Source organism: Novosphingobium sp. B1 (genome assembly GCF_900176395.1).
GTDB lineage: Bacteria > Pseudomonadota > Alphaproteobacteria > Sphingomonadales > Sphingomonadaceae > Novosphingobium.
This window is the reverse complement of sequence record NZ_FWXL01000004.1, coordinates 145,001-255,857: the sequence shown is the minus strand read 5'-3', so window position 1 is coordinate 255,857 and position 110,857 is coordinate 145,001. Positions and strand designations below refer to the sequence as shown.

112 protein-coding genes and 1 tRNA gene (2 of these 113 cut by a window edge) are annotated in these 110,857 nt (G+C 64.8%); 68 read left to right on the top strand and 45 right to left on the bottom strand.

Annotation, left to right across the window (positions count from 1 at the left end; all coding sequences use genetic code 11):
- From B9A23_RS09230 to fliS, 11 genes are all read left to right on the top strand, one after another.
- A protein-coding gene (locus tag B9A23_RS09230; protein ID WP_084278568.1) for a hypothetical protein crosses the window boundary here: on the top strand, nt 1–751 show its 3' portion. It extends 536 nt beyond the left edge of the window; the window shows 751 of its 1,287 coding nt (coding positions 537–1,287); its start codon lies beyond the left edge, outside the window; it ends in the stop codon at nt 749–751.
- A 30-nt stretch (nt 752–781) separates the two neighbouring features.
- Nucleotides 782–1,372, top strand: coding sequence for a flagellar basal body-associated FliL family protein (locus tag B9A23_RS09225; RefSeq protein ID WP_084278567.1), 591 nt, complete (start codon nt 782–784; stop codon nt 1,370–1,372).
- A 68-nt stretch (nt 1,373–1,440) separates the two neighbouring features.
- Nucleotides 1,441–2,328 (top strand): FliM/FliN family flagellar motor switch protein, encoded by an 888-nt coding sequence (locus B9A23_RS09220; RefSeq protein ID WP_084278566.1) that lies wholly within the window; start codon nt 1,441–1,443, stop codon nt 2,326–2,328.
- 23 nt (nt 2,329–2,351) lie between these two features.
- Nucleotides 2,352–2,657, top strand: a complete 306-nt coding sequence (gene fliN, locus B9A23_RS09215; RefSeq protein ID WP_084278565.1) for a flagellar motor switch protein FliN — start codon at nt 2,352–2,354, stop codon at nt 2,655–2,657.
- The gene (locus B9A23_RS09210) at nt 2,657–2,938 is read left to right on the top strand and encodes a flagellar biosynthetic protein FliO (RefSeq protein WP_084278564.1); all 282 of its coding nucleotides are present in this window, start codon (nt 2,657–2,659) and stop codon (nt 2,936–2,938) included. Before fliN ends, B9A23_RS09210 begins: the two co-directional genes overlap by 1 nt.
- Entirely contained in the window at nt 2,935–3,729 is a 795-nt protein-coding gene (fliP, locus tag B9A23_RS09205) for a flagellar type III secretion system pore protein FliP (protein ID WP_084278563.1), read from the top strand. The genes B9A23_RS09210 and fliP overlap by 4 nt, the downstream gene beginning before the upstream one ends.
- 5 nt (nt 3,730–3,734) lie before the next feature.
- Nucleotides 3,735–4,010 carry a flagellar biosynthetic protein FliQ gene (locus tag B9A23_RS09200; protein WP_084278562.1) on the top strand — a complete coding sequence of 92 codons (276 nt, stop codon included), beginning with the start codon at nt 3,735–3,737 and terminating at the stop codon, nt 4,008–4,010.
- A gap of 4 nt (nt 4,011–4,014) precedes the next feature.
- A complete protein-coding gene (fliR, locus tag B9A23_RS09195; protein ID WP_084278561.1) occupies nt 4,015–4,797 on the top strand; it encodes a flagellar biosynthetic protein FliR in 783 nt (260 codons plus the stop codon).
- Between the two features lie 12 nt (nt 4,798–4,809).
- Entirely contained in the window at nt 4,810–5,973 is a 1,164-nt protein-coding gene (locus tag B9A23_RS09190) for an EscU/YscU/HrcU family type III secretion system export apparatus switch protein (RefSeq protein WP_084278560.1), read from the top strand.
- Between the two features lie 5 nt (nt 5,974–5,978).
- On the top strand, nt 5,979–7,421 hold the full coding sequence (gene fliD, locus B9A23_RS09185; RefSeq protein WP_084278559.1) for a flagellar filament capping protein FliD: 1,443 nt from the start codon (nt 5,979–5,981) through the stop codon (nt 7,419–7,421).
- Between the two features lies 1 nt (nt 7,422).
- Complete coding sequence (fliS, locus tag B9A23_RS09180; protein ID WP_084278558.1) at nt 7,423–7,809, top strand: flagellar export chaperone FliS; 387 nt, start codon at nt 7,423–7,425, stop codon at nt 7,807–7,809.
- Nucleotides 7,810–7,917: 108 nt separating this feature from the next.
- Here the strand turns inward: fliS and B9A23_RS09175 are convergent, their stop codons facing one another.
- Nucleotides 7,918–8,946 carry a chemotaxis protein CheB gene (locus B9A23_RS09175; RefSeq protein ID WP_084278557.1) on the bottom strand — a complete coding sequence of 343 codons (1,029 nt, stop codon included), beginning with the start codon at nt 8,944–8,946 and terminating at the stop codon, nt 7,918–7,920.
- 207 nt (nt 8,947–9,153) lie between these two features.
- On the opposite strand from B9A23_RS09175, the gene B9A23_RS09170 reads away from it, so the two are divergent.
- The 9 genes from B9A23_RS09170 to B9A23_RS09130 all read left to right on the top strand — a co-directional run bounded on the left by B9A23_RS09170 (nt 9,154) and on the right by B9A23_RS09130 (nt 17,408).
- Nucleotides 9,154–9,414 carry an STAS domain-containing protein gene (locus B9A23_RS09170; RefSeq protein WP_084278556.1) on the top strand — a complete coding sequence of 87 codons (261 nt, stop codon included), beginning with the start codon at nt 9,154–9,156 and terminating at the stop codon, nt 9,412–9,414.
- Nucleotides 9,411–11,645, top strand: a complete 2,235-nt coding sequence (locus tag B9A23_RS09165) for a chemotaxis protein CheA (protein WP_084278555.1) — start codon at nt 9,411–9,413, stop codon at nt 11,643–11,645. Before B9A23_RS09170 ends, B9A23_RS09165 begins: the two co-directional genes overlap by 4 nt.
- Complete coding sequence (locus B9A23_RS09160; RefSeq protein ID WP_084278554.1) at nt 11,642–12,511, top strand: CheR family methyltransferase; 870 nt, start codon at nt 11,642–11,644, stop codon at nt 12,509–12,511. The genes B9A23_RS09165 and B9A23_RS09160 overlap by 4 nt, the downstream gene beginning before the upstream one ends.
- A complete protein-coding gene (locus tag B9A23_RS09155; protein ID WP_084278553.1) occupies nt 12,508–13,530 on the top strand; it encodes a protein-glutamate methylesterase/protein-glutamine glutaminase in 1,023 nt (340 codons plus the stop codon). The genes B9A23_RS09160 and B9A23_RS09155 overlap by 4 nt, the downstream gene beginning before the upstream one ends.
- A gap of 1 nt (nt 13,531) precedes the next feature.
- Nucleotides 13,532–14,089, top strand: coding sequence for a chemotaxis protein CheD (locus B9A23_RS09150; protein ID WP_084278552.1), 558 nt, complete (start codon nt 13,532–13,534; stop codon nt 14,087–14,089).
- A gap of 21 nt (nt 14,090–14,110) precedes the next feature.
- Entirely contained in the window at nt 14,111–14,482 is a 372-nt protein-coding gene (locus B9A23_RS09145) for a response regulator (RefSeq protein ID WP_084278551.1), read from the top strand.
- Between the two features lie 21 nt (nt 14,483–14,503).
- Nucleotides 14,504–14,947, top strand: a complete 444-nt coding sequence (locus B9A23_RS09140) for a chemotaxis protein CheW (RefSeq protein ID WP_084278550.1) — start codon at nt 14,504–14,506, stop codon at nt 14,945–14,947.
- 19 nt (nt 14,948–14,966) lie between these two features.
- Nucleotides 14,967–15,218, top strand: a complete 252-nt coding sequence (locus B9A23_RS09135; RefSeq protein WP_084278549.1) for a hypothetical protein — start codon at nt 14,967–14,969, stop codon at nt 15,216–15,218.
- 72 nt (nt 15,219–15,290) lie between these two features.
- Complete coding sequence (locus tag B9A23_RS09130; RefSeq protein ID WP_254895058.1) at nt 15,291–17,408, top strand: TonB-dependent receptor plug domain-containing protein; 2,118 nt, start codon at nt 15,291–15,293, stop codon at nt 17,406–17,408.
- Here the strand turns inward: B9A23_RS09130 and B9A23_RS09125 are convergent, their stop codons facing one another.
- Complete coding sequence (locus B9A23_RS09125; RefSeq protein ID WP_254895057.1) at nt 17,409–19,256, bottom strand: beta-L-arabinofuranosidase domain-containing protein; 1,848 nt, start codon at nt 19,254–19,256, stop codon at nt 17,409–17,411.
- 243 nt (nt 19,257–19,499) lie between these two features.
- Between B9A23_RS09125 and B9A23_RS09120 the strand changes: the two genes are divergently transcribed.
- On the top strand, nt 19,500–20,171 hold the full coding sequence (locus tag B9A23_RS09120; protein WP_084278548.1) for a glutathione S-transferase family protein: 672 nt from the start codon (nt 19,500–19,502) through the stop codon (nt 20,169–20,171).
- A 79-nt stretch (nt 20,172–20,250) separates the two neighbouring features.
- Here the strand turns inward: B9A23_RS09120 and B9A23_RS09115 are convergent, their stop codons facing one another.
- Nucleotides 20,251–21,216 (bottom strand): complex I NDUFA9 subunit family protein, encoded by a 966-nt coding sequence (locus B9A23_RS09115; protein WP_084278547.1) that lies wholly within the window; start codon nt 21,214–21,216, stop codon nt 20,251–20,253.
- Between the two features lie 231 nt (nt 21,217–21,447).
- On the opposite strand from B9A23_RS09115, the gene B9A23_RS09110 reads away from it, so the two are divergent.
- Nucleotides 21,448–21,534, top strand: a tRNA-Leu gene (locus B9A23_RS09110).
- A gap of 155 nt (nt 21,535–21,689) precedes the next feature.
- On the opposite strand, the gene B9A23_RS09105 is transcribed toward B9A23_RS09110, so the two are convergent.
- The 4 genes from B9A23_RS09105 to B9A23_RS09090 all read right to left on the bottom strand — a co-directional run bounded on the left by B9A23_RS09105 (nt 21,690) and on the right by B9A23_RS09090 (nt 25,353).
- Nucleotides 21,690–22,292, bottom strand: coding sequence for a hypothetical protein (locus tag B9A23_RS09105; protein WP_084278546.1), 603 nt, complete (start codon nt 22,290–22,292; stop codon nt 21,690–21,692).
- Nucleotides 22,289–23,647: a sensor histidine kinase gene (locus tag B9A23_RS09100; protein WP_084278545.1), complete on the bottom strand. Its 1,359-nt coding sequence runs from the start codon at nt 23,645–23,647 to the stop codon at nt 22,289–22,291. Before B9A23_RS09100 ends, B9A23_RS09105 begins: the two co-directional genes overlap by 4 nt.
- Nucleotides 23,644–24,330 carry a response regulator transcription factor gene (locus tag B9A23_RS09095; RefSeq protein ID WP_084278709.1) on the bottom strand — a complete coding sequence of 229 codons (687 nt, stop codon included), beginning with the start codon at nt 24,328–24,330 and terminating at the stop codon, nt 23,644–23,646. Before B9A23_RS09095 ends, B9A23_RS09100 begins: the two co-directional genes overlap by 4 nt.
- Nucleotides 24,331–24,447: 117 nt before the next feature.
- Complete coding sequence (locus B9A23_RS09090; RefSeq protein ID WP_084278544.1) at nt 24,448–25,353, bottom strand: SH3 domain-containing protein; 906 nt, start codon at nt 25,351–25,353, stop codon at nt 24,448–24,450.
- Nucleotides 25,354–25,561: 208 nt separating this feature from the next.
- Between B9A23_RS09090 and B9A23_RS09085 the strand changes: the two genes are divergently transcribed.
- Together B9A23_RS09085 and B9A23_RS09080 are read left to right on the top strand one after the other, a co-directional pair.
- Nucleotides 25,562–26,476, top strand: a complete 915-nt coding sequence (locus B9A23_RS09085; RefSeq protein WP_084278543.1) for a LysR family transcriptional regulator — start codon at nt 25,562–25,564, stop codon at nt 26,474–26,476.
- Nucleotides 26,477–26,580: 104 nt separating this feature from the next.
- Nucleotides 26,581–27,900: a family 1 glycosylhydrolase gene (locus B9A23_RS09080; protein ID WP_084278542.1), complete on the top strand. Its 1,320-nt coding sequence runs from the start codon at nt 26,581–26,583 to the stop codon at nt 27,898–27,900.
- A gap of 49 nt (nt 27,901–27,949) precedes the next feature.
- Here the strand turns inward: B9A23_RS09080 and B9A23_RS09075 are convergent, their stop codons facing one another.
- Nucleotides 27,950–31,123: an autotransporter domain-containing protein gene (locus B9A23_RS09075; protein ID WP_084278541.1), complete on the bottom strand. Its 3,174-nt coding sequence runs from the start codon at nt 31,121–31,123 to the stop codon at nt 27,950–27,952.
- A gap of 280 nt (nt 31,124–31,403) precedes the next feature.
- Here B9A23_RS09075 and B9A23_RS09070 point away from each other — a divergent pair, with 280 nt between their 5' ends.
- Genes B9A23_RS09070 through B9A23_RS09060 form a run of 3 tightly spaced genes read left to right on the top strand, consistent with a single transcriptional unit; the run spans nt 31,404 to nt 33,467 of the window.
- Entirely contained in the window at nt 31,404–32,108 is a 705-nt protein-coding gene (locus B9A23_RS09070) for an RNA polymerase sigma factor (protein WP_254895056.1), read from the top strand.
- Nucleotides 32,108–32,926 carry a hypothetical protein gene (locus B9A23_RS09065; RefSeq protein ID WP_084278539.1) on the top strand — a complete coding sequence of 273 codons (819 nt, stop codon included), beginning with the start codon at nt 32,108–32,110 and terminating at the stop codon, nt 32,924–32,926. The genes B9A23_RS09070 and B9A23_RS09065 overlap by 1 nt, the downstream gene beginning before the upstream one ends.
- Before the next feature lie 46 nt (nt 32,927–32,972).
- The gene (locus B9A23_RS09060; RefSeq protein ID WP_084278538.1) at nt 32,973–33,467 is read left to right on the top strand and encodes an asparaginase domain-containing protein; all 495 of its coding nucleotides are present in this window, start codon (nt 32,973–32,975) and stop codon (nt 33,465–33,467) included.
- A 2-nt stretch (nt 33,468–33,469) separates the two neighbouring features.
- Here the strand turns inward: B9A23_RS09060 and B9A23_RS09055 are convergent, their stop codons facing one another.
- Nucleotides 33,470–33,886, bottom strand: coding sequence for a GNAT family acetyltransferase (locus B9A23_RS09055; RefSeq protein ID WP_084278537.1), 417 nt, complete (start codon nt 33,884–33,886; stop codon nt 33,470–33,472).
- The gene (gene guaA, locus B9A23_RS09050) at nt 33,877–35,436 is read right to left on the bottom strand and encodes a glutamine-hydrolyzing GMP synthase (RefSeq protein ID WP_039333492.1); all 1,560 of its coding nucleotides are present in this window, start codon (nt 35,434–35,436) and stop codon (nt 33,877–33,879) included. Before guaA ends, B9A23_RS09055 begins: the two co-directional genes overlap by 10 nt.
- 438 nt (nt 35,437–35,874) lie before the next feature.
- On the opposite strand from guaA, the gene gluQRS reads away from it, so the two are divergent.
- The 5 genes from gluQRS to B9A23_RS09025 all read left to right on the top strand — a co-directional run bounded on the left by gluQRS (nt 35,875) and on the right by B9A23_RS09025 (nt 38,867).
- On the top strand, nt 35,875–36,720 hold the full coding sequence (gene gluQRS, locus B9A23_RS09045) for a tRNA glutamyl-Q(34) synthetase GluQRS (RefSeq protein WP_084278536.1): 846 nt from the start codon (nt 35,875–35,877) through the stop codon (nt 36,718–36,720).
- Nucleotides 36,717–36,947: an HIG1 domain-containing protein gene (locus B9A23_RS09040; RefSeq protein WP_084278535.1), complete on the top strand. Its 231-nt coding sequence runs from the start codon at nt 36,717–36,719 to the stop codon at nt 36,945–36,947. Before gluQRS ends, B9A23_RS09040 begins: the two co-directional genes overlap by 4 nt.
- Nucleotides 36,948–36,965: 18 nt before the next feature.
- Nucleotides 36,966–37,526 (top strand): cob(I)yrinic acid a,c-diamide adenosyltransferase, encoded by a 561-nt coding sequence (locus B9A23_RS09035; RefSeq protein ID WP_084278534.1) that lies wholly within the window; start codon nt 36,966–36,968, stop codon nt 37,524–37,526.
- 101 nt (nt 37,527–37,627) lie between these two features.
- Nucleotides 37,628–38,500 carry a 3-hydroxyacyl-CoA dehydrogenase NAD-binding domain-containing protein gene (locus B9A23_RS09030; protein ID WP_084278533.1) on the top strand — a complete coding sequence of 291 codons (873 nt, stop codon included), beginning with the start codon at nt 37,628–37,630 and terminating at the stop codon, nt 38,498–38,500.
- Nucleotides 38,501–38,549: 49 nt separating this feature from the next.
- Nucleotides 38,550–38,867 carry a hypothetical protein gene (locus B9A23_RS09025; RefSeq protein WP_084278532.1) on the top strand — a complete coding sequence of 106 codons (318 nt, stop codon included), beginning with the start codon at nt 38,550–38,552 and terminating at the stop codon, nt 38,865–38,867.
- Nucleotides 38,868–38,873: 6 nt separating this feature from the next.
- On the opposite strand, the gene B9A23_RS09020 is transcribed toward B9A23_RS09025, so the two are convergent.
- Complete coding sequence (locus B9A23_RS09020) at nt 38,874–39,191, bottom strand: hypothetical protein (RefSeq protein WP_084278531.1); 318 nt, start codon at nt 39,189–39,191, stop codon at nt 38,874–38,876.
- A 126-nt stretch (nt 39,192–39,317) separates the two neighbouring features.
- On the opposite strand from B9A23_RS09020, the gene B9A23_RS09015 reads away from it, so the two are divergent.
- On the top strand, nt 39,318–39,665 hold the full coding sequence (locus B9A23_RS09015) for a DMT family protein (protein WP_084278530.1): 348 nt from the start codon (nt 39,318–39,320) through the stop codon (nt 39,663–39,665).
- A 3-nt stretch (nt 39,666–39,668) separates the two neighbouring features.
- Here B9A23_RS09015 and B9A23_RS22755 read toward each other — a convergent pair whose 3' ends face one another.
- Complete coding sequence (locus B9A23_RS22755; RefSeq protein ID WP_176217932.1) at nt 39,669–39,833, bottom strand: hypothetical protein; 165 nt, start codon at nt 39,831–39,833, stop codon at nt 39,669–39,671.
- Between the two features lie 109 nt (nt 39,834–39,942).
- Between B9A23_RS22755 and B9A23_RS09010 the strand changes: the two genes are divergently transcribed.
- Nucleotides 39,943–40,380 carry a thermonuclease family protein gene (locus B9A23_RS09010; RefSeq protein ID WP_084278529.1) on the top strand — a complete coding sequence of 146 codons (438 nt, stop codon included), beginning with the start codon at nt 39,943–39,945 and terminating at the stop codon, nt 40,378–40,380.
- Nucleotides 40,381–40,417: 37 nt separating this feature from the next.
- Here B9A23_RS09010 and B9A23_RS09005 read toward each other — a convergent pair whose 3' ends face one another.
- Nucleotides 40,418–41,053, bottom strand: coding sequence for a TetR/AcrR family transcriptional regulator (locus tag B9A23_RS09005; protein WP_176217931.1), 636 nt, complete (start codon nt 41,051–41,053; stop codon nt 40,418–40,420).
- 196 nt (nt 41,054–41,249) lie between these two features.
- Between B9A23_RS09005 and B9A23_RS09000 the strand changes: the two genes are divergently transcribed.
- Nucleotides 41,250–42,998, top strand: a complete 1,749-nt coding sequence (locus B9A23_RS09000) for a bifunctional metallophosphatase/5'-nucleotidase (RefSeq protein ID WP_084278527.1) — start codon at nt 41,250–41,252, stop codon at nt 42,996–42,998.
- Between the two features lie 14 nt (nt 42,999–43,012).
- Here B9A23_RS09000 and B9A23_RS22200 read toward each other — a convergent pair whose 3' ends face one another.
- The 4 genes from B9A23_RS22200 to B9A23_RS08980 are packed head-to-tail and all read right to left on the bottom strand — an operon-like array spanning nt 43,013 to nt 45,549.
- Nucleotides 43,013–43,444, bottom strand: coding sequence for a hypothetical protein (locus B9A23_RS22200; protein WP_139797393.1), 432 nt, complete (start codon nt 43,442–43,444; stop codon nt 43,013–43,015).
- Complete coding sequence (locus tag B9A23_RS08990; RefSeq protein ID WP_084278525.1) at nt 43,423–44,232, bottom strand: DUF1295 domain-containing protein; 810 nt, start codon at nt 44,230–44,232, stop codon at nt 43,423–43,425. The genes B9A23_RS22200 and B9A23_RS08990 overlap by 22 nt, the downstream gene beginning before the upstream one ends.
- Nucleotides 44,225–44,836 (bottom strand): lysophospholipid acyltransferase family protein, encoded by a 612-nt coding sequence (locus B9A23_RS08985; RefSeq protein ID WP_084278524.1) that lies wholly within the window; start codon nt 44,834–44,836, stop codon nt 44,225–44,227. The genes B9A23_RS08990 and B9A23_RS08985 overlap by 8 nt, the downstream gene beginning before the upstream one ends.
- A gap of 44 nt (nt 44,837–44,880) precedes the next feature.
- A complete protein-coding gene (locus B9A23_RS08980; protein ID WP_139797392.1) occupies nt 44,881–45,549 on the bottom strand; it encodes a ferritin-like domain-containing protein in 669 nt (222 codons plus the stop codon).
- A 129-nt stretch (nt 45,550–45,678) separates the two neighbouring features.
- Here B9A23_RS08980 and B9A23_RS08975 point away from each other — a divergent pair, with 129 nt between their 5' ends.
- Together B9A23_RS08975 and B9A23_RS08970 are read left to right on the top strand one after the other, a co-directional pair.
- Nucleotides 45,679–47,583, top strand: a complete 1,905-nt coding sequence (locus B9A23_RS08975; protein WP_176217930.1) for an alpha/beta hydrolase family protein — start codon at nt 45,679–45,681, stop codon at nt 47,581–47,583.
- A 76-nt stretch (nt 47,584–47,659) separates the two neighbouring features.
- Nucleotides 47,660–48,091, top strand: coding sequence for a DUF983 domain-containing protein (locus tag B9A23_RS08970; RefSeq protein ID WP_084278522.1), 432 nt, complete (start codon nt 47,660–47,662; stop codon nt 48,089–48,091).
- On the opposite strand, the gene B9A23_RS08965 is transcribed toward B9A23_RS08970, so the two are convergent.
- The 4 genes from B9A23_RS08965 to B9A23_RS22750 all read right to left on the bottom strand — a co-directional run bounded on the left by B9A23_RS08965 (nt 48,088) and on the right by B9A23_RS22750 (nt 52,863).
- A complete protein-coding gene (locus B9A23_RS08965; RefSeq protein ID WP_084278521.1) occupies nt 48,088–49,392 on the bottom strand; it encodes a cytochrome P450 in 1,305 nt (434 codons plus the stop codon). The two genes, B9A23_RS08970 and B9A23_RS08965, sit on opposite strands and share 4 nt — an antisense overlap.
- Nucleotides 49,393–49,430: 38 nt before the next feature.
- Nucleotides 49,431–50,978 (bottom strand): acyl-CoA synthetase, encoded by a 1,548-nt coding sequence (locus B9A23_RS08960; protein WP_084278520.1) that lies wholly within the window; start codon nt 50,976–50,978, stop codon nt 49,431–49,433.
- Between the two features lie 170 nt (nt 50,979–51,148).
- A complete protein-coding gene (locus tag B9A23_RS08955; RefSeq protein ID WP_176217929.1) occupies nt 51,149–51,721 on the bottom strand; it encodes a fasciclin domain-containing protein in 573 nt (190 codons plus the stop codon).
- A gap of 53 nt (nt 51,722–51,774) precedes the next feature.
- Entirely contained in the window at nt 51,775–52,863 is a 1,089-nt protein-coding gene (locus tag B9A23_RS22750) for a hypothetical protein (protein ID WP_176217928.1), read from the bottom strand.
- Between the two features lie 99 nt (nt 52,864–52,962).
- Here B9A23_RS22750 and B9A23_RS08950 point away from each other — a divergent pair, with 99 nt between their 5' ends.
- Nucleotides 52,963–53,649, top strand: coding sequence for a spermidine synthase (locus B9A23_RS08950; protein WP_084278518.1), 687 nt, complete (start codon nt 52,963–52,965; stop codon nt 53,647–53,649).
- A gap of 100 nt (nt 53,650–53,749) precedes the next feature.
- Here the strand turns inward: B9A23_RS08950 and B9A23_RS08945 are convergent, their stop codons facing one another.
- From B9A23_RS08945 to B9A23_RS08930, 4 genes are all read right to left on the bottom strand, one after another.
- The gene (locus B9A23_RS08945) at nt 53,750–54,463 is read right to left on the bottom strand and encodes a M23 family metallopeptidase (protein WP_084278517.1); all 714 of its coding nucleotides are present in this window, start codon (nt 54,461–54,463) and stop codon (nt 53,750–53,752) included.
- A gap of 189 nt (nt 54,464–54,652) precedes the next feature.
- Entirely contained in the window at nt 54,653–55,450 is a 798-nt protein-coding gene (locus B9A23_RS08940; RefSeq protein WP_084278516.1) for a ferritin-like domain-containing protein, read from the bottom strand.
- 43 nt (nt 55,451–55,493) lie between these two features.
- Nucleotides 55,494–55,967, bottom strand: coding sequence for a peroxiredoxin (locus B9A23_RS08935; RefSeq protein ID WP_084278515.1), 474 nt, complete (start codon nt 55,965–55,967; stop codon nt 55,494–55,496).
- Nucleotides 55,964–58,663, bottom strand: coding sequence for a bifunctional [glutamine synthetase] adenylyltransferase/[glutamine synthetase]-adenylyl-L-tyrosine phosphorylase (locus B9A23_RS08930; RefSeq protein ID WP_254895055.1), 2,700 nt, complete (start codon nt 58,661–58,663; stop codon nt 55,964–55,966). The genes B9A23_RS08935 and B9A23_RS08930 overlap by 4 nt, the downstream gene beginning before the upstream one ends.
- Nucleotides 58,664–58,747: 84 nt before the next feature.
- Between B9A23_RS08930 and B9A23_RS08925 the strand changes: the two genes are divergently transcribed.
- Both B9A23_RS08925 and B9A23_RS08920 read left to right on the top strand, forming a co-directional pair.
- On the top strand, nt 58,748–60,391 hold the full coding sequence (locus tag B9A23_RS08925; RefSeq protein ID WP_084278513.1) for a M28 family metallopeptidase: 1,644 nt from the start codon (nt 58,748–58,750) through the stop codon (nt 60,389–60,391).
- Nucleotides 60,392–60,405: 14 nt separating this feature from the next.
- On the top strand, nt 60,406–61,407 hold the full coding sequence (locus B9A23_RS08920; protein WP_084278512.1) for an agmatine deiminase family protein: 1,002 nt from the start codon (nt 60,406–60,408) through the stop codon (nt 61,405–61,407).
- Between the two features lie 3 nt (nt 61,408–61,410).
- Here B9A23_RS08920 and B9A23_RS08915 read toward each other — a convergent pair whose 3' ends face one another.
- Nucleotides 61,411–62,319, bottom strand: coding sequence for an SDR family NAD(P)-dependent oxidoreductase (locus B9A23_RS08915; RefSeq protein WP_084278511.1), 909 nt, complete (start codon nt 62,317–62,319; stop codon nt 61,411–61,413).
- A gap of 185 nt (nt 62,320–62,504) precedes the next feature.
- Here B9A23_RS08915 and B9A23_RS08910 point away from each other — a divergent pair, with 185 nt between their 5' ends.
- On the top strand, nt 62,505–63,944 hold the full coding sequence (locus tag B9A23_RS08910; protein ID WP_084278510.1) for an OprO/OprP family phosphate-selective porin: 1,440 nt from the start codon (nt 62,505–62,507) through the stop codon (nt 63,942–63,944).
- A gap of 70 nt (nt 63,945–64,014) precedes the next feature.
- Here the strand turns inward: B9A23_RS08910 and B9A23_RS08905 are convergent, their stop codons facing one another.
- Both B9A23_RS08905 and B9A23_RS08900 read right to left on the bottom strand, forming a co-directional pair.
- Nucleotides 64,015–65,118: a branched-chain amino acid aminotransferase gene (locus tag B9A23_RS08905; protein WP_084278509.1), complete on the bottom strand. Its 1,104-nt coding sequence runs from the start codon at nt 65,116–65,118 to the stop codon at nt 64,015–64,017.
- A gap of 510 nt (nt 65,119–65,628) precedes the next feature.
- Complete coding sequence (locus tag B9A23_RS08900) at nt 65,629–66,171, bottom strand: hypothetical protein (RefSeq protein ID WP_084278508.1); 543 nt, start codon at nt 66,169–66,171, stop codon at nt 65,629–65,631.
- Nucleotides 66,172–66,196: 25 nt separating this feature from the next.
- Here B9A23_RS08900 and B9A23_RS08895 point away from each other — a divergent pair, with 25 nt between their 5' ends.
- From B9A23_RS08895 to B9A23_RS08885, 3 genes are all read left to right on the top strand, one after another.
- Nucleotides 66,197–66,952 carry a TlyA family RNA methyltransferase gene (locus B9A23_RS08895; protein WP_139797391.1) on the top strand — a complete coding sequence of 252 codons (756 nt, stop codon included), beginning with the start codon at nt 66,197–66,199 and terminating at the stop codon, nt 66,950–66,952.
- A gap of 123 nt (nt 66,953–67,075) precedes the next feature.
- On the top strand, nt 67,076–67,630 hold the full coding sequence (locus B9A23_RS08890) for a TspO/MBR family protein (RefSeq protein WP_084278506.1): 555 nt from the start codon (nt 67,076–67,078) through the stop codon (nt 67,628–67,630).
- A gap of 95 nt (nt 67,631–67,725) precedes the next feature.
- Entirely contained in the window at nt 67,726–68,007 is a 282-nt protein-coding gene (locus B9A23_RS08885) for an accessory factor UbiK family protein (RefSeq protein ID WP_084278505.1), read from the top strand.
- Nucleotides 68,008–68,089: 82 nt separating this feature from the next.
- Here B9A23_RS08885 and B9A23_RS08880 read toward each other — a convergent pair whose 3' ends face one another.
- Together B9A23_RS08880 and B9A23_RS08875 are read right to left on the bottom strand one after the other, a co-directional pair.
- Nucleotides 68,090–69,427, bottom strand: a complete 1,338-nt coding sequence (locus B9A23_RS08880; protein WP_084278504.1) for a PAS domain S-box protein — start codon at nt 69,425–69,427, stop codon at nt 68,090–68,092.
- A 111-nt stretch (nt 69,428–69,538) separates the two neighbouring features.
- On the bottom strand, nt 69,539–70,747 hold the full coding sequence (locus tag B9A23_RS08875; RefSeq protein WP_084278503.1) for a trans-sulfuration enzyme family protein: 1,209 nt from the start codon (nt 70,745–70,747) through the stop codon (nt 69,539–69,541).
- Nucleotides 70,748–70,830: 83 nt separating this feature from the next.
- Here B9A23_RS08875 and B9A23_RS08870 point away from each other — a divergent pair, with 83 nt between their 5' ends.
- Nucleotides 70,831–72,165, top strand: a complete 1,335-nt coding sequence (locus B9A23_RS08870; RefSeq protein WP_084278502.1) for a phospholipid carrier-dependent glycosyltransferase — start codon at nt 70,831–70,833, stop codon at nt 72,163–72,165.
- On the opposite strand, the gene B9A23_RS08865 is transcribed toward B9A23_RS08870, so the two are convergent.
- From B9A23_RS08865 to B9A23_RS08850, 4 genes are read right to left on the bottom strand one after another with little or no spacing between them, the layout of a single operon-like run.
- Entirely contained in the window at nt 72,149–72,781 is a 633-nt protein-coding gene (locus B9A23_RS08865) for a DUF2238 domain-containing protein (protein WP_084278501.1), read from the bottom strand. The two genes, B9A23_RS08870 and B9A23_RS08865, sit on opposite strands and share 17 nt — an antisense overlap.
- A 1-nt stretch (nt 72,782) precedes the next feature.
- Nucleotides 72,783–73,907 (bottom strand): glycosyltransferase, encoded by a 1,125-nt coding sequence (locus B9A23_RS08860; protein WP_084278500.1) that lies wholly within the window; start codon nt 73,905–73,907, stop codon nt 72,783–72,785.
- A gap of 12 nt (nt 73,908–73,919) precedes the next feature.
- Nucleotides 73,920–74,978, bottom strand: a complete 1,059-nt coding sequence (gene leuB, locus B9A23_RS08855; protein ID WP_084278707.1) for a 3-isopropylmalate dehydrogenase — start codon at nt 74,976–74,978, stop codon at nt 73,920–73,922.
- A gap of 23 nt (nt 74,979–75,001) precedes the next feature.
- The gene (locus B9A23_RS08850) at nt 75,002–75,610 is read right to left on the bottom strand and encodes a DNA repair protein RecO (RefSeq protein WP_084278499.1); all 609 of its coding nucleotides are present in this window, start codon (nt 75,608–75,610) and stop codon (nt 75,002–75,004) included.
- Nucleotides 75,611–75,723: 113 nt separating this feature from the next.
- On the opposite strand from B9A23_RS08850, the gene apaG reads away from it, so the two are divergent.
- The 3 genes from apaG (at nt 75,724) to B9A23_RS08835 (ending at nt 79,118) form a co-directional block, all read left to right on the top strand.
- A complete protein-coding gene (gene apaG / locus B9A23_RS08845) occupies nt 75,724–76,122 on the top strand; it encodes a Co2+/Mg2+ efflux protein ApaG (protein ID WP_084278498.1) in 399 nt (132 codons plus the stop codon).
- A 9-nt stretch (nt 76,123–76,131) separates the two neighbouring features.
- Nucleotides 76,132–76,941 (top strand): LysR family transcriptional regulator, encoded by an 810-nt coding sequence (locus tag B9A23_RS08840; protein WP_084278497.1) that lies wholly within the window; start codon nt 76,132–76,134, stop codon nt 76,939–76,941.
- 140 nt (nt 76,942–77,081) lie between these two features.
- Nucleotides 77,082–79,118: a putative bifunctional diguanylate cyclase/phosphodiesterase gene (locus B9A23_RS08835; RefSeq protein ID WP_084278496.1), complete on the top strand. Its 2,037-nt coding sequence runs from the start codon at nt 77,082–77,084 to the stop codon at nt 79,116–79,118.
- 6 nt (nt 79,119–79,124) lie between these two features.
- On the opposite strand, the gene B9A23_RS08830 is transcribed toward B9A23_RS08835, so the two are convergent.
- Nucleotides 79,125–80,393 (bottom strand): multidrug effflux MFS transporter, encoded by a 1,269-nt coding sequence (locus B9A23_RS08830; protein ID WP_084278495.1) that lies wholly within the window; start codon nt 80,391–80,393, stop codon nt 79,125–79,127.
- Nucleotides 80,394–80,467: 74 nt separating this feature from the next.
- Here B9A23_RS08830 and dinB point away from each other — a divergent pair, with 74 nt between their 5' ends.
- Nucleotides 80,468–81,604, top strand: a complete 1,137-nt coding sequence (dinB, locus tag B9A23_RS08825) for a DNA polymerase IV (protein ID WP_084278706.1) — start codon at nt 80,468–80,470, stop codon at nt 81,602–81,604.
- On the opposite strand, the gene B9A23_RS08820 is transcribed toward dinB, so the two are convergent.
- The gene (locus B9A23_RS08820; protein ID WP_176217927.1) at nt 81,583–82,104 is read right to left on the bottom strand and encodes an NUDIX domain-containing protein; all 522 of its coding nucleotides are present in this window, start codon (nt 82,102–82,104) and stop codon (nt 81,583–81,585) included. The genes dinB and B9A23_RS08820 overlap by 22 nt on opposite strands.
- Before the next feature lie 162 nt (nt 82,105–82,266).
- Between B9A23_RS08820 and B9A23_RS08815 the strand changes: the two genes are divergently transcribed.
- Genes B9A23_RS08815 through gspN form a run of 8 tightly spaced genes read left to right on the top strand, consistent with a single transcriptional unit; the run spans nt 82,267 to nt 90,917 of the window.
- Nucleotides 82,267–83,121: a type II secretion system protein N gene (locus B9A23_RS08815; RefSeq protein WP_084278493.1), complete on the top strand. Its 855-nt coding sequence runs from the start codon at nt 82,267–82,269 to the stop codon at nt 83,119–83,121.
- Nucleotides 83,118–85,367, top strand: coding sequence for a type II secretion system secretin GspD (gspD, locus tag B9A23_RS08810; protein WP_084278492.1), 2,250 nt, complete (start codon nt 83,118–83,120; stop codon nt 85,365–85,367). Before B9A23_RS08815 ends, gspD begins: the two co-directional genes overlap by 4 nt.
- Before the next feature lie 3 nt (nt 85,368–85,370).
- Complete coding sequence (gene gspE / locus B9A23_RS08805; protein ID WP_084278491.1) at nt 85,371–86,909, top strand: type II secretion system ATPase GspE; 1,539 nt, start codon at nt 85,371–85,373, stop codon at nt 86,907–86,909.
- On the top strand, nt 86,909–88,138 hold the full coding sequence (gene gspF / locus B9A23_RS08800; RefSeq protein WP_084278490.1) for a type II secretion system inner membrane protein GspF: 1,230 nt from the start codon (nt 86,909–86,911) through the stop codon (nt 88,136–88,138). The genes gspE and gspF overlap by 1 nt, the downstream gene beginning before the upstream one ends.
- A 2-nt stretch (nt 88,139–88,140) precedes the next feature.
- A complete protein-coding gene (gene gspG, locus B9A23_RS08795) occupies nt 88,141–88,620 on the top strand; it encodes a type II secretion system major pseudopilin GspG (RefSeq protein WP_084278489.1) in 480 nt (159 codons plus the stop codon).
- Between the two features lie 10 nt (nt 88,621–88,630).
- The gene (gene gspL, locus B9A23_RS08790) at nt 88,631–89,734 is read left to right on the top strand and encodes a type II secretion system protein GspL (RefSeq protein WP_139797390.1); all 1,104 of its coding nucleotides are present in this window, start codon (nt 88,631–88,633) and stop codon (nt 89,732–89,734) included.
- The gene (gene gspM, locus B9A23_RS08785; protein ID WP_084278487.1) at nt 89,734–90,210 is read left to right on the top strand and encodes a type II secretion system protein GspM; all 477 of its coding nucleotides are present in this window, start codon (nt 89,734–89,736) and stop codon (nt 90,208–90,210) included. Before gspL ends, gspM begins: the two co-directional genes overlap by 1 nt.
- Nucleotides 90,207–90,917 (top strand): type II secretion system protein N, encoded by a 711-nt coding sequence (gene gspN, locus B9A23_RS08780; RefSeq protein ID WP_084278486.1) that lies wholly within the window; start codon nt 90,207–90,209, stop codon nt 90,915–90,917. Before gspM ends, gspN begins: the two co-directional genes overlap by 4 nt.
- Nucleotides 90,918–90,947: 30 nt before the next feature.
- Here gspN and B9A23_RS08775 read toward each other — a convergent pair whose 3' ends face one another.
- Both B9A23_RS08775 and nhaA read right to left on the bottom strand, forming a co-directional pair.
- The gene (locus tag B9A23_RS08775) at nt 90,948–91,403 is read right to left on the bottom strand and encodes a Dps family protein (protein WP_084278485.1); all 456 of its coding nucleotides are present in this window, start codon (nt 91,401–91,403) and stop codon (nt 90,948–90,950) included.
- A gap of 102 nt (nt 91,404–91,505) precedes the next feature.
- Entirely contained in the window at nt 91,506–92,675 is a 1,170-nt protein-coding gene (gene nhaA, locus B9A23_RS08770; protein ID WP_084278484.1) for a Na+/H+ antiporter NhaA, read from the bottom strand.
- A gap of 168 nt (nt 92,676–92,843) precedes the next feature.
- Between nhaA and B9A23_RS08765 the strand changes: the two genes are divergently transcribed.
- The 5 genes from B9A23_RS08765 to B9A23_RS08745 all read left to right on the top strand — a co-directional run bounded on the left by B9A23_RS08765 (nt 92,844) and on the right by B9A23_RS08745 (nt 98,314).
- A complete protein-coding gene (locus B9A23_RS08765) occupies nt 92,844–93,644 on the top strand; it encodes a glycosyltransferase family protein (RefSeq protein ID WP_139797389.1) in 801 nt (266 codons plus the stop codon).
- A 56-nt stretch (nt 93,645–93,700) separates the two neighbouring features.
- Nucleotides 93,701–94,711 carry a hypothetical protein gene (locus tag B9A23_RS08760; RefSeq protein WP_139797388.1) on the top strand — a complete coding sequence of 337 codons (1,011 nt, stop codon included), beginning with the start codon at nt 93,701–93,703 and terminating at the stop codon, nt 94,709–94,711.
- Between the two features lie 90 nt (nt 94,712–94,801).
- Nucleotides 94,802–95,716, top strand: coding sequence for a sulfite exporter TauE/SafE family protein (locus tag B9A23_RS08755; protein ID WP_084278481.1), 915 nt, complete (start codon nt 94,802–94,804; stop codon nt 95,714–95,716).
- A gap of 35 nt (nt 95,717–95,751) precedes the next feature.
- A complete protein-coding gene (locus B9A23_RS08750) occupies nt 95,752–96,474 on the top strand; it encodes a TIGR02186 family protein (protein ID WP_084278480.1) in 723 nt (240 codons plus the stop codon).
- Between the two features lie 130 nt (nt 96,475–96,604).
- Nucleotides 96,605–98,314 (top strand): ATP-binding protein, encoded by a 1,710-nt coding sequence (locus tag B9A23_RS08745; RefSeq protein WP_084278479.1) that lies wholly within the window; start codon nt 96,605–96,607, stop codon nt 98,312–98,314.
- A 31-nt stretch (nt 98,315–98,345) separates the two neighbouring features.
- On the opposite strand, the gene B9A23_RS08740 is transcribed toward B9A23_RS08745, so the two are convergent.
- From B9A23_RS08740 to B9A23_RS08730, 3 genes are read right to left on the bottom strand one after another with little or no spacing between them, the layout of a single operon-like run.
- Nucleotides 98,346–99,791 carry an MATE family efflux transporter gene (locus tag B9A23_RS08740; protein ID WP_176217926.1) on the bottom strand — a complete coding sequence of 482 codons (1,446 nt, stop codon included), beginning with the start codon at nt 99,789–99,791 and terminating at the stop codon, nt 98,346–98,348.
- A gap of 4 nt (nt 99,792–99,795) precedes the next feature.
- Nucleotides 99,796–100,311 carry a YceD family protein gene (locus tag B9A23_RS08735; protein ID WP_254895054.1) on the bottom strand — a complete coding sequence of 172 codons (516 nt, stop codon included), beginning with the start codon at nt 100,309–100,311 and terminating at the stop codon, nt 99,796–99,798.
- Complete coding sequence (locus B9A23_RS08730) at nt 100,308–100,826, bottom strand: ubiquinol-cytochrome C chaperone family protein (protein ID WP_084278478.1); 519 nt, start codon at nt 100,824–100,826, stop codon at nt 100,308–100,310. The genes B9A23_RS08735 and B9A23_RS08730 overlap by 4 nt, the downstream gene beginning before the upstream one ends.
- Before the next feature lie 202 nt (nt 100,827–101,028).
- Between B9A23_RS08730 and B9A23_RS08725 the strand changes: the two genes are divergently transcribed.
- Genes B9A23_RS08725 through hslU form a run of 3 tightly spaced genes read left to right on the top strand, consistent with a single transcriptional unit; the run spans nt 101,029 to nt 103,427 of the window.
- On the top strand, nt 101,029–101,523 hold the full coding sequence (locus B9A23_RS08725) for an outer membrane protein assembly factor BamE (protein ID WP_084278477.1): 495 nt from the start codon (nt 101,029–101,031) through the stop codon (nt 101,521–101,523).
- A 45-nt stretch (nt 101,524–101,568) separates the two neighbouring features.
- On the top strand, nt 101,569–102,126 hold the full coding sequence (gene hslV, locus B9A23_RS08720) for an ATP-dependent protease subunit HslV (protein ID WP_084278476.1): 558 nt from the start codon (nt 101,569–101,571) through the stop codon (nt 102,124–102,126).
- Entirely contained in the window at nt 102,126–103,427 is a 1,302-nt protein-coding gene (gene hslU, locus B9A23_RS08715) for an ATP-dependent protease ATPase subunit HslU (RefSeq protein WP_084278475.1), read from the top strand. The genes hslV and hslU overlap by 1 nt, the downstream gene beginning before the upstream one ends.
- A gap of 3 nt (nt 103,428–103,430) precedes the next feature.
- Here hslU and B9A23_RS08710 read toward each other — a convergent pair whose 3' ends face one another.
- Nucleotides 103,431–104,441: a serine hydrolase domain-containing protein gene (locus B9A23_RS08710; RefSeq protein WP_084278474.1), complete on the bottom strand. Its 1,011-nt coding sequence runs from the start codon at nt 104,439–104,441 to the stop codon at nt 103,431–103,433.
- A 71-nt stretch (nt 104,442–104,512) separates the two neighbouring features.
- On the opposite strand from B9A23_RS08710, the gene B9A23_RS08705 reads away from it, so the two are divergent.
- A complete protein-coding gene (locus B9A23_RS08705; RefSeq protein ID WP_084278473.1) occupies nt 104,513–104,719 on the top strand; it encodes a DUF1737 domain-containing protein in 207 nt (68 codons plus the stop codon).
- 458 nt (nt 104,720–105,177) lie between these two features.
- Here the strand turns inward: B9A23_RS08705 and atm1 are convergent, their stop codons facing one another.
- Both atm1 and B9A23_RS08695 read right to left on the bottom strand, forming a co-directional pair.
- Nucleotides 105,178–107,004, bottom strand: coding sequence for a heavy metal ABC transporter ATP-binding protein/permease Atm1 (gene atm1 / locus B9A23_RS08700; RefSeq protein ID WP_084278472.1), 1,827 nt, complete (start codon nt 107,002–107,004; stop codon nt 105,178–105,180).
- A gap of 48 nt (nt 107,005–107,052) precedes the next feature.
- Nucleotides 107,053–107,958 carry a retropepsin-like aspartic protease gene (locus B9A23_RS08695; protein ID WP_254895053.1) on the bottom strand — a complete coding sequence of 302 codons (906 nt, stop codon included), beginning with the start codon at nt 107,956–107,958 and terminating at the stop codon, nt 107,053–107,055.
- A 133-nt stretch (nt 107,959–108,091) separates the two neighbouring features.
- Here B9A23_RS08695 and B9A23_RS08690 point away from each other — a divergent pair, with 133 nt between their 5' ends.
- Entirely contained in the window at nt 108,092–108,709 is a 618-nt protein-coding gene (locus B9A23_RS08690) for a class I SAM-dependent methyltransferase (protein ID WP_084278470.1), read from the top strand.
- Entirely contained in the window at nt 108,706–109,584 is an 879-nt protein-coding gene (locus B9A23_RS08685) for a glycosyltransferase family 2 protein (protein ID WP_084278469.1), read from the top strand. Before B9A23_RS08690 ends, B9A23_RS08685 begins: the two co-directional genes overlap by 4 nt.
- A gap of 7 nt (nt 109,585–109,591) precedes the next feature.
- Here the strand turns inward: B9A23_RS08685 and B9A23_RS08680 are convergent, their stop codons facing one another.
- Nucleotides 109,592–110,857 carry the 3' portion of a lipopolysaccharide biosynthesis protein gene (locus B9A23_RS08680; RefSeq protein WP_084278468.1) on the bottom strand. It continues 249 nt past the right edge of the window, so only the last 1,266 of its 1,515 coding nucleotides appear in the window; the start codon falls outside the window, past its right edge; the stop codon is at nt 109,592–109,594.

Here is a 110,857-nt window from a genome sequence, read left to right as displayed (position 1 = left end):
AGTCAATATCGCCCTGGCATCCAGCGCCCAGATTGATCTGGAAACCCAGCCCGAGGCCCACGCTTCGGCACCGCAGCAGGTGACGCCAGCTTTGCCCGCAACCGCTCAACTGGTTGCGGCACGGCAGGCTCGGCAGATGGCTCCGGCGCGTGGCAGCGATAGCGAACAGCCTGTTGCTGCAAACGCTCCCGTTACCCCGCTCCGCGCATCATTCACGCCCGATCAGGAAAGTGCTGAAGTGGTGCCGGTCGAAGCCCCGACCGCCGTGGCTGTCCCGCTTGAGCGTCCGACCCCGGCGCACGAGACAGCAGCGCCCGCTGCCATCCGCAACGAGGCGCGGCCCGAACGGGTCGATTTCGCCACGCTGGTCGATACGCTTGCCCGCGCCCGCGAGGACGCCGCGCCGCGCACCGTCAGCGTCTCGGTCAGCCATACCGAATTCGGCCGCGTTTCGCTGCGCTTCGAAGCCGACGAGGATCGCGGCATGACGGTGGCGATGAGCAGCGCCGATCCCGGCTTCGCCCGCGCCGTCAGCGCCACGTCCGAAGCCCGCAACAGCGGCGAAACCAGCGCCCAGGCGCAACAGCAGCACACCTCGCCCGACGCCCGCGCCCAGACCGGCCAGGGCGAAAGCCAGCGTCATCAGCCACAGCCGGCAGAGCGCGCGCCATCGCGCGCCTCGGCTAATCCCTCGGCCCAGAACCGCGACGAGCGCCGCGCCCCTGATGGCGAGCGCGGCATCTACGCCTGATCCTGACATTCGAACCTTGAGAGACCAGACATGAGCGACAAGGAAGAAAAGCCCAAGAAGCAGAAGAAGGGCGGCGGCATGATGATGAAGGTCGTCATGGCGGTTGGCCTGCTTGCTGTGGGCGGCGGCGGCGTATTCGGGCTGGTCGCAGCCGGGATCATCGGCGGCGGCCATGCCGAAGAGGTCAAGAAGGACAACAACCCCAAGCTCGTCCGCAAGGGCGAGGAAGACCCCTATGCCCCCAAGGCCAAGGAAGGCGAGGAGGGCGGCGCAGCCGATGTCGAGGGCGAGGGCGGCAGCGAATTCCGCACCGTCTATTACAATTTCGCCGAGGACTTCACCTCGAACCTCAAGAACACCGATGCCCTGCTGCAGGTCAACATCTCGGCTTCAACCCGCCGCGATTACCGCGTGGTGATGTGGATGAAGAAGCACGAACTGGCGATCCGGTCGGCCCTCCTCATCGCCATTGCCGACACGCCCGAGGAAGACGTGATCAGCCCGGAAGGCAAGGGCCGCCTGCAGAAGCGCCTGACTGCCGCGATCAACAAGGTCCTGACTGAAACCGAAGGGTTCGGCGGCGTCGACAACGTCTACTTCAAGACCTTCATCGTGCAGTAATTCCGGCATCGTCCAGTAAATCCCGCCGATCGTTCCCGGCAGCACCTGCGAAAGCGTCAACGCAACCCATGAAACCCGAACGCGCCTTCATTGCCGAACGTGCCATTGCACGGCACGATCCGGCCCTGTTGCGTCCCGGCCCCAGCGCCGCTGAACTCGTGCCCGCGCTTGTCCGGCTGAGCGAACGGCTGGCCAAGGCGGTGCGTGGTGCGCTGGGTCCCCTGCTCGGTGGTGCGGAACCGCAGATCAATCCGATGAAGCCGATGGAAACCGACTTTGCCGATTTCTGCTCGGAAGTGCCGCGTCTGGCCGCCAACTGCCTGATGCAGGTCGGTGCCTCGCCGTTCATGGTTTCGATCGAAGGCGAAAGCATCCTGCGCCTGGTTGACCGCGCCTTTGGCGGTCCCGGCGACACGCCGGCCTCGCTGCCCAAGGAATTCCCGCTCTCGGCCGAACTGATGATCGGCCGGGTCGAACAGGTCATTGCCACTGCGCTGACCGTGGCGCTGGGTGGCAATGGCGGCGCGATCCGCAGCGTGCGCCGCGATGCCAGCCTTGCCCAGTTGCAGGCGATGCCCGATGCGACGAAGATCGCTTCGCTGCTGCTCAACGTGGTCGAGCAGGGCCGCATGCCCTGGGCGATCTCCATCGCTTTCCCGCTCGATACGCTGGGCACGATGTTCGCCCATGGCGATACCGGGCGCCGGGCGAGGGCACCGCGAGGTCCCGCATCGCCGACCGACGCCCCGTTTGCCGATCTGCCGGTCGAACTGGCTGCAGTGCTGGTCGACATGAAGCTGCCGCTCGCCGCCGTCTCGGCGCTGCGCGTCGGGCAGGTTCTGCCGGTCCCCATTGCGCGCAACGTGCCGGTCAAGATCGGCGGCAAGACTTACGCCTGCGGCACCGTCGGTGCGCTCGAGGATCGCGTGGCGATCCAGATCACCCAGCTTTCCTGATTTCACGAAGAGGCTATCCTCCCATGACCTTCCAGCCCCGCGGTTTCGATTTCCTCAAGGACGTGGACGTCCGCCTGACCGTCGAACTTGGCCGCACCTCGATGACGCTCAAGGACGTTCTTGGCCTGACCGAGGAATCGGTCGTGATGCTCGATCGCCTTACCGATGAACTGCTCGACGTGATGGTCAACGGCAAGCTCATTGCGCGTGGCGAAGTGGTTGCGCAAGGCGATCGCTTCGGCTTGCGCATTGTCGAACTGGCCGGGGCCGAGGCCGAGGAAACCCCCGCATTGCCGGCACGCAAGTCGGCCAAGGGCGGGGACGCCTGATGTTCTGGTACGTTCTAAAGCTTCTGGTCCTGCTGCCGCTGATCGGCGGCCTTGCCTGGGCCAGCCTCAAGTTTGCCAAGCGCATGGAAGGCCGCTTCATGACCGGCAATGCGCCCAAGTCGGTGCGCATCGTCGAAACCCAGATGCTCAGCCCCACGCTGCGCCTTGCCGTGCTCGAGTTCCATGGCCGCGAGATCCTCGTGTCCGCCGGGAAGAATGGCCTCGTTCGCCTTGCCGAAGCCCCGGCGCGTCCGAAGGTGGAAGCGGAGGACGCCCAGTGAAGCGCCTTCTCGCAACCCTGACGACGACGATCTTGCTGCTGCCGCACCACGCCTTCGCCCAGGCCGCCGCAGCCGCTGGTCCGGCACAGGCGCAGCAGCCCGCCGCGATTTCGGGCGCGCTCGATCGCGCCTTCGGGCAGATGGCCGGGGCGCAGAGCGGCGGCTCGCTCTCGCTGTCGCTGCAGCTCCTGCTCATCATGGGCCTGCTGACGATCCTGCCGTCGCTGATCCTGATGATGACCAGCTTCACCCGCGTGCTCATCGTCCTTTCGATCCTGCGCCAGGCGATGGGCCTGCAGCAGTCGCCGCCCAACCAGGTGCTGATCGGTCTTTCGCTGTTCCTCTCGCTGTTCATCATGGGCCCGACGCTCGACAAGGTGAACGCCAACGCCATCCAGCCCTACTCCGCCGGGCAGATCGGCGCCGAACAGGCCTTTGTTGCCGGTGGACGTGAATTCCACGCCTTCATGATCCGCCAGACCCGCGAAACCGACCTGCGCATGTTCTCGGACATGGCCAAGGCACCCAAGTTCGCGACGCCTGCCGACGTGCCATATTCGATCCTGCTGCCGGCCTATGTCACCAGTGAATTGAAGACCGCCTTCCAGATCGGTTTCATGCTGTTCCTGCCCTTTCTGGTGATCGACCTCGTCGTCTCGTCGGTGCTGATGAGCCTTGGCATGATGATGATGAGCCCGACCATCGTCTCGCTACCTTTCAAGCTGCTGCTTTTCGTCCTCGTCGATGGCTGGGCACTGCTGATGGGCAGCCTTGCTGCAAGCTTCGGGTAGGGTCCATGGAAGATACCGCATCGCTTCTCGCCCTTGCTGACCGGATGCTGTGGATCACGGCACTGGTCGCCGCGCCGATCCTCATCGCCTCGCTTGCTGTCGGTCTCGTCGTCGGCGTGATCCAGGCGGCAACCTCGGTCAACGAACAGACGCTCACCTTCGTGCCGAAGCTTGCCATCACCGCGCTGGTGCTGGTCCTGTTCGGCTCGGCCATGCTTGGCCTGATCGGCGATTTCACCAAGGAAATCTTCGATCAGATCGCCATGACCGGCAAGGGCTGACACCGTGCTGCAACTGAACTTCGGTTTTGGCGCGCTCGAGGCGGACTTCTGGCGCTGGATGTTCGTGATGACGCGCATTGCCGCGGCCATGTTTGCCGCGCCGTTGTTCGGAACCGGCACCGTTCCCTACCAGATCCGCATCGTTGCCTCGGCGGCGATTGCCATGCTGGTCTGCGGCTGGACCCCGGTCGAGGCGCCGACCGCGCTGCTCTCGATCACCGGGCTGCTGTCCGCTGCCAACGAAGTCCTGATCGGCCTTGCCATGGGCTTTGCGCTGCAACTGTCCTTCGCCGCGCCGACGCTCGCCGCCGAAATCATCGGCGGTGGCATGGGCATGTCCATCGCCACCACGGCAGACCCGGTCAGCGGCGCGCACTCGCCCGCCATGGGGCAGTACTTCGCGGTCGTGCTCACCGTGATCTTCCTTGGCACTGGCGCCCACCTCAACTGGATCGCACTGCTGGTCGAAAGCTATCGCACCTTTCCACCGGGCACGCCCTGGCTTGCTGCCGGGCGCATGGACCTGATCGCCCAGTTCGCCGGGCAGATGTTCGTCACCGCGCTGCTGATCGCGCTGCCGGTCACGCTGATCCTGCTGCTGGTGCAGGTGACCACCGGCATCATCAGCCGCTCGGCGCCCAGCCTCAACCTCTTCTCGCTCGGCCTGCCGGCGGGCGTGCTCGCCGGCCTTGCCGCGATGATCGCCGCCGCACCGATGCTGACCGACGTGATGGTCGATATCTCCGCCACGGCGGTCGGCCATGCCACCGCGCTGGTCGCAAAGTAGGGGAGGCGCGCGATGGCCGAGCAGGAAGGCGAAAAGTCCTTTGCCCCGACAGAGAAGCGCAAGAAGGATGCCGCCAAGAACGGCGATGTCTTGCGCTCCAAGGATCTCGCCACTGCCGTCGGCGTGCTGGTCGGTGCGCTCTGGCTCAAGTTTGCGGGTCCGTGGATGATGGACGCGCTGCAGGACACGCTACGCGCCTCGTTCACGCTGGACCGCGCCGCGATCGAGGACTTTGCCCCCGCCAAGCTGCTGACCGGTGCGATGATCGCCGTCCTGCCGCCTGTATTCCTGCTGGGCCTCATGGTGCTGGCGGCCTCGGTATTTTCGCAGATCGGCCTGTCCGACGGTCGCTGGATTCCTTCGAACCTTGCCCCCAAGGCCTCGCGCATCAATCCGCTGTCGGGTCTCAAGCGCATGTTCGGGCCGCAGGGCTGGGTTGAACTGGGCAAGGGCCTCGCCAAGCTCATCCTGCTAGGCTTCATTGCCTGGTCGTGGGCTTCGGGCAGGCTCTCCGACCTTGTGGGTCTGGGGCAGGGCGACATCCACGGCCAGCTCGTCACAGCCTGGGACACGATCACCTCGCTCGCCTTTGCGCTGTCTGCCGGCCTGCTCGTGATCGCGCTGCTCGATTTCCCCATCCAGTGGGTACGCCGCTATCTTCGCCTGCGCATGACGCTGCAGGAGATCAAGGACGAGCACAAGGAAGCCGAAGGCTCGCCCGAGAAGAAGGCCGCCATTCGCAACAAGCAGCGCCAGTTTGCAATGGGCGCGATGCAGCAGGCCATGGCCAAGGCGCAGTTCGTCATCACCAACCCGACGCACTTTTCCGTCGCCATGGTCTACGATCCCGAACTCGCGCCGGCACCTGTCGTGCTCGCCAAGGGGCGCGGCGAAAAGGCGCTCGCGATGCGCGAACTGGCCGCAGAGCGCGGCATACCGACCATAGAAATGCCGCCGCTTGCCCGTTCGGTCTATTTCACGACGCGCGAAAACCAGATGATCCGTGAGGACCTCTACGCCGCCGTGGCCTCGGTCCTAGCCTTCGTTCTTTCGCTGAAGCGCGGCGACAATGTGCAACTGCCGGCGATCGATCTGCCGATCCACATGCGGTTCGACGCAGAAGGACGTCCCGAAGCGGTGGTTGACCTTAAGACCGCATCGGCGCGGCCGTCCTAAGTCTCATGGCAACCACCACCTCCTCGACGTCATCGACCTCGGCCACCGCACAGATCGTCTCGGCGCTGGGCGGCGGCAGCGGCATCAATACCGCGCAGCTTGCCGAACAGCTCGCGGCTGCCCAATTCGCAACGCGGATCGACCAGCTCTCGGCAAAGACCGACAAGCTGACGGCACAAATCTCGAGCGCGTCCAATCTCAAGTCGCTGATGAGTACCCTGGCCACCTCGATCGGTTCGCTGATCCGCACGGGCGATCTCGCGGTCAAGCCCTCGATCTCGAACGCCAGCGTCGCTACGGTCAGCAAGGGCACTCTGAGCGGCAAGGGCACCTACAGCCTGGAAGTGACTTCCCTCGCCAATGCGCAAAAGCTGGTGCTGCCCGCTTTCGCTTCTTCGACCTCTCCCGTGGGCGAGGGCACGTTGACGCTGCGCTTCGGCACCGTTTCGGGCGGTGCGTTCACTGCGGATGCTGCGCAGGATGCGGTCGATATAACCGTCCCCGCCGGAGCGACGCTTGCCGATGTAGCCACCGCCATCAACGCTTCGGGCGCTGGCGTATCGGCCTATGTCGCCAACGGTTCTGCCGGAGCGCAACTGGTGATCAAGGGCAAGGAGGGCGCCAACAGCGGCTTCATCATCGAAGCCACGCCTGCGGTGGGCGGAGAGGCGCTTTCGGACCTTGCGTGGACTCCGGCGACGAACACCACCCAGCTTAAATCGACCGCAACCGATGCCGCCTACATGCTCGACGGCGTTGCCTATTCGGGAACGAGCAACACGATCAATGACGCGGTCGCCGGCCTGAACCTCAAGCTGACGGCAACGAACGTCGGCAATCCGGCAACGATCAGCTTCAGCGATCCATCGTCCGGCATTGCCACGGCAATGAGCGACCTCAAGGACGCGCTGAACGAGGTTGCACAGCAGCTCAATCAGGCCATGAACAAGGATACGGGCGAGCTGAACAACGATCCCGGTGCCCGCGCACTGCGGACTGCGCTGATGTCGCTCGCGGGCCAGAGGATCATGATCAATGCGGCACCCGGCGCTCCGGCAACCCTGGCAGATCTGGGGCTGAAGACCGAGCGCGACGGTACGTTCAGCCTTGATACGGATCGCCTGAACCAGACACTCAAGACTTCGCCGCAGGAAGCCGGGGCAATGTGGACAACAGGAATTTTCGGCGTTTTTGCAACGATCGACAAGGTCGCGCGCAATGCCAGTTCAACGACCGGCATCTCGCTGGGTAGTTCAATCACGCGCAATACGGCCCTGCAGAAGACGCTGGCAGAGCGTTCCGCCGCCTTTGCAGAAAAGCAGGAAGCCCTGCGCCAGCAACTCGTCACGCGTTTCGCGGCGATGGACACCCGCGTCAGCGGATCCCAATCCACACTCTCGTTCCTGAAGGCACAAATCAGTGCCTGGAACGCTTCGAGCAATAACTGATATGCTGCATCATCACCGCAATGACCCGTCCGAAGCCTACCGCCGCGTTGATTTCGATGCGCGGGTCCGCGGCGCGGATTCTCGCCAGCTTGTCGACCTGTGCCTAGAACAGGTCATCGGCTCGATCGGGCGGGCCATCCACGCCCAGCACCGCGCCGACAATCAGGCGAAAAGCGCTGCCCTTACCCGCGCCGTTTCCGCACTTACCGCGCTGCAGATGGGCGTCGACATGTCCAACCCCACAGCGGGCGCGCTCGTCCAGCTTTACCAGTCGGCGCGAAATGCCGTGCTCGATTGCGTGACGCGGTTCGATGCGGACAAGCTGGCCGTGATCCGGCAGGACTTCACCGAGATCCGCGAAGCGATGATGCACAGCATTGCAGGCTGATCCTTCCGATGGCCCGCCAATGACAAGAGCCCGGAACCGGTTTGCGGTTCCGGGCTCTGCTTTTTGCCGCGCCGGAGGGGACTGACCAGCGCAGCAAGCCCTTAGGGGTCAACCGATATTGCAACAGGCGATGAGGGCCGTACCCAGGTCGTCGAGCGGCACTTCCTGTTCGGCGGCACCCGCTTCGATCGCGGCTGTCGGTGCTTCGGCAACCAGCGCGCTCTTGCGGTCCTGGGCAAAGGTCTTGCAGCCCTGGTCCCGCATCAGCTTGAGCCCCTTGGCACCGTCGGCACCCATACCGGTCAGCACTGCCGCAGCCGCCGGGACTGCGCCGCGTGCGATGGATCCGAACAGCAGGTTGGCCGAAGGGCGCATGCCGTCCACCGGATCGCGATCGATGAGACGCAGCTTCGCAGGGCTGCCAGGCTCGATCACCATGTGGCGGTCCGGATCGTAACCGATGTGAATCGTGCCTGGCGTCAGCGGCGTGCCATCCTTGGCCGCCTTGACCGCGCATTTGAGCTCGCCATCCATGCGCTTGATGAATGTCTCGACGATGCCCGGTTCGGCATTGAGGGCAACGACCGTCGGCGGGCACTTCTCGGGAAAATCGTCAAGCAGCTGCGTCAGCGCGTCGATCCCGCCCATCGAAGCCGACAGTGCCAGGATATGGCCGTTCCACTCGAAGGTCGTCTCGGCGACCTTGCGTTCGCGCGGTGCCTTGCGATCCTTCACGTTGCTGTTGGCTGCGGCCAGCACGATCTTGCCCAGCTTGCCCACGGACTTGCTGAACTGCTCGGGCGTTGCCTTCAGCGGCTTGGGAAAGCATTCGACCGCGCCGAGAGCATAGGCCTTCAGCGAAGTTTCCGTCCCCGCCTGCGTCAGGCTTGATAGCATGACGACCGGGATCGGATTGGAACCCATGATCTCCTCGAGGAATTCGATGCCGCTCATGCCCGGCATTTCAACATCGAGCGTCACCACGTTCGGACGCAGTTCCTTGATCTGCTCGCGTGCTTCTGCAGCGTTGGCCGCGGCGCCGATCACCGTAACGTTCTTGGACTGATCGAGGATGTCGGAGAACAGGGCCCGCATGGCCGCAGAATCATCGACAACCAGAACGCGTGCTTCATGCATGTCGCAGTAACCTCTTGAACTTGCGGCTTGCGCCGTGTCCTCCTGTTACGCGCGAAGGGCCGATCAATTCATGTGTCCTGCCTTACGTATCTCACCCTATCCGGCGGGAAAGCCAGCCTTTGCCCCTCCTCGTCTACTCCGACAGCAATAGCACTCGCACACCGATTCTCGGGGCGCGGGCAGTCCAGCCGGAGGAAGCGCAGCTTCATGTCCTCGATCATCTTGCCAGCCAGATGCGATCGCGCCGCCGCCGAGGCGTTGCTGCCCGAAATGATCGCATCGCTCGGATCAGGTCCGTTGCAGATCGATGCGCGCGAGTGCCGCCAGATCGGGCAAGCCATGCTGCAATTGCTCATCAGCGCACGCCAGACAGCCGAGGGCGCAGTCATCGCCCCTTCGCGTGAGCTCGAGGAAATCGCCAGGCTCACAGGCCTTTCCGACGAATTGTTCTCCGGAGTGCTGGCATGACCGCTGAAGAAATCCAGGCCATCTTCTTTGCCGAATGCGAGGAATCGCTTGGTGCGGCAGAACAGGGTCTTGTCGCATGCCGCGAAGGAACGCAGGACAGCGACACCGTCAACGCGGTCTTCCGCGGCGTCCACTCGATCAAGGGTGGTGCCGGTGCGTTTGGTTACGTGGCGCTTCAGGGCTTCACGCACACGTTCGAGACGCTGCTGTCCGACGTGCGCGATGGGACAGTACCCATTACCGAGCCGCTGACCGACCTGATGCTGCGCGCGCTCGATACCCTAAGCGATCACGTCACCGCCGCGCGGGACGGCAGCGAACCGCCTGAAGACAGCGCGCTGCAGGCTGAGCTGACGGCAGCCATGGCCGCGAATGCCGGCTCTGCGGCATCTGCTGCGCCGGCCGCTCCCGCTGAATTGCCCGCAGCCACCGCACCAGCCGTCGAAGCGGTCGCGCCGGAGGCCGACGATTTCGACCTCGATTTTGATCTCGACGCCTTGCTCGACGATATTTCCGGCGAGATTGCCCCGGCAGAAGACGCCGAGGCTGCGGCGCCCGAAGCACGCTGGCAGGTCCGCGTGAGACCCCATGCCGGCGCCATGCGCAACGGCAGCGAACCGCTGCTCATGCTGCGCGAGATGAGTGATCTTGGCGGTACTTGCACGCTGTGTGACGTCTCCTCGATCCCGCCGCTCGATTCCTTCGACACCGGCACCGGCTACCTGGGCTGGACCTTCGCATTTCCTGCCAGCGTCGATGAAAGCGCCGTGCGCGACATCTTCGATTTCGTTGGCGACGATTGCTCGCTTGCCTTCGGTCCCGATGGGGAAATGCCGCCGGTGCAGCATCCCGAGCCGCCCCAGGCCCCTGCCGCAGCGCCAAGCCCGGCCGCTCCTGCCAGCGTGTCTGCCGTCGAACCTGCCGCTGCCGCAAAAGCCCCTGCAAGCATGCCCGTTGCGGCAGACGATGTAGCATCGCGTGGCGCAGCAAATGGCTCGGCACCGCCTGCACCGCCTGCCCCCGGGCAGTCGATCCGCATTGAACTGGGCAAGCTCGACAAGCTGATCGATGCTGTCGGCGAACTCGTCATCGCTCAGGCCATGATGGCCCAGCGCCTCGCCGGCCAGGGGCTGGCCGTCGCCGAGGAAATGGCGATGATCGAGGGTCTGACCCGCGATATCCAGGAATCGGCGATGGCCATACGCGCCCAGCCGATCGGCTCGGTGTTCAGCCGCGTGCCCCGCATCCTGCGCGAACTTGCCGCCTCGACCGGCAAGCACGTCCGCCTCGAGGTTTCGGGTGAAAGCACCGAACTAGACAAGACCGTGATCGAGCGTCTCGGGGAGCCGCTGACCCACCTCATCCGCAATGCCGTCGACCACGGCATCGAGCCTGCCGACGAACGCATCGCTGCCGGCAAGACCGCCGAGGGCACGCTGACTCTTTCGGCCGAGCATCGTTCGGGCCGCATTCTCATCCGCATCGCCGATGACGGCAAGGGCATCGACCGTGAGCGCGTTTTCGCCAAGGCCGTGGAAAAGGGCCTGATCGCCGCCGATGCCGTGTTGTCGAAGGAAGAGATCGACCTTCTGATCTTCGCGCCTGGGTTCTCCACCGCCGCACAGGTCACCAACGTCTCGGGCCGCGGGGTCGGCATGGACGTGGTCCGCCAAAACGTGAAGGATCTCGGCGGGCGCATCACCATCGAATCCGAGCCGGGCAAGGGCACCACCTTCACGCTCACGCTGCCGCTGACGCTGGCGATCTCCGATGGCATGGTTGTCAACGTCGGGGACCAGACCCTTGTCGTCCCGCTCGCCAACGTCGTCGAAAGCCTCCGCCCAGAGCCGCACGAGGTGCAGGGGCTGGGCGCCAATCGCTGCATGATCAATGTGCGCGGGCGGTTCATACCGGTCATCCCGCTGTGCCTCGCCGTCGGCGCGCAGGATGCCGTGGTCGATCCGCGCGAAGGCGTGCTGATCGTGGTCGAGACCGAAGGCGCAGGCAGGGCCGCACTGATGGTCGATGCGATCTGCGATCAGCGCCAGGTCGTCATCAAGAGCCTCGACACGCACTATCGCTCGGTCGAAGGCGTGGCCGGTGCCACCATCCTTGGTGATGGGCGCGTTGCCCTGATCGTCGATGTCGACAGCCTCGTCTCGCGCAGCCTGTCCTCGCCTGGCTCGGTTGCCCCGCAAGGCGCCTCTCATGCCATCGCCGAGGCGGCATGAGTCTGCTCGACGTCCTTGACGCCTCGATGCCCGGGGTCAGCCCCGGTGTGTTCGACGAAGCGGACTTCCGCGCGATTTCCGAAATCGCCCATGCGGAGGCCGGCATTGTCCTGCCGACCGGCAAGGCCATGCTTGTCTATTCGCGGCTGGCGCCACTGGTGCGCAACTCGGGCTGTGCCACGTTCGGCTCCTATGTCCTGCGCATTCGCGAAGACGCCGCCGAAAGGCAGAAGGCGATCTGCGCGCTGACGACCAACCACACCTTCTTCTACCGCGAGGCCCATCACTTCGAGCATTTCGAAAGCGACGTCCGCCCGGGTTTCGTCCAGCGACTGCACGGCGGCGGCAAGGTCCGGCTATGGTCGGCGGGATGTTCGAGCGGGGAAGAGACCTGGTCGCTGCTGATGACCCTGCTCGGGGATGATGCTTCGGCAGGCAGCAACATCGCGCGGCGGGACGTGCGCTTGCTGGCCAGCGATATCGCCACCCACGCACTCGCCAAGGCCCGCGCCGCGACCTACCGCGCCGAGGATGTCAAGGCCGTCCCGGAACCCCTGCGCCGGCTCTGGACGCGCGTCTCGGGCGATGAGGCGACAATTGCTCCCGAGGTGCAGCAACTTGCGCGCTTCCGCTCGCTCAATCTCCTGGGTGATTGGCCGATGCAGGGGCAGTTCGATGTGATCTTCTGCCGTAACGTCATGATCTACTTCGACAACCCCACCAAGGAGCGCCTGATCCAGCGCTTCGCCGAAAAGCTCGTGCCGGGAGGCTGGCTCTACATCGGCCATTCCGAACGCGTGACCGGACCTGCGCTGGAGCATCTCGTGTCGATGGGGCCGACAATCTACAGAAAGAGGGCTGCATGACCATTCGCGTCGTCATCGTCGAGGATTCGCCCACCATGCGCGCGATCCTGATGAACCGGCTCGGCAAGGAGCCGGACATCGAGGTCGTCGCCGCGGCCGCCAATGCGGCCGAAGGGCGGCAGATGATCCGCGAGCTCGATCCCGACGTCGTCACTCTCGATGTCGAGATGCCCGGCATGAACGGGCTCGATTTCCTCGCCAAGATCATGGAATTGCGCCCGACACCGGTGATCATCGTCTCCGGTTCGACGCAGGAAGGCAACGATACCACTGCCCGCGCGCTGGCTCTGGGCGCCGTCGATTGCTACGCCAAGTCGGGCGGCGGCACCGGGCTCGATGATGCTGGCCGGCTGGCGACGATGATTCGCGAGGCGGCCAAGGTGCGCTTCACCGCGCGTACGCCGGCCACGGCCCGCGTTGCCCAGGAAGCGCGCAGCACGCTTGCCGATCGGCCCGCGCTCATTGCCATCGGCTCGTCCACCGGCGGGGTCGAGGCGCTGCAGACCGTTCTTGCCGGCTTCCCTGCCGACTGCCCGCCAACCCTTATCGTGCAGCACATCAACGCCCGCTTCGCGCCGGCCGTTGCGCGCACGCTGGATCAGAGCTGTCCGCCGCGCATCCTTCTGGCCGAGCCGGACCTGCCGCTGAAGGACGGCCACGTCTACCTTGCGCCAGGCGATGATCGCCACCTCTCGCTGGGTGGTTCGAACACGCTGCACTGCAAGCTGCGCGCGGGAGCGCCGGTATCGGGCCACCTGCCAAGCGTGGACGTGCTGTTCGCCTCGGTTGCCGAGGCGGCGGTCGGTGCGCGTTCGGTCGGTATCCTGCTGACCGGCATGGGCGCAGACGGCGCACAGGGTCTGCTGGCCATGGCCCAGGCGGGCGCACGCACGATCGCGCAGGACGAGGCAACCTGCACCGTGTTCGGAATGCCGCGCGCGGCGATAAACCTCGGGGCTGCGCGCATCATTGCGCCGCTGGGGTCAATCGCCCGTCACGCCTTCAGCAAGGCGGCCTGAGATGAGCGCGGAAATCCCCATCCCCGGCGCTCCCCCGCTTGAACGGGTAACCGTCATGCAGGGGCAGGCGCTTGCCAGCGCCAGTCCGTCGATCGAGTATTCGACCGTGCTCGGCTCGTGTGTCGCGACCTGCCTCTACGATCCCGAGGCACGGGTTGGCGGCATGAACCATTTCCTGCTGTCGGAACCGCCGGCCAATGCACCCGGCACCCAGGTCGACGAGCACTACGGCGTCTACCTGATGGAGCTGCTGGTAAACGAGATGCTGTCGAAGGGGGCGCGCAAGGCCAATCTGCGCGCCCACCTCTATGGCGGTGCCAACGTTAACCGCAACATGATGCGAATCGGCACGATGAATGCCGACTTCGCACGAGATTTCCTGCGCCGTGAAGGCATCCGCCTGATGCGCGAGGACTTGGGGGGCAACAATGCCCGCCGCGTCGATTTCCGCCCGGCCTCGGGCCAGGTCCGCCTCCGCACGGTGGAAGACCGGTTCGCGCCTCCTGTCCAACCCACCCCGCGCCCGGCGGTCGCCCGCGGCGACGTCGAACTGTTCTGATCCCGAGAAGCGAGTCCCTCCATGAGCAACACCACCCGGATCCTTACCGTAGACGACAGCCCCTCGATGCGGGCGCTCCTGAACCATGCGCTTTCGGGCCACGGCTTCGACGTGTCCCAGGCCGAAGACGGCATGGCCGCGCTTGACTGGCTGGCCATGAACGAGGTCGATGTCGTCATCACCGATATCAACATGCCCCGTCTCGACGGCTTCGGCCTGATCGAGCGCCTGCGCGAAGGCAGCCGTCACCGCGATCGCCCGATCCTCGTGCTGACGACCGAAAGTTCGGACGAGAAGAAGGCCCGTGCCCGTGCTGCCGGCGCCACCGGCTGGATCGTCAAGCCGTTCGATCCCGAAAAGCTGGTCGCCGCGGTCCGCCGCGTGGCCCACTGATTTGAAACAGGAGCGAAAACCATGCTGCGCGAACTGATAACCTTCGAAGTTGAAGGTCAGGTCTTCGGTCTTGATATCATGGCCATCCGCGAAATCCGCGCGTGGTCGCCGACAACCCGCCTGCCCCGCGTGCCGTCCTATGTGGCCGGTGTCGTCAATCTGCGCGGTACGGTCCTGCCGGTGATCGATCTTGCCGCCCGCCTGGGCTGGCGCGCCACCGAAGCCACGCCCCGCCACGCCATCATCGTCACCCAGCAGGGGGCGCAGATCTCGGGCTGGATCGTCGATTCGGTGAGCGACATCGTCACACTCGACAGCGATGCGCTGCAGCCGCCACCGCCGACATCTGCCGGCGATACGGTCGTACCTTTCCTCGAAGGCCTTGCCGCGATTGAAGAACGCATGGTCATGGTGCTGAACCTGGCCTCGCTGTCCGACGGTGCCCACGTCGCCGAAGCTGCCTGAGCCAAGGGAGGATCTCCTGATGGCGCAGGCCACTCACCGTCAGATTGCGGTCGTGCTCGAAGAGCTTGCTGAAGAGGTCGAAGCCCTCGGCTCTGCGCTGTGCACCGACATGGACATCGCCTTGAAGCACATGGACAAGCTTCAGGCGATCGATCTGATCGCGCAGAAGCAGCGATCGCTTGGGCGTCTGCTCGTGGCCGATCGCCCGGCCGAGGAGATCGAGCGGATCGCGATCGACGTGCTGCGTGACAGGATGCGCCTTTCGGGCTGATCTTCCTGCGCGAACAGCCTTGGTCGGCCTGCGCATGTCGTTGGTCGAGCCTTGCACGTAACCGCTGCCGGGATGATCCATCGGCGGGGCATGAAGTTTCCGCAGAAACAATTTGCCCTGCTTTCCGGCTGCGCACTGCTCGCCCTTGCCATGCCCGCGCAAGCCGAGGAGCCGGTGCCTGAAACCGCGCCGCCCGCCGCTCAGTCAACCGGCAATCGCGCCACTTTCACCCCGGCAGACTTTGAACGCTTCGCCCCGCGCAATGCGCTCGACATGCTGCGCCAGGTTCCCGGCTTTACCATCCGCGAGGGCGAGGAAGCACGCGGTCTTGGGCAGGCCAGCGGCAATGTCCTCGTCAACTCCAAGCGCCTCTCCTCGAAGTCCGACGATATCTACACCCAGCTCTCGCGCATTCCGGCATCCACTGTCGAGCGCATCGAACTGGTCGACGGTGCCACGCTCGACATTCCCGGCCTGACCGGTCAGGTCGCCAACGTCGTCGCGCGCTCGTCCAGCTTTTCCGGCCAGTTCCGCTACAATCCCGAATTCCGGCCGCACTATGCCGATCCGCGCTATACCAGTGGCGAAGTCTCGGTATCGGGCCGCAAGGGGCCGGTCGAATACACCGTCAGCCTGACCAACAACGCCAATCGCGGGGCGGCCGGTGGGCCGACCATCATCACCGATCGCAACGGCGCTGTCATCCAGACGCGGCAGGATGTGGTCAAGGCCAGCCGCGATGACCCCAAGCTTGCCGTGCGCCTGACCATCGACGGGCCGGGCCAGTCGATCGCCAACCTCAATGGCTCGTTCCAGCGCGTACCTCGCCAGTTCACCGAACATTCGGTGCGCACCAATGCCGATGGGTCGACCGCGGTGCGTGATCTGCTCGACAAGTCCTCGGCCCGGAACTGGGAGTTGGGCGGCGATTACGAGTTCGGCCTTGGACCGGGGCGACTCAAGCTGATCGGCCTCAACCGCCAGGAGCACGAACCCTACAGCCAGCAGGTCATCACCACATTCGGCAATGGCGATCCAGCAATCGGCGATCGCTTCGCCCAGACCGGCGACAGTTCCGAACGCATCGCCCGCGCCGAATATTCATGGAAGATGCTGGGCGGCGACTGGCAACTGGCAGGCGAGGGCGCCTTCAATTCGTTGAAGAACGTCGCCACGCTGGCTGAACTGGATGGAACCCGCCAGTTCGTCGACGTCCCCTTCCCCGAAGGAACGGGCGGCGTGAAGGAAGACCGCTACGACGCGAGCCTGTCATTCAGCCGTCCGCTGTCCCGCAAGCTGACGCTGCAACTGATCGCCGGGGCAGAAAAGTCCACGCTCATGCAGACCGGCGCCACCGGCACGCAAGCCAACCTCAGCCGCTCGTTCTTCCGGCCCAAGGGCTCGCTCTCGCTCGGCTGGAAGGCGGCGAAGAGCCTGGATGTCTCGTTCAAGATCAAGCGCTCGGTCGGGCAGTTGTCGTTCTATGATTTCCTTGCCCGCCGTTTCCTCGACGATGGCAATGCCAACAGCGGCAACGCCGATCTCGTGCCGCAGCAGGACTGGTCCGCCGAACTCGAACTGAATCGCACGTTCGGCGCCCTGGGTTCAACCAAGCTGCGTCTCGTCGGGCGCCAGGTGCAGGACTACGTGACTGTCGTGCCGATCGGGGCGAACGGCGAATCCATTGGCAACATCGGCTCGGCGCGCGAACGCCAGATCGTCAGCAATACCACGCTGCAGTTCGATCCGCTCGGCCTCAAGGGCGCGCGCCTCGATTTCAACGTCGAACTGACTTTCACGTCGTTGCGCGATCCCTGCGATCCGGCCCACCGCATTCCTTATGGCGGCATTACTGATCGTTACTGGGAATTGAGCTTCCGCGAGGATTTCCCTGGGACCGACTGGGCTGCCGGCGCTTCCTACGAATACAATCACGCCTCGCTCTACCATCGCCGCTTCGAGCGTGGCCGCAGCTTCGAAGGCCCTGTGTTTGCCGGCGTCTACATCGAGCACAAGAACGTGTTCGGCCTGACCGTTAAAGCCAGCGCCAACAACCTCCTCAACGGTCGCCAGCGCTGGGACCGCGAAGTCTTCGCCGGTCCCCGTCCGAATGCGCCTATTGCCTTCATCGAAACCCGCGACCGCCTGATCGGCCCGATCTTCACGCTGACGGTGAAGGGAAATATTTGATCAGCCAAGCTTCCAGTACGTTGCATAGCGCTGGTGGGCGATCCGGAAGTAGGGGAGGAGCCTGACAGTCGCGCCATCTGCTGTGGGGAGTTCGAATTGTAGCGGGGTGTGCGTCCTGCCGATTCGGCGGGCCAGATCACCACCCGTCCCGACAAGGCGCGGTACATCCACGGACTCGTTGTTGTAGCTGCCGTACAACCGCTCGTTCACGACGATGTCGCTTCCCGGAGCGACAGCGCCGAATGCACCTGCCAGCACAATCGGGCCGTGCTTGAAGGCGACGATGTCATCCGCAGCGGTCAGCGGTTGCGCATGGGTTTCCATTGCCAGAACCAGCGTCACCCGGTCACTGTTGCGCCACTCTCGGCTGATCGGAACGAACCGTCCCGGCTCGGTCGAAGTCAGGATTTCGGCCCCATTGACCAGTACCGTGGCGCTGCGGCTCCAGCCGGGATGGCGCAAGTTGAGCGTGGCTGACAACGGTCTGTCGCAATTCCAGACCAGCGTCGTTTGCGGCGCCTCGGGAAATGCCGTTTCCTGCGTCAGCTCCGCGCCTTTGGCCCGCCAATTCAGCGTGGATGGAATGAACAGGTTGACCCACAGGCTATCACCATCGTGAAAGTAGATGGAATCACGATATTTGACGTGGTTCTCCATCCCGGTCCCGGTGCAGCACCAGAAGGATTCCTCGGACGTGTGGTAAAGCTTCATGTATCCGGGGCGCGCCCCCTGGAAATAGGTCGCCATGCCGCTGTCCGGGTCCTGCGAGGCAAGAATACCGTTGTACAGCGTGCCTTCGTAGTAATCGGCATATTCCGCTTTCGGCTCGGCCATGAACAGCGCGCGCGTCAGCTTGAGCATGTTGTGCTGGCAGCAGGTTTCCGATCCCTTGGCCGAGAAGACGTGCGCCGCCCCGTCGGCCACCGGGAAGAAGTGTTCATTGTCGCCATGCCCGCCGGTCGCAAAGGAGCGCGCCCCTATGACAGTGCGCCAGAAGAAGTCAGCCGCGCGATGGTACTCCGCCGATCCTGTCACCTCGTGGACCCGCTGGAAGCCGACGATTTTGGGAACCTGCGTATTGGCATGCAGCCCGTCGAGATTGTCGCGTTCTCGCGCCAGTGGTCGCAGGATCGCCTTGTGCGAGAATCGCTCCGCCAGCGTGCGGTACTCCGCGTTGCCGGTCATCGCATAGAGATCGGCATAGATTTCGTTCATCCCGCCATGCTCGGTCTCGAGCATGGCTTCGAATGCCTCGTCCGACAGATCGCGGGTGGCAACCACCCCCCAGTCGGCCAGCACCAGCAAAACTTGCCGGGCCTTGCTGCTCCCGGCCAGTTCCGCACCGTCGCGAAGGCCGGCATAGACCTTGTGCAGCGTGTACCACGGAACGCCGGTGATCGGCTCGCCGCGCAAGTGCGCCATGACCAGCGCCGCCCCCTTGGGAAAGGCGCAGACCAGACCCGATCCCGCAGCCTTCTGGCAGGCGGCAAGCTCCGTGGCGATGTAGTCCACCCTCGTACGGTACTCCGCGTGGCCTGTGGCGCGAAACGCCATCGCGCAGGCCGAGAGGTAGTGCCCCAGGGTATGGCCGTGGCAGTTGATATCCTCCCACAGCGGCTCGGACTCCCACCCGCCATAGACCGGCGCTTTCGGTTGCAGCCCGGCATTCTTGCGGAAGTTGTGCAGCATCCGGTCCGGCGAAAGTCGCAGCAGATAGGCCTCGGTCATCCGCTGGGCGTGAAGAAACGGGCTCTCCAACAGCGTTATGTCAGACATGTCGAACGCGGACAGGCGGCTGTGCCCCGCCAGCGCAGGTTTCTCTTTGGCGGCTGCAAGAGCGTCATCCATCCCCCATATCATTGCGAATGCGCTGGATCCTGCAAGGAATGCGCGGCGGGAAGTGGCGAGGTCAAAAGGTCGCTCGGTCATTGCTGCCATCTGTCGTTCATCGGAATTAATCAGACTAACGAGCGATTATGTTGCTGTCACTATTGCATCGCGCCAGCGCGCACCGGGAACCGCAAGTCAGGATGGCTGCAAGTTGCACGCCCGTCCTTGACCCTGCGGCTCTCCCCGCGCAAAGCTTCAGCCATGTGGCAACTTTATCAATTTCCCCTGTGCCCGTTCAGCCGCAAGGTGCGGCTTCTCCTTGCCGAGAAGGGCGTTGCCTATGATCTCGTGCGGGAAAATCCGTGGGAGCGCCGCGAAGGGTTCGGGCATCTCAGTCCCGCTTACCGCACGCCTGCGATCCATAACACCGAACGTGGCATTAGCCTGGCCGACAGCCGGGCGATCTGCGAATACTTCGAGGAAACGGTCGACAAGACCCCGATGATCAATGGCACCGCCGTCAACCGGGCCGAGATTCGACGCCTCGTCGCGCTGTTCGATGAAAGCTTCTACGCCGATGTCACGCTGCCGCTGCTGGAAGAGCGGATGAAGAAGCGGCTGGTCTATCGCAGCCCGCCCGACAGCAAACGCCTGCGCAATTCGATGCGGCTGGCGGACGAGCACCTCTATTACATCGACTACCTGATCGATAACCGCCCGTGGCTGGCGGGCTCTACCATGAGCCTTGCCGACCTTGCCGCCGCCGCGCAGATCTCGGTGGCCGATTACCTCGGTGGAATCGACTGGTCGGGCCACGAACAGGCGCGCGGCTGGTACTCGGTGTTCAAGAGCCGGCCCAGCTTCCGCCCCCTGCTGGCAGAGCGGATGGACGTAATCCAGCCGCCCAGCCACTACGCCGACGTTAACGCCTGAAGGTGAGGGGCAGGTTAGGGGTAGGTCAGCGGTAGGTTCGGGGCAGGTCCGCTTACGGTTCGCGCAGCCGGGCCGCAGGTCAAGCCGACTTTGCCCGCACCCCGAAGCGGCCGAACTTGCGATAGCGAGTCATCCAGCGGTCGAGAAACAGACCGAGCGGGCGCGGCGTCACGCCAAGCCCTTCGATCCCCGGCAAGGTACCCGTCGCAAAGTTTCCGGCCTTGAGCAGCTTCCACTGAGCCGTGCTCATCGGCGCGCCCGGCAGCCAGCCGGTCAGCGCCGCGAACGCCGCCGACACGCCGTCGGGCAGCTCGGCCAGCACCGGCGTCCGGCCAGTGGCCTTGGCGATGCGGCGGTTGAGCTCGCCCATGGTGATGACCTCGGGGCCGGCCAGTTCGTAGGTCTTCCCGCCGTGCGCCTGCGGGTCGGCCAAGGCATTGCCCACCGCTTCTGCGGCATCGTCGACGAAGACCGGCTGCAGCCGGGCCGCGGGGCCGAACACCGGCAGCACCGGCAGGCGGGCCATCAGGTTGCCGAACATGTTGAGGAAGTTGTCGTCCTCGCCGAACAGGATCGACGGACGGACCACAGTCGCGTTCGGAAAGGCGCCGAAAACAGCGGCTTCGCCTTCGGCCTTGGTGCGGGCGTAGGGCACGTCGGACCCGGCATCCGCGCCCAGGGCTGAGACGTGAACAAAGGCGCTGGCGCCGGCCGCAGCGGCGGCCTCGGCCACGCGGGCAACACCCTTGCCCTGCAGCGAATCGAGATCGCCGGCAAAGGCCCCGACGAGATTGACGACGGCATCGACGCCGATCAGCGCCTTGGCCAGGGTTTGCGGCTTGAGCACGTCGACAGCGACGAACTGCGTCTGCCCCAGCGAGCCCAGCGGCTTCAGGCGATAGGCTCGTTCGGGGTGACGGCTGCAAACCCGCACCCGCGCCCCGCGCGACAGCAGTTCCTGCGCAAGGTGCGTGCCGAAGAAGCCGCTGCCGCCAACCAGCGCAACCAGCCTGCCTTCGAGATCGCGCGTCCTGCCACTTGCCATTGTGCCCGTATCCTGCCTGTGCGCCCGGAGAAATCCGGACCTGTCGCGCCGCCTTTGCCACAGCAGCAGGCGCGGTTTCAATGGCGAAACACCCCCAACCGGCATGTGTTGCCAGACTCCGGCGAAAAAGAGTGCGCACTCGATGGATTTGCCCTGTTGACACCCCGCAGCCGGTGCCTTAGTGGCGCCCTCCTACCCGGCAGGGACGGCCCTTTTGCCCCTTGCTACCGTGCCCAGATGGCGGAATTGGTAGACGCACCAGCTTCAGGTGCTGGCGCTCGCAAGGGCGTGGAGGTTCGAGTCCTCTTCTGGGCACCATTCTTTCTCCGGCGGAATGCGCCGGAGTGTTTCCCGATTATTCTGACCTGCAGGTGTCATCGTGGCGCATGGGACCATGGTGTCGTGCTTCAGCATGAGGAACCGCGCCGGGACCGTGCCCGGTGTGCTGCAGATGCTTGCCGAAGCGGCCGGTGTCAGTCGATCACGATGTAGTAGCCGGCACTGTTGCCGGAAGGGTTGCTGAGCACGATCTCGAACCGGCCGCTGAACAGCGGGGTCCACATGCATTCGCGGTTGCGCGCCTTGGCGGGCGGACAAACCGGCCTGGCTTCGCCATCGAGCACGGTGAAGTCGAGCGCGGCAAGGCCGGGCGTGGCAATGGCGACGCGCGCGGTGCGGCCGCCGTCGAAAAGCTGCGGCAGGCGCACGGTTGCGCCCGGATCAAGCTTCCCGGCCCGGTAGGCGGGCCCGAGCACACGCCCGCGATAGGGCGGTCTATCCGGCATGGTCGCCGTGGTGCGCCAGGCCGCCACCGGATCAGCGCTGCCTTCCATGGGGCGCGCACCGAAGGCATCGAGCGCAGCAAGGATGCGGCCAAGCCGGCGCGGATCGTTGCGCGAAGTCTCGGCCGCGACGAGAATCGTCGCCACGGCAGCTGCCGGTTCGCTCGTGCCCGAGAGACCAGGGACGGCGCCCGGCGGTGAAGCCTGCGTGGGCCAACCGCCCAGCAGCGCGCCGCCGGTGATGACGCAAAGCAAAGACCGTATCGCCATGGGGGCCAGTTTCGAATGGATCATGGGGCAGGCTCCAGGATGAATTGTGCGCCGCGCGGTGTATCGCCCAGGCGGAGAATGAGGCCGTGTCGTTCGGCGATGGCTCGCGCAAGAGCGAGGCCGAGGCCGTGGCCGGGCCGGTCGCCCGGCGCGCTGGCCCGGGCGAAGCGTTCGAACACCCGGTCGCGCTGGTCGTGCGGGATGCCGGGGCCATCATCCTCGATCACGACGCGAGGGCCATCGGACAGCAGCAGTTTCACCTCGCCACCCCGGGGGACGTACTTGATGGCATTGTCGAGCAGATTGGATAGCAGGCGCGTGATCTGCATGCGTTCGCCGAGCATGGAGACACCCGGTGTGATCGCGGTTTCGAGGGACAGGCCAGCATCTTCGGCGCTGCCTTCGTAAAGCTCGGCGAGATTGCCCGCGAGCGCGCTGAGATCGATGCGGGCAAGGCCGGCGAGATCGCCGCGCTGACTTTCCGCCGAGGCGATGTCGAGCAGCGAATCGAGCATGGTGGTGATCGAGCGGATATCCTTGCGTGCCTCGCCCAGCGGGCCGCCAGCGGGTTCGGGACGCGCCTGCATTGCGGCACCCAGCCGGTTGTCGAGGTGCATGAGCGGAGTGCGGACTTCGTGCGCGACGTGTTCGGAGACGTGCTTGTAGGCCTTGAGCAACTGCGCCTGCCGTGCCAGCAGCCGCGCACCATGGCCGGCCATCTCATCGATTTCGTCGCCCCCGCGCTGGCGTGCCGGGAAGCTGGCGGCGCGCCCGTCGGCGGCGGCACCAAGCGCTGCGTTGACCGCATCCATGCGCCGGGCAAGGTGGCGCGAGGTAAACCACGCGACGAGGGCCACTGCCCCGACAATCGCCGCGCCGACGCCGAGAAAGGCAGCCGAAAGCACGGCCAGCGCGGTGCTGTCCCGATCATATTCACGTGCGGCGAGCAATTGCAGGTCGGGCGCCAGGCGGGTGCCCTGCGCATAGACCGCCGTACCGTTGGCGAGCGAGATGAAACCTTCTTCCGAACGGGCAGCGTTGACCTGCGGCCATTGCCGAATGTCGCCGGCAAGACGCCTGCCAGCGCCGTCTGCGACCATGTAGTGCGAGCGTCGGCCTTCCAGGCTGACCACGTCCTGCCGGTCGGCCACCCGGCGCAGCAGTTCATCGCGGCCCCCGGTGGCGTAGATATCGATCAGTCCGGCAAGATCGGTCGACACCATCGCCGATAGCGAAGCCCGGGTCTGGCGCTGCACAGTGATGGTAGTGACGGCGAAGAGCACGGCAACCGCGATCACCGCGATCAGGATCGAGGCGACGGTAAGCTGGCCGAAGATCGAACGGCCACGGGACCGGGGACGGGCGCGGCTTGCGCTCATTCGCCTCTCGTCAGCCGGTACCCGGCGCCCCAGATCGTTTCGAGCGCAGGCGAGGCAAAGCCATCCTCGAGCTTGCGGCGCAGGCGGCCAATGTTCACGTCAACCACGTTGGTCTGCGGATCGAAGTTCATGTTCCACACATCGCGCAACAGCATTTCGCGCGTCACGGTTTCGCCTGCGTTCTCCATGAAGTAGCGGAACAGTGCGAATTCGCGTGGCGAAAGCGGAACATGGCGCCCGCTGCGAAAGGCGGTGCGCGCCTTGGTGTGACATTCGAAGGCGCCGTAGATGATCACTGCACCGTGCACGGCTCCGGCGGAGCGGCGATGCAGTGCGCGCAGGCGGGCGACCAGCTCCTGCGGCTCGTAGGGCTTGGCGAGGTAATCGTCGACGCCGGCCTCAAGCCCTTCAATGCGGTTCTCGCTGCGCCCCAGGGCCGAGAGCATGAGCACCGGGGTGCCAACGCCCGCGGCCCGCAGCCGCGAAACAATGGTCAAGCCATCGAGATCGGGCAGCATGCGATCGAGGATGATGACATCGAATGCTTCGGCCCCGGCGCGATGCAGCCCACCGGTCCCGGTCTGCTCCCACGCCAGACGGTCGCCATCGGCAAGGACCAGCGCCTGCACCGCCTCGGCGGCGCGAGGATCGTCCTCTACATACAGGATGTTGAGATTGCTCATCGTCCAGCAGCCCCCCGGATGCCCGGCATCGCCCTTGCGCCCTCGCATCGCGAAACCGTCCGACGCGATCTTTCACGCCGGACGGTCCGCATGCAACAGCTGTGTTGGCGTTCCGCGTCAGCGCATGTCCTCTACCGAGACCCAGCCCTTGGTGCCGAAGCTGTCCTGGACCTCGACGAACAGACCCTGCCGCTGGCCGGTGGGGGTGAGAGCGGTGCCGGCCCGGAGCGTGCGCAGCGTTGCAGACTTGAGGTCAGCCGATGCAAGCATCTTCGTGTCGATGGCGGTAGTGGCACTGGCAGCGGGTGCCGGCGTTGCCGATGACGCTGCCGGGACCAGCGAGGCCAATGCAGGGCCTTGGGCAGCGACGCCGTTGAAGGCCTTGATGAAGGCTTCGAGCAGCATCTGGCCATCCTTGCTGCCAGCATAGGCCGCGCCGGTGGCCCCGTTGGCAACTGCGCTTGCCACGCCACCACCGCTGCCGAACGAGATCGACGTCTTCTTGACCTCGCCGGTGCCCGAGGCGACCGTCTGGCCGTTCATCGGGCTTATCAGCCGAATGCCGGCGGCGACGACCTTCTTCTTTCCGCCAAGCCCGCCGAACATGCCAAGCATCGAGCCGCCGCCGGGTATGCCACGCAGCAGGCCGCTCGCCGCGCCGGAGCGCACGAGGCCTTCCATCGCCACGCCCTTGGCTTTCTCGATGGTCTGGTCGACCTCTTCCTTGTCACCGGCGATGACGTTCATCAGGAACGAAGCTGGCTTGCCGCTGGCCGGATCGTGCAGGGTGAAGCAGCCCGATTCCCGCGCCATCGCGGCGATCAGTTCGCGCGGAGAGCTGAGGCCGAACTTCGTCCAGCCTTGCGTTTCGCCTTCGACCAGGGCGACCGAGCCGAGGCTGCGATCGCACTTGGCAAGCGAGACCGGGGCTTCCTTTTCGGCGGCGTAGGCCGTGGCGGGAAGCCCTGAAAGCATGGCCGAAGCAAGCGCCAGGCCAAGAGTGATGCGGGAATTGCGGAACATGACAGGCCCCTCGAATGCGGCTGCCGCCGATGTGCGGCACGCTGCAGATTATGTGCCGTCATCATGAGGTTGGCCCACACAACAGTGCCGTCATGCCTGTGACAATCACTGTCATGGAGGTTAACGCGGTCGGAATACCCATTGGCTGAGGTTGTGGACGGCAAGGTAGGTATAGACAGGGGTTATGCCGGCGCGGTAAGTGAGCAGGATGAGCAGACCGCTTCCGCCCGTGCGCATCGATCCTCGTGCCGTCTCGACCTTCTGGAAGGTCTGCGAGACCGGATCGATCAGTGGCGCGGCGCGGGCGCTCAACCTTTCGCAACCTTCGGTGTCGAACACGATTGCCCAGCTCGAGCAGCGGCTGGGCGTGATCCTGTTCGCGCGTTCGCGCAGCGGGATCGTGCTGACGCGCGAGGGCGAGGCGCTGCGCGACCGAGCCGAGGGCATGGTGCGCCTGCTCGAGGCTGCTGCGGCCGAAGTGCGGCATGCCGCCGAGAAAGTCGCCGGCCCCTTGCGCATCGGGGGCACGCCCGGCGCACTGGTCAGCCTGCTGCCCGAAGCGGTGGCACGGCTTGAAGAGAGGGTGGGGCCCTTCGCACTGAGCGTGGTGGAACGGCCCGACTCGCAATTGGCCGATCTCCTGCGCAATGGCGCAATCGACATGGCCTTCGTGACCACGGGGATCGAGGAGTGCCCCGGCGACCTCAAGGAACTGACCGTCTCGAGCGATTCGTTCGCGCTCATCGTCGGGCGTCGGCACGATGCCTTGGGGGATGCAGTATCGCTGCGCGATGTCGCGCACCTGTCGTGGGTCCTGCCCGACGCGCAGGGCGCGTTTCGCCGGCAGGTGGATGCCCTGTTCCTAACTGCAGGCGTGGAAGTGCCGCAACACGCTATCCGCTGTGATTCGCTGCTTACGACCAAGGCGATCGTCCGGCATACCGACCGTGTCACCGTGCTGCCGCGCACGGTGGCAGCGGCCGAACTCTCTATCGGCGTGCTGCGCGCGATTTCCATTAGCGAGGCGGTGTTCGAACGCAGCGTGGGCGTGCGCTATCTTGCCGGCCAGCGGCTGACGCAACTGGGGCAGGCAATGCTTGGGGCGTTGGCACCATCCGCATGAGGGGCGCGCCATAGGTCTGGCCAATGAATATCTAGCAAACGGCTATTATACGTTATGGCTCCACTCGCCTAATCCCTTGCGCAAACCGCATGGGAGAATGTTTGATGATCGACCGCAGAAGCGTTCTGGCCGGAGGTGTGGCGCTGGCAGCAACCCCTGCAGTGGCGCGAGGGCGGAAGGGGAAGGCGGCGCCGGCATCGCCATCGTTTCCGCAAGGCTTCCTGTGGGGTGCATCAACCGCGCCGCACCAGATCGAGGGTAACAATACCTCTTCGGATCTGTGGTACCTGGAAAACCAGAAGCCGACGATCTTCGCCGAACCCTCGGGCGATGCTGCCAACAGCTTCCTGCTGTGGGAGCGCGATCTCGATCTTTCCAGGGCGATCGGCCTGAACACCTATCGCTTCGGCGTGGAGTGGGCGCGGATCGAGCCGGAGAAGGGCCAGTTCAGCCAGGCCATGCTCGACCACTATCGACGTATGGTGGAGGGCTGCCGCGCGCGTGGGCTGGCGCCCGTCATTACCTACAGCCACTTTTCCGCGCCGTTGTGGTTCAGTGCGCAAGGGGGTTGGACCAACCCCGAAAGCGCCGATCTGTTCGCCCGCTATGCGACCAAAGTGACGCAGGCGATGGGCGAGGCGATCCATTCGGTCATCACGCTGAACGAGCCGAACATCCTGCTGCTGCTCAAGCCCATGCTGCCAAAACCGGTCTGGGAAATCCAGCGGCTGACTATGACGACGGCGGCAAAGCGGCTGGGCGTGCCGCGCTTCGTCTGCGCCAACGTTGCCGCGCAGGACGACCTGGATGACCTGCAGCGCGGACTGCTGGCCGCGCACAAGGCGGGGCGGGCAGCGATCAAGGCAGTGCGGCCCGACCTCCCGGTTGGCGTGTCGCTTGCGATGCTCGATGACCAGGCCGTCGGCCGGAATTCGATCCGCGACCGGATGCGGCAGGAACTCTACGGGGCGTGGCTTGTACTGGCGAAGAGCGATGATTTCATCGGCGTGCAGAACTACGAGCGCGCCTTGTGGGGGGAGCAGGGCCGGCTGCCGCCACCGGCTGGGGCCGTGCTTAACTGGTCAGGCACCGAGGTGTGGCCGGGGTCTCTGGCGGGTGCGGTGCGCTATGCCCATGCGGTGACGGGCCGGCCCGTGCTTGTCTCCGAACATGGCGTGGGTTCGCCCGATGATGCGCTGCGAGCGGCCTTCATCCCGCCTGCGCTGGCGGAATTGAAAAAGGCGATCGACGATGGCGTGCCGGTGAGCGGCTATTGTCACTGGTCGCTGATCGACAACTTCGAGTGGATATTTGGCTACAAGCCCAAGTTCGGCCTCGCGTCGTTTGACCCCGTCACGTTCGAGCGCAAGGCCAAGCCGAGCGCGGCAGTGCTCGGTGCCATTGCCAGGGCCAACCGCCTGTAGAGCAATGACGTTGGCGGGCCGGCTCTGATCGGCCGACCCGCCTTGGCAATCAGAAGGCGACGCTGAGCGAGGCGCGCGCCGAGTAATCGACGCTGCCCTGGATCTGTTCGGCAGCGCCGGCCAGTTGCCAGGTGAAGTCCATGCCGCCGCCAAGCACGCGGGCTTCGGCCGTCCAGCCTGATTTCAAGGCATCGGGCGTGAGGCGGAACTGGCTGCCGTCCTCGAAGCTCGCGGACGTTGCGCCAAGCTTGCCGGCAAGCCGGGCGCGATAGCCACCTTCGAGTTCCAGCGTCAGCGGGCGTGCGTCTTCGGTGATTTCGCCCGCGCTCCACGATGCGGTCATGCTGCCGGTGCCGGTCAGCGCGTCGGACGTGCGTTTGGCCACGGTCAGCGCGATCTGTTCGCTGCCGCTTTCGGTGAAGCCGTTCTCGCTGAGGCGATAGTAATCGAGCTTGGCCATTGGCTTGAGCGCAAGGTTGGAGCCGAGATCGAGCTTGTAGGATGCCCCGCCCTGGCCACCGTACGACCAGCCCTTCCACCGGCCGTTCGCCGAATAGGACAGTGCAGTGCCGCTGACCGCACCGGTGAAGGTCCGCGTGGAATCGAGCGAGACACGGCCGACCGACGCCTTGGCGAAGGCATAGAACGGCCCGCTGCCGGTACGCCAGAACGCACCGAGCTCGTAATTGCTGGCGTCGGTCTTCTGGTAATCGCCGGTGCGGATGTCGCCCTTGGTATAGAGGAACGACAGGCCGATGTTGCCAATGCCGGTCACGCGTTCAAGCCCGCCGGAGAGGCCCCACCCCTTGACCTTAAAGCCGGCGCTGCCGGTGTCGTCCTTGCTGCCGCGGAACCAGATCGGCTCGAACCAGCCGCCGACATTGCTGATCTTGAACAGCGAGCTGTCGTCCATCAGGTGCCGCGAGGCGATGCGGCCGCTGCGGGTAACGAAATCGAACACACCGCCGGCATAATCGGGCAGCAACTGGCTGAACTGGCCGGTCAGGTCGGCAACGTCATCAGCTTCCAGCAGGCTGCTGCCGAGCGCGCTCTGCGTCGTGGCCTGGGCGTAAATCGCATCGTAGGCGGCCGCCAGTGGCGAGGAAAGGCCAAGCTGGGCCGCAGTCTTGCGCGATACGTCGAGCAACAGCGTTTCACCCACCACATCGATCTCGCCGTTGAACAGGACCGGAAGCACCGTGCTCGTCGCGTCGAACACGGGTGAGCCTTCAAGGTTGCCCGCCTTGAGAATGGTATAGCTGCCTTCGGCCTTGGCGAGCGAGGTTATGGTCGCCGTGACCTTCGATCCGCTGGCGAAGGTGGCACTGTTCACTTCGACAAGCGAAGACGTGCCGGTAGCGCCATCGATGTACACGTTGAGCGCGCCGCCCGAGTTGACGGTGAGGCTGTCGAACTTGAGCGTGGTCGCCGAACTCGCGCCAAACTTGCCGCCGTTCACCACGACATCGAGATTGGTGGCATTGCTGAGCGTGCCGAGGAATGTCGACGTGCCACCCAGTGTCAGCGTACCAAGGTTTCCGGCAAGATCGACGTTGCCCAGCAGGAACGCCTTGTCTGCCAGCGACAGCGTTGCCTGTCCGTCACCGAAACTGATATTGCCGACATAGCCGCTGTCGCCCGAAAGGCGCACGACGTCGTCACCCGCGCCCAGGAAGCTGTTGCCGACGATCCGCCCGGTGGCAACATCGAGCACGTCGTTGCCGCTGCCGGTGTGGATGTTGCCGACGATAGAGGCGTAGATCACCGGGTTCAGTGGATTGTAGCCCGAAGCGGCCTGTTCGGTGGCTTGCGCCTTCTTGTCGATATCGTTGAGGTACTGCTTGATCGTCACGCCAGATGTGTTGGCGGTGAGGTCGATTGCGCGCAGATCGTCACCGGTCGATCCGGTCACGCTGATCGTCCCGGTATTGTCGATGGCTGTCAGTGTGCCGGACTTGTCCTGCACGGCATAGGCGGCGCCTTCGCCGGGCGAGGAGATTACCGCCTTGATCGTGCCGCTGTTGGAAAGCCGGGGTACGGTGGCGCCCTGGTTGATCAGCAGCGCCACGGCGGTTTCGTCCACGGTCGTCGCCGTGATCGAACCTGACACGCCGATGCCATTGGCCATGGTCACGGTGCCGCCCTGACCGCCGATCACAACGCCATAGGCATCGGTGTTGCTGTAGACCGAACTTGCAGTGATCGATCCGTCGATCGCCAGCGAGAACTCGCCGTCACGGCCCTTGACCTTGCCGATGGCAATTGCGTTGGTCCCGCCGACGAGCAGGGCCGGGCTGTTGCCGACCGAGGCGATGGTGCCGGTTGCTTCCGATGCGTCAGCCACGCCATCGCCGTCCTCGTCGGTCTTCGTGCTATCAAGATCGTAAGGCGCGGCATCGAGCAGGATGCCCCCGGCAACATTGCCGGTCACTTCCACCGCAGCCTTGCCGGTGCGCAGCGCGGTGCGCGAAAGGGTCTGGGTGGTGCCGGAGTCGGTAGTGTACGAGGACGATTGCGAAATCGCGCCCTGGATGCGGAAGGTGCCGCCGACATCGCCGCCAAGCACCACGCCCTGGGCGCCGGAGCCGACCACCGCAACCGTGCCTTCGACGGTCACGTTGCCGCTGACAGCCTTGGTGCCAATGCCGACGCTGTTGTCACCGATGACCTTGATCGTGCCGGTGTTGGAGACGTTGCCGACAAGGTCCGACTTGGCGACTATGCCGCCCGAGTTGAGCCCGTCGACGGCGATGGTCCCGGTGTTGGCGATCGTGGCGGTGGTGGTGGCGCCATTGCCGACGAGAATGCCGTAGCGATTGCTGGCCGAAGCGATCGGGCCATCGGCAATGCCGTTGGCATCGGCATCGGCGGCGGTGAAGGTTTCGGTGACGTTGATGGTGCCGCCGTTGGTAACGGTCGTCGTGCGGCCGGGATTGATCGTGATGCCGCTATCGCCGTCCTTGCCGCCCGAGTTGGCGATGGTGCCGCCGGAGGCGACGGTGGCGGTGTTGTTAGAATCGACCGTTACCGCAGTGCCGCCCGTCGCGAGCGTGATGGTGCCGCCGCTGGCCACGCTGACGTTGCCTGCGGCTGCAGTCTTCAAAGGCGTTGTCGTGCTGGTGCTGACGGTCGTGTCGGCAAGCGCGGCTTGGGGGGAAAGGAGCGCCAGAGCAGAAGCGGAAGCCACTGATGACAGAATGGTGGTGCTGCGAAGACGGTCCATAAACCCCTCATGAAATGCGCAAAAGTTGGCCCGCGCCGGGGTGCGGTCGACGCGGGCCGTAAGGTTCGTGTCCGGCAAGCGGGGCGCCGCCGGACCGATCGACAGGTCGGAAAGCCTGGCGCCTCCTCGGGCGACCCGGTCTTCCGCTGCGATTAACGGTTCACGCGCGTCCACCCTTCGCGATGCTTTTGAAAAATCTGGCGAAGGTGGTGAGAGGGCTCGTAAATCTGACGTTCACGCAAGGCGGGGCAGGCAAGGGCCCGGTCCGGACCGGACCCTGGTGCGAAACGACAGGCGGGCTGTGACCTTCTACGGCGACCTTCGATCTGAAACGGCAGCGAGCGAGGATTTCGCGAGCACGGCGAACGCGCCCTCGGCTGCCACTGTGTTTCCGCCCGCAATCGACCGGCTCGACTTGACGGCTCTGGACGACGCCGCCCTGATGCGCGAGGTCGGCAAGGGTTCGGTCGATGCCTTCTCGGTGCTGGTCGATCGCCATTCTTCCGCGCTCTACCGCGTGGCCATGCGCATGCTGGCCGATGCCGCAGAAGCCGAAGACGTGCTGCAGGACTGCTTTGCCCGGCTCTGGCAGAACGCCCCGCGCTGGAGCCCGAGCGGCGCCGGTCTGGTCGGCTGGCTCCACCGCGTTGCGATGAACCTGTGCTTCGACCGCAAGCGGCGTTTCCGCGTCGTGACGGTCGACACCATGCCCGACCCGGCCGACGATGCTGCGCTGGCTGATCGGCGGATAGAGGCCGACCAGGCGGCCCGGGCGGTCGCCGCTGCGCTTGATGATCTGCCGGAGCGCTATCGGGCCGCGCTGGTACTGTGTTATTACGAAGGCTTCTCGAATGCGCTTGCGGCCGAGGTGCTGGACCTCAATATCAAGGCGATGGAATCGCTGCTGTTCAGAGCCCGCCGCCAGATGCGCACGCTTCTCGAAGCGCGCGATGTGGCGTGCGCGGATCTCGAGGCGCAGGCGTGATGGGGCGCAAGGCTCCGCCTTCGCCGGCCCTTGCCGATGCCGCGCTTGACGCAGCGCTGGACCGCGCACCGCGTCCGGCCTTGCCACCGGGGCTGGCAGCGCGGATCGTGGCGCAGGCAACGGCACTGCCGCAGCATGATAGGCAGGACGTCTCATCGCAACGCGCAGAAGAAGATGCCATGCCAACAGCGCAGGTCATCGCTTTCGCACCGCCAGTTGCAGCCGGGCCTGAGGAAACGGCACGCCCACCCCGCCGGATGCTGGCTGGCGGGCTTGCCGCCCTGGCAGCCGTGCTGGTCGCGGCTGTGGTGATCGGCCAGCAGGGGCAATCTGTCGTCGCGCCGGCTCAACCGGCGGCTCTGGCCGTCCGGCAGGACGCTGCGCCCGCTCCTGCGGTTAATGCCCCTGCCGCTAGTGCTGCCATAGTGCCCGGTGCAGCGTCGCCAGCTGCAGTACAGGTGGCCGAGGCCAGCGCGCCGGTCGCTCCAGTGCGAATCGCGTCCCCGCAGTCCGCTTCTGTCCGTGCGAAAGCCTTGTCCCAGCCGGAAACGGTGGTCTTGCCGGTGCCCGTCGCCGCGCCCGATGCGCAACTGGCCGTCTCGGTGCCCCCGGCAGCGCGCGAAACTGCAGGGCCCACGGCTGATCCATCGCCCCGCCCGGCACTGCGCGGCGGGATCATGGGGCCACCGGCGCCACAGCAGGGCTGGGCCTTTACCGGCGGCGCGGCCAGCGGCGGCGCGAGCTTGCCCAGTGGTCAGTCGCTGCCCAACCAGACGACGGGTTCCGCGCCACCGCCACCACCGCCACCGGGACATTGACGCGCGGGCTCTAGCCGTGGGCCGCCGGCGCCGCTAAGTGGTTGCGATGCGACAGGAACCGATCCTCGTGCTGACCACTGGCGGCACTATCGACAAGGCCTATTTCGACGCTCTCAGCGAATACCAGATCGTCGAGAGCGGCATCCCCGACCTGATTGCGCAGGCGCGCGTGGCGCTGCCGTTCCGGGTCATGGAACTGATGCGCAAGGACAGCCTCGAACTGACCGATGCCGACCGTGCGCTGATTGCAGCGGCAGTGCGCGAGGCGCCCGAACGCCATGTGGTGATTACCCACGGCACTGACACGATGACCGAAACCGCCAAGGTCCTGAGCAATGTGGATGGCAAGACGATCGTGCTGACCGGCGCGCTCAGCCCCGCGCGATTTGCCGAGACCGACGCGCCGTTCAATCTGGGCATGGCCTTCGCCACTGCGCAGGTCGCCGCGCCAGGGGTGTGGATCGCGATGAGTGGGCAGGTGTTCGACGGGCTGAAGGTGCGCAAGGACCGCGCGGCGGGGAAATTCGTCAGCCTCGATTGAGGTCAGGCGAAGCGTTTGCCGACCGTCACTACGTCCTGCAATTCGTACCCGAGCGCGGCATAGAAACCCCGCGCCTGGGCATTGTCGCCGCGCACCATCAGCTGGATCTTCGGGCAGCCGCGCTCATGCAGCCACTCTTCTGCCGCACGCATGAGCATGCGGCCGATGCCCTGGCGGCGGCTGTCCGGGGCAGCGGCGAGATAATAGACCCACCCGCGGTGCCCGTCGAAGCCGACCATCACGCTGCCTGACAAGCGTCCGTCACCCCGTGCCAGCAGTATTGCCGAAGTCGGCGTGGCGAGTGCCAGATCGAAGTCGCTGCGCGGGTCGTTCCAGGGGCGGGTAAGGCCCGCAGCCTCCCACAGCACGACCGTGTCTTCCCGGTCGGCCGCAGTGGCCGCGAGGATGCTTACTCCCACTCGATCGTGCCCGGGGGCTTGCTGGTGTAGTCATAGACCACGCGGTTGATGCCCTTGACCTCGTTGACGATGCGGGTCGCCACGCGGGACAGGAACCCGGCGTCGAACGGGTAGATGTCTGCGGTCATGCCGTCGGTGCTGGTCACGGCGCGCAGGGCGCAGACGCTGTCGTATGTGCGGAAATCGCCCATCACGCCCACGGTCTTGACCGGGAGCAGTACGGCGAAGGCCTGCCAGATCGCGTCGTAGAGACCCGCGTTGCGGATTTCCTCGAGGTAGATCGCGTCAGCCTTGCGCAGGATGTCGCAGCGCTCGCGCGTGACCTCGCCCGGGATGCGGATGGCGAGGCCGGGTCCGGGGAAGGGGTGGCGGCCAACGAAGATCTCGGGCAGGCCGAGTTCGCGACCCAGCGCGCGCACTTCGTCCTTGAACAGTTCGCGAAGTGGCTCGACCAGCTTCATGTTCATGCGTTCCGGCAAGCCGCCGACGTTGTGGTGGCTCTTGATCGTGACCGAGGGGCCGCCGGTGAAGCTGACCGATTCGATCACGTCCGGGTACAGCGTGCCCTGCGCCAGGAAATCTGCCCCGCCGACCTGCTTGGCCTCGGCCTCGAACACGTCGATGAAGGTCTTGCCGATGAACTTGCGCTTGGCTTCCGGGTCGGTCACGCCGGCAAGACCGCCCAGGAACAGTGCCGAGACGTCCTTGTGGACCAGCGGGATGTTGTAGTGGTTGCGGAACAGCGACACGACCTGTTCGGCCTCGCCCATGCGCATCAGTCCGTGATCCACGAACACGCAGGTCAACTGGTCGCCGATGGCTTCGTGGATGAGCACGGCAGCCACTGCCGAATCGACGCCGCCGGAAAGGCCGCAGATCACGCGGCTGCTTCCCACCTGTTCGCGGATTTCGGCAATCTTGGTCTTGCGGAACTCGGCCATGGTCCAGTCGCCGGTGCAGCCGCAGACATGGCGCACGAAGTTGGCGATCAGCTTGCCGCCGTCGGGCGTGTGGACCACTTCGGGGTGGAACTGGGTGCCGTAGTACTTCTTCTCGTCATTGGCGATCACGGCAAAGGGCGCGCCATCCGAAACCGCGACGATGCGGAAGCCGGGCGCAAACTGGGTCACCTTGTCGCCATGGCTCATCCACACCTGGTGGCGTTCGCCTTCCTTCCACAGCCCGTCGAACAGGACGCAGGGTTCGGTCACGGTCAGGAACGCGCGGCCGAATTCGCCGGAATCGCCGGGTTCGACCTTGCCGCCAAGCTGGTGGCTCATCACCTGCTGGCCATAACAGATGCCAAGGATAGGCAGGCCCGAATCGAATAGCACTTGCGGGGCGCGAGGGGATCCGTCGGCGGGCACGCTGGCGGGCGATCCCGACAGGATGATGCCCTTTGGCTTCATCCGGTGGAACGCGGCTTCAGCCTGCGTGAAAGGTGCAATTTCGGAATAGACCCCGGCTTCGCGCACGCGGCGGGCGATAAGCTGCGTTACCTGACTGCCGAAGTCGACAATGAGGATCGATTCTGAAGGCTGGATGCTCATGGCTGGCCGATAGTGTGAAGGGCGTTTCGTGTCCAGATGTGCGGCGAATTGTGACAGTTGCGTTACATGCAACTGCAAGTGACCTGTTCGCACTTGCAGCATACGCATATCGGCGTATTTGCGCCCCCGGTTCCGATGCTTCCAGCCCACCCTGCCGGATGAACACGAACTGGGAGGATGTCCTGCTAAGGTGATCTCAACAGGAGGAACACCATGCGCGCCATCACGGCAATCGCGCTTCCGATCATCCTTGCTGCTGGCCTCAGCAGCATGATGTTCACCGCCACGCTCGTCTGAGCCGGCGGGCCCCCAAGGGCCGGAATGCGTTAAACGACAAAAGCGGCTGCCCCGGCGGGGCAGCCGTTTTGTTTGTCAGGTCCATGCGCACCAACTGCCGGGCTTTCCAACTGGCTCAGTCCACCGCTACCGTGCCCGGCGATGACCATCACCCGCTTTGCACCCAGCCCCAACGGGCCACTCCATCTGGGCCATGCATTTTCCGCAATCGTCGCCCATGACCGGGCGCTTCGCGACGGCGGTGAATTCCTGCTGCGCATCGAGGACATCGACGGTGCGCGGTCGCGCCCGGAACTTGCTGCGGAATTCCGCGATGATCTTGGCTGGCTTCAGCTCGCTTACCGCGAAGTTGCCCCGCAGTCCGCACGCATCGCCAGTTACCGCACCGCCGCCAACGAACTGAGAGCGATGGGCATCCTCTATCCTTGCACATGCACGCGCGCCGAAGTGGCTGCCGCTGCCGTGGCGCATGGTCCGGACGGTCCGCTCTATCCCGGGACCTGCCTGCGGCGCGGCCCGGTGCCGGGCCCGAATGCAGCATGGCGGCTGGACATGGAGCAGGCCGCGCTTCTGGCCGGTACGCTGGAATGGACCGATGAACGCCATGGCCGGCAGATCGCCACGCCCGAAGAGTTCGGCGACGTGATTCTCTGGCGCAAGGATGCGCCGGCCAGCTACCATCTTGCCGCGACGGTGGATGACGCTGCCGATGGCGTGACGCACGTGACGCGGGGCGTCGACCTGTTTCGCGCGACCCACATCCACCGCCTGCTGCAGCATCTGCTCGGCCTGCCGGTGCCGATCTGGCATCACCATCCGGTTCTGGTGGAGAGCGACGGGCGCAAGCTTGCCAAGCGCCGCGATGCACCTGCGCTGGCAGACCGGAGGCGGGCGGGAGAAGATGGCCGGGCCGTCGCGGCAGAGGTGCGCGCTACCCTATTTGACACTGGTATTTCATTGTCGGACGCCATAAATCAGCAGGCATGAACTATGTCCTGATCCCGCTGATCATCATCTTCGTCGCGTTGACGGTCGTCTCGCTCGTGCGCGGGATCATCGCCTTCCTCAACAGCACCAAGGAAGACCTCAACCGCGATCCTGCGGCCGGGGCTACGGCCAACCAGCTCCTGCAGAACAAGATGATGTTCAACCGCATCAAGTTTCAGGGCCTTGCCGTCCTGGCAGTCGCGATCCTGCTTGCCTTCTCGCGCTGAGGCGCAAGGTCTGCGACGATGGTGAAGCTCAACAGGATCTACACCCGCACGGGTGACGATGGCACGACCGGTCTTGTCGATGGATCGCGCCGGACGAAGCACGATGCGCGCATGCAGGCCATCGGCGATGTCGACGAACTCAACAGCCTGATCGGCCTTGCGGTGATAGCTGCGGGCGAGATCACTGGGCGCAACCTGCAGCGCATCCAGAATGAACTGTTCGATCTCGGCGCGGATCTCGCCACGCCTGGCGCGGACTTCGAACCATCGGAGATGGTGCTTCGTGTGGTTCCAAGCCAGGTCGAATGGCTCGAAGCCGCGATCGATGCGCTCAACGATGATCTGCCGCCGCTGACCAGCTTCATCCTGCCAGGTGGATCGGAAGCTGCGGCGCGCATCCATGTGGCGCGAGCGGCAGCACGGCGGGCCGAGCGCAGCGGCGTTGCGCTTGCCGCAGCAGAGCCGGTGAACCCGCAGGCCCTGGCCTATCTCAATCGCCTGTCCGATTACCTTTTCGTGCTGGCGCGTGCGACCAACGCCGGCAACGATCCGCTCTGGGTGCCCGGCGCCTCGCGTTGAAGGCACGGCGCGCGCGTCGGCTCTTGCACCTTGCCCCGGTGGACTTGGCACCGATCGCCCGCTAACCGCCTTCGGGTGCTGTTTCAGTGGCGAGGTACGAGATGATCAGAACAGTGGCGGTGATTGGCGCGGGCCAGATGGGTTCGGGCATCGCGCAGGTCTCTGCGCAGGCTGGCATGAAGGTCCTGCTCGGCGACGTCTCGCTCGACCTCGCCGAAAAGGCGAGGGACAAGATCGCCAAGGGCCTCGCCAAGCTGGTCGAGCGCGGCAAGATCGAAAGCGATCTGGCGGCGACCACCGTGGCGAACCTCCACACCTTTGCCGATCATGCAGCGCTTGCAGAGGCTGATCTGGTGATCGAGGCCGCGACCGAGCGCGAGGATATCAAGCACAGGATTTTCGAGTCCGCAGGCCAGCATCTGGCGGCCGGCGCCATCATGGCCTCGAACACCTCTTCGATTCCGATCACGCGCATGGCGGTCAGTTCGCCCGATCCCGAGCGGTTCATCGGCATCCACTTCTTCAACCCGGTTCCGCTGATGAAGCTGGTCGAGGTGATCCCCGGGCTCGCCACTTCGGTCGCCACGATCGAGGCCGTGCGCGAATATGTGGCGGCGATCGGCAAGGAGATCGTGCTGGCGCAGGATGAACCCGGCTTCGTGGTCAACCGCATCCTGTTGCCGATGATCAACGAGGCGGCGTTCGTGCTGGGCAGCGGCACAGGTTCCATCCTCGATATCGACAAGGGATGCCGCCTTGGCCTCAACCATCCGATGGGACCGCTGGAACTGGCGGATTTCATCGGCCTTGATACCTGTCTCGAGATTACCAAGATCTTCCTCGCCTCGACCGGCGATCCGAAATATCGCCCGGCACCGCTGCTGCAGAAGTATGTCGAGGCCGGCTGGCTCGGTCGCAAGAGCGGGCGGGGCTTCTATGAATATTCGGGCGAGATGCCGGTTCCCACCCGCTGAAGGAACGCTCGTCGGTTCAGGGCGTAGTCTCCGGCAAAGGAGATATGCGATGATCGACGATCCCAACCCGGCGCCCGAAGCCGTCAACAACGAACAGGAAGACGGCGAGACCCAGGCGCAGACCGTGGCCGACGAGGCGCTTTCGCGCGCCACCAGCGTGCTGGGCGAGCAGGACCTTGGCGATCGCGTGAAGGGCCAGGGCGATGAGCCGGGCAGCACGCCCGACGTCGTCGATCACATGAAGCAGATGGTTTCCAGCGGCATCATCGACATGGGCGCCTATCGCGGTGAGCGAAGCGACGATGACGAGGAAGGCATGTACGGCGAGGCGGGCATCGATGACGACACCCCGCGCGGGGCCGAATAAGCCCGGCTACCTCGGGGCTGACAGGCCCTGCTGACGGCGGATGTCGGCCTCGTCTGCCGCGGCAGGGTCGAGAGGCATTGCGACATTCTCGTCGGCGGGAGCCTGCCTGACTTCGACCATTTCGCCATTCTTCTCGACCACGCCGACGACCGGGCCCCTTGCGGCTTCCGCATCGCGCTCCACCCACTGGTCGAACTGTTGTGGCGTAGGAGCCGCTGCGGTCGAGGCCTGTTCGGCAGGCTTGCCATCAGACTCAGGGCGGAATAGCACCGCCGCTGCCGTTGCCAGTATGCTTCCGCCCAGCAGCAACGTTGCAAATCTCATGCGTTTCGACGGTGTATCCATGCCTTGCCCCCGCAATTCCGACATTGGTCCAAAGCGGATGCACTGCCTTTCTTAAGATTCGCCGAATTCGCACACAACTCCCGCCAAAGAGGAACCCGACGCGTCATGGCCACTGTCGCTTTGCTGGTGCTGTCCAACCTGTTCATGACGGTGGCCTGGTACTGGCACATCCAGGGCGGAACCCATGCGGTCGAGGCGCGCCCGCTCGGCTGGGTCATCGCGATCAGTTGGGGCATCGCGCTGTTCGAGTATTGCCTGGCCGTCCCCGCCAATCGCATCGGCGCGCTCAACGGCTGGAGTGCCGGCCAACTGAAAGTGACGCAGGAAGCCATCGCGCTGGTGATCTTCGGCGCCTTCATGGTGGTCGTGCTCAAGGAGCCGCTGCACTGGCGACACTTCGCCGCATTCGGCTGCATCATGGCTGCCGTGGCGTTTCTCTTCACCGGCAAATAGCCGTCAGTCGCGGGGCGAATCCTTTGCCCAGGGATCATGCGCTGTCCCGGTCTGGTGATCGGCATCGGGCGAAGGCACGACTGTCCAGGCAAAAAGCAGGATGGATGCGCCCCACCACAAGGCGCGCCAGCGGCTCCTGAAAACAGTGGTAAGGCGGGGCCCGATCATGATGCCGATAATGCCGGCAAAGCCTTTCCAAGCCGTTATTACTGAGCATCATTGCTGATCGTGCGGATACTGAGGCGCTGCGCCGGCGCATTTTCGTCACGTTACGGTGATGAAAATCCAAGCGTCGTTCTTCGCTGCAAGCCTGACTGTCGCAGTCCTCGCCTGCCCTGTTCCTTCTTTCGCTGAAAAGCCGAAGGCATCGCTGTTTTCGCTCTGTGCGCCGGGGCCGCGCATCACCTGCGTGGTCGATGGCGATACCTTCTGGCTTGATGGCACCAAGATTCGCATAGCCGACATCAACACGCCCGAAACCTCGAACCCGTCCTGCGCTGCCGAAGCGGAACTGGGGATGCGAGCCACGCGCAGACTGGTCGAATTGCTCAATGCCGGACCGTTCGTGCTGGAAGTGCAGGGGCGTGAGACCGACCGCTATGGCCGCGCGCTGCGGGTGGTGACGCGCCATGGCAAAAGCCTCGGCGCCGTGCTCGAGGCCGAGGGCCTAGCCGAGCACTGGAAGGGGCGACGCGGCAACTGGTGCGAGGCCTGACCGCGCACGCTGATCACATCGACCGCAAACCTGTCAATCAGGCCGCGCGCAGGCCCGTAACCGCACGCGCACCGCGGTCCTGCGCTGAAAGGCCATCAAACACGGCATCGACGATCCGGGCGAGCTTGTCCTCGCTCAACCGTTCCATGAACATCGTCATGGTGTTGAGCGCGCAGTAGGGCATGCACATCTGGTTGACGAGACTGATCGTCTCGTCGACTTCAAGCCCGGCAAAGAAGCCGTCACTCATGGCTTCCCCGATGATCTCGCCAAGGTAGTGATCGGCAAGGTCGATGTAGCTGCGGATCTGTTCGAAGTTCTCGTTGCCGACCTCGATGTAGGTCTGCAACTTGGCCGGATCGGCTTCCCACTTCTTGCGCATCACCAGAAAGCGGCGGGCAAAGAATTCGTACATCTTGCGGCGGGGGGGCAGATCGCTGGAGAGCACCTCCTCCATGATGTCGGCCATCGGCTTGAACCAATGGTCGGCAATGGCTTCCATCAGCTCTTCACGGCCTTCGAAATAGCGCGAGAGATTGGCCTGGCTGATGCCGGCGCGGGCAGCCAGCTCGGACAAGTTCAGCCCGGCTCCACCGCGCTCCTCGACCATGGTCTGGGCAAGTTGGACGAGCCGGGCGCGCATGGCCTCTTGCTCTGCTGGGGATTGCGCCATGGTTCCCTGGGTGTCCTGAATGCTGGATCTCTTTCGCATTGTAGGGATGGCAGGGCGGGCAGACAATGGGGCGAGATAAAGGGCGGGATATGAAGGCCGTTTGGTGTGAGGCGCACAAACGGCCTTCAAAGCGCAACACCGATGGGCTAGGCGAGGCGCAACCGGTTGCACCCGTTACGATAAGGTCGCTCTCCCGATGATTCTGCGCGCTCGTCTGATCATGCCTCTTGCCCTGTCCGGATTGCTCGGGGCCTGCGCCGCGCCGATGGCGGGTGGCGAAACAGCTGGTCCGGTCGAAGTGGGGATCGTCGGGATCAACGATTTCCACGGCAGTCTGGAGCCGCCGCGTCAGGCGGTAAACGTGTCCGACGGCAAGGGCGGGATCATTGGCGTGCCTGCGGGCGGAGCGGCGTGGCTCGCCTCTGCCATCGATTCGATCCGGGCGAAGCATCCGCTCTCGATGACCGTTTCGGCGGGCGACATGATCTCGGCCTCGCAACTGGCCTCGTCGCTCTATCTCGACGAGCCGGCGATCGGCGTGATGAACCGGATCGGCGTGGACTTCAACGCCGTCGGCAATCACGAATTCGACAACGGCCAGCAGGAGCTGCTGCGCAAGCAGAACGGCGGGTGCGAGAAGTTCACCGCAAAGGAGCCTTGCGCGCTCGAAAAGTTCACCGGGGCAACCTTCAAGTACCTTGCTGCCAGCACGAAGCGCCCCGATGGCTCGACGCTGTTCCCGGCGACCGGTCTCAAGACCTTCGGTTCGGGCAAGCGTGCGGTGACCATCGGCGTGATCGGTCTGACGCTGAAGGGCACGCCCAATCTGGTGAACCCCACCGGCATCCAGGGGCTGACCTTCGCGGATGAAGCCGATACGATCAACGCTGCCGTGCCCCAGCTGAAGGCGCAGGGCGCCGACGCCATCGTCGTGCTGATCCACGAAGGCGGTCGTACCAAGGGCGATCCCGATCCACAGGGCTGCAATGACTTTGCCGGCGACATCCGCCCGATCCTTGACCGGCTGGATACGCGGGTCGACGTCGTGGTTTCGGGCCACACGCACTGGTCCTATGTCTGCGATTACGGCCAGCTAAACCCGGCCAAGCCCTTCCTGCTGACCAGCGCAGGTGTCTATGGCGAGCTGGTTACCGACATCACGCTGCAGATCGATCCCGTGGCGGGGCGCGTGGTTTCGAAGAAGGCGCGCAACGTGATCGTGCAGTCGGTGCCCTATACTTCGACGCGCGGGCCGCTTGGCAATACGCCGCTGTTCCCGCAATTCCAGCCGCGCGCGGACATCGCCGCGTACGTGGCGAAGTACGTCGACGCATCGAAGGAATACACCCAGCGCCCGATCGGAAAGATCGACCGCGCGGCGCCCAAGAACGAGGGCGCGGAAGGCGGCGCTGGCGGGCCCTTGGGCAACCTCATCGCCGATGCGCAACTGGGCGCCACGCGGGACAAGGGCGCGCAGATTGCCTTCATGAACCCCTTCGGCATCCGCGCCCCGCTGGTCCCGGCCGCAGACGGCACGCTGACCTTCGGCGATATCTACCTGTGCCAGCCCTTCGGCAACAACGTGGTCACCGAAAGCATGACCGGCGCGCAGATCAAGGCGGTGCTGGAAGAGGGCCTCGACGACACCGGCCCGAAGCAGGCACTGGCACCGTCGACGGGCTTTGCATTCCGCTACGACCCGGCACGGCCTGCGGGCGATCGCATCGTGACGATCACACTGGATGGCAAGCCGCTGGACATGGCGAAGACCTACCGCGTGACTGTCAACGGCTTCCTCGGCCTTGGCGGCGATGGGTTCTCGGGCTTTGTCGGCAAGCCCGACACGGTGACCGGCCCGACCGACATCGACGCGCTGGAAAGCTGGATCAGGGCGGTGCCGGTGCGGTCAGTGCCTCAGGAGGTGCGGGCGGGGGCAGCGAGCTGACCATCGCGCCCAGACTAGCGGCGTCGGATCTCGAACGAGACACCTTGCCAGACTTTGCCTGGGATACCGGAAAAACTGTCTTCCGATTTGACCAGATCGCCAATCGGAGCGCTATTGCGCAGGATACACTGGTAGTCATAAGCCTGCAGGGCTGCAGTCGGTATCCGGACTTCGTAGCTGTCCGGGTTGGACACGGCCTCGAATTTGCCGAGGCACTGTCCAATGGTCTCCAGCAATCTCGTTCTAGTTTCCTCGCGGAGGCCGCTGGCTGAAATCACGAGAATTTCTGAACTCCGATTACGCAGTCCGCTGAAAGCGACTCCACAAATCATGGCAGTTGCCGACGCAAGGGCACCTGCTGCGAACCAGAAAAGCCTTTGCTTTGGCAATTCGCGCAGCAAGGATCGTCCTGGCATACGTTGTTTCACCCGCGCTTCGGCGGCCATGGGATGAACCCCGAAGTCCGCTCGACGTATGCCTTGTATCCCGGTCGCCGTTCTTCCATGCCCTTCTCCAGCAAGGGCTTTCCCGACCACTTGGTCAGGGTGAACGTCAGGAACACCGGCCCGATCACGCTCGCCAGCGCGACCCACAGGCCGGCGTCGGCAGCGGCGAGCCAGATGCCCCACCAGACGCAGGCGTCGCCGAAGTAGTTGGGGTGGCGGGTGTAGCGCCAAAGGCCGGTCTGGAGGACCTTACCCTTGTTGGCGGGATCGGTGCGGAAGGCTTTCAACTGCGCGTCGCCCACCGCTTCGAACGTGATGCCGAGCAGCCACAGCGCGGCTCCGGCCAGGACCAGCGGGCCGATGGGCGCGGGCGCTCCGCTGGCGAGAACGCCAAGCTGCGCAGGCAAGCAGGTGACGAACAGCAGCAATGCCTGTGGCGCGAACACGAACTTCAGCGCGGCCGAGGCGAACTTGCCTTGCTCCTTGGCCTTGCCCAGCATCCTGGCATAGCGCGGGTCTTCGCCGTGCCCTTGCCAGCGTGTGTAGAGGTGCCACGCAAGGCGTGCAGCCCAGATCACCGCCATCGCCGCGATCAGGCTGGCTCGCGCGCCGGGACCCCCCTCGACATGCAGCCACGAGGCCAGCGCCAGCACGCCCATGCCGCCGCCCCATACCGCGTCGATGAAGCTGACGTCACCGATCTTCACGGCCACGCGCCACAGCAGGCCCATGCCGACCACAAGGATGAGGACATTGACCAGCAGGGCGAGAAGCAGCGTATCAGGCATCGGAAACCTCCGGCAGTGCTGTGAGGCCGCGCTCGGGGTGCCGCGGCGTGACCGTGCGATAGACTTCGAAGATCTTGCGCATGTCGGCCTCGTAATCGCCAGATGGCCAGATGGCCGGGCCAAGGCCACCGGTCTTGGTGCCATAGTCCATCATGCCCACGACCATCGGCACGCCCGCCTTCAAAGCGATGTGATAGAACCCGCTGCGCCACTGGCCGACTGCGCTGCGCGTGCCTTCGGGCGCGATGGTCAGCATGAAGCGGTCGCGCCGGGCAAACTCGGCCACCATTGCATCCACCACGTTTCGCCGCGCCGAACGGTCGATCGAAACGCCGCCCATGTCGCGCATGAACCCGCCCATCGGCCAGCGGAACAGGCTGTCCTTCGCCATGAAATGCGGCTTGAAGCCAAGATCTTCGGTCAAGCCGATGAAGTTGACGAAATCCCAGTTGGAGGTGTGCGGCGCTGCCACGATGACACATCGGCCATCCGCTGGCGGCGTGCCCACCGCTTTCCACCCGCGTCTGCGGTAGAACCACACCAGCACCTTGCGCACCACGCGCGACGGCAGGCTGGGCCTGCGATCTTCAACTGCCCTGTCCATCGACCTCTCCCCACATCAAGATTAGCGTGGGTTAAGGATGCTGTCTAATTGCCGATTGCGTCCGGCCAGGCCGCCATGCGCGGCGTCGAACGGCGCAGGAACAGGCTGGGCAGCTTCACCAGCATCAGCGACTTGTGAATCCAGTAGTCCGCCCAGCGCTCGCGCCATTTCGCCTTGGCGCGGCCCTGCGTCTCCAGCCACGCGGCATAGGGCATCCAATGGTCGGGTTCGTCCTTCTCGACGACTTCGAAAATGCGCTTCATTGCCTTGTCGGAACGAACGTGGCTGTTGCCCAGCAGGATCTCGACCTGCCGCATCCCCCGCTGTTCGGTCAGCATGATCACGCGGCACAATCGTTCGAAAGCGTCGGGGCTGGCGATCACGCCATCGGTATCGAGTTCGTCGATAGAACAGCCAAAGACCTTCTCGATGAAGCGATCGATATGCCCGCAGGTACTGTCGACGGCCAGAGGCATCCGGCCCTGCAGTTCGAACCAGCGCTTGAACATCACGTAATGCTTGCGCTCGTCGGCGCGGTGCTTGGCAATGGCGGCGATGAAGGCCGCGTCATCGGGACAACACACCTTTACCGCATCCAGCACACGGTCGAGCGAGGTATAGCCGCGATGTTCGTTGTACAGATAGATCGACGCAAGCACGTCGAGGAAGCGCGCGCGAAAGCTGCGCAAGACGGCTGGGGCGGTGACCTTCATGGCCAGTGATGTGGCACAATCGTGAATTTGTGCAAGTCGTTGCAAGTCGGACGGAACTTCTCTTGATCAGGCGTCTGTTACTCCACATGATAAGGCAGATTTGGGGAGGGACAGATGCGGACTTTGATCATGACCACTGCGGCTGTGCTTGGCATCATCGCCGCACAGCCTGCCTTGGCCGAGCGCCCGGCCGAGCGCCCGGTTGCCGACTTCGCGCGTCTGCCGGCAATCGCCGATCCCGGCCTGTCGCCCAGCGGCAAGTTCGTCGTGGTCAAAGCGTCGATTACCGGGGCGCAGGCGCTCGTCATCATCAAGGCCGATGGCGGAGGCATCCAGTCGCGCCTGCCTGTCGGCGATGCCGATCTGCTAGGTGTGCGCTGGATCAACGACGACTGGCTGATTGCAACCGTGGGTGCCGAAGTACCCGTACAGGGCGGCATGGCCAAGGCGACCCGGTTGCTGGCGTTCAAGGCTGACGGATCGGACGCGCATTTCCTGCTCGACAAGCGCAACGGCAATGTCGGCTTCAACATGTCCGATGTCCTGTGGGTTGCGCAGGATGGCACGCCGCGCATCCTGTTGTCGTACCAGACCAGTTATTACCTCAACGAAGAAGGCTTCTGGCCGCAGGTCGCGATGGTCGATGTGGCCACCAACGCCTTTTCCAAGATTGTCTGGTCTCGCGAGGGAGTGATCGACTGGTATGCCGATGGTCAGGGCAATGTCCGGCTCGGCATTGGCATCGAAAAGAGTGGCCTGCGCACTCGTGCACTCTATCGAGCCAGCAACAAGGACAACTTCAGCGAATTCGCCAATGTCCGCCAGGACGAGGAGCTCATCGTGCCCGACGCCATTCTGGCCGACGGGACTGCCGTAAGCCTGAGCGCGAAGGATGGAACGGCCGCGATCTACAAGCTCGATCTCAAGACGATGACGCTGGGGGACAAGCTTTATTCGGTGCCGGGCCATGACATCACCAGCATCCATCTTCCGGAAAATTTCGACCACATTCTCGGTTATGGCTACGCCGACACGGCCCAACGGGTCGTATGGCTGGATCCGGGGCGCAAGCAACTGCAGGCAAAGCTCAATGCGAACTTTCCCGGAAAGCAGGTGCGCATCGTCGATACCACTGCTGATAACCGCGTGGCGCTGTTCGAAGTCACTGCCTCGGCGGCGCCCGGAGCCCATTACATATACGAGGACGGCCAGCCGATGACCCGCCTCGGGCTGGAAAACCCGGCCTTGGGCACGCGAGCCCTGCATCCTGTGAAAACGGTGAACTACACGGCGCGGGACGGCATGCAGCTCAACGGTGTGCTCACGCTTCCCGCTGGCGTGGAGGCGCGCAACCTGCCGGTCATCATCATGCCGCACGGCGGCCCGGCAGCGCGCGATTTAGAGAGCTGGGACTGGTGGAGCCAGTTCCTCGCCGACCGGGGCTATGCAGTCTTTCAGCCGAACTTCCGCGGATCGACGGGCTTCGGTCGCGCTTACCAGAATGCCGGGAACGGCGAATGGGGCCTGAAGATGCAGGACGATGTCGATGATGCCTTGGCCTTCCTTGGCAAGGAAGGCATCGGCGACGTCAAGCGGGCCTGCGTGGTGGGTGGCTCATACGGCGGTTACGTCGCCATGCGCGCAGCCGAGCGAAATCCGGAAACCTACCGCTGTGCCGTCTCCTTTGCCGGCGTTTCCGACCTTCCCGAGATGATCCGCTACAACAAGAACTTCATCGGGGGGCTGGGTACGGCCGAATACTGGCGGTCGCGGGCGGAGGACATCGCCGATGTCTCGCCGATCAACCATGCCAATCGCACCGGCATTCCCATCCTCGTGGTCCATGGCAAGAAGGATCGCCGCGTTCCGTTCTCGCAATCGAAGAACTACGTCGATCGGCTGAAGAAGGCGGGCAAGGTGCACGAATTCTTCATCCAGCCCGAGGGCGACCATTTCTTCAGCCGCGAGGAAGACCGGTTGAGCTTCCTGACCCAGATGGAAGCGTTCCTCGACAAGCACAATCCTGCAAACTGACGATCCGATTTGCGCCTTGCAGTTGCGAGTGCGAAGCCTAAGAGGGCCGCATTCCTAACTGCAGGGCGCCGGGATCATGGCCATCTTCACCAAGAACCCCAAGTTTGACTGGATCCTGCGTTGCGGCTGGAAGGGCTTGTGCCCGCGATGCGGCAAGGGGCCGATGTTCGATGGCTGGCTGAAGCTGCAGAAGACGTGCCCCGAATGCGGTCTCGACTACCAGTTCGCCAATGCCGACGACGGACCGGCATTTTTCGCGCTGTGCATCACCGCGTTTCCGCTGACGTTCTTCGCGGTCTGGCTGGAAGTCGCCTATGCTCCGCCGTGGTGGGTCCACGTGCTGACTTCGGTGCCGATCCTTGGCATCGGCTGCCTTGCCACGCTGCGACCGTTCAAGGGCTGGCTGGTTGCATCGCAGTACGTCAACAAGGCTGTAGAGGCAGGCACCGAGGGGCTATGGGCCAAGCTCAATTCGCGCCGTGATGCCGGAACCGACGGACCCGCCTAGGCCGCTTTCCAGCGCAATGGCAGCTGTTTGAACCCTCCGACGAAAGTCGAGTTCACGCGCCGTGGCTCTCCTGCCAGCTCCAGGCTCTCGACCCGGTCAAGCAGCACGTCGAGCAGGATTCGCATCTCCAGCCGCGCGAGGTGCAGGCCGAGGCACTGGTGCGAGCCTGCCCCGAAGGCAAGATGGCGGTTGGCCGGGCGCGTGGCCTCGAATGCGCGCGGATTGGGAAACTGCGCCGGATCGTGGTTCGCCGCCACGTAGTTGATCATCAGCCAATCGTCCTTGGCAATCTGCTGGCCGGCCAGTTCCACGTCGGCTGCCGCGGTGCGCATGAAGTGCTGGACCGGCGTGGTCCAGCGGATCGCTTCCTCGACGATGCCGGGCAACAGGCTGCGGTCGGCCTTGGCACGGGCGAACAGGTCCGGGTCGCGCGCCAGGGCCAGGGCAGCCCCCGATGACGAGGCCGAAGTCGTGTCGTGCCCGGCGCTGGCAACGATGATGTAGTAACCGGCGGTATCGCGGTCGCTCATCGGTTCGCCATCGATCATCGCATTGGCAATGACCGTGGCGACATCCTCGCCGGGATTGTTGCGCCGCTCTGCAGCCAGGCTGGCGAAATAGCGCTCGAACTCGGCCACGGCACCTGCAACGATCGCGCTGATCTGTTCGGGCGGCAGGTCCTTCAGGCCGGACTTGTTCATGTCCTCGTCCTGCCCGCCGAACATCTGCTGGGTCAGGAACAGCATCTTGGCCTCGTCCTCGGGCGGCACGCCAAGGATCTGCATCACGACGTGCAGGGGGTAGGGCGCAGCCACCAGCGACATGAAGTCGCCTTCGCCTTCACGGCCATCGCCGGCGGCAAGCATCCGGTCGATCGCCTCGTTGGCGATCTTGCGGATTTCCGCATCGAGCCGCGACAGATTCTTGGGCATGAACCATTCCTGCGTCAGGCGCCGCAGCTTGGGATGTTTGGGCGCGTCCATCGCCACCAGCGATTCGACAAGGTGGGGGCTGCCGCCGGTGATCGAGCGGGCCAGCATGTCGCCCACGCGCAGGGTGAACACGGCCGACTTGGGATTGTTCAGGAAGGTCGCATTGTCCTTGCTCACCTTCATCGCCGCATCAAAGCCCGAGATCAGCCAGAACGGCTCATGCTCGTCATTGGGCGCGACAATGCGGGCAACAGGCGCTGCCCTGCGCAGGTCGTCGAACTGGTCGAGCAGCGGGTCCCATGCGCCATAGGACTTGGGATCGATCACGGCACGGCCGACTTCGGCCGGAACGAGCGGAACACTGGCCATCCTCTTTACCCCTTGGCTCACCTGCCTGCCGTTTCGGTTCAGGCTGCTGCGGTCTGCTTCTCGTAGGCTTGCTTGTATTCATCGCGCAGCAGGCGCTTGAACAACTTGCCGGTCGGCTCGCGCGGTAGTTCGGCGCGAAAATCGATCTGGCGCGGCATCTTGACGCGCGAAAGCTGCGGCCCGAGCCATTCGGTCAGTTCGGCGGCCAGCGCAGGGCCGGCTTCGGCCATGTCGCGGGGCTGCACCACAGCCACCACGCGTTCGCCCATGTCCGGATCGGGTGCGCCGATCACGGCAACGTCGGCCACCTTGGGGTGGGTGACGAGCAGGTTCTCGATCTCCTGCGGGTAGATGTTCACCCCGCCCGAGATGATCATGAAACTCTTGCGGTCGGTCAGGAACAGGTAGCCGTCCTCATCGATCCAGCCCACATCGCCAAGACTGGTCCAGCCATGCTTGTTGGTGGCATCGCGGGTCTTGTCGGGATCGTTGTGGTAGCTGAACGAACTGCCGCCTTCGAAGAAGACCTGCCCTTCGCTGCGGCGGGCAACCTCGTCGCCCTCCTCGTTGCAGATGCGGATCGTGCCCATAATCGCACGGCCGACAGTGCCGGGGCGCTGCAGCCATTCCTCGCTGGTGACGAACGTGAAGCCATTGCCCTCGGTGCCCGCATAATATTCGCGCACGACCGGGCCCCACCATGCGATCATCGCCTGCTTGACCGGAACCGGGCAGGGGGCCGCAGCATGGATCGCGCATTTCAGGCTGGAGGTGTCGTAGCGGTTGCGGACCTCGTCGGGCAGCTTGAGCATTCGCACGAAATGGGTCGGCACCCACTGGCTGTCGGTCACACGGTGCTGTTCGATCAGTTGCAGCGCATGTTCGGGGTCGAATTTCTCCATGGCGACGACCGTGCCGCCAAGACGGTGGATCGTCATCGACCAGCGCAGCGGTGCGGCGTGATAGAGCGGCGCGGGCGAAAGGTAGACAGCATCTCCGGTGATTCCGAACGCCTGGCTGGCGATGGCCACCAGCGAATTGGCGGCGCCGATCTCCGGGTCCTCGGGCAGCGGGATGCGCACCCCCTTCGGCTTGCCGGTGGTGCCCGACGAATAGAGCATATCACACCCTGCGCGCTCGTCGGCGATTGGCGTGTCGGGCATGGCGGCAAGCGCGGTTTCGAGCGACATTTCGCCGTCCGCCTCGAAGCGCAGTTGCGCGATCTCGGGCGCAAGCTTTGCCACCTCGTCCAGCACGGGCGCGGTATAGGCCGATCCGATCAGCAATTGGCTGCCGCTGTCTCTGGCGATATAGGCGATTTCCGGCGCGGCGAGACGGCTCGATACGGCGACGTAGACCAATCCGGCGCGCTGTGCACCCCAGGCCAGCACGAAGAAGTCGGCCCGGTTTTCAAGGCATAGCGCGATGGTGTCGCCGATCTGCAATCCGCGCGAACGCATCAGGTGCGCAAAGCGGTTCGAGGCGGATTCAAGTTCGGCGTATGTGATCACCCGCCCGCTGCCGCCCATGATCACGGCAGGGCGGTCAGGGTGAATTGCCGCGTGGTGTTTCGGATGGAAATGCACCGGGCTCGTCCTCTCGTTGCCGGCGGACTCAGGCCGCCTTTTGTCGAGAGATTAACCGATCACTTAAGGTGCGCAACCATCATTCGCAGCTTCACTTTGCGCATCTTGCCGCAAATCTTGTCGGATTCTGTCAGGCGCCAGCCTTTACCGTGCCAGCTGTCGGTTCACCCTTACTTTGGTGGCGACATGACGCGGTCGATACGATAGATCACCCCGTTGCGGGCCATCAGCGGCTCACCCACGATCTTCGGGGCATCTTCACCTTCGCCAAGGCGCACGTCGTTCCCGGCCTTGCGCACTTCGATCGGCGCTGTGCCCGTACTCGCCAGCCTGACCGTGCCCTTGGCGCGGGCAAGGCCATCATCGAGGTCCTTGCGGCTGATGTAACCGGGCGCAAGATGCTGGCTGACCAGCGCCAGCAGTTGCGGCCGGCCTTCTGCACTTTCCAGCGCCTTGCGCTCGGCCTCAGGCAGGGCCGCGATGGCCTCGTCGGTGGGTGCGAAAACCGTGTAGCTGCCTACGCCCTCGAGCGTCTTTTCAAGGCCCGCTTCCTTCATCAGCTTGGCCGCCGTCGAAAGATCCGAGGCATCGCCCAGGACGTTGAACAGGTCCTCGTTGGCATTGGACTGTACACTGCCGCTCGCACTCGTTGTGCCCTCGGCCTCAGCAGCCTTGTCGCAGGCTGCCAGCGACAGCGCGGCGGCGGAGACCAGAATCGTTCCGATCGTCGTCCAGCGTGGCATCTTGATTCCCCTTGTCTGGCCCTCTGTCTGGCCTCTTGTCTTGATGGTCCTGGTCAGGCGATCAGTTCGATGATCGAACGCACGAGCTGGGTCGTCGGGTCGATGTCGTAGACATAGCCGTCGCTGTAGCGATACCAGTTGTCCGGCCCGTCGACGTAGCGATCGCGCCAGGTCGGCGGTACGTTGTAGAAATCGTACCCTGCCGGCATCGGCTGGCCAACGGCCCATTGGTCGCCGGTCAGAAGCGCTGCAATCCCCTGGATCATCTGGGTCTGGGGATCGACCTCGAACACCGCGTTCTGCGCATAGCGATAGTCGTAGCCATCATCGAAGCCATAGTAGCGGTCGTAATAGGTGGGCACGGCGTAGTCGGTGTATTGCGTCGGCCAGACCTGTCCGCCGAACAGGGCCCCGCCCAGCAGCGGAACGATACCCGACACCAGCCCCCCGCCGCCAAGGCGGTAGAGATAGCCGTCGTTATAGCGGTAGTCGTAGCCATCGTTGGCGTAGCGGACCGGATACCAGCCCGACCATCCCGACACTGGCCCAGACACCGTATTGAGCGCGCGCGCCTGCCCCGGCGGCAGGCAGCCGTTGTTCTTCTTGGCCAGTCCCGGCGGGCAATCGCCGCGCACCGGCACCACCCAACCGCGGTCGTCATAGCGATAGCGACCGTCCTGCCAAGTCCGCGAGGTTATGCGCTGCACATCACGGCGGTCCGGCGTTCCGCGCAGTGCCGGTCCGGCATCGGCCTGGCGCAGCTCGGGTCCGCGCATCTTGTCGGGACCGTTGCCGCGCTGCTGTGGCCCTGGGCCCGCGCGCTCAGCCATTGCCCTGTCGGGTCCACCGCGATCTTCCTTGACGGGGCTGCGCATCTGCGGCCCACGATCCGGTCCCTTGGCCTTGTCAGGTCCACGCTGAGCCATGCGTTCCGGGCCACCGCGATCGGCCTTTGGTACGCCCTGGTTTCCCCGCTCGGGTCCGCCTTGCGGCTTGCCGGCCTTGGCCGGGCCGCCTCGCTCGCCGCCCCCGCCGTTACCGCCGCCGTTGCCGCCACCATTCCCGTTGCCCTTGCCTTGGCCCAGCGCCGGTCCGGCTATCGCCATGGCCGCTGCACCGGCCAGCAGAAGAACGCTTCGCATCGCATGTCTCCGAATTGTATGGGCGGGCAACGTCCGCGCGACAGCGGCGGTTCCCACAATCGGCTTGGCCTTTGGCTGCGGGGTCTCTAGGCAGGCCCGATGATTGCACGCGAACTTCTCGGCACCGCCCGCGTCCCCGATGGCGCCGAACTGCGCCTCTTCCGCCATGACCGTGACTTCATGATCGTGCTGGGTGGCAACGAACTGATGAGCACGCGCCAGAACGGGTCGGAGATCGCGCTTGCCACGCAGAGCATCGCGCGGATCGCCAAGGCACAGCGGCCGGCCATGCTCATCGGCGGCTACGGCATGGGCTTCACGCTGCGCGCCGCGCTCGAGAAGCTGCCGGCAGACGCGCAGGTGACGGTGGCCGAAATCGTGCCCGAGATCATCGCCTGGGCGCGTGGCCCCATGAAGGACCTCGAAGCGGGCTGCCTCGACGATCCGCGCGTCCGCCTCGTGATGACCGACGTGGCTGACGTGATTTCGGCCAATGCACTGTCGGTTGGCGGCACCGGCTACGATGCCATATTGCTCGATGTCGACAACGGGCCCGATGGGCTGGTGCGCGCGGCCAACAATCGCCTTTACACGATGCGCGGCCTGCGCACGGCGATGGATGCGCTGCGGCCCGGCGGCGTGCTGGCCATCTGGTCAGCCGCGCGTGATCCCAATTTCACGCAGCGCCTGAAGGCGGCGGGTTACGAGGTGGACGAAGTGGAAGTTCGCGCCCGCACCAACGGCAAGGGCGCCAAGCACGTGATCTGGTTCTGCAAGGCCGATTGAACAGCCAGGCCCAGGGGCACGATCGCTAGGCAAAGAAAAAGGCGCCGCGTGGCGCCTTTTTCCGCATCCTCTCCAAGATGCATTCATTGCAGCGTCCGGCTTATTCTTCCGGACCGCCACGGCCTGCGGCCTTGTCATTGCTGGCGTAAAGCGCGTCGCCCTTGCCCTGCATGTAGGGCAGCGGGTTCACAGCTTCGCCCGAAACGCGGACTTCATAATGAAGGTGCGGGCCAGTCGAACGGCCGGTCGAGCCGACGTAACCGATGATGTCGCCCTTGCGGACCTGCTGGCCTTCGGCAACGGCGACACGCGACATGTGGCCATAGCGCGTTTCCATGCCGCCACCGTGGTCGAGCCCGACGAACAGGCCATAGCCACCGAACCAGTCAGCCTTTTCGACAACGCCATCGGCGCTGGCGCGGATCGGGGTGCCGGTGGGGGCGGAAAGATCGATGCCCTTGTGAGCGCGACGGCCGCCGAGCACCGGATGCTCACGCATGCCGAAGTTGCTGGAGAGGCGGGTGATCGCCACCGGGACCAGCGAAGGAATGGAAACCGAAGCCTTGCGGAAGGTGGTGGGCTTCGACGAAGGCAGGATGCCATTGTCGAGCTGCTGCCAGCTGGCGAAGAGGCGGCGGAATTCTTCATCGCCACGATCGGCCGAAACGCCTGCCTTGGCAGCTTCGGCGGCGCGAAGCGGGGCGGCGATGTCTGCGGAAGCGGCGCTATTGGCGAATGCCGGAGCGGAGGAGAATGCAACAACTGCCGTAAGGGCGCTGAAGACAGTCTTGAAGGTGTTGGTGTTGAACAACATTACGACCCGTACGACCTTTTTCTTTCCGTCGATCTTCGGCCTTTCAAGACCGTTCGGATCGGCGGCGATAAAACCCCCAGAGCGAACCCGATTGTTGGCAGCAGGCAGGATGAAAACCCGCTGCCTCGGAATTTTTTGAGAGTTGGTCGGAACCCCCCGCCATCTCGTGATTTGGGTATGCGGGGGCAGTTACTGGCAGGCAACCCCTGCCATCATTTCGCGCGACAAACCGGCTGATCGACGCGCCGAGTCGTTGAACGGTGGCTTAACCATGCCCCGGAAGTGGCGCTCGACCAGCACTTTCCAGTAGCTTGCGGGGGATTCGCTGCGCTTTTCGCACAGTGCGGCGAAATGAGTTGTGCCGAACCGCACATGGCGAATTTCGTCGTCAACGATTCTTTGCAGTATCCTTGCCGAACGCTCGTCGCCCGCAGCCATGAACCGGTCGACCGTCGCCGGTGTGACGTCCAGCGCGCGCGCTTCGAGCACCATCGGCACGACAGCCAGCCGGGCGGCAACGTCATGTGCCGTTTCACGAGCGGCATCCCACAAGCCGTCGTGGGCCGGCATCGCGCCGTAGAAGCTGCCCAATGTGCGCAGCCGCCGCGCGATCAGGGCAAAATGCATGGCTTCGTCCGCCGCGACCGAAAGCCAGTCATCCACGAACTGCCGCCCCATTTCGGCCCCGAAGCGTCCCGCCGCATCAAGCGCAAGATCTATGGCGACGAATTCGATGTGGGCCAGCGCATGGAGCAGCGCTATGCGCCCGCGTTCCGATCCGCGCCCGCGCTTGGGCATCTCGGCGGGCGGGAGAAGCTCGGGCCGGGCAGGGCGTCCCGGTACGTCCGGCATTGCCACGTCGAAAACGAAGGCAAGTTCCCCCGCCCGCCAGCGCCGCACCACGTCGCGGGTCTTCATGACCTTGTCGGTCGGCTCTGCCGTGAGCATCGCATCGCGGATGGCGGCGGCGAGCGTCGGGGTGTTCATGGCGGTCCGGTTTTTTTCTGCAGGGAAAGTGGCCGCGCCCTGATCACAAAGCCTTGGCGGCGGCAAGCACTTCCTCGGCGTGCCCCTTGACCTTTACCTTGTTCCACACCTGCGCGATCCTGCCGTCCGGGCCGACCAGATAGGTGGTGCGCTCCATGCCCATGTAGGTGCGGCCATACATCGACTTTTCCGTCCAGATGCCCAGCGCATCGGAAACGCCGCCTTCTTCGGCATCGCTGGCCAGCGGGACGGTCAGACCGTGCTTTTCTGTGAACTTGGCGTGCTTCTTGGGCGGGTCCTTGCTTACACCGAGCACCGCGATCCCGGCCGCTTCGAAATCGCCGTGAAGCGCGGAGAAATCCTTGTTCTCGGTGGTGCAGCCGGGCGTATCGTCCTTGGGGTAGAAGAACACGACCAGCTTCCTGCCGGCAAAGTCCGATGCCTTCACGCTGCCGCCATCGGGCGTGGTCATCGCGATGTCGGGGAATGCCTCGCCCGTACCGATCCGTTCGCTCATCCTGCAATCTCCAGTTCGATGTCAAAAACCTGTTGCCACGCCGCTGCCACGTCGCGACGCGCCTGCAGCACGGCGGCAAGCAGGGCGTCCCAGTTATCGAGGCCGCATGAGGACGCCACGATGCCGCGGCTTGCCTCGGGCGGATACATGCCATCAGGGGCAACCAGCCGCACAACCACCAGCAGCCGTGCCATCAGATCGTGCGCCGCGCGCAAGGCCGCGGGCAGGTGCCCTCCATCCACGAGCAACTGCACCGCCTCGCCCAGATCGGGAACAAGGGCAACGTGATCGCGCAGCTGCAGGAAATGGACGATGAATTCGAGGTCAACCAGCCCGCCCCGCGCCAGTTTGACGTCGAGCGGCCCCTTGGCCGGTTTGTGCGCAGCCATAGTGCCGCGCATCTCGAGAACATCGGCTTGCAACCTTGCCGCATCGCGCGGACTGTCCTGAACGCGGGCGATGATCGCGCCCAGCGCAGCGCGGTCCTGCGGTGTGCCGAACAGCGCTCGCGCCCGGCACAGCGCCATGTGTTCCCACGTCCAGGCATCCTCGCACTGGTAGCGCTCGAAGCTGTCGAGGCTGACCGAGATCGGCCCCTGCGCCCCCGAAGGCCGCAGCCGCGTATCGACTTCGTAAAGGGCGCCCGCCGCTGTCGGCACCGAAAGCGCGGCGATCACCCGCTGCGCCAGCCGGTTGTAATAGAGCGTGGCGCCAAGTGGCCGGCGTCCATCGGACTCGGCGGCATGGTCGCCGCTGAACAGGAACACCAGATCGAGGTCGGACGCATGGGTCAGCGCCGCCCCGCCGAGGCGGCCAAGGCCCAGTATCGCAAGATTGCTGCCGGGCACCCGCCCATGGTTCTGCGCGAACTCCTCGGTGGCGGCACGTCCCAGCACGTCGATGGCTGCTTCGGCCACGCGGCTCAGCGCCGCCGCCACTTCCAGCGGATCGCGCTGCCCTTCGACGAGTTGCACGCCCAGGGCAAAGCGCATTTCGCCCACCCGCACGCGCACGGTATCAAGCAGGCGCTGATAATCATCGCCAGCCTCGCCGCGTTCCAGTTCGGCGGCAATCTCGGCCACCGCGCCGGGCAGGTCGAAGGCTGACCGGTCGATCAGGATGTCGAGCAGGTCCGCCCGCCGCGCAAGCTCGTCGGCCAGCGTCGGGGCGTGGGCCAGAATGCGCATCACCACCGAAAGCAGTCCGGGCCGCGCTTCGAGCAGGCGGAACACGTTGATCGCGGTTGGCAGGCCGGCCAGCAGATGCTCCCAGCGCAGCAGCGCGCGGTCCGGATCGGGCGCTTCGCACAAGGCGCGCAGCAGTTGCGGGCGGATGCGGGCAAATGCTTCGCGCGCCTCGGCCGAGCGCAGGCAGCGATACTGGCCGCCTTCCCAAGCCTCCACCCGCGCCGCAAAGGCATCGACTACCGGATCGGACTGGTCCGGAATTGCCAGTACCGGCACCGCACCCGTGGGCGCATAGGTCTCTATCAGCGCGTCGAAGCGGCGACCGACCGTGTCCGAGATCGCGGTCAGTTCCGCAATCAGCGCCGCCCCGTCGGCCAGCCCGTCGAGCCGCGCCACGCTGTCGAGCGCCTGCGCGTCGGTCGGCAGCGAATGGGTCTGCTGGTCGGCGACCATCTGCAGCCGGTGCTCCAGCGTCCGCAGCCGGTCATAGCTTTCGCCCATGACGGCAGCATCTTCGGCCCCGATAATTCCTGCCTGCGCCAGCGCATCAAGGCTTGCGCGCGTGCCGCGCAGCCGCAGCGCCGGATTGCGCCCGCCGTGGATCAACTGGTGGGTCTGGGCAAAGAACTCCACCTCGCGAATGCCGCCGCGCCCGCGCTTCAGGTCATAGCCCGGCCCGATCGCCTGCCCTGCCGAATAATGGTCGCGGATGCGCGTGGTCAGGCGCCCGATCTCGGCAATGGCGCCGAAATCCAGGCTGCGCCGCCACACGAAGGGGCGGATCGTGTCGAGGAAGGCCTGCCCTGCCACCACATCGCCCGAAGATGCGCGCGCCCGGATGTAGGCCGCGCGCTCCCACGCCAGCGCGCTGGATTCGTAATGCGTGATTGCCGCCTCGAATGGCAGGGCGAGCGGGCTGACTTCCGAGGCCGGACGCAGCCGCAGGTCGACGCGAAACACGTAACCCTCGTCGGTCACTGCCGACATGATTTCCATCAGCGCCCGAGCCACGCGCTGCGCCGCCTCGGCCGGATCGTCGCGCTCGCGCCTGGGCAGGACGTCGGGATCGTAAAGCAGGATCGGGTCTATGTCCGACGAGTAGTTCAACTCCTGCGCGCCGTGCTTGCCCAGCGCGATGGCCGAAAACCCGGCGGGCTCTGCCTCTACCGTGCGCCGCCGGATCGCCCCGGCAATCGCCGCATCGAGCGACCGGTCGGCGAAGTCCGAAAGCTCTGCCACCACGCGGTCCAGCGCAAAGGCGCCTGCCAGGTCGCCGATTGCCACAACCAGCGCCAGTGCCAGCCGCTCGCGTCGCAGGGCAGCGCCAACGTCGTGAGCGCCATCGCCCGCCACCTTTGCCATCGCCAGCGCCTGCTCGATTTCACCTGCTGCGAGCAATGCTTCGATCTCGGGCAGGCGATCGAGCGCACGCGACAGGAACGGCGAATGCGCGCGCGTGCGGCCAAGGACGTGGACAAGGTCGGTCATCGTCCCAAGCGATGCCCGCAAGCGTGCCGCGCATCAAGCCGCCTTGCGATGCGAAGGCACCTCTGCCAGCAAAGTGGCAACCGTCTCTTCCGGAGCAGAATCATCATGCGTCGCAACTGCTTGACCATCGCTGCCGCGTCCCTCCTTGCCCAAGCTGGTGCTGCCCTTGCAGCACCGGTCCCGCCCGTGGACGAGGCGCTGCTGCGAGACATGGTCAAGAGCCTCGCTGCTGACGACCTCGCCGGCCGCAGCCCCGCCAGCGCCGAAGAGGCAAGGACGCTCGACCTGATCGTTGCGCGCTTCAAGGCCGCCGGCCTCGAACCCGGCAACAAGGGTTCGTGGTTCCAGGATGTGCCCACCGTCTCGATGACTGCCAAGGACTTCTCGGCCCTCACCATCGCGGGCGGAGCCACCCCGCTCACCTTCGCTCATGGCACGGACTTTGTCGCCGGCAGCTATCGCGTGAACCCCAAGACCGCCGTGAAGGACAGCGAACTGGTCTTCGTCGGCTATGGCATCAATGCCCCGGAACTCGGCTGGAACGACTATGCCGGGCTCGACATGAAGGGGAAGACCGCGGTCATCCTGGTCAACGATCCCGACTATGCGATGGAAGGGGAGGATGGGCTCTTCCGCGGCCGCCGCATGACCTACTATGGCCGCTGGACCTACAAGTTCGAGGAAGCCGCGCGGCAGGGCGCAACCGGCGCACTGATCATCCACGATACCTTCCCTGCCGCCTATGGCTGGAACGTCGTCGAATCGAGCTGGACCGGCGAACAGCACTTCGTCGCCACGCCCAACGACGGGGCTGACCAGACCGCATTCAACGGCTGGATCCAGAACGGCGTGGCGCAAAGCCTGTTCAAGGCGGCAGGCAAGGATCTTGGCGCGATGGTGAAGGCCGCCGGGCAAAAGGGGTTCAAGCCGGTGCCGCTGGGCCTCAAGGCCAGCCTTTCGTTCGCCAACGCCATCACCCGCTCGACCTCGCGCAACGTGGCGGGGCTGCAGAAGGGCACGACCGCGCCGCAGGAATACGTGCTCTATTCGGCCCACTGGGACCACCTCGGCCACTGCAAGGCCGACGCCAGCGGTGACGACATCTGCAATGGCGCGGTCGACAATGCCACCGGCGTCGCTGCGCTTGCCGCGCTTGCCGAAATGAACCGCAAGGCTGGACCTACTCGCCGCAGCCAGGTCTACCTTGCCTGGACGCTCGAGGAATCCGGCCTGCTCGGCTCGGAATACTATGCCCGCAACCCGGTCTTCCCGCTGGCGCAGACGGTTGGCGGCGTGAACATCGATGCGCTTTCGCCCGGCGGCCCCACGCACGACATCGCCGTGACCGGCGGCGACAAGTCCGAACTCGCCGCGATCCTTGCCAAGGTCGCCGGCGATCTCAGGCTGAAGACCGGGCCGGAAGACGCGCCCGAGAAGGGCTACTACTACCGCAGCGACCACTTCAGTCTCGCCAAGCGTGGCGTGCCGATGTTCTATGTCGAACGCGGCGTCGATCTGGTCGAGGGCGGTACGGAGGCCGGCAAGAAGGCGGCCGAGGACTATGTGGTCAATCGCTACCACCAGCCCAGCGACGAATATTCCGCCGATTGGGACATGCGCGGCATTGTGCAGGACGTGGACCTCTTCTACCGGCTCGGCCGCACGCTGGCCGAAGGGTCGGACTGGCCGAACTGGAACGCCGGTGACGAGTTCCGTGCCATCCGCGACAAGAGCCGCGCCGGAAAATAAGGACAACGTTTCCCATGACCTCGCACTTCCGCATGCCGCCTGAATGGCACCCGCAGGACTGGCTGTGGATCGGCTTCCCGCACCTGGCAGAGGAATGGTCAGGAGTCATCGACCGGGCGCAGGAACAGATCGCCGCCTTTGCCAGCACCGTGGCGGACAGCGGGCAGGAGGTGCGGCTGGTGGTGCGCGATGCCGCCAACGAGATGCGCGCCCGCTCGCTCGTCTCGGCCGGCGTCAAGATCGAACGGCGCACTTATGGCGATGTCTGGCTGCGCGATACGGGGCCGCTCGTGGTGCTGGACGGACAAGGGCCCGAAGCCGCACAGCGCGAAGCCAGGCTGTTCGGCTTCAATGGCTGGGGCGAGAAGTACCTGATGCCGGGCGATCAGGAAATCGGCGCAGACCTTGCCGCTTCGGCAGGCTTCGTCGCGGGTGCGAAGGCGGACTGGATCCTTGAAGGCGGCGCACTGGATGGCGATGGCACCGGCCTTGTCGCCACGACCGAGCAGTGCCTGCTCAATCCCAACCGCAACCCGCACCTGACGCGCGCCGACCTTGAAATGCGTCTTGATCGCGACCTGGGCTATGACCGCGTGCTATGGCTGGGCGATGGCCTGATCAATGATCACACCGATGGTCACGTCGACAATCTCGCCCGGTTCGTCGGCCCCAATCGCCTGGCCTTGCCACGCGCCACCGGGCCTGACGATCCCAACGCCGCGATCTATGCCGATGCCAGGGCGCGCGCCCTGGCCGCAGGCGTCGAGGTCGTCGAAGTGCCCTCGCCGGGCCGCGTCGAATGGGGCGATATCGTGCAGCCCGCCAGCTACATGAACTTCGTGATCACCACGAACCTTGTCGTCGTGCCGATCTTCGGCTCACCCCATGACGAGGATGGCGTGGCAGCGATTGCCGAACTGTTCCCCCACCGCGCAACGATCGGCCTGATGGGTGATGCCGTGCTGGCCGGCGGTGGCGGATTCCACTGCGCCAGCCAGCAAATGCCCAGCCTGTAAGCGTCAGCCCTTCATCGCGGCCTGAAGCTGACCGATGATCACCTGGCTCTGCTCGGCCCCCGATTGCGGGGCAAAGTCGCCGGCGCGGTCGGAAATCTGGCTCCAGTGCGCGGCGAAGCCTTCGACCGTGCGCTCACCCTGCGGCAGCAGCACGCCCTTGTTCATCGTCACCCATGCGCCATGGTAGGCACCGCCGCCCGCACCGACGATGGCGTTGGTCGGCGCGTCTTCGGAAACGAGGAATAGCGCGGCAGGAACGACGTTTTCAGGCCCGAACAGCTTGAACGCTTCTTCGGGGAAGATGTCCTCGGTCATGCGCGTGGCGGCAACCGGCGCCAGCGTGTTGACCTTGATGTTGTTCTTCGCTCCTTCAAGGTAAAGCGTCTTGGTCAGCCCGGCGAGGCCGAGCTTGGCCGCACCATAGTTGGCCTGGCCGAAATTGCCGAACAGGCCGGTGGACGATGCCGTCATCAGGATGCGGCCATAGTTCTGTTCGCGCATCAGGTCCCAGCATGCCTTGGTGGCGAAGGCCGAGCCGATCAGGTGGACCTTGACCACCATCTCGAAGTCAGCCGGGTCCATCTTGGTGAAGCTCTTGTCACGCAGGATGCCGGCGTTGTTGATCAGCACGTGGACGCCGCCCCAGCGCTCCTTGGCCTTGGCGACCATCTCGACCATCTGCTCGTATTCGCTGACCGAGCCGCCGTTCGACATCGCCTCGCCGCCCATGGCCTCGATTTCCTCAACCACCTTGAGCGCGGCATCGGAATGGCCGGTGCCATCGCGTGAACCGCCCAGGTCGTTGACCACGACCTTGGCGCCGCGCCGGGCGAGTTCGAGTGCATAGGCTCGGCCAAGGCCGCCGCCTGCTCCGGTGACAATGGCCACGCGGCCTTCGAACGAAATGCTCATGTTCGGTCTCTCCAGGGCCCGGCTAACCGGGCGATTAACATTGATGTCAGCGATGCCACGCCGCGCCCGGCAAGGCAACGGGTCAGCGTTGCCGCAACATTTGCGACAAACCGGCAAGAAGGCCGTCAATAAAATGTAACACAACAGACATATTTGGCCGCAAGCCCACCGCTCAAGGATTCGCCATGAAGCTCGTCACCTGCGTCTCGATCACTGCCCTTGCCTGTGCTGCTGGCTGGGCCATACCGGCCGAGGCCGCGACTTCCACCGGCGATCTTGCCACCCTGCAGGCGCAGCTGCAGCAGATGCAGGCGCAGATGCAGGGCCAGATGGATGCGATGGCTGCAATGCAGGCACAGATCCAGGCGCTGCAAGGGCAACTGGCCGAAGCCAAGGCGAAGAGCGATGCCATGGCAAGCGCTGTTGCCGCTCTTCCGGCGCCGACCGTATCGGCCAAGCCGCCGGTTGCGATAACCTGGGATGGTGGCCCCAAGATTGAATCGCCGGCGGACCCGAAGAATCCCAAGGCCGGAAAATGGAGCTTCAAGCCGCGCGGGCGCCTGCAGATCGATACCGCATCGGTTTCGGCGCCTTCCTCGATTGGCAGCAAGAGCCTTGGCCTCGCCACCGAATTCCGCCGCGCCTATTTCGGCTTCGATGGCACGATCCCCGGCAACTTCGGCTACCGGATCGAAGCCGATATTGCCAACAGCAGCATCGATCCGACCGACGTCTATCTCAACTACACCGGCATCAAGAACCTGACGCTGACGATCGGCCAGCACAAGCCGTTCGAATCGATGGAGGACACCGAGTCCGATCTGTTCACCAGCTTCATGGAACGCGCCTCGTTCAATACCGCCTTCGGTTTCGAACGTCGCCTCGGCCTTTCTGCGCAGTATCAGAAGGGCATCGTTCTGGCGCAGGTCGGCGTGTTCACCGACAACGTGACCGATCTCAATGCCGATACCGACAACAGCTATTCGATCGACAGCCGCTTTGCGCTGCAACCCAGGCTGTTTGGCGGACAGGCCCATATCGGTGGTTCGGCCCACTATCACGACCTGAACGACAGCAGCGCTACGGTGCGCTATCGCGCGCGCCCGTTCACCCACACCACCGACATCCGCTTTGTCGATACCAAGGCGATCAGCGCGCTTTCGGAAACGAATTATGGCGTGGAACTGGGTTGGACCGGCGGTCCGGTGCACTTCACCGCAGAATCGCAGTGGATGAAGGTCAACCGTCCCGGCGTCATTGCCGACCCGACCTTCAATGGCGGCTATGTGGAAGCGGGCGTGTTCCTCACCAAGGGTGACACCTTGCCCTACAAGGCGAGCGAGGGCACCTGGACGCGCATCAAGCCGAAGAACGGCGTCGACAAGGGCGGCATCGGCGCGGTGCAGGTCAACGCGCGCTATGACTGGCTCGATCTCAACGACAACGGTGTGCTCGGAGGCCGGCAGGAACTGGTCGGCGCCTCGCTCCTCTGGGTGCCGACGGACTACGTGCGTTTCATCGTCGACTACGGCCATCTCTGGCTGAGGGATGCAGCCGTCGCTGCAGGCGTTAACCGCAATTATAACGCCGACGTCATCGGCATGCGCGCCCAGTTCGATTTCTGAGGCGCGATGACACAGAAAGGCCCGCCGTTCCTGTGGGAGCGGCGGGCCTTTCTCGTTTCCGGGATCGCGATCAGGCGATCCGTGTCACCCAACCGTGCGTGTCGGCGATCTCGCCACGCTGGATGCCCACTAGCCTTGAACGCAGTTTCTGGGTCAACTGCCCGGGCCCGCCCGATCCGATCACGAACTCGCCGTCATGGTTGGCGACCTTGCCGACAGGCGTGACCACGGCAGCCGTGCCGCAGGCAAACGTCTCGATCAGCTTGCCCGAAGCGGCGTCGGCCTTCCACTGGTCCAGGCTGTAGCGACCCTCGCGCACGGTCAGGCCTTCTTCCGCAGCCAGCGTCAGCAGGCTGGAACGGGTGATGCCGGGCAGGATCGTGCCGGTGAGTTCAGGCGTGAGGATCGAACCATCGTCAAACACGAAGAACAGGTTCATGCCGCCCAGTTCTTCCACCCACTTGCGCTCTGCCGCGTCGAGGAACAGCACCTGGTCGTGCCCGCGCGAAAAGGCTTCGGCGGTGGGAACAAGCGATGCTGCGTAGTTGCCGCCGCACTTGGCCGCTCCGGTGCCACCGGGCGCGGCGCGGGTATAGTCCGATACCCAGATCGACACCGCTGGCGCGCCCGACTTGAAATAATTGCCGGCCGGGCTGGCGATGACCATGAACTTGTACTGCCGCGCCGGGCGCACGCCGAGGAAGGCCTCGCTCGCGAACATGAACGGGCGCAGATACATCGAGCCGCCCTCGACCGTCGGGAACCAGTCCTTGTCAGCCAGCACCTGCTGCCGCACGGCTTCGACGAACAGCTCTTCAGGCAGTTCGGGCATGGCAAGGCGGCGGGCCGAGGCGTTGAAGCGCTGGGCATTGGCCTCTGGCCGGAACAGCGCGATACCGCCGTCCGCAAGACGATAGGCCTTCAGCCCTTCGAAGATTTCCTGCGCGTAATGCAGCACGGCTGCAGCGGGATCGAGCGCGATCGGGCCATAGGGAATGACGCGCGCATCGTGCCAGCCTTCGCCTTCGGCGTAGTCGATCTCGATCATGTGATCGGTGAACGCGGTACCGAATCCGGGGTTCGCCAGCACTTGCGCCCGCACGTCCGCAGCAACCGGAGCCGGGTGCGCGTTGCGGGTGAAGGTCAGGCTGGTGGTTTCGGCGGTGCTCGCCATGGGGAGGCAGTCCTTGCGCTAGAATCGAAGATGCAGCGCCGTGAACTATTGTTGCGCGAAAGGCAAGCGGAATGTAATAAATGTGAAGGGCCGCGTCGGTCAATCCGAGCGGCCCTTCGCATGGTCAGCGGCCGGAAGTGCCGCCCACGAAGCCTTTATCGCTTAAATCGAAACTCAGCGATAATGCCTCGCGCGGGACTGTACCGACCTCTCTGCTGAACCATGAGACATCGGATCACCTCCTTTCGCGCTGTTGAGCCAAAGTCGCAGGTTTTGGGCCTGCTGGGCCGGGAGTGCGTTTGCTCTTCGACCTTGACCTCAATGTGATTCATCCGCGGACAAACAACAAGTCTTGCGCGAAAAAAATTTGCCGTCAGAATTGCCGCTTCGCGCTCGCGGAAATGGTGGCTGGTGAAACTACTGCCATCGCTTTTCCGGCCTGCGTCGCCGGTGGCAGAATCTGTGCCCAACCTCGCCGCGACCTACCCTGGACCTGCCCCTGACCTTCGCTCACCTGCGGCAGTCTTCGATGACCCTTCCCACTTCTGCCCAGGCGGGAAGGTACAGCGTCGGCAACCCGTTCACTTCCACCGAGAAACGTCCACGGCTGAAGGCCATTGCATCGAGCAGGGCATCGCGCACGGGCAGGGCGGTGACAAGCTGCGGCTGCCCTTGTGGCGCGGGGTCTGCCGAAAGGGCGCGGGTCTCGCTGGTGGTCGCGACTGTCATCGGCAGGGCCACGCTCGACGTGCCGGTGCGCAGCAGGCTGATCGTTCCCGCGCTGCGGTTGCAGGCCATCGCGAACAGGGTGCCTTGCGGGCTGCCAAAGCGGGCAATGCCGGGCTGATAGGTCCAGTCGCCGGCCGTCTGCGGGGCATCGCGCCAGTCCTTGGGCGCAGTGGCCGCGGGGGCGGGTGGCGGGGGGGCAGGTGCCGGGCGAGGCGCTGGAGTTGGTGCCTGGGGCACGACCGTGGGCGCGGCGCAGGCCGAAACCATGAGCGCGAGGACACTGGACAAAACGGGGCCGGAGAGCGAGGCGCGGTTGATCTTCATGGGCCAGTTATGGAAGGAACCTGCCATGACCTCAACCCGCACCCCCAAACAGAAAGCCAGAGTGGATCAGTTGCTGGTCGAGCGGGGCCTTGTCGAAAGCCGCGCCCGCGCACAGGCGCTGATCCTTGCGGGGCTGGTGTTCTCGGGGGAAACCAAGATCGCCAAGGCAGGCCAGCCGCTTGCCAGCGATGCCCCGCTCGACGTTCGCGGACGCGACCATCCGTGGGTTTCGCGCGGTGGGATCAAGCTGGCGCACGCAATAGCGCACTTCGGGCTCGACCCGGCGGGCGTCACCGCGATGGACATCGGCAGCTCCACCGGCGGCTTTACCGACGTGCTGCTGCAAGGTGGTGCCGATCACGTCTTTGCGGTGGATTCGGGCACCAACCAGCTTGCCTGGAAGCTGCGGCAGGACCCGCGCGTCACCGTGCTCGAACAGACCAGCGCACGCATCCTGACGCCGGCTCATATAAACCGGCCCGCGACATGGGTGGTCTGCGATGCAAGCTTCATCGGCTTGCGCAAGGTGCTCGAGGTGCCGCTGGCACTGGCGGCGCGGCCGACGCGGCTGGTGGCCCTGATCAAGCCGCAATTCGAGGTGGGCAAGGCCGAAGTCGGCAAGGGCGGCGTGGTGCGCGATCCAGCCTTGCATGAACGGGTGTGCGACGAGATCCGCAATTGGCTGGAGGGTGATGGCTGGGACGCGCAGGGGATCGTCCCCAGCCCGATCACGGGGCCGGAAGGAAACGTCGAGTTCCTGATTTCAGCGGAACGAAACTGACTTATCCACCGTATCTGTCTCCGACCGGGATTGCGGTTGGATGGACTTCGCATTGCGCAGTGTCTCGCACCCCGCCAATATCCACGGCGAATCGCGCTTTTCTGCGCTTAACCAACGGGTGCCATGAACTACCTCGCTTCTACCGGCCAGCTCCGCGCCAGCCTTCTGCGCTGGGCGCTGTTCACAATTCCCCTGATCGTTGCGCTTGGCTTTCTTTCAGGGCAGGCCGCGGGTAGCGGGCCGGGCAACCCGTGGTTCGACGATCTGGTCAAGCCCTCGATCTATCCGCCACCGGCAGCCTTCGGGATCGTGTGGTCGGTGCTTTACCTGCTGATGGGCCTGGCGCTGGCGATGATCCTTTCAGCGCGCGGGGCACAAGGCAGGGGGCCTGCCGTTGCCGCTTGCGTCGTCCAGCTTGCGATCAACCTGGCCTGGTCTCCGGCCTTCTTCGCCTTGCACCAGATCACCGTCGCCTTCTGGATCACGGTGGCGATGGCGGTGATGATCGTCGTCACGATCGTCCTGTTCTGGCGGGTGCGGCCGGTGGCAGCGATGCTGCTGGTGCCCTATCTTGCCTGGGTGTGCTTCGCATCGGTGCTGACGTACGAGTTTGGGCGGCTGAATCCGGACGCCGACGGGGCCTTCGGTTCTTCGCGTCCCGTGCGCGTGGAAATCTGATTTCACCATTCGGCCACTTGCAGGAGCCACCTGCACCGACCAAATAGGTGCCGCGTTCGCCATTATGGCCGAGCGCGAGAGCAGGACCCAAGCCCATGCAGAGTGAAAACCCGATGATCGCCGATTTCGTCAAGCTGCTGAACAGCGCTGCCGGAACAATCGCGGGCATGGGACGCGAAGCGGGCGAGAACGCGCGCGAGAAGGCCAAGGAAGTGTTCGGCGGGCTCGATTTCGTCAGCCGCGAGGAGTTCGACGCGGTCAAGGAACTGGCTGCCACCGCCCGCGAGGAAGTCGAAGCGCTCAAGGCCCGCATTGCCGCGCTGGAGGCTGGCCAACAGGCGGCAGCAACCAATCAGGGCGACAATCTGGCGAGCTGAAGGCGCTTCCGGCGCAGGTTCGCCTGAAGGGTTCGAACCCGCCTGTCTTATTGAACTGCAGCGCGGCGAAAAAGCGGCTGGTTCAGCTTTCAAGACTGCGCGCGGTGGCGACCGGACAGCGGATGTGCCACCGCAGGCCAGTCCGCGCGTAATCAAGCGTCACCTCGGCCTCGAGACTGCGCGCAGGGATGTGCCGGATCAGGGTTGTGCCAAAGCCATGCCGCACCGGTTCGGCCACAACCGGGCCGCCCTGTTCGATCCAGTCCACGCAGAAGAACTGGTCCTTCACCTGCCAAGCGAGCTCGACCCTGCCGCCGGGAACGCTGAGTGCGCCGTATTTCAGCGCATTCGTGGCGAGTTCGTGCAGTGCCATGCCGATGATCTCGGCACTTCGCGGGCTTAGCGGGACCGATTCGCCTTTCACGCGGATCTGCGCCTGGCTGTCCCGGCCAAGGATTGCCAGCTGGGCCTCCACCAGTTCGTCCATCAGGATGGTCGACCAGCCTCGTTTGACCAGAAGATCCTGATTTGCCGACAGGCTCGCCAGCCGGCTTTCGAAACGCCTCAGGAATTCGACATCGTTGCTGCCCGAACGGCGGGCAAGCGCCTGCACCACGGCGAGCAGGTTCTTGGAGCGATGATTCACCTCCATCAGGAGCACGCGAATCTGCTCTTCCTTCTCGAGCATGTCGGTGACGTCGGTGTTGGTCCCGAACCAGTACAGGATCTCGTCGCCGCCATCGCGGATCGGCATGGCGCGAGACAGGAACCAGCGCCATTCGCCATCCTTGCTGCGTAGCGGGAAAGTGTCCTCCCATTCGACGCCGGACAGCATGCTCGTCTTGAAGTGTTCGGTCACGCGGGCGACGTGATCGGGATGGTGGACGACATCCCAGCCCCAGCCATCGGTCGATCCCTGGGGAACGCCGGTGTAATCGTACCAGCGCTGATTGTACCAGCCGATCGAGCCGGTCTTGTCGGCCACCCAGGCAAGCTGGGTAATATTGTCGGCCAGCATGCGAAAGCGCGCTTCGCTTTCCGCCAGCGCCTTCTGGCCCTGTACTCGTGCGGTGATGTCGCGTGCGATCTTGCTGGCGCCGATGATGCGGCCGGAAGCATCGACAATCGGCGAAATCGTCAGCGAAACGTGAATCGGCGTGCCGTCGCTGCGCTGCCGTACCGTGTCGAAACTCTGTACGCGATCCCCGCGCGCGATCCGGGCAAGGATGATATCTTCTTCGGTCTGGCGGTCATCCGGAATGAGCTTGCGGATCGACTGCCCTACCATCTCGTCTTCGCTGAAGCCGAAGATGCGCGTGGCAGCGGGGTTCCAACTCAGCACCGTTCCGGACAGGTCCTTGCTGATGATGGCATCGTCAGAAGATTGGATGATTGCAGAAAGATGCGCTTCGGCCAGCAATGCCAATTGCTCCGTTACGACCCCGCCCGGCTCCGACTGTTACGGATTGCCGGGCAGGATGCAACCACAATGGCGGCAGCGGTTATCGCAGATCAACCGCAAGCGGTTAGATCAAAGGCCCGCAGCGCGCAGGGCCTGGTCGAGATCCTCGATCAGATCGTCGGGATCTTCCAGTCCGACGTTGAGGCGCAGCATGCCTTCGCCCACGCCCATGTCGGCCCGGGTTTCCGGACCGACGCCATAATGCGTGGTCGACGCCGGGTGGCACATCAGCGAGCGCGAATCGCCGATGTTGTTCGAGATGTCGATCAGTTGCAGCGCGTCGAGCAAGGTGTGCGCCTGCTTCAGCCCGCCATCGAGGTGGAAGGAGAAGATCGTGCCGCCGGCCTTCATCTGCTTTTTCGCCAGTTCGTACTGCGGGTGGCTTGGCAGGTGCGGATAGAGCAGGCGGGGCACGCGGCCTTCAACGAAGCTGGCGACCTTGAGCGCATTCTCGCTCTGGCGGTGGATGCGCAGGTCCAGCGTCTCAAGCCCCTTGTGAACTACCCAGGCGTTGAAGGCGGCAATGTTCGGGCCGGTATTGCGCTGGAAGGGCAGGAGTACGTTGTTGATCCAGTCTGCCGAGCCGCAGACGGCGCCAGCCATGACACGGCCCTGTCCGTCCATCATCTTCGTGGCCGAATAGGCGACGACATCGGCGCCGAAGTCCATCGGTCGCTGCAGCGCGCTGGTTGCAAAGGCGTTGTCGACCACGGTGGTGATGCCGTGCTTCTTTGCCAGCGCGCAGACGAACTCGAGATCGACGACGTCCATCGTCGGGTTCGCAGGGCTTTCGAAGAAGAACACCTTGGTGTTCGGCTTGATGGCGGCTTCCCACGCTGCGTTGTCCGAGGCGTGGATCGTGGTGCCTTCCACGCCGAAGCGCGGCAGCAGGTTATCGACCAGCCAGCGGCACGATCCGAACGCGGCCTTGGCGGCAACGATGTGATCGCCTGCGGAAAGTTGGCAGAGCAGGGCGGTGGTCATCGCCGCCATGCCAGTGGCCTGCGTACGGCAAGCCTCGGCGCCTTCCATCAGGGCAATGCGCTCTTCCAGCATCTGCACGGTGGGATTTTGCAGGCGCGAATAGGTCATGCCCTCGGCCTCGCCGGCGAAGCGCGCGGCAACGGTGGCGGCATCGTCGTAAGTAAAGCCCGAGGTGAGGAACAGCGCCTCGGACGTCTCGCCCATTTCCGAACGCCAGGTGCCGCCGCGCACGGCCTGGGTTGCGGGGCGCCACTTCTGGGTGATCGAACGGTCCTGGCCTGCGGTGCGTTTCATGGCGCCTGCCTTAGTTTTCGCGCGGGCTTCGTGCAAGCGGCGGGATTGCGAAGCTGCGGCCGGCGGCTTATCGGTCAGCGCGCATGACGCCTCCGCATCAGACCCTTTCGCACCAGTTCCAACCCGCAGGGCAACAGCAGCGCGAGCGCGACCCGGCAATGTGGTGCGCGATCATTGCGGCGGGATTCTTCTTCCTTGTCCTGCATCGCCTTGGCATCCCGTCGAAGCCGATGTTCGACGAGATCCATTACCTGCCGGCAGCGCGGCGGCTGATCGACCTGACGGCGCGGCTCAATCCCGAGCATCCGCTGGTGGGCAAGCAGCTGATTGCCTGGTCGATGGAACTGATCGGCGATACCTCGTTCGGCTGGCGCTTCCCGTCCGCCGTGCTGGGTGGGATCGGGCTGTGGGCCATGATGCGCGGCCTGTGGTGGGCCAGCCTTTCGCGCAGCGCGACGATCCTGTTCGGGCTGCTGATCGCCACCGACTTCGTCTGGTTCATGATGTCGCGCATCGCGATTCTCGACATGGCGATGGCCGGGTTCATGGCGCTGGCGATCTGGCAATGGGCGCTGGCGTGGCGCAATCCCTCGGGCAAGCCACCGCGCGCGCGGCTGCATCTTGTGCTGACCGGCCTGTTCATGGGCCTTTCGCTGGGGGCCAAGTGGAACGGCGTGCTGCTGTTGCCGCTCCCGGGCCTGCTGTTCGCGTGGAACCGATGGGAAGCGCTGAAGGGCCGCAGGGCAGGACTGCTCTGGACCTCGCGCGGGTTCGGGCCGGTTCCCGGCGTGTCCCTGATCGAGGCGGCGCTTTGGCTCGGCGTGCTGCCGCTGCTGATCTATTTCACCACGTTCCTGCCGGCCTTCTACTACGAGAAGGACCCGCTTTCAGTGGGCAAGCTGTGGCACTGGCAGCAGTACATGCTGCAATTGCAGGACAGCGTGAAGAAGCCGCATACCTACATGAGCCGGTGGTGGCAGTGGATGGCGAACATCCGGCCGATCTGGTTCCTGTATGAAAACATCGACGGTGCGCAGCGCGGCGTGCTGATGCTGGGCAATCCCTTCACGATGCTGGCCGGGCTGCCGGCGCTGCTGTTCTGCGCGTGGGACGGGTTCAGGGGCAAGAGACTGCACCTGCTGGTCTTTGCCGCCTATGTTCTGCTGGTGGGCTTCTGGGCGGTGAACGGCAAGCCGGTGCAGTTCTACTACCATTACATGCTGGCAAGCTGCTTCCTGCTGGCTGCGTTGGCGCTGGTGCTGGGCGAGTGGTGGGACCTTGGCCTGCGCTGGCCGGCCAAGGTGACGCTGGTCCTCGCCTTCGGGCTGTTCATCGGCTTCTACCCGATCCTTTCGGCAGGGGAACTGCCGCGCAAGGATTCGTACCGGGACTACACCTGGCTCAATAGCTGGAAGTAACGCGCAGTCGCAGCCAGGCCGCCGTCGTCAGTGCGCCCAGTCCGGCCATCGCCATGTCTTTCTGCGCATCCCACAGGTCACCCTGCTGGCCGTTGTAGGCATCGGCATCAGGCCCGGCCATGAGGATGGTCAATTGCCATTCGAAGATCTCGTAGAGCGCACTGCCCGCCAGCACGAATTCGACCGCGATGTAGGTGGCAAGGGCGGGCGACAGGCCGCGATGGCGCGAAAGCCAGCAGGCGATGGGCCATGCCCACAATGCGCCGAAGCTGTAGTGGACGAGGCGGTCCCATGAATTGCGACCCAGACCGAGGGCATGATCGAACGACGGCAGGCCGATGGCGGCCAGCCAGCGTTCGTAAGGCACATAGGAATAGATGTAGCGCCCGCCGATCGTGTGGAGCGCCAGGAACAGGGCAATGCACGCCACCGCGCTGGTCGGCATCGGCCAGCGCCGCAGGGCAAGCCATAAACCGGCAACTATCGCGAGCGTCGGCAGGTTCTGCAGTGGGGCCAGCGCCGGATAGGGCGTGTCGATCAGGCTGAACAGCGCGCCGGTTGCGGCGAGCCCGAGCAAAAGTGCCTGCGGTCCCGGTATCCCCGCGACCGCGCGCAAATCAGTACTTGCCCCAGACGAAGCGCGAGGACAGCGCGAAGTTCCACACCGAGCCGAGCACGATGCCGACGATCACCGCGATAACATCATGGAAGCCGATGGTCTTGAGCACGGCGGCCGAACCGATGTTGGTGAGCAGGCCGAGCGAGCAGGTCAGCGCGAACTGGGCCCAGCCGCGCAGCAGCGGGCCAAAGCCGCGCAGCCGCTTGTCGGAATAGGTCAGTTCGTTGTTCAAGACGAAGTTGAAGGTCATCGCGATGATCGCCGCCAGCGTGTTGGCGGTGTTGAACGTCGCGCTTTCCGACCAGTTGCCATAGACGAAACGCTCGCCGGCGATGAGCTTGAGCAGGACCCACAGCGCGCCCAGCTGCACCGCAACGCCCATCGCGCCGACCGTGCCGAACAGCGCAAAACGGGTCGGGATGATGCGGCCAAGCCACTTGTCGTAAAGGCCCACGAGGAATTCGAACACCACGGTCTGGTCCAGCTTGCTCTCACCCTCGACCCGGGCGACGAAATTGAGGGGGAATTCCTTGACCTTGAGCGGGCGGTCGACCGTCGCAAGGATATCGAGCAGGATCTTGAAGCCGACGCCCGAGAGCCGGTGGGCATCCGCGCGCAAGGTTTCGGCGCGGAGCATGAAATAGCCGCTCATCGGATCGGACAGTTCGACCCCGGTGACCTTGTTGGCGATGCGATTGGCAAAGCCCGATGCCTTGACCCGGTCAGGACGGCCCCATTCCTCGGTGCTGGCGCCTTCGGCAAAGCGCGAGGCATAGGCGAGATCGTATTCGCCGCCCTGCACTGCGGCGAGCATCCTGGGCAGCAGTTCGGGATCGTGCTGCTGGTCGGCATCCATCACCGCAACGATCGGAGCGGCAGTGGCGCACATGCCCTCGATCGCCGCAGATGCGAGACCTCGGCGGCCGATGCGCTCGATCACGCGGACGCGCGGATCGGCGAGCGAAATGCGGCGCGCCTCGTCGGCGGTGCCGTCGGGGCTGTTGTCATCGACAAAGATCGCTTCCCAGGCCACACCCTGAAGTGCAGCATCGAGACGCGCGACCATGGGCGCGATGTTGGCGCGTTCACGGTAGGTCGGAAGGATTACGGCTAGCTGGAGCATCGGACGGGGCCTTTAGAGCCTTGCAAGCACGGCGTCACCTACTTCCGTCGTTCCGGCCGTGCCGCCAAGGTCGCGGCCCATCACGCCATCTGCGAGCGTCTTGGCCACGGCAGCTTCGATCCGGTCCGCTTCGGCGGCAAGGCTGAGCGAGTGACGCAGCAGCATGGCGGCCGACAGGATCGTCGCCATCGGATTGGCAAGGCCTTGCCCGGCGATGTCGGGGGCCGAGCCGTGGATCGGCTCGTAGAGGCCGAAGGTGCCATGGGCGGTCTGGCGCTCGCCCAGCGAGGCCGAGGCGAGCAGGCCGATTGAGCCGACGCACATCGAGGCCTGGTCCGAAAGGATGTCGCCGAACAGGTTGCCGGTCAGCACGACGTCAAACTTGCCCGGCGCGCGGACGAGCTGCATCGCGGCGTTGTCGACATACATGTGTTCAAGCGCGACTTCGGGGTACTCCTTGGCAACCTCGATCACCACGTCGCGCCAGAGCTGGCTGGTTTCAAGCACGTTGGCCTTGTCGACCGAGCACAGGCGCTTGTTGCGGCCCATTGCGGTGCGGAAGGCGACATGGGCAATGCGGCGCACTTCGCTTGTCGAGTACGACATCACGTCGTAGCCCTCGCGGTCGCCGTTGGCGGCGGTGCGGAAGCCCTTTTCGCCGAAGTAGACGTCACCGTTGAGTTCGCGCACGATGACCATGTCGATCGCGCCAGCCACTTCGGGGCGCAGCGCTGAGTGACCTTCAAGGCCTGCAAAGACCTTGGCCGGACGCAGGTTGGCGAACAGGGTCAGTTCCTTGCGCAGGCCCAGGATCGCCTGTTCGGGGCGCAAGTGGCGTTCGAGCGAGTCGCAATCGGGATCGCCGACCGCGCCGAACAGGATGCCGTCCGCAGCGCGGGCGATTTCCAGCGTTTCGGGCGGAAGGGGATGACCGTGGGCCTTGTAAGCTGCACCGCCGACCGAAGCTTCGGTCATTTCCACGTTGGAAAGCCCGAGCGCCTCGATCACGCGGACCGCTTCGCGCGTCACTTCGGGACCGATGCCATCACCGGGCAGAACCGCAATCTTCATGACTAACCCCTTCGTGCTTGCGCTCACTCGCCGCCTATTCGCCTGAGGCGGTCGATCAGAATCGCGCGCGACCCCATAACATCGCGCGTACGATCGGCAAGCAGGCGGTTGGCGATGGCCTTGCCCTGGCGCTCCAGCCGGGCGAGCAGATCGGCCCAAGGCTCGTCCGGGGGCGGGGCAGGGGTGGTGCCATAGCCGACCTCGCGCAGCAGCAGCACTTCGTACCCCGCCAGCACGCGCGCCCAGCCCCGCGCCGATGGCGCCAGGCAGATTGCATCGAGCAGCGCAGCCAGCGAATCGTGCAGCAAGGGATAGGGATGGCCTTCGGGAAGGGTTGCCGCCGTCAGCGCACAGGCCCAGGCGATTCCGGCGCTGGGCAGCGGCTCTGACAGCCATGGGCCGCGACTCGTCACCAGTTCGACGCGAGCGGAAGGCAATTGCGATGCGGTGCGGGCACGAACCTCGACCGCGATGGTATTGCCGGGGATCAGGACCGGGCGCAGTTCGCGGCCGCGCGCGCCCGATACGAAAGCGGCGGCGAGGCCGTGATCGAGCGTCAGCACGCGAATGATCGCGCCATGTTCGCCATGCGGCAGGACCGAGCAGAGGATGGCGGGCGTGCGGATCAGCATGCGTGGGCAGCCTTGCGCCACAAAGCTGCGTGAAACAATGCCCTGTGGTGCAAGCCTAGCAAAACTGCACAACAGCGTTGGAACATCATGGCGATTGCGATAGTTTGATCACCATGAAGCAGCTCTTCCAGCATGCCGCCATCACCGAAGGCGTCACGGTGCGAGTCGCCGTGAACTTCCTGCCCGAGCAGTCGCGGGTGGAAGCGGGCAAATGGTTCTGGGTCTATCACATCCGTCTCGAGAACGACGGAGACCAGCCGGTGCAACTTCTTTCGCGCCACTGGCGGATTACCGATGGCAGGGGGATGGTCAATTTCGTCGACGGCGATGGCGTGGTCGGCGAACAGCCGGTGCTCGAGCCGGGGCGCAGCCACGACTATGTCTCGGGCTGCCCGCTGAGCACGCACCATGGTAGCATGGAGGGTCACTACACGATGCAGCGCGCCGATGGCTCGCTGTTCGACGTTGCGATCCCGTTCTTTCCGCTGGCGGCGCCCGCTCCTGCCAATTAAGGCGTCTGCATGAAGCGGACGCATCTCCCCCTCAATGGCCTGCGCGTGCTCGATGCGGCGGCGCGGCACCTTTCGTTCACGCGGGCGGCTGACGAACTGGCTGTTACACCGGCGGCGGTTGGCCAGCAGATCCGCGCACTGGAAGACCTGCTGGGCGTGGTGCTGTTTCGCCGCACGTCGAAGGGCCTTGAACTGACCGACGAGGCCTCGGCAGGGCTCGACGCCATACGCGAAGGTTTCCTGCGCTTCGAAGAGGGCGTGCAGGCGATGCAGGCTGGGCAGTCCAGCCACGTCTACACGATTGCCTGCCCACGTGATTTCTTCGCAGCCTGGCTGTCGCCTCGGCTGGCCAGCTTCCGGGCCCACAATCCGCAAATGAAGTTCTCGCTGGTCGGCGGTGATGCCGACATCGACTTCACCGAAGCCAATCTCGATCTCGCGGTGCGCTGGGCCGAAGGACCGGGTGATCTCGAAGGCATCGCGCTGGGCGATGCGCTGATGGTGACAGTCGCCTCGCCCGATGCGCCCGCCGACAGCCCATGGATCGGCTGGCCCGGCGATCCCGCTCCCGAGGGCGGCGAAGTGGGGTTTTCGGTGGGCGACGCCGGCACCGCGATCAGTGCCGTCCGCGCCGGTCTGGGCAAGGCCAACGTGCCGCTGCAACTGGCCGAGAGCGCGATAGCAAGCGGCGGCATCATTGCGCTCGAAGCTCCGCGGCGGGCGCGACGCGGCTATTGGCTGGTCGCACCGCTGCCACAATGGCGCCAGAAAAAGGTAAAGGCGTTGGTGGCCGAACTATCGGCGTCATTGACGGCCTGAGCGGCAAGCCAGGCAACTCTCAAGACAGAACCGGCTTCGGAGACCGTCCGGGGCTGACTGCGGCTGCGGCTTCGATCGAAAGTCCTTTTCCGGGGCGGGCCCTTACTGCCCGTTAACTCTGCCACGTTAAAAGCTGGGCGATGAATCGGGGGACGCACGACGCCAGGGCGCCCAGAGGGGCAGCCGGCCTGAAAGGGCGGATCGGCGGACTGTTGCGTGAATGGGGCAGCCGTTGGCAACCGCATGAAGGCGACAACTTCACGCTGGCCTACGCGAACAGCCTCTCGCACCGGTTGCCACTGCTCTACATCGTCGTTGCCTTTGACCTCGCGCTGACAGCCATCCGCTTCGGCAACGCCGCCCCTGCATGGCTTGCTGCCTTCGGCCCAATGGTTCTGGGTGGATTTGCGCTGTGGCGCGCGGTTTACTGGCGTCCATCTGCGGTGAGGGAGCGGTCGCTGACGACGCTGCGGCGCGACCTCAAGGCGATGAGCTGGGTCGGCGCCTGGGCGGGCTTCATGTTCGTGCTGTGGGGCATGCTGCTCTATCCCTACGGAGATCGCGACGCGCAGTCGTTCATCCATTACAGCATCGCCATCGCCGTGTTCTCGGGCATACTCGGGCTCGGCCATGCCCCGTTGACGGCGCTGCGAATCGCGGTCGCAATGACGATCCCCTCGATCGGACAGATCCTCTTCAGCGGGCATCCCAACGCGATCATGGTGACGCTGGTGCAGGTCGTGGTGACGACGCTGCTGCTGCTCGTGACCAATGGTCACCATCGCGACTTCGTGCGGCTTGAGCTTTCGCGCCAGCAGCTTGTCCGGCGCGAGCGCGACGCGGCGAGACTGGCGCAGAACAATCTTGTCCAGGCTACGATCGATCCGCTTACGGGGGCGCTGAACCGCCGCGCCGTGCTGGCGCGGGTCGAGGCAGAGCTGGCAAAGGCCAGCGCCGCGCCAAGTGGTCAAGCTGGCGAACCTGCCTGGCTTTCGCTGATCGATCTCGACGGTTTCAAGCACGTCAACGACACCTACGGCCATGCCGCCGGCGATGCCGTACTCGCCGCCGTTGCAACGCGGTTGGCAGGCTTTGCCCGGATCACCTGTTTCGGCAGATTGGGGGGCGATGAATTTGCAGCCCTGATCGACGGGGCGCTCGACGAGGATGGCGTTTGCCTGCTCGCCACCGAGATGTCCGAGGCACTGCGCGCACCGGTTCTCCATGCCGGGGCGGTGCTGCGCCTGTCTGGTTCGGTCGGGGTTCATCGTCTCAACGGACGTAGCGTCAGCGACTGTCTCGAGCGCGCGGATGCGGCGCTGTACAAGGCAAAGGAGCAGTCCGACGGCGCGGTCGTCGTGTTCAGTCATGAAGACGAGATCGCGTTGCAGGATCGCGCGGCGATCACCCGCCAGTTCAATGACAGCAATCTCGCCGACAGTCTGAAGCTGCTCTACCAGCCAATCGTCGAGGGGCAGACAGGCGCGACCTCGGGTTTCGAGGCATTCGTGCGATGGAGCCCCGACGGTGTGCGTTGGCTGGCGCCAGGGCAGTTCCTGTCGCTCGCCGAGGCAACCGGACGCACCGGCGAACTCACCCGCATGATTTTCGCCAGAGCCCTGCGCGAGTGCAAGGCCTGGCAATATGGGCGGACGCTCTCGATAAACCTCTCGCCGCGTGACGTTATCCGGGCGGGCAGCGTCGAGGCGCTGGCCCGCATCGCCGAAGAGGCAGGAGCGCCAGCACACGCCATCATTCTTGAAGTGACCGAACGTGCGCTACTTGCGGACCCCAAGCGCGCCGAAGCGCAGTTGCGAGCCTTCCGCGCGAAGGGCTTCCGCATCGCGTTGGACGATTTCGGCGCAGGCTGGTCGAGCCTCAGCCAGGTTCACCGCCTGCCGCTCGACATGATCAAGATCGACCAGGAACTGTCCCGCGCGCTGGGCAGCGAAGCCGGTGCGCGCACGCTTGTCGGCACGATCATTTCCCTTGCCTGGCAACTGGGAATCGACTGCACGATCGAAGGTGTCGAAGATGAAGCGCAGGCCGAGACCGCCCGCGCACTGGGCATCCGCCTGATGCAGGGCTATCACTTCGGCAGGCCGGAACCTGTCGAAAGCGCCCTGGCGATCATGTCGCAGCAAGCCGCTCCCGAGGCCGTCGAACTGCGCGCCTGAGGCGGCTCAGTGCTCCAGCACGATGGGGCGCGGCGTGCCCGGGGGATTGAGGCGGCGGAACAGCTTGCCCTTCTCGCTGAACAGCACGAGCAGCAGGGTCAGCACCCCGCTGGCCAGCAGTGCCAGGGCAAGGGGTTGTGCGGTGCCATCGTAGGCCTGGCCCACGAAGATGCCGATGCTCGATCCGATCACCATGCGCAGGAAGGCATGCATCGAGTTGGCACTGCCAGCGGTACGTTCAAATGGTTGCAGCGCGATCGAGCCGAAGTTCGCGCCGATGAAGCCGATCAAGATCATGTTGGTGATCATCAGCGGCATGAACTGCCACAACGTCTCGTCCGGCTGGCTGGAAAACCACGTTTGCAGCGCGCTCACGAAAATGAACGCGATCACGGCTGTGTGTGACACGCGGCGGGCGCCGAAGCGTTCGACGATGCGCGAGTTGGAGAAGTTGGCCCCGGCCATCATCAGTGCCGAGAAGCCGAACAGCACCGGGAACAGGGTCCCGGCGCCGAAGTGTTCGCCAACCAGCTGTTGCGAGGAGTTCACGTAGCCGATCATTGCACCGAACGTCAGAGAACCGCCCAGCACGTAGCCGATTGAAGAGCGCTTGGTTGCAGCGCCGATCATGTTTCGGGCAATGGTCAGCGGCATGATCGGCTGGCGGTATTCTGGGTGGAGCGTTTCGGGCAGGCGCACGAAAACCCATCCGGCCATGATCACGGCCATGGCCGCGAGGAACACGAAGATCCAGCGCCAGCCTGCAAAGAGCAGCACGACCTGGCCGATGCTTGGAGCCAGCATAGGCACGACGAGGAACACCACCGAGATGATCGACATCTGCTTGGCCATCTGATCGCCCGAGAAGCGATCACGGATGATCGCGCCCGGCAGCACGGCAAGGCCGCCGCACCCCATGGCCTGCGCAACGCGCATCGCCAGCAGTGCATCGAACGAGCTGACCAGCGCACATCCGAGCGAGAAAATCACGTAGATCGCAATGCAGGTCAGCAGCACCGGCCGGCGGCCGAAGCGGTCTGCCAGCGCACCCGGGACGAGCGAGGCAAAGCCCGAGGCCAGCAGGAAGCTTCCGACGACGAGCTGGCGCCGGTTGGGGTCTGCCACGTCGAGATCGCGGGCAATGTCGCCAAGGGCGGGAAGCATGGCATCGACGGCCAGGGCCTGCAGCGCCATGACCAGCGCCATCATGGCGATGGTCTCACGCTCGCCCATGGTGCGCGGACGAGGCGTGGCAGCGGAATTGTTAGCGGGCATAACTGCCCTTTGAACGAGAATGCATGCAATTCCCACCCTTTATGTTGCGGTGCGAAAGGGACTATCTTCTGCCGATGGAGTTCGCACGCGCCGAAGATGAGCCTGACCGACAGGCAATTGGCGTGCGCAAGATCATCCACGTCGACATGGACGCCTTCTTCGCCAGCGTGGAACAGCGCGACGATCCGGCGATCCGTGGCCTGCCGGTAGCCGTTGGCGGATCGTCCGGGCGGGGCGTGGTGGCCGCGGCCAGCTACGAGGCGCGCAAGTTCGGGGTGCGCTCGGCGATGCCATCGGCGCGGGCGGTGCAGCTTTGCCCTGATCTCATCTTCCGCAGGCCGCGCTTCGATGTCTACAGGGCGGTGTCACAGCAGATCCGTGCGGTGTTCCTGCATTACACCCCGCATGTCGAGCCGCTGTCGCTGGACGAGGCCTATCTCGACGTGACTGACGATGTGCGCGGGATCGGTTCAGCCACGCGCATAGCCGAACTCATCCGCAAGCGCATTCGCGAGGAGACCAGCCTGACCGCCAGCGCGGGCGTTTCCTACAACAAGTTCCTTGCCAAGCTTGCCAGCGACCAGAACAAGCCCGATGGCCTGTGCGTGATACGGCCCGGCGAGGGCGCGCAGTTCGTTGCGGCGCTGCCGGTCCGGCGGTTCCACGGCATCGGGCCGCGTGGCGCCGAGAAGATGGCAAGGCTCGGGATCGAGACCGGTGCCGATCTGCGCGCTCGCGATCTTGCCTTCCTGCGCGAGCATTTCGGCAGTTCCGCCGATTACCTCTATCGTGCCGCTCGTGGCATCGACCTGCGCCAGGTCAAGGCCGACCGTCCGCGCAAGTCGGTCGGTGGGGAGCGCACCTTCGAGCGCGATATCTCCTCGGGTCGCGAACTGCGCGAAACGCTGGAGCGGATCATCGAGATCGTATGGGAGCGCATTGAACGCAGCGGATCGAAGGGGCGCACGATCACGCTGAAGATGAAGTTCAACGATTTCACGCCATGCACGAGGGCCAGGTCGCTTGGGCGCGCGATCGCGGGGCGCGATGAATTCGCCAGCCTCGCGCGCGAATTGCTTGATGCGCAACTGCCCCTGCCCAAGCCCATCAGGCTGATGGGCCTGACGCTTTCCGCACTGGAAGGTGAGGAACCCGAAGAGCAGGATGATGGCGGAACCGTGCCAGTGGCTCAGGCGGAATTGCCATTCTGACAGGCGGTCCAGCGCTCGATCATGGCGCGCGTCGGGCCGCTCGCCGTGGCGGGTAGCGCGCCGGGCGGGAAGAACCGTGCTTCCACGATCTCGCGGCCATCGGCGATGGGGTCGTCGCTCGTGACGCCGCTGACAATCTCGATCACGTTGGTCCAGCCGTTTCGGCCCAGCGTGATCGCGCCGAGATGTCGGGCATCGCCAAGGCTGCAACCGGTTTCCTCGATCAATTCGCGCCGTGCCGTCGCGATCACGTCTTCACCGCGCGCCAGCCCGCCCCCCGGAAGCAGCCAGCTTTGCCGGGCATGGTAGCTGTGGCGGACAAGCAGCACTTCGCCAGCGGCATTTATCGCGATCACGCTGCAGCCTGTCACGGTCCTGCCGGTCCTGCGCCACCACCACAGCCGGGCAGCATGGGCAAGACGCAGGAGCGCGCGATGCAGCGGGGCGGGCAAGACCGGAACCATGCGCGCCACCGTGGCGCAACCGGTGACAATTGTCATCCGTAGCAAGTGCTCGGGTCCGGTCTCCGGGAGCAGGGAAGCTTGCCAATCCCCTGTCACACTACGGTAGCAAATCACTGCTTGGGCTTCGTGCGGATGGTGTGACGCGTGGCGCTTGTGAATCGCCTTCATCAGGGTATGCCTGTCGCGTAGGAAGGGAACATGCGGTTGAGATTCGGGGGAATCAGATCTGGCTCCGGGCTGGCCATGCCGGGCTTGCGCCTTGCCGGTCCATCGCTGCACGATGTGCTGTGGTGGGTGTTGGCGCCGACCATTGCCGGGCTTGGTGCTGCGTTGTTCTGGGCCATCGTCACCCCCGTGTCGCCGCTGGGTGCGTGGCAGCCTGCGGGCGTGCGCGTGATGTCTGCAACAACGCGTGCGGCCCTGTTCGCCAGCGTCGATCCGTTCAATCGTGGCGCTGCGGCTCCCGCCCAGGGCGAAACCTCGGGCGCGGTGACCTCGCTGGCGCTGACCCTGTTTGCAACGCGCGCCGCGCCGGGCGGTGGCGGTACCGCGATCATCGCCGGCGGAGACGGGGTGCAGCAGGTCTATCGTGTCGGCGCTGAAGTGCAGCCCGGCGTGACCCTGGCCGCTGTCGCGTTCGAACATGTCGAACTTTCGCGCAATGGCGCCAAGGAATTGCTCTATCTCGACCAGTCGGGCCCTGCCCCCAGCGCGCAGGGCGTGGTTGCCGCAAACCCGGTTGTCGCCCCGCCGGCAGCAGCGCCGGGCAGCGGCGTAAGCGTTGCCGCGCTGCGCAGCGGCGTCAACTTCGGGCCCAGGGCTGAAGGTGGGAAGGTCGTCGGCGTCGAGGTCCTGTCCTCGGGCGATGGCGCGGCTTTCCGCGCGGCCGGGTTCCAGCCGGGCGACGTGATCACGGCCGTCGACGGCAAGCCGATCACCAGTGCGGGCGATGCCGCCGCGCTTTCCGGAGCGATCCGCGCCGGCACCTCAGTTGCTGTCACCGTGCGTCGCGGCGATCGCCAGCTTCCTCTCGCAATCACATTGGCCCCATGACCCTGCGCAAGCTCATCAGTCCCAAGATGCTCCTCGGAGCCGCCGCGCTCGCGCTTGCCGTGCCGCAAGCGGCCCTCGCGCAATACACGCTGAACGTGCGCGAGGCCGACATTCGCGCCTTCGTGGCCGATGCCGCCGAAGTCACCGGCCGCACCTTCATCGTCGACAGCCGGGTGCAGGCCAAGATCAGCGTCGTGTCCGACCGGGCGCTGAGCCGCTCGGAATACTTCGAGGTCTTCCTCTCGACCTTGCGCGCCAATGGCCTGGTTGCCGTGCCGACGGGCAACGGCGCGTTCCGCATCCAGCCGGCCGATGGCGCCGCGGCCAATCCTTCGCGGATCGGCAGCCGGGGTGCGGCGCTCAGCCAGATGGTCACCGAAGTGATCCGGCTACGCGCGATCGATGCGGCGCAAGCGGTGGAAACGCTGCGCCCGCTGATCAGCAAGGAAGGCGCGATCACTGCCAACAAGTCGGGCAATTCGCTGGTGGTGGTGGACTATGCCGACAACATGCGCCGCATCCGGGCGCTGCTGGCCGACATCGATCGCGACAATGCCGCGACGCAGACGGTCATCCTCGAACACGCTGGCGCGCGTGAAATCGCCACGGCGCTGACGCAGCTTGTGCCCGACGGCGGGGAGGGCGCACGTGCCCTCGCCAATGTCGTGGCCGTTGACAGCGCGAATGCCGTGCTGATGCGGGGTGAGCCGGCGACTTTGGCCAAGCTTGCCGCCATGGCGCGCCAGCTCGATGCCAAGGCAGCGACCGGGGGCGAGATCAAGGTCGTCTGGCTCGACTATGCCGATTCGGCCGCCCTTGTACCGGTGCTCGAGCGGCTGCTCGGCGGGCAGGGCGGAGGAGAGGTGGCCTCGGCCAGCGCCGCACCGGTTTCGTTGGGCGGCGTCGGCAGCAACCAGACCTCGACTGCCGGAACGCAAGGCTCGACCGGACCTGCTGCCTCCACCGGCGGCACCCAGACCAGCCCGATCGGCGCGACCGCGGGCGGACTCGGCACCGGGCCGATCAAGCTCGCCAACGGACGCGGCACGGCGACGATCACGCGCTATCCGGGCGCCAACGCGATCATCATCGCCGCGCCGGCCGACGACCAGCGCCGCATCGGCGAGGTGATCCGCCAGCTTGACGTGCCGCAGGAGCAGGTACTGGTCGAGGCGATCATCGTCGAGATCTCGAACAACGTGGCGAAGGAGCTGGGCGTCCAGCTGCTGTTCGGCGGCAAGGACAAGCCCTTTGCCGTGACCAACTTCTCCAACTCCTCGCCCAACATCATCGATATTGCGGGCGGGCTGCTGGCCGACAACCTGAACCAGACGACGACTGTGGTGAATGGCGCTACCGTCACGACCACCACCAACAGCGCCGCCGGTGACCTGCTGCGCGAAAACGCCGCGACCAAGGTGCTCGGCGCCAGCGGCTCGTTTACCGGGTTCCTCACCGAACTGTCTAAGGACACCTATCTCGGCGCGCTGATCAACGCGGTGCAGACCGACAAGAATTCGAACATCCTGTCGACCCCGCACATCACCACCAACAACAACGTGCCGGCCTCGATCCTGTTCGGCCAGGAAGTTCCGGTCTCGACCGGCGAGGCGCTGTCGCAAGGCAATTTCAACGATCGGTTCCGGACCATCCAGCGCCAGAACGTGGGCATCGAGCTTGACGTGGTGCCGCAGATCAATGCCGGCAACACGGTGCGGCTCGACTTGCGGCAGGAAGTCAGCTCGATTGCCGGGACCGTATCGCGCACCTCGAACGAGCTGATCATCAACAAGCGCGAGATCAAGACGACGGTGACCGTGGGTGACCGCGAAATCGTCGCGCTGGGCGGCCTGCTTGACGACAACGAGCAGCGCACGCTGCAGAAGCTGCCGCTGCTGGGCGACATTCCCGTGCTTGGCGAGGTGTTCAAGTCCCGCGCGCGCAGCAGGGTCAAGACCAACCTGATGGTGTTCATCCGTCCGACGATCATGCGCAACGCGGCGGATCGGCAGGCGCTTGCCGCACGGCGCTATGGAGTGATCCGCAACGCGCAGGTGCAGTTCAATGCCAAGCAGGAGCCGACCATCGACCAACTGATCGTCGACTACATGGGCGCAACGTTCCCCGCCGCCCCTTCGGCGCAAGTGGCCGTCGTTGCCCCCGGTGACACGCTGATCCGGCCTCGCGCCACGCCCTCGCCGATCGAGCAGACCGAACTACCGCCGAGCAGCAGCGCGCAGAACTGAACCATGGACGCCGTGCAGGACATCGCTGGAGCCGGGGAGCCGCTGGTCGATGCGGTGACGGTGGTTGCGCCTGCACAACAGGCAGCGGTCCCCTATGCCTTTGCGCGGGACAATGGTGCGCTGGTCGAGGATATCGAAGGAGAGCGCGTGAATGTAGCGCTGCGCGAAGGCGGCAATGCGCTGGCACTGCTCGAGATCCGCAGCACCTTCGGCCTGCCGCTGCAGGTGCGACGGGTTGCCTCGGCCGAATTCGAGAAGCTGCTCGCCGATGCCTATGCCATGGACGGTGCCGCTGCCGCCGTCGCAGGCGACATGGGCATCGCGGGCGAGGGGCTCGATCCGCTGGCGCTCGGCCTGCCGACAGCCGAGGACCTGCTTGACAGTGCCGACGATGCGCCCGCGATCCGTCTGATCAACGGGTTGATCGCCGAAAGCCTGCGGCAGGGCGTTTCGGACATCCATATCGAGCCCTACGAGACTGCGCTGGTCGTGCGCATGCGCTTCGACGGGGTCCTGACCGAGAAGCTGCGCATGCCGCCCCACGTCGCGCCGGTGCTGGTCAGCCGCATCAAGGTCATGGCGCGGCTCGACATTGCCGAGCGGCGCGTGCCGCAGGATGGGCGCATCTCGCTGAGCCTCGGCGGCAAGCTTGTCGATGTGCGCGTGTCGACCCTGCCCAACCGCGCTGGCGAGCGTGTGGTGATGCGTTTGCTCGACAAGGAGAACGCTGGGATCGACCTTGTGCAACTCGGGCTGGATCCGAAGGCCGAGGACACGCTGCGCCGGGCGCTGGCCGAGCCCAACGGCATCGTGCTGGTCACCGGCCCGACCGGCTCGGGCAAGACGACCACGCTCTATGCCGCGCTGCGCGGCCTGAACGACGGGCAGCGCAATATCCTGACTGTGGAAGACCCTGTGGAATACGCTGTGGATGGCGTGGGCCAGACGCAGGTCAACGCCAAGGTCGGGCTGACCTTCGCCGCTGGCCTTCGCGCGATCCTTCGCCAAGACCCCGACGTGGTCATGGTCGGCGAAATCCGCGACAAGGAAACCGCCGACATTGCCGTGCAGGCCTCGCTCACCGGGCACCTCGTGCTCTCGACGGTCCACACCAATGACGCTGCCGGTGCGATCACGCGGATGCGCGACATGGGGGTGGAGCCGTTCCTGCTCGCTTCCACCTTGCGCGCCGTCATCGCGCAGCGTCTCGTCCGCCGCCTCTGCCCGCATTGCCGCGAGGAACACGAGATTTCGCCCGGCATGGCCGAGGTGCTCGGCATGAAGAAGCTGCGCATGGTATGGTCTGCCAAGGGCTGCATGCAGTGCGGACAGACCGGGTATCAGGGCCGGGTCGGCGTGTTCGAGGCACTGCGCGTGGATGACACCATCCGCCAGATGATCCACGACAACGCCGATGAAGCGGCGATCGCCCGCCATGCCTTTGCGGATTCGCCTACGCTGGCCAAGGCTGTGCGCCGCCTCGTCCGCGATGGCGTGACGAGCGCCGAGGAAGCCGCGCGCATCATGCGGCGGGACGGCTGATGGCGCGCTTTGCCTATCACGCGATCGATCCCAGGGGCGAGGAGCGCCGCGGCGCGATCGAGGCCGCTACCGAAGCGGCCGCACGCGAGAAGCTGGGCGCGCGCGAGTGGTTCGTGGTCAGCCTCAACGCCGATGCCGCCGCCTCGGCCCGGCGTGCGGCGACGAGCACCAGCGGTCTTGCCCTCTTCTCCACGAAGCTTTCGGCCAAGCAGCTGGCCCTGTTCACTCGCCAGCTTTCCTCGCTGATGGTGGTCAGTCCGCTTGAGGAAACCCTGCGCACGATTTCCCGCCAGACCGAAAAGCCCAAGGCGCAGGCGATCCTGACAAACGTACACGCCGGCATCGTCGAGGGCCTGCCGCTGGCTGAGGCGATGCGGCGCGAGGAGCCAAGCTTTCCGCCGATCTACCGCGCGATGATCGCAGCGGGGGAGAATTCAGGAAGCCTGCCCGCCATTGCCGACCGGCTCGCCGACATGCTTGAACGGCAGGCGCAAGTGCGCGGCAAGATCATCGCGGCACTCGCCTATCCGATCGTGCTGTCGCTTGTGGCGGTTGGCGTGGTGACCGGGCTGATGATCTCGGTCGTGCCGCGCGTGGTCGAACAGTTCGACAATGCCAGCCGCCAGTTGCCGATGCTGACCCGCGTCGTCATCGGCATCTCGCAGTTCCTCAGCACCTGGTGGTGGGCGCTGCTGGCGATACTGGCGCTTGCAGTGGTCGGCTTGGTGCGCTCCTTGCGCAACCCTGCGTTCAAGCTGCGCTTCGACGCCGCGCTGCTGCGCCTGCCCTTCATCGGCAAGCTGATCCGCGACGTGCATGCGGCAAGCCTCGCCCGCACGCTGGCGACGATGATTGCCGCGCGCTTGCCTTTGGTCGATGGTCTGCGCCTTTCGACGCGGACGGTATCGAACGCGGTGCAGGCACAATCGCTGGCGGGCATTTCCGAGAAGGTGCGGGCCGGCGGTTCGCTGTCCACCGCCCTGCGCGAGGCGGGTACTTTCCCGCCGCTGCTGGTCTATCTGGCCGCCAGCGGCGAGGCAGCAGGCCAGCTTGGCACCATGCTCGAACGCGCCGCCGATTATCTCGAGCGCGAATTCGAAGCCTTTACTGCGGCCGGCATGGCCCTGCTAGAACCCGCGATCATCGTGATCATGGGCACCATGGTTGCGCTGATCATTCTCGCCATCCTGCTGCCGATCCTGCAGCTCCAGAACCTTACCGGACTGTGACCATGACCGAAGAAACGCCGTTCCAGACTGTCGAAACTACGGCCGAGACAGAAGACAAGCGCCGCCGCAACGGCTTCAGCCTCGTCGAACTCATGGTTGTCATCTTCATCATCGGGCTGCTTGCGACCGTGGTGCTGATCAACGTGCTGCCGAGCCAGGACAAGGCGATGGTGGTCAAGGCGCGCAGCGACATCGCCACGCTGGAACAGGGCATGGAAATGTACCGCCTCGACATGGCGACATACCCCGGACAGGCCGAGGGTCTGAACGCCCTGAAAAGCCCGCCAGCCAACCTCGCGCAGCCGCAGAACTATCGCTCGGGCGGCTATGTGAAGGACGTGCCGACCGACCCTTGGGGCCATCCGTACCAGTATCAGGTGCTGGGTCGTGACGGAAAGCCGTTCGAGATCTTCTCGCTGGGTGCCGATGGCCAGCCCGGCGGCAGCGATCTCAACGCCGATATCTACGCCGGAAAGAACTGATCCGCGCACGATGTCAGACGCCGCCTCGCCTTCTGCTGATGGGTTGATCCTGCTGCTTCCGGCGGCCCCGGACGAGGCGTGGCGCCATTGGCGCGTCGGCGCCGCGGGCGTCGGGCCCGAACAAGTGGTCGAGACCCTGCCCGAACACGGGGCGGTCACGGTACTGGTGCCCGGAGCATTGGCGCCGGTGGCCGACAAGCCCCTGCCCGCCATGCCGGTGGCGCAGGCACTTGCCGCCGAACGGCTTTCGCAGGGGCAGGGCGGCCTTGGCGCGGAACGCCACGCTGCCGTCGGCGCCGCGGACGGACGCCTGCTGTCATGCCGGATTGCTGCAGCCGACATGGATCGCTGGCTTGCGGCGCTGGCGCAGGCGGGCGTCGATCCGCAGGTCATGGTTCCCGCCGGGCTGGTCCTGCCCCGGCAGGATGGTGCGCTGGTGCTGGGCCGGTTGGGCGATCAGTTGCTGGCCCGCACGCAACAGGCCGCCTTTGCCGCCGAAGAGGCACTGGTCGATGTGCTTGGTGATGGACTTGAGCAGGTGGCGCTCGATGACGATGCGCTGCTCCAGAGGTTGGCGCAGATCCACGCCGCGCCACCGCTGAACTTGCGGCAGGGGGCCTATGCCCCGCGCCGTGTATCCGTGTTCCGCACCGCCAACTGGCTGGGGCTTGCCCGCATGTCGGCGACGGCGGCTCTGCTGGGCCTCCTGTTGACGCTGGTGTGGATCGTCAAATGGAACATCGATAGTAGCGCCGAGGAAGCCCGCGCACTCGAACTGGCGCAGCAGCGATTCCCCGCGGCGACCGACCTCGACGCCGCCGAACGCCTCCTTGCAGCCGAACTGGCAAAGCGGGGCGAGGGGGGCGCCAGCTTTGCCGCTCCCACCGCCGCGCTGCTCGATGCCATGCGCCCGGTTGCAGGCGTGAAGCTGCGCGATCTTGGCTATGGCGCCGACGGCACCTTGCGCTTCACTGCTGCTGCCCCCCGCGCCGAGGACGTCAACGCCGTGTTGATTGCGCTGCAGAACAACGGCTGGAAAGTCACCGTGCCGCCAGCCCTTGCGCCTGATCCCACCGGCGCCACGGTCGCCGCGATCACCGTGAGGGCACCGTGATGGAGCGTGTGACGGTCTGGTACATCGGCCTCACGACGCGCGAGCGGATTCTGGTCAGCGTCGCCGGCGCGCTCGCCGCGCTCATCGTGTTGATCTATGGCATCGTGCTTCCCGTGGGCAATGCGCTTGACGAAGCGGCAATGCGCCATCGCGAGGTGACCGAGCGGGCAGGGCGGATTACCGCCGGGATCGATGTGCTCAAGCGAACACCCCGGGGCCGCGCGGCAATGGCCAGCGGCCCTGTCGAGCAGATCGCAGCAGGCAGCGCGCAGGAAGCGGGGTTCGTCGTGCAATCGAACCAGAAGCGCGGGGCCGACATGGCTGTGCTGGTGATCCCGACAGCGCGGCCATCTGCGGTTATGGCCTGGCTTGATGGGCTGGCAGGCCAGGGCCTTGCCGTAGAGCAGGTCACCATGACGCCGGCTCCGGATGGCTCCGTCGCGGTCAATGTCACCTTGCGGAAGGCAGGAGCGTGATCGGTCGGTGGATTTTCGTTCGCGGGCAGGCGATGGGGCGCCGCGGCTGGCTGGCGCTGGCCGCGCTTTTCGCCATCGCGCTAGGTCTGTTCCTGCCCCTGCGGCTGGTGCTGGGCATGGCGATGCCCGAAGCCTTGTCTGCGCGCAGTGTCGAAGGCAGCGTGTGGCGCGGCAGGATCGCCGACCTCAATGTGGGGCCGCTGCCGCTTGGCACGGTGGAGGCCGGATTGTCTCCGCTGCCGCTGCTGATTGGCCGTCCGGAACTGGCCCTGTCGCGCGAAGGCTTCGCGGCACGGATCGCACCGGGAAGGGTGCGCGATGCCAACGGCTCTGTGGCGCTTCCCGATGGCCTTGGCGGCTTGCCAGTCACATCACTTGGCTTTGGCGATTTTTCGGCAATCATCGATGGCAGTGCTTGCCAGGAGGCAGGCGGAACGCTCAGCATGACATTGGCCTCTCTCGGGCCGCTTTTGCCCGATGCCATGACGCTTTCGGGCCAGGCTCGGTGCGAGAAGGGCGCGCTGGTTGTGCCGATGCGCGGGCCGCAGGGCATGGAAAGGCTGATACTCAGGATCGGCGGCGACGGCCGCTGGCAGGCAGACCTCACCCTTGCCGGACTTCCGCAGGAAACCGCTGACGCGCTCAAGGCATCCGGGTTTGACGCCCGTCCCGGCGGCATCGGCATCGGGACGGGCGGAACTTTCTAGAAGATCAGGGCCAGAAACAAGGCCCAGTGATCAGGCAAGCGTCTGGGTCAGGAACCATGCGCGCTGTTCGGCCTGGTCGGTCCAGTCATCGGCCATGCCCTCAGTGGCATTGTCGCCAGCTTCGGTAGCGGCATCCTTGACCGCGCGGATGGCCGCAACCAGTGCCACGTTGTCGTCGCGCAGGGCCTTCACCATTTCCATGGCGTCGATCTTGGTGCGGTTGTCGTCCTTGATCGAGGCCTTGCCGGCAATCGCGCCGATGCCCGTCAGCGTATCGCTGCCATTCTTGCGCACGCGCTCGGCAATGACGTCGGTCAGCGCGAACAGTTCGGCGGCCTGCTCGTCAAACAGCAGGTGCAGTTCGCGGAACTGCGGACCAGCCACGTGCCAGTGGTAGTTCTTGGTCTTCAGATAGAGCGTGAAATAGTCGGCCAGCAGACCATTCATGCTGTCGATCAGGGCCTTCTTCGCGTTGTCTCCGGGCATGACGTTCCCCTTTCATGAGTCCGGTGGGATTGAGCCATCTATACGCCGGGCCCGGTGAAACGTTTCATGCATACTTTTGGGCACGGTGATCGCCCCAGTGGATCATTCCACCCTGGCGCTGCCCTTCAGAAGGAATAGCCCGCCGAGCGCGGAAACGAGCGAACCCGCCAGGATTCCGAGCTTAGATTCCTCGACCAACAGCGGCGTGGCCGGGAAAGCGAGACCGGCAATGAACAGGCTCATCGTGAAGCCGATGCCGCAAAGCAGCGACAGCCCCCACAATTGCCGGGTGCTGGCTCCCTCGGGTCGCGTGGCGATCTTGAGCTTCTCGGCCAGGACGATGCTCCCCAGCACGCCGATCTGCTTGCCGAGCACGAGACCCAGAGCGATAGCCAACGGCAGGGTCAACGATCCACCCTCGCCCAGAGTGAGCGCCACGCCGGCGTTCGCCAGTCCAAACAGGGGAACGACGATGAAGCCGTTGGGCGTGACGAGCGCATGTTCGAGCCGCAGGAGCGGGCTGTCGTGCTTGCGGTTCAGCGCAAGTGGCACAGTCAGGGCGGCTGCAACACCGGCAATCGTGGCGTGCACGCCTGAATGGAGAACGGCATACCACAGCAGCGCCGCGCCGATCAGATAAGGCGTGATGGCCCTGATCCCGAAGCGGTTGAGAAGCGCCAGACCCAGCAGGATTGCGGCGGCGGCACCCAGCCAGGCAAGGTCGAGGCCCGTCGTGTAGAAGAACGCGATGACCAGCACTGCGCCAAGATCGTCGACGATGGCGACGGTCAGCAGGAACAGGCGCAGCGAGGGCGGCAGGCCCTTTCCGGCGATAGCCAGCACGCCGATCGCAAAGGCGATGTCGGTCGCCGAGGGAATTGCCCATCCAGCGTGCAGGGCGGGATCCCCGGCAGCGACAAGCAGGAAGATTGCAGCCGGAAAGGCCATTCCGGCGATCGCGGCAAGGACCGGCAGACGCCGCCGCCGGCTATCGGCGAGTTCGCCCGCCAGGACCTCACGCTTGATCTCGAGGCCGACGACGAAGAAGAACACGGCCATCAGCGCATCGTTGATCCACAGATGCAGGTTGTAGAGCTTGGCGATGGGCGTCCAGGCCAATCGGTGGTGGAACAGGTCATGCCAGGGCTCCGCCAGCGGCGAGTTGGCAAGGACGAGCGCCAGCGCGGCGCATATCATCAGGACAATGCCAGGCGCTGCTTCACTTTGCGCAAATCGGCGCAAGAAGCCCGTAGATCCTGAATTTCCTGCCATTTTCGAATCATCCGATGTTCACGAAAGGGAGCCTGACGGCATAGCATCAGCGTTGTGCAGGACGGGGTCCGGCAGGTCAAACCGGGGGCAGGGTCTTTGTGGCAGTCGGCGTCCTTAGCTGACCTTTCCCGCGCGGGATGGCATTGGCTGGCATTGGTCGAACACGAGATGATGTTGTTCGCATCGGTCTGGTTCGCGATCTTCGCCATCGACGAACTGCTGGTGGATGCGGTCTGGCTGTGGCTGCGCCTCAGGGGCAGGACGCGGTCGCAGCAACTGCGGACTGTGCCTGACGGCGAACTCGCGGGCCTGGCCGCCGTCCTCGTACCGGCCTGGAGCGAGGCGCACGTGATCGGTGCGATGATTGCGCGGGCCTTTGCCGCATGGCCGCAGAAAACGCGCTGGGTTCATGGCATCGCGTTTCAGGGGTGGGAGCGGATGGGCTGGCCGCTGCGTCTCGCCGATCTGTGGATGCGCCTGCGGGACCGGCGTGGTCCGCTGGTAGCGATGGCGATGGCGGTGGCCTACGCGCTCGTCCTGCTGTGGCCGGTGCTGGCACTGGCGGAGAGCCTCGGACTGGCGCCGGTCAGGCCGAGGGACCCGCTGCTGGCGCAACTGCTGCTGTTCAACCTTGCCAGCCTGTTGTGGCGGCTGGGGATGCGGGGGATGTTCACGGCGCGGGAATATGGCTGGCGCGAGGGGCTGCTCGCGATGCTGCGGCTGCCCGTGGGCAATGTCATCGCGATCATGTCGACGCGGCGCGCGATGGTCGCCTACCTTGGCGTATTGACGGGCGGGCGATTGCGATGGGAGCACACCATTCACCGCATTCATCCCTTCCAGGCTGACACAAAGCGACTCGGCGGAGAGAAACAGTCTCTCGATCCGCTTGGCTCCGGGATGGGAGATCGCCGTGCTGTTGCGGTCGGCGATCGTCAGCGTCGTGACCTCGCGATCGCGGCGCAATGACCTCGCCCCCTGCGCGACGTCGACGCGGGCAGCCGGTCGCAATGCTGGCGCTGATAATGACTGTCTGGATCGGCGCGCGCGGCTGGCTCGTCACCCGTGATGGTGCATCGCTCCAGGCCCGAACCATGCGCAGCGGACAGATGCTGTCCTCCGCGCCAACGCCGCATCGCATGGCAAGCATGAGCGCTACCTTTGCGTCTCGGCCCACGCCCCGCCCCGGTGCCGGGCCCATCGCGCAGGCACCCGCCGCCCACCGGCGGGAATCCCCCCCAGCCCGCGCCGTCGTCGCGTTCCCGTCCTTCCCGATCAGCCCGCTGCCCCCTGCCAGGGATGAAACGGCTGTCGCGAGAGAACTGGCGACGTCGGCCCCCGGCAAGGTCGCTCGGCTGGACGCCGTTTCGCGCTGGTCGGGCGATGGCTGGCTGCTGTTGCGGGGCGGCGGTGGAACGTCTGCCTTTGCGGCGGGTGCGGCATCCTATGGTGCGAGCCAGGCCGGCGCGGTCTTGCGCTATCGGCTCGCCGCCGGAACCGTTCGCAGCCCCTACGCCTACCTCCGGGCGAGCACGGCCATCGGCACCGCGGGGCAGGACCGCGAGCTGGCTGCGGGACTTGCTGCAAGGCCGCTGGCCGATCTGCCGCTGCGGCTCCTGCTCGAGGCGCGGGTGCGGGATGGCGTCGGCACAAGTCCTGCAAGCTTGCGCCCAGCGCTGCTGGTGGTGACAGAACTGCCCCGCCGCGATCTGCCATCCGGTTTTCGTGCCGAGGCCTATGCCCAGGCTGGTTATGTCGCTGGCCGAAACGCAACGCCCTTCTTCGACGCCCAGTTGGTGGTGGATCATCAGGTTTCGCCGGGCCTCGTGCCCGCGCTCGAACCGCGCCTCGGGCTCGGCATCTGGAGCGGTGGGCAACGCGGTGCTGCGCGGCTGGACCTGGGGCCCCGTGCCAGCGTGCGGCTCGATGCGCTAGCGGGCAAGCCGCTTGTGCTGGCGCTCGACTGGCGGCTGCGTGCGGCGGGATCGGCACGGCCGGACAGCGGCCCGACGCTGACCGTTGCCTCATCCTTCTGAGCCAGCCGGGATTGCCGGGAAAGTTTTTCGGTGCGCAGCCGTGCTTGCGGGGTTGCTGCGCCGGAGTGCCCGGCCTAGCGTTGCCGGGCAATGGACGTGTACCTTCCCATCGCGAACCTGTCGGTCAACGGGCTAGTGATTGTCGGCCTTGGCGCTCTAACCGGGCTGCTCTCGGGCATGTTCGGCGTGGGCGGCGGCTTTTTGACCACGCCGCTGCTGATATTCTACGGCGTGCCGCCCACGGTCGCTGCGGCATCTGCAGCCAGCCAGGTCACCGGGGCGAGCGTGTCGGGCGCGTTCGCGCACGCCCGCCGCAACGGGATTGATTACCACATCGGCGCCGTGCTCGTTGCCGGCGGCATCATCGGCACGGGGCTTGGCTCGCTGCTGTTTCGGCTGCTGCAGGCACTTGGCCAAATCGATACCGTGATCAACATTCTCTACGTGCTCCTGCTCGGCGGTATTGGCGGGCTGATGGCGCACGAAAGCATTGCCGCGATCCGCGCGCAAAGGGCAGGCGTGCCGCTCCCGGCCAGAAAGCGGCGCCATCATCCACTGGTGGCCAGCTTGCCCATGCGCTGGCGTTTCTATCGCTCCGGCCTCTACATCTCGCCGCTGGCGCCATTGTTGCTTGGCGTGGCCACCGGCATCCTGACCATGCTCATGGGCATCGGTGGTGGCTTCATCCTCGTCCCCGCAATGCTCTATATCCTTGGCATGGGCGTGAACGTCGTTGTCGGCACATCGCTGTTCCAGATCCTGTTCGTGACGATGGCGACGACGATGATGCATGCGCTCACCACCCGCGCTGTCGATATCGTTCTTGCCGTTCTGCTGCTGGTCGGATCGGTGACCGGAGCGCAGATCGGCGCCCAGTTCGCACAGAAGGCCAAACCCGAAAATCTGCGCCTGATCCTTGCGGTGATCGTGCTTGGCGTGGCCTTGCGCATGGCGCTTGGCCTCGGATACCGCCCTGACGAGATCTATACCCTGGTGCCGCTGTGACGGGGCCCTGGCGGTGGTGCCTGCTGCTGGCAAGCATGCTCCTGCTGGGCGCGCGCGATCCGATCCTCGTGCCCGAGATATCGCAGCACGAAGTGCAGGTGCGACAAGGCTTTACCGGTGCGGATCTGCTGCTGTTCGGTGCGATCCTCAGTCCCGAAGGCACAAGGGCGGCGCAAGACTACGATATCGTCGTGGTGCTGGAAGGCCCGGTGCGCTCGATCGTGCTGCGCGAAAAGCAGAAGATCGCCGGTGTCTGGCTCAATGCCGATTCGCTCGAGTTCCGTTCAGTACCCAGCTACTTTGCGGTGGCCTCGTCGCGCCCCATCGCCCGCATCGTCGACGACAAGACGGCGGCGATCTATGAACTCGGGCTCAAGTGGCTGCAACTTTCGCCGATCGGCGTCATCGAGCCGCGCGAACAGCAACGCTTCGCTGCAGGACTGGTCGATCTCATGCGGCGGCAAGGGTTGTATCGCGAAGAGGAGGGCGGCGTTAAGATCAGCGGGCAGGTCCTCTACCAGGCCAAGATCAGCTTGCCCTCGAGCGTGCAGACCGGAACCTACACTGCCGAGACCTTCGCCATCCGCCAGGGCAAGGTGGTCGCCTCGGCCATCACCCGCATCGATGTCCGCAAGGAGGGCTTCGAACGCTTCGTGGCCGTCGCAGCCGATCGCAATGGCTGGCTTTATGGTTTGTTTGCGGTCCTTGTTTCGGTCGGCATGGGCTGGCTTGCCGGGCGTCTGTTTGCGCTGGTCTGATGCGGATCGGGCTCTCGCATCATGGTCCGGAACGGATGGGATATTCACATTCTAATCGATGGTTTAGCTGATCTTAACTCGCACGGCATAGGCTCGGACCACAACCAGCTAAGGTTAGAGGGTCTGATTGATGTCCGATATGGGTATGCAGGGGTTCGCACCCGCTGGACAGGCAGGGTATGAGAAAGCGCAAGCCCCCGCACCCTTCACCGCACCGGCATCTCCCGCCGTTTCGGACAATGCCCACCGTCCGATCGGCTTCGTGCGCGAGATTGCCGGCTCCAGCTCGGCAATTGCGCTGCACCTTGGCCGGCTCGAGGAATGCTCCAATGATCCCGATCCTTCCATTGCGCTCTCGGGCAAGGTTGGCAGCCAGATCAAGATCCGCGTCGGCAATTCCTGGCTGCTGGCCAGCGTGCGGACGCAGCGACAGGATACCACCGTCGACGGCGGTGTAGTTGCCCAGATCGACTTCCTCGGCGAAGGCGAAGAGGAGCGCCTGACCGGCCGCATCTACGGTTTCCGCCGAGGCGTCACGCGCTATCCCGTGCCGGGAGCGCTCGTCTATCCTGCAACCAGCAACGACCTCCGCCAGATCTACGCCAGCGACGGGCGCACCAACATCTCGGTGGGCACGGTCTTCCCGACGCGCGACATTCGCGCGGGCATCTATGTCGATGCCTTGTTGGGCAAGCACTTTGCCCTGCTCGGCTCGACCGGTACCGGCAAGTCGACGGCAGCCGCGCTGATGCTGCACCGCATCTGCGAGATGGCCCCATCGGGCCACATCGTGATGATCGACCCGCATGGCGAATATGGCAGCGCCTTCCGCATGACCGGCCAGCTGCTCGACGTGTCCAACCTGCAGATGCCCTACTGGCTGATGAACTTCGAGGAACACTGCGAAGTCTTCATCACGACGACCGGGCCGGAGCGGCAGCTCGATTCCGATATTCTTGCCAAGTGCCTGCTTGCCGCCCGCAGCAAGAATCGCCTGGCAGAGCAGATCGGCAAGATCACGGTGGATTCGCCGATCCCCTATCTGCTGTCGGACCTGCTGATCATCCTGCAGAACGAGATGGGCCGCCTCGACAAGGGTACGAACTCGATCCCCTACATGCGTCTCAAGACCAAGATCGAGGAGATCCGCAGCGATCCCCGCTACCAGTTCATGTTCTCAGGAATGCTGGTCGGCGACACGATGGCCGAATTCATCTCGAAGATCTTCCGGATGCCCGCCAACGGCAAGCCGATCTCGATCATCGATGTTTCGGGTGTGCCGTCGGAAATCACCTCGACCGTGGTCGCCGTGCTCAGCCGCCTGGTCTTCGACTACGCCATCTGGGCGCGCGACGAGGAGACCCGTCCGGTCCTGCTCGTTTGCGAGGAAGCCCATCGCTATGTGCCCAACGAGAAGAACTCGGATGGCTCTTCGGTGGGCCGCATCCTTTCGCGCATTGCCAAGGAAGGCCGCAAGTACGGCGTTTCGCTGGGCCTGATCACGCAGCGCCCGTCCGATCTTGCCGAAGGCGTGCTTTCACAGTGCGGCACGATCATCGCAATGCGCCTCAACAACGATCGCGACCAAGCCTTCGTCAAGGCCGCGATGCCTGAAGGCGCGCGCGGTTTCGTCGACACGATCCCGGCGCTGCGCAACCGTGAATGCATCATCTCGGGCGAGGGCGTGTCCATCCCGATGCGCGTATCGTTCGATGAACTCGAAGCATTGAAGCGTCCGGCTTCCAACGACCCCTCGTTCTCCGAACTGTGGAGCCGTAGCGGCGGCGAAGATCAGGCAGTCGAACGCACCGTGCAGCGCTGGCGCGCCCAGAGTCGCTGACTGGTCGCTGATCAGGCGCTGCCGGTCTGCCCTACAGGCTGGGCGCCATTCGTCCGGCGGTGTCGCCGTCGGCGTGGGTCTTCTCCTCGCATTCCTCGCAAGGGACCGCGCTTGATTGCCGGCGCCAGCCGGGCCTGCGGTAGGCATAGACTGCCATGGCTACGGCTGCTGCCGAACTTACCGGAAACGCCAGCCACAACGCATCAGCGCCGAGGCGGGGGTAGAAGGCATAGTAGAAGCCCAGCCGGACGGGATACATCGCGATCGCCAGGATGATCAGCGGCGCCCAGACCACGCCGCCGGCGCGCATCGTGCCGAACAGGACGACGGTGATACCGAACAGCAGATAGCTCCAGCTTGCCAGGAACTGGATGTGGCGCGCCTCGTCGACCGAGGGGCTGCCCGAGCCGAGGAACAGTTCGAGCGCAGGCCGATCGAACAGCAGGATCAGCGCACACAGCGCTCCGGTCACGCCAAGGTTGAGCAGGACGCCCGAGCGCGAGATGCGACCCAGACGCTGATCCAGCCCGGCGCCGATGGCCTGCGCCGCCATGGCGCTGACCGCAGCCGAAATCGCCATGGCCGGCATCTGCAGGTAGGTCCACAGTTGCAGGGCGGCACCATAAGCCGCGCTGACCAGCAGTCCCTCGCGGTTGACCAGCCCGATCACGACGATCCCGGCGGCGGATATCACCAGCATCTGCGCGCCCATCGGCAGGCCCTTGGTCAGGATATAGCCCAGCTCGTCGCGGCGCGGCCAAAGCCACTTGAGTTCAGGCCCGCGCAGTCGCAGCGGCAGGTCCTTGGCATAGACGTAGGTGACGATGCCGATCATCGCGATGAACGATGCGATCGCGGTCGCAAGGGCTGCACCGGCAATGCCCATTGCCGGAACAGGGCCGAAACCGCCGATCAACAGAGGGTTGAGGCCAACGTCGAGGACCGAGGACAATATCATGAACTTGAGCGGCGTCGCCGCATCGCCACCGCCGCGCAGGCCCATGCCGAGCATGACGGTGATCATCGAGGCCGGCATGGCAACGAAGATCACGCGCAGATAGGTCAGCGCGAAACCATAGGTCTCGCCCGGAGCCCCCATCGCGGTGAGAAGCTGCGGCGCGAAGATCCAGCCCAGGCTCCCGACGACCAGCGACAAAAGCACGCAGAAGCCCACCGCAGAGCCGAAGGTGCGCCGGGCGGCCAGCACGTCGCGCGCGCCGAAGGCCTGGCCGATCTTGACCGTCGCTGCCATGCCGAAGCCGAAAGCGGCGGCAAACACCAGGAACATCACGACATTGGCGTTTGCGGTCGCTGCCAGTGCCCCTTCGTCAAGCAACCGCCCGACCCAGATCGAATTGATCGACCCGTTGAGCGACTGCAGGATGTTGGAAGCGAGCGTCGGCGCCGAAAACAGCACCAGCGTCTTGAGGATGGGGCCGCTGGTTAGGTCGCGCCCTCGTCCTGGTGGTGGTGCCAAGCGATCAGTCCTTCTTCAGCGCGGCAAGCGCGGCGAACGGCCCGGCAGCGGCATCGCCCGCCAGATTGTGCTCCGCCCGCGCCTTGTCGGCATCGGGACCCTCGGCGAAGGGATCGATCGCCAAAGCAAGGCTCTGCGCAACGGCTTCACCCAGATCGAAGCTGGTGCCCTCGTATTCGATCTCGTCGCAATCCTCTGCGGTCAGCTCGATTTCCTCATCAGGCGAATGATCGTTCTGGGGCGGGACAAAGCGCAGGGCGACAGGTTCGTCGATCGTGACTGCGAATTCCTCGCCCGAGATGGCGCAGAACTGCATGATCCTGGCATTGACCTGCCCCCGGGCTTCAAAAACCTGCCCTTCACCTGTCACAGCAAGCGTTGCGCGCATTTCATCGATCGAGGCGAGCTGAAAGCGCGCCGCCAGCCGCTTGCGCTCGTCCTCGGTGGGTTCGAGAACTACCGGCGGTCCGCCTGCCTCGCGGATGTCGAACGTGCGTGAAAATTCCGGGGTCATGTTCATTTTCCGATCTCCGCGTCGAGAACGCGGAACGCCGGGACAAGGTCCAGCCCGGCGGCAAAAGCGCGTACCCGGCGGGTCAGCAGCAGCGGGTCGGTGCCGTCGTGCAGGGTGACGTTGCGGCTGATGGCATCGGCCATCATCGCCTCGTCGCGCGCCGCCAGAGCCTCGCGATAGGCGCCAAGCCGGCCGCCAAGGACGCTCATCAGCTGGCCGACGCGCTTGCCGACGATCACGTCGCCGACGCCGCTCTCGCGCAACTGCCCGTCCATGTCCTCGACAAACAATTCGGTAAGCCTGACTGAAGGCTCGATCAATTCGGCATCGCGCTCCATGCGGATCAGCACGATCGAGAGGATCAGCGTGATCATGTCGAAGCGCCCCGCCACGGAATCGGCCACGCCGCAGCTCTTGTACCACTCCTTTTCGCGCGCAATTTCCACGGTGCGGTGCCACAGCGGCCGCGCCACGGCGCGATCGTCCTGCTTGCGTCCGAACAGCTTGGTGAGAATGGACATCGCGGCAATCCTTGGCACTTGCGCCCGTTCAGGGGCGATTAAATCTGGGCCGTCCAGCAGACCGGTTGGAGCGGTCCGGCAGGGCGGCATTGCGGTAAACCCGATTGGACCCTAAGGGTCGCCAGTCGGTCGTGGCGATATAGGCTGTGCATTCCCGATGCAAACGGGCATGACGGCAACAAGTGAAGAGCGGAGTTTGCGAATGCGGAACAGTCGGCTGATGGTGCAGGGTGCGGCGATAGTTGCGCTCGGCGTGGCCGCTACCGGGTGTGCCAGCATAAAGGACCACCGCGGCTACATCATCGACGAAGCGCTGGTCGCCTCGGTCCAGCCGGGGGTGGACAACAAGCTGTCTGTCGAGCGCACGCTTGGCCGCCCGACGTTCACCAGCCCCTATGGCAAGCAGACGTGGTACTACGTGGCGCAGAACACCAAGCAGCGCCCGTTCACGCGCCCGCGCACGGCAGACCAGTCAGTTCTCGTGGTCGATTTCGATCCGCGCGGGAACGTGACGTCGCTCACGCGCGAGGGCATGGAGAAGGTCGTCCGTCTTTCGCCCGAGAGCGACAAGACGCCGACCCTAGGCCGCGATCGCAGCTTCTTCGAGGACCTGTTCGGCAATATCGGCGCTGTCGGCGCAATTCCGGGCGGGCAGGGTGGCGGTGCCACTGGCGGTTCGGGTCCGAACGGCAGCTGATCGGCTGACGCTTGAATTCACGCCTGCGCCCCACATATCGCAGGCATGGACGACAGCAGGGCGAGCCACGGCCTTATCCAGTGGCACGGCACCACCATCATCGGGGTGAAGAAGAACGGCCGCACCGTCATCGCTGGTGACGGTCAGGTATCCATGGGCAATACGGTGATGAAGCCGAACGCCCGCAAGGTACGCCGCATCGGAGATGGCAAGGTCATCGCCGGATTCGCTGGCGCGACCGCCGATGCCTTCACCCTGTTTGAGCGGCTCGAGCGCAAGCTGGAGCAGCATCGCGGCCAGTTGATGCGCGCTGCGGTGGAACTCGCCAAGGATTGGCGCACCGACAAGTATCTGCGCAATCTCGAAGCGCTGATGATCGTGGCCGATGCCGAGACAATGCTGATTCTCACCGGCAATGGCGACGTCCTGGAGCCTGAAGCCGGGATCGCCGCAATCGGATCGGGCGGGAATTACGCTCTCGCCGCTGCCCGCGCCCTTACCGACTACGAAGACGACGCCGAGAAGATCGCCCGCCGCGCCATGCAAGTGGCGGCCGAAGTCTGCGTCTTCACCAACGACCGCGTGACGGTCGAGGAAATCTGATGCTCGATTCTCTTACCCCCAAAGCCATCGTCCGCGCACTGGACGAACACATCGTCGGCCAGACCGATGCCAAGAAGGCTGTCGCGGTGGCGCTGCGCAATCGCTGGCGTCGCCAGCGCCTGTCAGCCGATCTGCGCGACGAGGTTTCTCCGAAGAACATCCTGATGATCGGGCCGACGGGTTGCGGCAAGACCGAGATCAGCCGCCGCCTCGCCAAGCTGGCCGATGCACCGTTCGTGAAGGTCGAGGCGACCAAGTTCACCGAGGTCGGCTATGTCGGCCGCGACGTCGAGCAAATTGCCCGCGACCTGGTGGAAGAGGCGATCCGGCTCGAGAAGGAGCGCCGCCGCGATGCCGTGCGCGATGCTGCAAGCAAGGCGGCGATGGACCGCCTGCTCAAGGCGCTCGTCGGCGATGGCGCCAGCGAGGCAACGCGCGAGAGCTTCAAGGCACGGCTTGCCGATGGCTCGATGAACGATGTCGAGGTCGAGATCGAGGTTGAGGACGCGCCGTCCGCCCCGATGGAGATCCCGGGCATGCCCGGCGGCATCGGCATGATCAACCTGTCCGACATGATGGGCAAGGCCTTCGGCAAGCAGGCCTTGAAGCGGCGCAAGATGCGCGTTGCCGATGCCTGGGACAAGCTGGTCGACGAAGAGGCCGAAAAACGCATGGATCAGGACGATGTCGCGCGCGAGGCGATCCGCAACGCCGAGACCAACGGCATCGTATTCCTCGACGAGATCGACAAGATCGCGGTTTCGGACGTGCGCGGCGGTTCGGTTTCCCGCGAAGGCGTGCAGCGCGACCTGCTGCCGCTGATCGAAGGCACGACGGTTGCCACCAAGTACGGCCCAATGAAGACGGACCATGTGCTGTTCATCGCCTCGGGCGCGTTCCATGTGGCCAAGCCATCCGACATGCTGCCGGAACTGCAGGGCCGCCTGCCGATCCGGGTCGAGCTGAAGGCGCTGAGCGAGGACGACTTTGTGCGCATCCTTTCGGAAACGCGCGCCAATCTGGTCGAACAGTACCGCGCGCTGATCGCGACCGAGAACGTGACGCTCGACTTCACGCCCGAATCCATCCGCGCCATTGCCCGCACGGCGGCGCAAGTGAACGAAAGCGTCGAGAACATCGGCGCCCGCCGCTTGCAGACGGTCATGGAAAAGTTGCTCGAGGAAGTGAGCTTCGATGCCGAGGACCGCACCGGCGAGACGGTAACGGTGGACGAGGCCTATGTGGCCGAAAAGCTGGCGAACCTTGCCGGCAATGCGGACCTTTCGAAGTACATCCTCTGACAATCACTGGCAGAAGGCAGCGGAGGCAAGGTCATATGTTGCCCCGCTGCCCTGCCAGATTTCGCCGAAATCGAAGTCCGGTTGCGGCGTGAAGATCACCAGCGCGCGGTTCAGGGCGGGGGCGATCAGGTTGCGGGTCTGCGTGCCGTCAACGTCCCCTCTCCGTTCCACCAGCGCGACCTCGTCCTTGCAGCCGGCAAGATTGGCGGAGAAGCTCCAGGTGCCGAGCGCGACGTAACCGAGCGAGGGTTCGCCCTGCCAGAGAATCCGTCGCTGCGCCTCGCCGACCAGCTTTCCGCTCATCAGGGCCTTGTCCAGACGCACCAGATCGTCTGCCGTCCCGAGCAGTCCTGCAGAGGCGCCGTAGCCTGCAACTTCGACCCTGCCGTTCGACGCCGAAAAGGCGGTCTTTTCACCCCTGCGCGCAAACCGCGTGTGCGTCATGCCGGCAGGACGCAGGACGGCGCGTGCCACCAGCCTGGCCAGCGGCTCGCCACTCGCCGCCTCGAGCATCGCACCTGCGACGATGGTATCGCAGTTGTTGTAGCGATAGCGGCCACGCTCGCCCGTGGGCGGCACGATGCAGGGTGTCAGGACGTCCCCGCCGCGACCGCGCGCCCGGTACGGCGGTATCACGCCCTCAGGCACGCCTTCTTCAGGGGAGGCAAGGCCGGAGGTGTGCTGGAAAAGCTCCTTCAGGGTTACAGCGCCAGACGGATGGCCTGCAAAAGCTGGCAGACGGGATGCAATGGTATCGTCCCACCGCGCCTTGCCTTCTTCGACCAGCTTGGCAGCCGTGATCGCCACGATCTGCTTGGTGACCGAACCCATGACCCAGCGTTGGGGCGGCTCGATCCCGATAACGTGGCGCTCGCCGCCATCGGTCAGCACTTCTCCTGTGAAGCCTTTTTCCTTCAGCGCAGCGATGCTCTTGTCGAGTTTTCCTGCGGCCAAGGCAGAGGGACTGACGGCGAGTGCCGTGGCGATTAGAGCAACTCCGGCAAGCGCGCGCATAGGTCGTTCCTTCGTGACAGGCGCTTATACTATCGCCTAAGCCACGATGAGCACACACAGGACAAGGTGCAATGAGCAGCTACCAGACACCCGAAGACCGCCCCGTTTACCGCCTGCTGACCGGCAAGGACGACCGCGCCTTCTGCGAGCGCGTGTCCGAGGCACTGGCGCAGGGCTGGCGGCTCTATGGCTCGCCTTCGATGACTTATGACGGCGGGATGGACTGCATCAAGGTGGCGCAGGCCGTGGTCTGGCACGAGGCGGATGTGGTGAAGTGAGCGTCAAGACATGAAGGTTTTCGTTTTCACGTCAGATTGTCTAACCAATGTTTGGGCGGCTGTCGGAGCGCAGCTTTGGGCGGTGCCTAAGTCCAAATCCGATTCATCAAATAAGGGCCGAAGGACTAAAGCTGGCAAAATGCCGATAGGTGCGTTCGGACTATTATATTGTAGCGCCGATAAGACCTTTACGACACCGTTCGTTGTCCAAGCGCAGGCGGTAGACACAAGCATAAGTCATATTTGGCCAGGTGACTGGATATTGCCTTTTGTCATTCGAACGCTCGGAACACCGCATAAGCGGCTGAGCTGGGCCGACGCTTCGAGTCAGATGCCATCCTGTGTGGCGGGTACGCCTCTACACAAGCTGCTGCATGTGGAGCCACTTACCGTTTTTACTGGCGACGAAGTGACAGATGCCGATTGGTCCTTTCTCATTAAGAACCTCACGCCATAAATTACTCCGCCGCCTCGCTGACTTCGGCGCTCTCCGCCGCCTGCCGCGCCCACATCTCGGCATAGAGCCCATCCCGGCGCAAGAGTTCAAGGTGGCTGCCCTGTTCAGCCAACCGTCCCTGATCGAGCACGAGGATCGTGTCCGAATCCGCGATCGTCGAAAGGCGGTGCGCGATCGAGATTGTGGTGCGGTGGCTGGCAACGGCGCGCATGGTCGAGAGGATGTCCTGCTCGGTGCGGGTGTCCAGCGCGCTGGTGGCTTCGTCGAACAGCAGGATCGGCGGGTTCTTCACTAGGGTGCGGGCGATGGCGACGCGTTGCTTCTCGCCCCCTGACAGCTTGAGGCCGCGTTCGCCGACTTCGGTATCGTAGCCCTGCGGCAGGCGGGCGATGAAATCTGCAATGGCAGCGCCCTTGGCCGCTGCATCGACTTCGTCCTGCCCCGCACCGTCACGACCATAGGCGATGTTGTAGCCAATGGTGTCGTTGAACAGCACCGAGTCCTGCGGGACGATGCCCAGCGCAGCGCGCAAGGAGGCTTGCGTCACGCCCTTGATGTCCTGCCCGTCGATCAGGATGCCACCGGACCATGGATCGTAAAAGCGGAACAGCAGGCGGGCGATGGTTGATTTGCCCGCGCCCGAGGGGCCGACAATGGCCACGCGGCTGCCGGCGGGCACTTCAAACGAGAGGCCGTGCAGGATCTCGCGATCGCGGTCATAGCCGAAGACGACATTGTCGAACGTCACCGATGGGCGGTTGACCACCAGCGCCGGGGCATTGGGCGCATCTGCCACTTCAATGTGCGTATCGATCAGGCGGAACATCTCGGCCATGTCGATCAGGCCTTGCCGGATCGTGCGATAGACCATGCCCAGCATGTCCAGCGGGCGGAAAAGCTGGGTGAGGTAGGTATTGACGAAGACGAGGTCGCCCACCGTCAGCTTGCCCTGCGACCAGCCCCAGACCGTCCACGCCATCGCGCTTGCCATCAGCAGATTGACGATCAGCGCCTGTGCGATGTTGAGAAGGCCGAGGCTGTTCTCGCTCTTCACTGCGGCATCGGCATAGGCGCGCGCCGCCGAGGCGTAGCGCGCTTCCTCGCGCGATTCGGCGCCGAAGTACTTCACCGTCTCGTAGTTCAGCAGCGAATCGACCGCGCGGGCGAGGGCCTGCCCATCGAGCCGGTTCATCTTCTCGCGCAAGTGCGTGCGCCACTCTGTGATGGTCCGCGTAATATAGACGTAGGCGATCACCGCGAAGACCGTTGCGCCGACAAGGCCGAGGCCGAAGTTCAGCCAGAAGATCACGATGACCGCAGTCAATTCGATCACCGTCGGCGCGATGTTGAACAGCAGGAAATAGAGCATCGTGTCGATGCTCTTGGTCCCGCGCTCGATCACCTTGGTGACCTCGCCGGTGCGGCGGGCAAGATGGAAGCGCAGGGAAAGCTTGTGCAGCCGGGCGAAGACGTTTTCGGCAAGATGCCTCGTGGCGTCCTGCCCGACCCGCTCGAACACGATGTTGCGCAAGTTGTCGAACAGCACGCCGGCAAAGCGGCCAAGCGCGTATGCGAGCACGAAGGCCATCGCCACTGTCAGTGCGGGCTGCGCACCCGCTGGCAGCGTCATTGCATCGACGGCTTTCTTGTAGGCGAAGGGCAGGGCCAGCGTCGTCGCCTTGCCAAGCAGCACCATGACCACCGCGCCCATGACCCGGCGGCGCAGCGTCGCGTTGTCCGCCGGCCAGAGGTAGGGGAGAAAGCGCTTGAGCGTGGCCCAGCCATCATGGCGAGCGTCTTTGGATGCGGCGGGCGTTTCTGGAGGCATGGTCCCCAGATAGGGCGCCCAAGCCACTATGCCAGTGCTTTTGCGCTCTCAGAAGCCGGCCAAGGCACGCTTTCCCGAATCGGCAATGCCTGCGGGAAGATCGAACAGGATGCGCCGCGTCGAAAAATCGATCGCCACGCGCTTGAACATGCGCAATTGCGCCATGCCGAGCAGCAAGGCCGGACGCTTGGCCAGTTGCAGGCGATGGAAGGCCGGCGAATCGGCAAAGGCCAGGAAAGTGTTGTTAAGTTGCAGCCCGCTGATGGCGATGGTCGAGGCCATGATCAGGTCGGCGCTCAACTGCTGTCCGGTTACCGAATAGAGCACGGTCTGCTCGGCCTTGCGCCGCCGGGTAAGCGCGTTGCGAAGAGCGATGTTGCCGACCGAGGCATCCGAGCCCGTGTCGATGACAATGTCGGTCGAAATGCCATCGACCAGCGCATTGGTCATGATCAACTGGCCGGAGCGCCGGCGGGCGCTGACCACGATCTCGAACCCGCGCGACCCGCCCAGCGATGCGGCATCGCCGATCACGATGGTGTCCTTGGGAAAGTCGATCAGGACGCGCTGGTCCTGCAAGCTGTCGAGCCCGACGATGCCCTCGGCGCCGATGTGCTGCTGTTCAAGCAGGGGAGCGGTGAGCGTGTAATAGGTCCGCTTGCCGAGGCTGATTTCCTCGACCTCGACCAGTTGCACCGCCTGCGAACCCGCGACGCCGACCACCACGCCATTACCTGCCGGTGGAAGGCCTATGGTTTGCGCCACCTGGCGGGAGACGACGGTGCGCTCCGAACCTGTATCGATCAGGAAGCGAAAGGGACCATGCTCGCCGATGCGGACGGGCACGGTCATCCGGTCATGCCGGTCGGCAAGGGCCTGGACAAGTTCTGGGTTGAGAGGGGGCTGGAGCGGTTCGTCGGCCGCCCGCGCGGGCTCAACCCACGCGAGGGCCATGGCAATGCAAGACAAGTGCAACGGGCGCATACCCTGTTCTCCCGGCGCAAGATTACGCCTCTTGCGGGCCGAGCGCCAGCCTGACTCTTGGTGCTTAACGCCGTGGCAACCCCCCCGGCGCTATCGCGATGCAATGGACAAGGATTCGGCATCATCCGGCTGGCGCGCGCGCGCGATCGGGATCGCAGAAGCCGCGGCGCGGGCCGTGGGCTATGACAAGACCCACATCACGCGCGTCGTCGCCTATCGCGAGATCGATGCCCTGCTCGATTCGATGGGTACCGAGCGACTCGACGCGCTGGAAATCTCGGCAGGATGGAAGTGGCGGCAGCGCCAGTGGGGTAGCTTCACCGAGATGAACTGGCCCGAATACGACATCTGCAACGACGTGCTCGACCGCAAGTTCGACGTGATCATCGCCGACAACGTATGGGAACACCTGCTCTATCCCTATCGCGCGGCGAAGCACGTCCGGGCCATGCTCAAGCCTGGCGGGGTGTTCATCAACATCACGCCTTTCCTGATCCGCTATCACCCTATCCCGACCGATTGTTCGCGCTGGACGCGCCTCGGAATGACGCACTTCCTCGAGGAGTGCGGGTTCGATCCCGCCAAGATCGAGACCGGCGGCTGGGGCAATGCCAGCGCGGTCAAGGCCAATCTGTTTCGCTGGGGCCGGGCCGGCTGGCACAAGCGTCTGCCCAATGACGAGCGGTTCCCGGTTACGATCTGGGCCATCGCGCGGACATGAGCAAACCCGGCGTGACCGAGCCGCGCTATGCAATCGCCGTGCTCGCGCACAACGAGGAGCGCCGCATTGCCCGCTGCCTGAATTCGCTTCCGCTCGATGATGAGCACTTCGCGATCCATGTCGCCGTAAACGGTTCGCGCGATCGCACCGCAGCGATCGTCGGCGAATACGCAGGCCTCCATCGCAACCTGACACTGCATGACTGGGCCGAGCCGGGCAAGGCGCGCACGTGGAACCGGCTGTTGCTCGATACGCTCGCGCAAGGGTTCTCTGCGGTAATTCTCGTCGATGGCGATGCCCAGGTGGCGCCCGGTTCGATTCCAGCGCTGATCGCTGCTCTCGAGGCCTGCCCGCAAGCCCGCATCGCTTCCGCCCCACCCTTGAACGGACGACGCGCTGAGCATTATCGAACGCTCATGGCGAAGTCGCACGGGGTGTTCGGCGATCTCTATGCGCTGCGTGGCAGCTTTCTCGACGCCCTGCGGTCAAGCGGCATCCGGCTGCCTGTCGACCTTGTCGGCGATGATGGGCTTGTCGGTGCCTTGGCCAAGACCGATCTCGGCCCACTGGCGCAGTGGCGCGAGGAGCGCGTGCAGCCCGTGCTGGAAGCCGGGTTTCGCTGTGATCCTTTTGCCTTCGGCGATGTCTCGAGCTGGCGGATGCAATATCGCCGCATGATCAACTACGCGGTGCGCCACTATCAGGACCGCATCATCACGGTGATCCTGCGCGAGCAGGGGCCGCAAGCGTTGCCTGAGCGGCTGTCTGCGCTTTACGCGAAGCACGTGCCCGCGTTCCGGCCGCGTCGTGGCATGTGGTGGTGGTTCGATCGAATGGCGCTGCAGCGCATGGCCAAGGCAACGGCCGCGGTTTGATCCCGGTTCAGGCAGGGGCTTCGGCAAGCGGCTTGCGCCGTACCAGCTGCCACACTTGCACAAGCGCGGTGCGGTCCATGCCATGCAGCGCCGCTGCGTAACTCACCACACCGATGCCCACCAGCACCACGAGATGAATGCCTGGCAATGCAGCGAGCGCCTGCCCGAGAAGGAGCCGGTCCGCCGCCCAGACGACAGCGCCCATGACAAGGCTGCAGATCACCGGCAGTGAAAGCGAGGTTGCCAGGTCACGCAGGCCGAGCCCAAGCGCGGGACGCGAGAGCAGGAGTGTCGCGAGCAGAAGGAGCGGTGCGGCAAGGCACCATGCGAGCGCGACGCCGGGCAGCCCGAAGGCCACCGCTGCGGCAAAGGCGGCCGCAAAGATGATCGCACCAGCAATCGAGGTCTTAACGGCCACGCCGGGACTGCCCACCGCGTTGAGCGCCGGGTTGAACAGGATCTGCACGGTCATGAACGGCATGGCCAGGGCCATCATCTCGACCAGTGGCGGCAGTTCCGCCCAGGTCGGTCCGAAGAGTGTCGCCACCAGCGGCACCGCAGTCACCGCCATGCCGACGTATACCGGAGCAGCGAGCAGCATGATCAGGCGCGCCGAGCGCAGGAAGGCCCGGCGCAGCGCCGGCAGATCGTGCTGCAGGCGGGAATAGGCGGGGAAGGCCACTTCATTGAGCGGCGGCACGAATCGCGAATAGAAGATCGTCGCCAGAAATACGGCCTGCGAATAGACGCCGACCTCATGGGGGTGGAACACCCGGCCGATCAGGAAGATGTCGCTCTGGGTCTGGACGAGCCAGAACAATTGCGTCAGCAGGATGGCCAGGCCAAAGCAGAAAATCGATCCGCAGCCCCGGAAGTCGAAGCTGGGCCAGACCAGTGCCCGCACCATCAGGTTCAATCCGATGGCGCGCACCCAGAACATCGCAATCGGTGCATAGACCAGCGTCCACACGCCGAAGCCCATCCATGCCATGACCAGCGACATGATTGCCCCGGCCAGAGCCGCAGTCATGTTGACCAGCGCCTGGCTGCGGAAGTCGAGCTTTCGACCCATCAGCACTTCGGGAATCGCGATGAAGGGGGTGGAAAGATAGATCAGCGTCTGGACGCGCAGCATCTGGGCCACCACAGGCTGACTGTAATAGTCAGCCACCGCAGGTGCTGCAAACCACTGCACCGCAGCTATCGTGCCGTTTGCAAGCAGGAGCAGTCCGAAGGCCTGCCGGATGCGGTGCTGATCCAGATCGCGCTCCTG

Coding starts and splice junctions, on each gene's coding strand:
- B9A23_RS09225 (WP_084278567.1), top strand. CDS start 782: ATGAGCGACAAGGAAGAAAAGCCCAAGAAGCAGAAGAAGGGCGGCGGC.
- B9A23_RS09220 (WP_084278566.1), top strand. CDS start 1,441: ATGAAACCCGAACGCGCCTTCATTGCCGAACGTGCCATTGCACGGCAC.
- fliN (WP_084278565.1), top strand. CDS start 2,352: ATGACCTTCCAGCCCCGCGGTTTCGATTTCCTCAAGGACGTGGACGTC.
- B9A23_RS09210 (WP_084278564.1), top strand. CDS start 2,657: ATGTTCTGGTACGTTCTAAAGCTTCTGGTCCTGCTGCCGCTGATCGGC.
- B9A23_RS09200 (WP_084278562.1), top strand. CDS start 3,735: ATGGAAGATACCGCATCGCTTCTCGCCCTTGCTGACCGGATGCTGTGG.
- B9A23_RS09190 (WP_084278560.1), top strand. CDS start 4,810: ATGGCCGAGCAGGAAGGCGAAAAGTCCTTTGCCCCGACAGAGAAGCGC.
- fliD (WP_084278559.1), top strand. CDS start 5,979: ATGGCAACCACCACCTCCTCGACGTCATCGACCTCGGCCACCGCACAG.
- fliS (WP_084278558.1), top strand. CDS start 7,423: ATGCTGCATCATCACCGCAATGACCCGTCCGAAGCCTACCGCCGCGTT.
- B9A23_RS09175 (WP_084278557.1), bottom strand. CDS start 8,946: ATGCATGAAGCACGCGTTCTGGTTGTCGATGATTCTGCGGCCATGCGG.
- B9A23_RS09170 (WP_084278556.1), top strand. CDS start 9,154: ATGTCCTCGATCATCTTGCCAGCCAGATGCGATCGCGCCGCCGCCGAG.
- B9A23_RS09165 (WP_084278555.1), top strand. CDS start 9,411: ATGACCGCTGAAGAAATCCAGGCCATCTTCTTTGCCGAATGCGAGGAA.
- B9A23_RS09160 (WP_084278554.1), top strand. CDS start 11,642: ATGAGTCTGCTCGACGTCCTTGACGCCTCGATGCCCGGGGTCAGCCCC.
- B9A23_RS09155 (WP_084278553.1), top strand. CDS start 12,508: ATGACCATTCGCGTCGTCATCGTCGAGGATTCGCCCACCATGCGCGCG.
- B9A23_RS09150 (WP_084278552.1), top strand. CDS start 13,532: ATGAGCGCGGAAATCCCCATCCCCGGCGCTCCCCCGCTTGAACGGGTA.
- B9A23_RS09145 (WP_084278551.1), top strand. CDS start 14,111: ATGAGCAACACCACCCGGATCCTTACCGTAGACGACAGCCCCTCGATG.
- B9A23_RS09140 (WP_084278550.1), top strand. CDS start 14,504: ATGCTGCGCGAACTGATAACCTTCGAAGTTGAAGGTCAGGTCTTCGGT.
- B9A23_RS09135 (WP_084278549.1), top strand. CDS start 14,967: ATGGCGCAGGCCACTCACCGTCAGATTGCGGTCGTGCTCGAAGAGCTT.
- B9A23_RS09130 (WP_254895058.1), top strand. CDS start 15,291: ATGATCCATCGGCGGGGCATGAAGTTTCCGCAGAAACAATTTGCCCTG.
- B9A23_RS09125 (WP_254895057.1), bottom strand. CDS start 19,256: ATGGATGACGCTCTTGCAGCCGCCAAAGAGAAACCTGCGCTGGCGGGG.
- B9A23_RS09120 (WP_084278548.1), top strand. CDS start 19,500: ATGTGGCAACTTTATCAATTTCCCCTGTGCCCGTTCAGCCGCAAGGTG.
- B9A23_RS09115 (WP_084278547.1), bottom strand. CDS start 21,216: ATGGCAAGTGGCAGGACGCGCGATCTCGAAGGCAGGCTGGTTGCGCTG.
- B9A23_RS09105 (WP_084278546.1), bottom strand. CDS start 22,292: ATGATCCATTCGAAACTGGCCCCCATGGCGATACGGTCTTTGCTTTGC.
- B9A23_RS09100 (WP_084278545.1), bottom strand. CDS start 23,647: ATGAGCGCAAGCCGCGCCCGTCCCCGGTCCCGTGGCCGTTCGATCTTC.
- B9A23_RS09095 (WP_084278709.1), bottom strand. CDS start 24,330: ATGAGCAATCTCAACATCCTGTATGTAGAGGACGATCCTCGCGCCGCC.
- B9A23_RS09090 (WP_084278544.1), bottom strand. CDS start 25,353: ATGTTCCGCAATTCCCGCATCACTCTTGGCCTGGCGCTTGCTTCGGCC.
- B9A23_RS09085 (WP_084278543.1), top strand. CDS start 25,562: ATGAGCAGACCGCTTCCGCCCGTGCGCATCGATCCTCGTGCCGTCTCG.
- B9A23_RS09080 (WP_084278542.1), top strand. CDS start 26,581: ATGATCGACCGCAGAAGCGTTCTGGCCGGAGGTGTGGCGCTGGCAGCA.
- B9A23_RS09075 (WP_084278541.1), bottom strand. CDS start 31,123: ATGGACCGTCTTCGCAGCACCACCATTCTGTCATCAGTGGCTTCCGCT.
- B9A23_RS09065 (WP_084278539.1), top strand. CDS start 32,108: ATGGGGCGCAAGGCTCCGCCTTCGCCGGCCCTTGCCGATGCCGCGCTT.
- B9A23_RS09060 (WP_084278538.1), top strand. CDS start 32,973: ATGCGACAGGAACCGATCCTCGTGCTGACCACTGGCGGCACTATCGAC.
- guaA (WP_039333492.1), bottom strand. CDS start 35,436: ATGAGCATCCAGCCTTCAGAATCGATCCTCATTGTCGACTTCGGCAGT.
- gluQRS (WP_084278536.1), top strand. CDS start 35,875: ATGACCATCACCCGCTTTGCACCCAGCCCCAACGGGCCACTCCATCTG.
- B9A23_RS09040 (WP_084278535.1), top strand. CDS start 36,717: ATGAACTATGTCCTGATCCCGCTGATCATCATCTTCGTCGCGTTGACG.
- B9A23_RS09035 (WP_084278534.1), top strand. CDS start 36,966: ATGGTGAAGCTCAACAGGATCTACACCCGCACGGGTGACGATGGCACG.
- B9A23_RS09030 (WP_084278533.1), top strand. CDS start 37,628: ATGATCAGAACAGTGGCGGTGATTGGCGCGGGCCAGATGGGTTCGGGC.
- B9A23_RS09025 (WP_084278532.1), top strand. CDS start 38,550: ATGATCGACGATCCCAACCCGGCGCCCGAAGCCGTCAACAACGAACAG.
- B9A23_RS09020 (WP_084278531.1), bottom strand. CDS start 39,191: ATGAGATTTGCAACGTTGCTGCTGGGCGGAAGCATACTGGCAACGGCA.
- B9A23_RS09015 (WP_084278530.1), top strand. CDS start 39,318: ATGGCCACTGTCGCTTTGCTGGTGCTGTCCAACCTGTTCATGACGGTG.
- B9A23_RS22755 (WP_176217932.1), bottom strand. CDS start 39,833: ATGATCGGGCCCCGCCTTACCACTGTTTTCAGGAGCCGCTGGCGCGCC.
- B9A23_RS09010 (WP_084278529.1), top strand. CDS start 39,943: ATGAAAATCCAAGCGTCGTTCTTCGCTGCAAGCCTGACTGTCGCAGTC.
- B9A23_RS09005 (WP_176217931.1), bottom strand. CDS start 41,053: ATGGCGCAATCCCCAGCAGAGCAAGAGGCCATGCGCGCCCGGCTCGTC.
- B9A23_RS09000 (WP_084278527.1), top strand. CDS start 41,250: ATGATTCTGCGCGCTCGTCTGATCATGCCTCTTGCCCTGTCCGGATTG.
- B9A23_RS22200 (WP_139797393.1), bottom strand. CDS start 43,444: ATGGCCGCCGAAGCGCGGGTGAAACAACGTATGCCAGGACGATCCTTG.
- B9A23_RS08990 (WP_084278525.1), bottom strand. CDS start 44,232: ATGCCTGATACGCTGCTTCTCGCCCTGCTGGTCAATGTCCTCATCCTT.
- B9A23_RS08985 (WP_084278524.1), bottom strand. CDS start 44,836: ATGGACAGGGCAGTTGAAGATCGCAGGCCCAGCCTGCCGTCGCGCGTG.
- B9A23_RS08980 (WP_139797392.1), bottom strand. CDS start 45,549: ATGAAGGTCACCGCCCCAGCCGTCTTGCGCAGCTTTCGCGCGCGCTTC.
- B9A23_RS08975 (WP_176217930.1), top strand. CDS start 45,679: ATGACCACTGCGGCTGTGCTTGGCATCATCGCCGCACAGCCTGCCTTG.
- B9A23_RS08970 (WP_084278522.1), top strand. CDS start 47,660: ATGGCCATCTTCACCAAGAACCCCAAGTTTGACTGGATCCTGCGTTGC.
- B9A23_RS08965 (WP_084278521.1), bottom strand. CDS start 49,392: ATGGCCAGTGTTCCGCTCGTTCCGGCCGAAGTCGGCCGTGCCGTGATC.
- B9A23_RS08955 (WP_176217929.1), bottom strand. CDS start 51,721: ATGCCACGCTGGACGACGATCGGAACGATTCTGGTCTCCGCCGCCGCG.
- B9A23_RS22750 (WP_176217928.1), bottom strand. CDS start 52,863: ATGCGAAGCGTTCTTCTGCTGGCCGGTGCAGCGGCCATGGCGATAGCC.
- B9A23_RS08950 (WP_084278518.1), top strand. CDS start 52,963: ATGATTGCACGCGAACTTCTCGGCACCGCCCGCGTCCCCGATGGCGCC.
- B9A23_RS08945 (WP_084278517.1), bottom strand. CDS start 54,463: ATGTTGTTCAACACCAACACCTTCAAGACTGTCTTCAGCGCCCTTACG.
- B9A23_RS08940 (WP_084278516.1), bottom strand. CDS start 55,450: ATGAACACCCCGACGCTCGCCGCCGCCATCCGCGATGCGATGCTCACG.
- B9A23_RS08935 (WP_084278515.1), bottom strand. CDS start 55,967: ATGAGCGAACGGATCGGTACGGGCGAGGCATTCCCCGACATCGCGATG.
- B9A23_RS08925 (WP_084278513.1), top strand. CDS start 58,748: ATGCGTCGCAACTGCTTGACCATCGCTGCCGCGTCCCTCCTTGCCCAA.
- B9A23_RS08920 (WP_084278512.1), top strand. CDS start 60,406: ATGACCTCGCACTTCCGCATGCCGCCTGAATGGCACCCGCAGGACTGG.
- B9A23_RS08915 (WP_084278511.1), bottom strand. CDS start 62,319: ATGAGCATTTCGTTCGAAGGCCGCGTGGCCATTGTCACCGGAGCAGGC.
- B9A23_RS08910 (WP_084278510.1), top strand. CDS start 62,505: ATGAAGCTCGTCACCTGCGTCTCGATCACTGCCCTTGCCTGTGCTGCT.
- B9A23_RS08905 (WP_084278509.1), bottom strand. CDS start 65,118: ATGGCGAGCACCGCCGAAACCACCAGCCTGACCTTCACCCGCAACGCG.
- B9A23_RS08900 (WP_084278508.1), bottom strand. CDS start 66,171: ATGAAGATCAACCGCGCCTCGCTCTCCGGCCCCGTTTTGTCCAGTGTC.
- B9A23_RS08895 (WP_139797391.1), top strand. CDS start 66,197: ATGACCTCAACCCGCACCCCCAAACAGAAAGCCAGAGTGGATCAGTTG.
- B9A23_RS08890 (WP_084278506.1), top strand. CDS start 67,076: ATGAACTACCTCGCTTCTACCGGCCAGCTCCGCGCCAGCCTTCTGCGC.
- B9A23_RS08885 (WP_084278505.1), top strand. CDS start 67,726: ATGCAGAGTGAAAACCCGATGATCGCCGATTTCGTCAAGCTGCTGAAC.
- B9A23_RS08875 (WP_084278503.1), bottom strand. CDS start 70,747: ATGAAACGCACCGCAGGCCAGGACCGTTCGATCACCCAGAAGTGGCGC.
- B9A23_RS08870 (WP_084278502.1), top strand. CDS start 70,831: ATGACGCCTCCGCATCAGACCCTTTCGCACCAGTTCCAACCCGCAGGG.
- B9A23_RS08860 (WP_084278500.1), bottom strand. CDS start 73,907: ATGCTCCAGCTAGCCGTAATCCTTCCGACCTACCGTGAACGCGCCAAC.
- leuB (WP_084278707.1), bottom strand. CDS start 74,978: ATGAAGATTGCGGTTCTGCCCGGTGATGGCATCGGTCCCGAAGTGACG.
- B9A23_RS08850 (WP_084278499.1), bottom strand. CDS start 75,610: ATGCTGATCCGCACGCCCGCCATCCTCTGCTCGGTCCTGCCGCATGGC.
- apaG (WP_084278498.1), top strand. CDS start 75,724: ATGAAGCAGCTCTTCCAGCATGCCGCCATCACCGAAGGCGTCACGGTG.
- B9A23_RS08840 (WP_084278497.1), top strand. CDS start 76,132: ATGAAGCGGACGCATCTCCCCCTCAATGGCCTGCGCGTGCTCGATGCG.
- B9A23_RS08835 (WP_084278496.1), top strand. CDS start 77,082: ATGAATCGGGGGACGCACGACGCCAGGGCGCCCAGAGGGGCAGCCGGC.
- B9A23_RS08830 (WP_084278495.1), bottom strand. CDS start 80,393: ATGCCCGCTAACAATTCCGCTGCCACGCCTCGTCCGCGCACCATGGGC.
- dinB (WP_084278706.1), top strand. CDS start 80,468: ATGGAGTTCGCACGCGCCGAAGATGAGCCTGACCGACAGGCAATTGGC.
- B9A23_RS08820 (WP_176217927.1), bottom strand. CDS start 82,104: ATGACAATTGTCACCGGTTGCGCCACGGTGGCGCGCATGGTTCCGGTC.
- B9A23_RS08815 (WP_084278493.1), top strand. CDS start 82,267: ATGCGGTTGAGATTCGGGGGAATCAGATCTGGCTCCGGGCTGGCCATG.
- gspD (WP_084278492.1), top strand. CDS start 83,118: ATGACCCTGCGCAAGCTCATCAGTCCCAAGATGCTCCTCGGAGCCGCC.
- gspE (WP_084278491.1), top strand. CDS start 85,371: ATGGACGCCGTGCAGGACATCGCTGGAGCCGGGGAGCCGCTGGTCGAT.
- gspF (WP_084278490.1), top strand. CDS start 86,909: ATGGCGCGCTTTGCCTATCACGCGATCGATCCCAGGGGCGAGGAGCGC.
- gspG (WP_084278489.1), top strand. CDS start 88,141: ATGACCGAAGAAACGCCGTTCCAGACTGTCGAAACTACGGCCGAGACA.
- gspL (WP_139797390.1), top strand. CDS start 88,631: ATGTCAGACGCCGCCTCGCCTTCTGCTGATGGGTTGATCCTGCTGCTT.
- gspM (WP_084278487.1), top strand. CDS start 89,734: ATGGAGCGTGTGACGGTCTGGTACATCGGCCTCACGACGCGCGAGCGG.
- B9A23_RS08775 (WP_084278485.1), bottom strand. CDS start 91,403: ATGCCCGGAGACAACGCGAAGAAGGCCCTGATCGACAGCATGAATGGT.
- nhaA (WP_084278484.1), bottom strand. CDS start 92,675: ATGGCAGGAAATTCAGGATCTACGGGCTTCTTGCGCCGATTTGCGCAA.
- B9A23_RS08765 (WP_139797389.1), top strand. CDS start 92,844: ATGATGTTGTTCGCATCGGTCTGGTTCGCGATCTTCGCCATCGACGAA.
- B9A23_RS08760 (WP_139797388.1), top strand. CDS start 93,701: ATGACTGTCTGGATCGGCGCGCGCGGCTGGCTCGTCACCCGTGATGGT.
- B9A23_RS08755 (WP_084278481.1), top strand. CDS start 94,802: ATGGACGTGTACCTTCCCATCGCGAACCTGTCGGTCAACGGGCTAGTG.
- B9A23_RS08750 (WP_084278480.1), top strand. CDS start 95,752: ATGCTCCTGCTGGGCGCGCGCGATCCGATCCTCGTGCCCGAGATATCG.
- B9A23_RS08745 (WP_084278479.1), top strand. CDS start 96,605: ATGTCCGATATGGGTATGCAGGGGTTCGCACCCGCTGGACAGGCAGGG.
- B9A23_RS08735 (WP_254895054.1), bottom strand. CDS start 100,311: ATGAACATGACCCCGGAATTTTCACGCACGTTCGACATCCGCGAGGCA.
- B9A23_RS08730 (WP_084278478.1), bottom strand. CDS start 100,826: ATGTCCATTCTCACCAAGCTGTTCGGACGCAAGCAGGACGATCGCGCC.
- B9A23_RS08725 (WP_084278477.1), top strand. CDS start 101,029: ATGCGGAACAGTCGGCTGATGGTGCAGGGTGCGGCGATAGTTGCGCTC.
- hslV (WP_084278476.1), top strand. CDS start 101,569: ATGGACGACAGCAGGGCGAGCCACGGCCTTATCCAGTGGCACGGCACC.
- hslU (WP_084278475.1), top strand. CDS start 102,126: ATGCTCGATTCTCTTACCCCCAAAGCCATCGTCCGCGCACTGGACGAA.
- B9A23_RS08710 (WP_084278474.1), bottom strand. CDS start 104,441: ATGCGCGCGCTTGCCGGAGTTGCTCTAATCGCCACGGCACTCGCCGTC.
- B9A23_RS08705 (WP_084278473.1), top strand. CDS start 104,513: ATGAGCAGCTACCAGACACCCGAAGACCGCCCCGTTTACCGCCTGCTG.
- atm1 (WP_084278472.1), bottom strand. CDS start 107,004: ATGCCTCCAGAAACGCCCGCCGCATCCAAAGACGCTCGCCATGATGGC.
- B9A23_RS08695 (WP_254895053.1), bottom strand. CDS start 107,958: ATGGCCCTCGCGTGGGTTGAGCCCGCGCGGGCGGCCGACGAACCGCTC.
- B9A23_RS08690 (WP_084278470.1), top strand. CDS start 108,092: ATGGACAAGGATTCGGCATCATCCGGCTGGCGCGCGCGCGCGATCGGG.
- B9A23_RS08685 (WP_084278469.1), top strand. CDS start 108,706: ATGAGCAAACCCGGCGTGACCGAGCCGCGCTATGCAATCGCCGTGCTC.